Source organism: Shewanella sp. P1-14-1 (assembly GCF_001401775.1).
Lineage (GTDB): Bacteria > Pseudomonadota > Gammaproteobacteria > Enterobacterales > Shewanellaceae > Shewanella > Shewanella japonica.
In genome coordinates, this window is the sequence record NZ_LKTL01000005.1 from 1 (window position 1) to 115,343 (window position 115,343).

Annotated in this window: 99 protein-coding genes, 4 tRNA genes and 2 pseudogenes (1 of these 105 running past the window's edge); 44 read left to right on the forward strand and 61 right to left on the reverse strand. The window is 41.7% G+C overall.

Annotated features, from left to right (window positions below; all coding sequences use genetic code 11):
- Positions 1-328: 328 nt before the first annotated feature.
- The 5 genes from AN944_RS04555 to orn form a co-directional block, all read right to left on the reverse strand.
- Positions 329-404: transfer RNA gene (locus tag AN944_RS04555), tRNA-Gly, on the reverse strand.
- 23 nt (positions 405-427) lie between these two features.
- A tRNA-Gly gene (locus AN944_RS04560) sits at positions 428-503 on the reverse strand.
- A 92-nt stretch (positions 504-595) separates the two neighbouring features.
- Positions 596-671 (reverse strand) — tRNA-Gly (locus AN944_RS04565).
- A gap of 91 nt (positions 672-762) precedes the next feature.
- Positions 763-838: transfer RNA gene (locus AN944_RS04570), tRNA-Gly, on the reverse strand.
- 128 nt (positions 839-966) lie between these two features.
- Positions 967-1,512, reverse strand: coding sequence for an oligoribonuclease (gene orn, locus AN944_RS04575; protein WP_055023421.1), 546 nt, complete (start codon positions 1,510-1,512; stop codon positions 967-969).
- A 113-nt stretch (positions 1,513-1,625) separates the two neighbouring features.
- On the opposite strand from orn, the gene rsgA reads away from it, so the two are divergent.
- From rsgA to AN944_RS04600, 5 genes are all read left to right on the forward strand, one after another.
- Positions 1,626-2,681 carry a small ribosomal subunit biogenesis GTPase RsgA gene (rsgA, locus tag AN944_RS04580; RefSeq protein WP_055023422.1) on the forward strand — a complete coding sequence of 352 codons (1,056 nt, stop codon included), beginning with the start codon at positions 1,626-1,628 and terminating at the stop codon, positions 2,679-2,681.
- A 62-nt stretch (positions 2,682-2,743) separates the two neighbouring features.
- Positions 2,744-3,604: an archaetidylserine decarboxylase gene (asd, locus tag AN944_RS04585; protein ID WP_055023423.1), complete on the forward strand. Its 861-nt coding sequence runs from the start codon at positions 2,744-2,746 to the stop codon at positions 3,602-3,604.
- A gap of 36 nt (positions 3,605-3,640) precedes the next feature.
- Positions 3,641-4,528, forward strand: a complete 888-nt coding sequence (locus tag AN944_RS04590; protein ID WP_231919111.1) for a DMT family transporter — start codon at positions 3,641-3,643, stop codon at positions 4,526-4,528.
- A 52-nt stretch (positions 4,529-4,580) separates the two neighbouring features.
- On the forward strand, positions 4,581-7,784 hold the full coding sequence (locus tag AN944_RS04595; protein WP_055023424.1) for a mechanosensitive ion channel domain-containing protein: 3,204 nt from the start codon (positions 4,581-4,583) through the stop codon (positions 7,782-7,784).
- Positions 7,785-7,788: 4 nt separating this feature from the next.
- Positions 7,789-8,514, forward strand: coding sequence for a glycerophosphodiester phosphodiesterase (locus AN944_RS04600; RefSeq protein WP_055023425.1), 726 nt, complete (start codon positions 7,789-7,791; stop codon positions 8,512-8,514).
- Between the two features lie 68 nt (positions 8,515-8,582).
- Here AN944_RS04600 and AN944_RS04605 read toward each other — a convergent pair whose 3' ends face one another.
- Positions 8,583-8,915: a DUF3392 domain-containing protein gene (locus AN944_RS04605; protein ID WP_055023426.1), complete on the reverse strand. Its 333-nt coding sequence runs from the start codon at positions 8,913-8,915 to the stop codon at positions 8,583-8,585.
- A 45-nt stretch (positions 8,916-8,960) separates the two neighbouring features.
- Here AN944_RS04605 and AN944_RS04610 point away from each other — a divergent pair, with 45 nt between their 5' ends.
- Positions 8,961-9,887: a D-2-hydroxyacid dehydrogenase gene (locus AN944_RS04610; RefSeq protein WP_055023427.1), complete on the forward strand. Its 927-nt coding sequence runs from the start codon at positions 8,961-8,963 to the stop codon at positions 9,885-9,887.
- A gap of 352 nt (positions 9,888-10,239) precedes the next feature.
- Entirely contained in the window at positions 10,240-10,434 is a 195-nt protein-coding gene (locus AN944_RS04615; RefSeq protein WP_055023428.1) for a bacterioferritin-associated ferredoxin, read from the forward strand.
- 126 nt (positions 10,435-10,560) lie between these two features.
- Here AN944_RS04615 and parC read toward each other — a convergent pair whose 3' ends face one another.
- The 7 genes from parC to nudF all read right to left on the reverse strand — a co-directional run bounded on the left by parC (position 10,561) and on the right by nudF (position 18,667).
- Positions 10,561-12,852 carry a DNA topoisomerase IV subunit A gene (gene parC, locus AN944_RS04620; RefSeq protein ID WP_055023429.1) on the reverse strand — a complete coding sequence of 764 codons (2,292 nt, stop codon included), beginning with the start codon at positions 12,850-12,852 and terminating at the stop codon, positions 10,561-10,563.
- Positions 12,852-13,952, reverse strand: coding sequence for a sorbosone dehydrogenase family protein (locus tag AN944_RS04625; protein ID WP_055023611.1), 1,101 nt, complete (start codon positions 13,950-13,952; stop codon positions 12,852-12,854). The genes parC and AN944_RS04625 overlap by 1 nt, the downstream gene beginning before the upstream one ends.
- A gap of 116 nt (positions 13,953-14,068) precedes the next feature.
- On the reverse strand, positions 14,069-15,955 hold the full coding sequence (gene parE / locus AN944_RS04630; RefSeq protein ID WP_055023430.1) for a DNA topoisomerase IV subunit B: 1,887 nt from the start codon (positions 15,953-15,955) through the stop codon (positions 14,069-14,071).
- Positions 15,956-16,011: 56 nt separating this feature from the next.
- A complete protein-coding gene (locus tag AN944_RS04635) occupies positions 16,012-16,587 on the reverse strand; it encodes a YqiA/YcfP family alpha/beta fold hydrolase (RefSeq protein WP_055023431.1) in 576 nt (191 codons plus the stop codon).
- A gap of 78 nt (positions 16,588-16,665) precedes the next feature.
- Positions 16,666-17,505, reverse strand: coding sequence for a 3',5'-cyclic-AMP phosphodiesterase (gene cpdA, locus AN944_RS04640; RefSeq protein WP_055023432.1), 840 nt, complete (start codon positions 17,503-17,505; stop codon positions 16,666-16,668).
- A gap of 32 nt (positions 17,506-17,537) precedes the next feature.
- A complete protein-coding gene (locus AN944_RS04645) occupies positions 17,538-17,978 on the reverse strand; it encodes a DUF1249 domain-containing protein (RefSeq protein ID WP_055023433.1) in 441 nt (146 codons plus the stop codon).
- Positions 17,979-18,052: 74 nt separating this feature from the next.
- Positions 18,053-18,667: an ADP-ribose diphosphatase gene (gene nudF, locus AN944_RS04650; protein ID WP_055023434.1), complete on the reverse strand. Its 615-nt coding sequence runs from the start codon at positions 18,665-18,667 to the stop codon at positions 18,053-18,055.
- Between the two features lie 396 nt (positions 18,668-19,063).
- Here nudF and tolC point away from each other — a divergent pair, with 396 nt between their 5' ends.
- On the forward strand, positions 19,064-20,371 hold the full coding sequence (gene tolC, locus AN944_RS04655) for an outer membrane channel protein TolC (protein ID WP_055023435.1): 1,308 nt from the start codon (positions 19,064-19,066) through the stop codon (positions 20,369-20,371).
- Between the two features lie 88 nt (positions 20,372-20,459).
- Here the strand turns inward: tolC and AN944_RS04660 are convergent, their stop codons facing one another.
- From AN944_RS04660 to AN944_RS04670, 3 genes are read right to left on the reverse strand one after another with little or no spacing between them, the layout of a single operon-like run.
- On the reverse strand, positions 20,460-21,197 hold the full coding sequence (locus tag AN944_RS04660) for a TIGR04219 family outer membrane beta-barrel protein (RefSeq protein WP_055023436.1): 738 nt from the start codon (positions 21,195-21,197) through the stop codon (positions 20,460-20,462).
- Between the two features lie 2 nt (positions 21,198-21,199).
- Positions 21,200-22,171: a DUF2333 family protein gene (locus tag AN944_RS04665; RefSeq protein WP_055023437.1), complete on the reverse strand. Its 972-nt coding sequence runs from the start codon at positions 22,169-22,171 to the stop codon at positions 21,200-21,202.
- 12 nt (positions 22,172-22,183) lie between these two features.
- Positions 22,184-22,669 (reverse strand): copper chaperone PCu(A)C, encoded by a 486-nt coding sequence (locus AN944_RS04670; protein ID WP_055023438.1) that lies wholly within the window; start codon positions 22,667-22,669, stop codon positions 22,184-22,186.
- A 35-nt stretch (positions 22,670-22,704) separates the two neighbouring features.
- Between AN944_RS04670 and AN944_RS04675 the strand changes: the two genes are divergently transcribed.
- Positions 22,705-23,442, forward strand: coding sequence for an enoyl-CoA hydratase (locus AN944_RS04675; RefSeq protein WP_055023439.1), 738 nt, complete (start codon positions 22,705-22,707; stop codon positions 23,440-23,442).
- Between the two features lie 105 nt (positions 23,443-23,547).
- On the opposite strand, the gene AN944_RS04680 is transcribed toward AN944_RS04675, so the two are convergent.
- The 4 genes from AN944_RS04680 to dusA all read right to left on the reverse strand — a co-directional run bounded on the left by AN944_RS04680 (position 23,548) and on the right by dusA (position 25,625).
- Positions 23,548-23,754 carry a PspC domain-containing protein gene (locus tag AN944_RS04680; protein ID WP_055023440.1) on the reverse strand — a complete coding sequence of 69 codons (207 nt, stop codon included), beginning with the start codon at positions 23,752-23,754 and terminating at the stop codon, positions 23,548-23,550.
- The gene (locus tag AN944_RS04685) at positions 23,751-23,930 is read right to left on the reverse strand and encodes a hypothetical protein (RefSeq protein WP_055023441.1); all 180 of its coding nucleotides are present in this window, start codon (positions 23,928-23,930) and stop codon (positions 23,751-23,753) included. The genes AN944_RS04680 and AN944_RS04685 overlap by 4 nt, the downstream gene beginning before the upstream one ends.
- A gap of 3 nt (positions 23,931-23,933) precedes the next feature.
- Positions 23,934-24,281 (reverse strand): hypothetical protein, encoded by a 348-nt coding sequence (locus AN944_RS04690; protein WP_144430142.1) that lies wholly within the window; start codon positions 24,279-24,281, stop codon positions 23,934-23,936.
- Positions 24,282-24,605: 324 nt separating this feature from the next.
- On the reverse strand, positions 24,606-25,625 hold the full coding sequence (gene dusA, locus AN944_RS04695) for a tRNA dihydrouridine(20/20a) synthase DusA (RefSeq protein ID WP_055023443.1): 1,020 nt from the start codon (positions 25,623-25,625) through the stop codon (positions 24,606-24,608).
- Between the two features lie 689 nt (positions 25,626-26,314).
- Between dusA and AN944_RS04700 the strand changes: the two genes are divergently transcribed.
- The 5 genes from AN944_RS04700 to AN944_RS04720 all read left to right on the forward strand — a co-directional run bounded on the left by AN944_RS04700 (position 26,315) and on the right by AN944_RS04720 (position 36,099).
- Positions 26,315-29,131 carry a cadherin-like domain-containing protein gene (locus tag AN944_RS04700; protein ID WP_055023444.1) on the forward strand — a complete coding sequence of 939 codons (2,817 nt, stop codon included), beginning with the start codon at positions 26,315-26,317 and terminating at the stop codon, positions 29,129-29,131.
- Between the two features lie 11 nt (positions 29,132-29,142).
- Complete coding sequence (locus tag AN944_RS04705; RefSeq protein ID WP_055023445.1) at positions 29,143-31,905, forward strand: TonB-dependent siderophore receptor; 2,763 nt, start codon at positions 29,143-29,145, stop codon at positions 31,903-31,905.
- 245 nt (positions 31,906-32,150) lie between these two features.
- On the forward strand, positions 32,151-34,979 hold the full coding sequence (locus AN944_RS04710; RefSeq protein WP_055023446.1) for a M16 family metallopeptidase: 2,829 nt from the start codon (positions 32,151-32,153) through the stop codon (positions 34,977-34,979).
- 81 nt (positions 34,980-35,060) lie between these two features.
- Positions 35,061-35,528, forward strand: a complete 468-nt coding sequence (locus AN944_RS04715; RefSeq protein ID WP_055023447.1) for a DUF4920 domain-containing protein — start codon at positions 35,061-35,063, stop codon at positions 35,526-35,528.
- Positions 35,521-36,099: a PepSY-associated TM helix domain-containing protein gene (locus AN944_RS04720; protein ID WP_225442106.1), complete on the forward strand. Its 579-nt coding sequence runs from the start codon at positions 35,521-35,523 to the stop codon at positions 36,097-36,099. Before AN944_RS04715 ends, AN944_RS04720 begins: the two co-directional genes overlap by 8 nt.
- Positions 36,100-36,287: 188 nt before the next feature.
- Here AN944_RS04720 and AN944_RS04725 read toward each other — a convergent pair whose 3' ends face one another.
- The 3 genes from AN944_RS04725 to dnaB all read right to left on the reverse strand — a co-directional run bounded on the left by AN944_RS04725 (position 36,288) and on the right by dnaB (position 40,357).
- Positions 36,288-37,649: a hypothetical protein gene (locus tag AN944_RS04725; RefSeq protein ID WP_055023448.1), complete on the reverse strand. Its 1,362-nt coding sequence runs from the start codon at positions 37,647-37,649 to the stop codon at positions 36,288-36,290.
- Between the two features lie 83 nt (positions 37,650-37,732).
- A complete protein-coding gene (alr, locus tag AN944_RS04730) occupies positions 37,733-38,812 on the reverse strand; it encodes an alanine racemase (RefSeq protein ID WP_055023449.1) in 1,080 nt (359 codons plus the stop codon).
- A 135-nt stretch (positions 38,813-38,947) separates the two neighbouring features.
- The gene (gene dnaB / locus AN944_RS04735; RefSeq protein ID WP_055023450.1) at positions 38,948-40,357 is read right to left on the reverse strand and encodes a replicative DNA helicase; all 1,410 of its coding nucleotides are present in this window, start codon (positions 40,355-40,357) and stop codon (positions 38,948-38,950) included.
- A gap of 131 nt (positions 40,358-40,488) precedes the next feature.
- On the opposite strand from dnaB, the gene AN944_RS04740 reads away from it, so the two are divergent.
- Both AN944_RS04740 and AN944_RS04745 read left to right on the forward strand, forming a co-directional pair.
- Positions 40,489-42,687: a S46 family peptidase gene (locus AN944_RS04740; RefSeq protein WP_055023451.1), complete on the forward strand. Its 2,199-nt coding sequence runs from the start codon at positions 40,489-40,491 to the stop codon at positions 42,685-42,687.
- 255 nt (positions 42,688-42,942) lie between these two features.
- A complete protein-coding gene (locus tag AN944_RS04745; RefSeq protein ID WP_160319078.1) occupies positions 42,943-45,906 on the forward strand; it encodes a TonB-dependent receptor in 2,964 nt (987 codons plus the stop codon).
- Between the two features lie 120 nt (positions 45,907-46,026).
- On the opposite strand, the gene rplI is transcribed toward AN944_RS04745, so the two are convergent.
- From rplI to rpsF, 4 genes are read right to left on the reverse strand one after another with little or no spacing between them, the layout of a single operon-like run.
- Positions 46,027-46,479, reverse strand: coding sequence for a 50S ribosomal protein L9 (gene rplI / locus AN944_RS04750; RefSeq protein WP_055023453.1), 453 nt, complete (start codon positions 46,477-46,479; stop codon positions 46,027-46,029).
- Positions 46,480-46,508: 29 nt separating this feature from the next.
- The gene (rpsR, locus tag AN944_RS04755; RefSeq protein WP_055023454.1) at positions 46,509-46,736 is read right to left on the reverse strand and encodes a 30S ribosomal protein S18; all 228 of its coding nucleotides are present in this window, start codon (positions 46,734-46,736) and stop codon (positions 46,509-46,511) included.
- A 12-nt stretch (positions 46,737-46,748) separates the two neighbouring features.
- On the reverse strand, positions 46,749-47,051 hold the full coding sequence (gene priB, locus AN944_RS04760; protein ID WP_055023455.1) for a primosomal replication protein N: 303 nt from the start codon (positions 47,049-47,051) through the stop codon (positions 46,749-46,751).
- 7 nt (positions 47,052-47,058) lie between these two features.
- Positions 47,059-47,463: a 30S ribosomal protein S6 gene (gene rpsF, locus AN944_RS04765; RefSeq protein WP_055023456.1), complete on the reverse strand. Its 405-nt coding sequence runs from the start codon at positions 47,461-47,463 to the stop codon at positions 47,059-47,061.
- 394 nt (positions 47,464-47,857) lie between these two features.
- Between rpsF and AN944_RS04770 the strand changes: the two genes are divergently transcribed.
- Complete coding sequence (locus AN944_RS04770) at positions 47,858-48,601, forward strand: YdiY family protein (RefSeq protein WP_055023457.1); 744 nt, start codon at positions 47,858-47,860, stop codon at positions 48,599-48,601.
- 75 nt (positions 48,602-48,676) lie between these two features.
- Here the strand turns inward: AN944_RS04770 and rlmB are convergent, their stop codons facing one another.
- The 8 genes from rlmB to zapE form a co-directional block, all read right to left on the reverse strand.
- Complete coding sequence (gene rlmB, locus AN944_RS04775) at positions 48,677-49,417, reverse strand: 23S rRNA (guanosine(2251)-2'-O)-methyltransferase RlmB (RefSeq protein WP_055023458.1); 741 nt, start codon at positions 49,415-49,417, stop codon at positions 48,677-48,679.
- A 4-nt stretch (positions 49,418-49,421) separates the two neighbouring features.
- The gene (gene rnr / locus AN944_RS04780) at positions 49,422-51,866 is read right to left on the reverse strand and encodes a ribonuclease R (protein ID WP_055023459.1); all 2,445 of its coding nucleotides are present in this window, start codon (positions 51,864-51,866) and stop codon (positions 49,422-49,424) included.
- 42 nt (positions 51,867-51,908) lie between these two features.
- On the reverse strand, positions 51,909-52,556 hold the full coding sequence (locus AN944_RS04785) for a tetratricopeptide repeat protein (protein WP_197495541.1): 648 nt from the start codon (positions 52,554-52,556) through the stop codon (positions 51,909-51,911).
- A 204-nt stretch (positions 52,557-52,760) separates the two neighbouring features.
- Positions 52,761-54,056 carry an adenylosuccinate synthase gene (locus AN944_RS04790; RefSeq protein ID WP_055023461.1) on the reverse strand — a complete coding sequence of 432 codons (1,296 nt, stop codon included), beginning with the start codon at positions 54,054-54,056 and terminating at the stop codon, positions 52,761-52,763.
- Between the two features lie 67 nt (positions 54,057-54,123).
- On the reverse strand, positions 54,124-54,312 hold the full coding sequence (locus AN944_RS04795) for a DUF2065 domain-containing protein (protein ID WP_055023462.1): 189 nt from the start codon (positions 54,310-54,312) through the stop codon (positions 54,124-54,126).
- A 157-nt stretch (positions 54,313-54,469) separates the two neighbouring features.
- Positions 54,470-54,862: a 30S ribosomal protein S9 gene (rpsI, locus tag AN944_RS04800; RefSeq protein WP_055023463.1), complete on the reverse strand. Its 393-nt coding sequence runs from the start codon at positions 54,860-54,862 to the stop codon at positions 54,470-54,472.
- Between the two features lie 15 nt (positions 54,863-54,877).
- Positions 54,878-55,309, reverse strand: coding sequence for a 50S ribosomal protein L13 (gene rplM, locus AN944_RS04805; RefSeq protein WP_055023464.1), 432 nt, complete (start codon positions 55,307-55,309; stop codon positions 54,878-54,880).
- A 300-nt stretch (positions 55,310-55,609) separates the two neighbouring features.
- Complete coding sequence (gene zapE / locus AN944_RS04810) at positions 55,610-56,722, reverse strand: cell division protein ZapE (protein ID WP_055023465.1); 1,113 nt, start codon at positions 56,720-56,722, stop codon at positions 55,610-55,612.
- Positions 56,723-56,958: 236 nt separating this feature from the next.
- Between zapE and AN944_RS04815 the strand changes: the two genes are divergently transcribed.
- On the forward strand, positions 56,959-58,311 hold the full coding sequence (locus AN944_RS04815; protein ID WP_055023466.1) for a DegQ family serine endoprotease: 1,353 nt from the start codon (positions 56,959-56,961) through the stop codon (positions 58,309-58,311).
- Positions 58,312-58,547: 236 nt separating this feature from the next.
- Positions 58,548-59,624: an outer membrane-stress sensor serine endopeptidase DegS gene (gene degS, locus AN944_RS04820; RefSeq protein ID WP_055023467.1), complete on the forward strand. Its 1,077-nt coding sequence runs from the start codon at positions 58,548-58,550 to the stop codon at positions 59,622-59,624.
- A 96-nt stretch (positions 59,625-59,720) separates the two neighbouring features.
- Here degS and murA read toward each other — a convergent pair whose 3' ends face one another.
- Genes murA through AN944_RS04855 form a run of 7 tightly spaced genes read right to left on the reverse strand, consistent with a single transcriptional unit; the run spans position 59,721 to position 64,318 of the window.
- Positions 59,721-60,983: a UDP-N-acetylglucosamine 1-carboxyvinyltransferase gene (gene murA / locus AN944_RS04825; RefSeq protein WP_055023468.1), complete on the reverse strand. Its 1,263-nt coding sequence runs from the start codon at positions 60,981-60,983 to the stop codon at positions 59,721-59,723.
- A 13-nt stretch (positions 60,984-60,996) separates the two neighbouring features.
- On the reverse strand, positions 60,997-61,248 hold the full coding sequence (locus AN944_RS04830) for a BolA family protein (protein WP_055023469.1): 252 nt from the start codon (positions 61,246-61,248) through the stop codon (positions 60,997-60,999).
- 25 nt (positions 61,249-61,273) lie between these two features.
- Entirely contained in the window at positions 61,274-61,570 is a 297-nt protein-coding gene (locus tag AN944_RS04835; RefSeq protein ID WP_055023470.1) for a lipid asymmetry maintenance protein MlaB, read from the reverse strand.
- Positions 61,567-62,226 carry a phospholipid-binding protein MlaC gene (locus tag AN944_RS04840; protein WP_080916857.1) on the reverse strand — a complete coding sequence of 220 codons (660 nt, stop codon included), beginning with the start codon at positions 62,224-62,226 and terminating at the stop codon, positions 61,567-61,569. The genes AN944_RS04835 and AN944_RS04840 overlap by 4 nt, the downstream gene beginning before the upstream one ends.
- A 12-nt stretch (positions 62,227-62,238) precedes the next feature.
- Positions 62,239-62,709 carry an outer membrane lipid asymmetry maintenance protein MlaD gene (gene mlaD, locus AN944_RS04845; RefSeq protein WP_055023471.1) on the reverse strand — a complete coding sequence of 157 codons (471 nt, stop codon included), beginning with the start codon at positions 62,707-62,709 and terminating at the stop codon, positions 62,239-62,241.
- A gap of 39 nt (positions 62,710-62,748) precedes the next feature.
- On the reverse strand, positions 62,749-63,534 hold the full coding sequence (gene mlaE, locus AN944_RS04850) for a lipid asymmetry maintenance ABC transporter permease subunit MlaE (protein WP_055023472.1): 786 nt from the start codon (positions 63,532-63,534) through the stop codon (positions 62,749-62,751).
- Positions 63,521-64,318: an ATP-binding cassette domain-containing protein gene (locus AN944_RS04855; RefSeq protein ID WP_055023473.1), complete on the reverse strand. Its 798-nt coding sequence runs from the start codon at positions 64,316-64,318 to the stop codon at positions 63,521-63,523. The genes mlaE and AN944_RS04855 overlap by 14 nt, the downstream gene beginning before the upstream one ends.
- Before the next feature lie 207 nt (positions 64,319-64,525).
- On the opposite strand from AN944_RS04855, the gene AN944_RS04860 reads away from it, so the two are divergent.
- The 13 genes and pseudogenes from AN944_RS04860 to AN944_RS04920 all read left to right on the forward strand — a co-directional run bounded on the left by AN944_RS04860 (position 64,526) and on the right by AN944_RS04920 (position 75,295).
- Complete coding sequence (locus AN944_RS04860; protein WP_055023474.1) at positions 64,526-65,488, forward strand: calcium/sodium antiporter; 963 nt, start codon at positions 64,526-64,528, stop codon at positions 65,486-65,488.
- Positions 65,489-65,556: 68 nt separating this feature from the next.
- On the forward strand, positions 65,557-66,534 hold the full coding sequence (locus tag AN944_RS04865) for a KpsF/GutQ family sugar-phosphate isomerase (protein WP_055023475.1): 978 nt from the start codon (positions 65,557-65,559) through the stop codon (positions 66,532-66,534).
- Position 66,535: 1 nt separating this feature from the next.
- Positions 66,536-67,099: a 3-deoxy-manno-octulosonate-8-phosphatase KdsC gene (gene kdsC / locus AN944_RS04870; RefSeq protein WP_055023476.1), complete on the forward strand. Its 564-nt coding sequence runs from the start codon at positions 66,536-66,538 to the stop codon at positions 67,097-67,099.
- Positions 67,096-67,656 carry an LPS export ABC transporter periplasmic protein LptC gene (gene lptC / locus AN944_RS04875; protein WP_055023477.1) on the forward strand — a complete coding sequence of 187 codons (561 nt, stop codon included), beginning with the start codon at positions 67,096-67,098 and terminating at the stop codon, positions 67,654-67,656. Before kdsC ends, lptC begins: the two co-directional genes overlap by 4 nt.
- Before the next feature lie 64 nt (positions 67,657-67,720).
- Positions 67,721-68,266, forward strand: a pseudogene (lptA, locus tag AN944_RS21840) (lipopolysaccharide transport periplasmic protein LptA); the annotation flags it as partial.
- A 194-nt stretch (positions 68,267-68,460) separates the two neighbouring features.
- The gene (gene lptB, locus AN944_RS04885; protein WP_055023478.1) at positions 68,461-69,192 is read left to right on the forward strand and encodes an LPS export ABC transporter ATP-binding protein; all 732 of its coding nucleotides are present in this window, start codon (positions 68,461-68,463) and stop codon (positions 69,190-69,192) included.
- A gap of 204 nt (positions 69,193-69,396) precedes the next feature.
- Positions 69,397-70,881, forward strand: a complete 1,485-nt coding sequence (locus AN944_RS04890; protein WP_055023479.1) for an RNA polymerase factor sigma-54 — start codon at positions 69,397-69,399, stop codon at positions 70,879-70,881.
- Positions 70,882-70,905: 24 nt separating this feature from the next.
- Positions 70,906-71,193, forward strand: a complete 288-nt coding sequence (hpf, locus tag AN944_RS04895; protein ID WP_055023480.1) for a ribosome hibernation promoting factor — start codon at positions 70,906-70,908, stop codon at positions 71,191-71,193.
- 2 nt (positions 71,194-71,195) lie between these two features.
- The gene (gene ptsN, locus AN944_RS04900) at positions 71,196-71,639 is read left to right on the forward strand and encodes a PTS IIA-like nitrogen regulatory protein PtsN (RefSeq protein WP_055023481.1); all 444 of its coding nucleotides are present in this window, start codon (positions 71,196-71,198) and stop codon (positions 71,637-71,639) included.
- Complete coding sequence (gene rapZ, locus AN944_RS04905) at positions 71,636-72,481, forward strand: RNase adapter RapZ (RefSeq protein WP_055023482.1); 846 nt, start codon at positions 71,636-71,638, stop codon at positions 72,479-72,481. The genes ptsN and rapZ overlap by 4 nt, the downstream gene beginning before the upstream one ends.
- A 2-nt stretch (positions 72,482-72,483) precedes the next feature.
- A complete protein-coding gene (locus AN944_RS04910) occupies positions 72,484-72,756 on the forward strand; it encodes an HPr family phosphocarrier protein (protein ID WP_055023483.1) in 273 nt (90 codons plus the stop codon).
- Between the two features lie 344 nt (positions 72,757-73,100).
- Positions 73,101-74,462, forward strand: coding sequence for a magnesium transporter (mgtE, locus tag AN944_RS04915; protein WP_055023484.1), 1,362 nt, complete (start codon positions 73,101-73,103; stop codon positions 74,460-74,462).
- A gap of 563 nt (positions 74,463-75,025) precedes the next feature.
- Entirely contained in the window at positions 75,026-75,295 is a 270-nt protein-coding gene (locus AN944_RS04920; RefSeq protein WP_055023485.1) for a transposase, read from the forward strand.
- 504 nt (positions 75,296-75,799) lie between these two features.
- On the opposite strand, the gene AN944_RS04925 is transcribed toward AN944_RS04920, so the two are convergent.
- Positions 75,800-76,402: a hypothetical protein gene (locus AN944_RS04925; RefSeq protein WP_055023486.1), complete on the reverse strand. Its 603-nt coding sequence runs from the start codon at positions 76,400-76,402 to the stop codon at positions 75,800-75,802.
- Between the two features lie 148 nt (positions 76,403-76,550).
- On the opposite strand from AN944_RS04925, the gene ubiD reads away from it, so the two are divergent.
- Together ubiD and fre are read left to right on the forward strand one after the other, a co-directional pair.
- Entirely contained in the window at positions 76,551-78,032 is a 1,482-nt protein-coding gene (ubiD, locus tag AN944_RS04930; protein WP_055023487.1) for a 4-hydroxy-3-polyprenylbenzoate decarboxylase, read from the forward strand.
- Between the two features lie 87 nt (positions 78,033-78,119).
- Entirely contained in the window at positions 78,120-78,818 is a 699-nt protein-coding gene (fre, locus tag AN944_RS04935) for an NAD(P)H-flavin reductase (protein ID WP_055023488.1), read from the forward strand.
- Positions 78,819-78,943: 125 nt separating this feature from the next.
- Here the strand turns inward: fre and AN944_RS04940 are convergent, their stop codons facing one another.
- The 11 genes from AN944_RS04940 to AN944_RS04990 form a co-directional block, all read right to left on the reverse strand.
- Entirely contained in the window at positions 78,944-80,221 is a 1,278-nt protein-coding gene (locus AN944_RS04940; RefSeq protein WP_055023489.1) for a winged helix-turn-helix domain-containing protein, read from the reverse strand.
- A gap of 208 nt (positions 80,222-80,429) precedes the next feature.
- Positions 80,430-81,251 carry an ABC transporter permease gene (locus AN944_RS04945; protein WP_055023490.1) on the reverse strand — a complete coding sequence of 274 codons (822 nt, stop codon included), beginning with the start codon at positions 81,249-81,251 and terminating at the stop codon, positions 80,430-80,432.
- Between the two features lie 9 nt (positions 81,252-81,260).
- On the reverse strand, positions 81,261-82,163 hold the full coding sequence (locus tag AN944_RS04950; RefSeq protein ID WP_055023491.1) for an ABC transporter ATP-binding protein: 903 nt from the start codon (positions 82,161-82,163) through the stop codon (positions 81,261-81,263).
- Positions 82,164-82,170: 7 nt separating this feature from the next.
- A complete protein-coding gene (nosD, locus tag AN944_RS04955) occupies positions 82,171-83,508 on the reverse strand; it encodes a nitrous oxide reductase family maturation protein NosD (RefSeq protein WP_055023492.1) in 1,338 nt (445 codons plus the stop codon).
- Between the two features lie 108 nt (positions 83,509-83,616).
- Positions 83,617-84,120 carry a nitrous oxide reductase accessory protein NosL gene (locus AN944_RS04960; RefSeq protein WP_055023493.1) on the reverse strand — a complete coding sequence of 168 codons (504 nt, stop codon included), beginning with the start codon at positions 84,118-84,120 and terminating at the stop codon, positions 83,617-83,619.
- A 100-nt stretch (positions 84,121-84,220) separates the two neighbouring features.
- The gene (gene nrfD / locus AN944_RS04965; protein WP_055023494.1) at positions 84,221-85,168 is read right to left on the reverse strand and encodes an NrfD/PsrC family molybdoenzyme membrane anchor subunit; all 948 of its coding nucleotides are present in this window, start codon (positions 85,166-85,168) and stop codon (positions 84,221-84,223) included.
- 1 nt (position 85,169) lies between these two features.
- Positions 85,170-85,877, reverse strand: coding sequence for a 4Fe-4S dicluster domain-containing protein (locus AN944_RS04970; RefSeq protein WP_055023495.1), 708 nt, complete (start codon positions 85,875-85,877; stop codon positions 85,170-85,172).
- 68 nt (positions 85,878-85,945) lie between these two features.
- On the reverse strand, positions 85,946-86,683 hold the full coding sequence (locus tag AN944_RS04975) for a hypothetical protein (protein WP_055023496.1): 738 nt from the start codon (positions 86,681-86,683) through the stop codon (positions 85,946-85,948).
- A 43-nt stretch (positions 86,684-86,726) separates the two neighbouring features.
- The gene (locus tag AN944_RS04980; RefSeq protein WP_055023497.1) at positions 86,727-87,509 is read right to left on the reverse strand and encodes an FKBP-type peptidyl-prolyl cis-trans isomerase; all 783 of its coding nucleotides are present in this window, start codon (positions 87,507-87,509) and stop codon (positions 86,727-86,729) included.
- Positions 87,510-87,579: 70 nt separating this feature from the next.
- Positions 87,580-88,011, reverse strand: a complete 432-nt coding sequence (locus AN944_RS04985; protein ID WP_055023498.1) for a rhodanese-like domain-containing protein — start codon at positions 88,009-88,011, stop codon at positions 87,580-87,582.
- An 85-nt stretch (positions 88,012-88,096) separates the two neighbouring features.
- Positions 88,097-90,121 (reverse strand): cytochrome c, encoded by a 2,025-nt coding sequence (locus tag AN944_RS04990; RefSeq protein WP_055023499.1) that lies wholly within the window; start codon positions 90,119-90,121, stop codon positions 88,097-88,099.
- Positions 90,122-90,612: 491 nt separating this feature from the next.
- Between AN944_RS04990 and AN944_RS04995 the strand changes: the two genes are divergently transcribed.
- From AN944_RS04995 to AN944_RS05010, 4 genes are all read left to right on the forward strand, one after another.
- The gene (locus AN944_RS04995; RefSeq protein WP_055023500.1) at positions 90,613-92,604 is read left to right on the forward strand and encodes a heme lyase CcmF/NrfE family subunit; all 1,992 of its coding nucleotides are present in this window, start codon (positions 90,613-90,615) and stop codon (positions 92,602-92,604) included.
- Positions 92,601-93,092: a cytochrome c-type biogenesis protein CcmH gene (locus AN944_RS05000; RefSeq protein WP_055023501.1), complete on the forward strand. Its 492-nt coding sequence runs from the start codon at positions 92,601-92,603 to the stop codon at positions 93,090-93,092. Before AN944_RS04995 ends, AN944_RS05000 begins: the two co-directional genes overlap by 4 nt.
- Positions 93,085-93,669, forward strand: a complete 585-nt coding sequence (locus tag AN944_RS05005) for a TlpA disulfide reductase family protein (RefSeq protein ID WP_055023502.1) — start codon at positions 93,085-93,087, stop codon at positions 93,667-93,669. The genes AN944_RS05000 and AN944_RS05005 overlap by 8 nt, the downstream gene beginning before the upstream one ends.
- A 176-nt stretch (positions 93,670-93,845) precedes the next feature.
- On the forward strand, positions 93,846-94,424 hold the full coding sequence (locus AN944_RS05010; protein ID WP_055023503.1) for a nucleoside triphosphate pyrophosphohydrolase family protein: 579 nt from the start codon (positions 93,846-93,848) through the stop codon (positions 94,422-94,424).
- A gap of 131 nt (positions 94,425-94,555) precedes the next feature.
- Here the strand turns inward: AN944_RS05010 and AN944_RS05015 are convergent, their stop codons facing one another.
- The 4 genes from AN944_RS05015 to uvrD all read right to left on the reverse strand — a co-directional run bounded on the left by AN944_RS05015 (position 94,556) and on the right by uvrD (position 99,974).
- Positions 94,556-95,572 (reverse strand): hypothetical protein, encoded by a 1,017-nt coding sequence (locus AN944_RS05015; RefSeq protein WP_055023504.1) that lies wholly within the window; start codon positions 95,570-95,572, stop codon positions 94,556-94,558.
- Positions 95,573-95,665: 93 nt separating this feature from the next.
- Entirely contained in the window at positions 95,666-96,532 is an 867-nt protein-coding gene (locus tag AN944_RS05020; RefSeq protein WP_055023505.1) for an alpha/beta hydrolase, read from the reverse strand.
- Positions 96,533-96,648: 116 nt separating this feature from the next.
- Positions 96,649-97,530: a 4-hydroxybenzoate octaprenyltransferase gene (ubiA, locus tag AN944_RS05025; RefSeq protein ID WP_055023506.1), complete on the reverse strand. Its 882-nt coding sequence runs from the start codon at positions 97,528-97,530 to the stop codon at positions 96,649-96,651.
- Positions 97,531-97,805: 275 nt separating this feature from the next.
- Entirely contained in the window at positions 97,806-99,974 is a 2,169-nt protein-coding gene (uvrD, locus tag AN944_RS05030; RefSeq protein ID WP_055023507.1) for a DNA helicase II, read from the reverse strand.
- Between the two features lie 1,844 nt (positions 99,975-101,818).
- Here uvrD and AN944_RS05035 point away from each other — a divergent pair.
- Positions 101,819-102,457, forward strand: coding sequence for a hypothetical protein (locus AN944_RS05035; RefSeq protein ID WP_055023508.1), 639 nt, complete (start codon positions 101,819-101,821; stop codon positions 102,455-102,457).
- Between the two features lie 103 nt (positions 102,458-102,560).
- On the opposite strand, the pseudogene ltrA reads toward AN944_RS05035, so the two are convergent.
- Positions 102,561-103,901, reverse strand: a pseudogene (gene ltrA, locus AN944_RS05040) (group II intron reverse transcriptase/maturase).
- 1,294 nt (positions 103,902-105,195) lie between these two features.
- Positions 105,196-105,552, reverse strand: a complete 357-nt coding sequence (locus tag AN944_RS05050; RefSeq protein WP_055023510.1) for a RidA family protein — start codon at positions 105,550-105,552, stop codon at positions 105,196-105,198.
- 212 nt (positions 105,553-105,764) lie between these two features.
- Between AN944_RS05050 and AN944_RS05055 the strand changes: the two genes are divergently transcribed.
- A complete protein-coding gene (locus AN944_RS05055; RefSeq protein WP_055023511.1) occupies positions 105,765-106,709 on the forward strand; it encodes a LysR family transcriptional regulator in 945 nt (314 codons plus the stop codon).
- Positions 106,710-106,751: 42 nt separating this feature from the next.
- On the opposite strand, the gene AN944_RS05060 is transcribed toward AN944_RS05055, so the two are convergent.
- A complete protein-coding gene (locus AN944_RS05060; protein ID WP_235530852.1) occupies positions 106,752-107,447 on the reverse strand; it encodes a porin family protein in 696 nt (231 codons plus the stop codon).
- A gap of 241 nt (positions 107,448-107,688) precedes the next feature.
- On the opposite strand from AN944_RS05060, the gene AN944_RS05065 reads away from it, so the two are divergent.
- From AN944_RS05065 to AN944_RS05080, 4 genes are all read left to right on the forward strand, one after another.
- Entirely contained in the window at positions 107,689-108,798 is a 1,110-nt protein-coding gene (locus AN944_RS05065; protein ID WP_055023513.1) for an efflux RND transporter periplasmic adaptor subunit, read from the forward strand.
- Positions 108,795-111,851 carry an efflux RND transporter permease subunit gene (locus tag AN944_RS05070; protein ID WP_055023514.1) on the forward strand — a complete coding sequence of 1,019 codons (3,057 nt, stop codon included), beginning with the start codon at positions 108,795-108,797 and terminating at the stop codon, positions 111,849-111,851. Before AN944_RS05065 ends, AN944_RS05070 begins: the two co-directional genes overlap by 4 nt.
- Positions 111,838-113,310: an efflux transporter outer membrane subunit gene (locus AN944_RS05075; protein WP_235530853.1), complete on the forward strand. Its 1,473-nt coding sequence runs from the start codon at positions 111,838-111,840 to the stop codon at positions 113,308-113,310. Before AN944_RS05070 ends, AN944_RS05075 begins: the two co-directional genes overlap by 14 nt.
- Positions 113,311-113,419: 109 nt before the next feature.
- Positions 113,420-115,343: the 5' portion of a patatin-like phospholipase family protein gene (locus AN944_RS05080; RefSeq protein WP_055023515.1), read on the forward strand. Its footprint extends 395 nt past the window's final position; the window shows 1,924 of its 2,319 coding nt (coding positions 1-1,924); its start codon is at positions 113,420-113,422; its stop codon lies off the right edge, out of view.

A 115,343-nucleotide genomic window follows, 5' to 3' on the forward strand; every position in this document is an offset into this window, starting at 1 on the left:
GAGTGGTTCGAACTGATGACCTATACCTTGGCAACAAAAAAGGTATCACCACGCTAAAAGCGCAACTGAGCTATTTTTATTTGGACATTGTGCTTGGAAACTTTACTTAGAATAAATTGCTTGAAATACACAGATGGGGGAAGTTTGGAGCGACCTAATGTTTTCAAAAAGAGTGGTTCGAACTGATGACCTATACCTTGGCAACAAGAAGGTATCACTACGCTAAAAGCGCAACTGAGCTATTTTTGTTTGGACATTGTGCTTGGAAATTTTACCTAGAATATATTGCTTGGAATAGATTGCTTTGAGTATACAGATGGGGAAAGTTTGGAGCGACATATCAGGTTCGAACTGATGACCTATACCTTGGCAAGGTATCGCTCTACCAACTGAGCTAATGTCGCCTTACAAAACTTGCTATTGAAATTGGAGCGACATATCAGGTTCGAACTGATGACCTATACCTTGGCAAGGTATCGCTCTACCAACTGAGCTAATGTCGCATCTTGTTACGTTATCAACACATTTGGCAAGGTATCGTTTGAACCAGAGCCAACTGAGCTAATGTCGTATCTATATTTCAATTTTTAAAATTTGGAGCGACATATCAGGTTCGAACTGATGACCTATACCTTGGCAAGGTATCGCTCTACCAACTGAGCTAATGTCGCATCTTGTTGCGTTATCAACACATTTGGCAAGGTATCGTTTAAACCAAAGCCAACTGAGCTTATGTCGCATTTCAAATTTTATATTGAAAATTGGAGCGACATATCAGGTTCGAACTGATGACCTATACCTTGGCAAGGTATCGCTCTACCAACTGAGCTAATGTCGCATCTTGGTGCTGCAATTTTCAATCTTCAACTTCATTCAGCAATGAATCTTGCTGTAAAAAGTTGAGGCCGCATTATATGTAATATTCACTACACTGCAACCCCTAATTTAAAAAAAAAGTTCGTTTGCTTAAATTTTAAATACTTCTTGGCGATAAAACTGCAATTCAGCAATGGATTCCTTGATATCTTCCAATGCTTGATGAGTATTCTTCTTACTAAAGCCTTTCATTACTTCAGGCTTCCAACGATTAGTCAGCTCTTTAATTGTGCTCACATCGATATTGCGATAATGGAAGAAATCCTCTAATTCAGGCATGTATTTATTCAAGAAACGGCGATCTTGACCAATGCTGTTACCACACATAGGCGACGCGCCTTTCGGAACATATTGCTCTAAAAACTCAATCGTGGCTTTAATTACATCTTCTTCAGAATATTGACTGTTTTTAACACGTTCAATCAATCCGGATTCACCATGGTGCTTTTGATTCCAATCATCCATGCCATTAAGCACGTCATCAGACTGATGAACTGCCATCACTGGGCCTTGGGCAATTATATTCAATTCTTGATCTGTCACTATCGTCGCAATTTCAATAATTCGATCGACACTGGGCTCTAAACCCGTCATTTCTAAATCAACCCAAATCAGATTACTCGAGTTTACAGCCATAATATCTGCCTTATTCTGTCAAAAGCCCTAAATTCAGGCTTTTTTATTAAAGAGGGTGTATCATACTGTTTTTTTATACGACAAAAAAACACCTAATTAATGAAGATTCGCCTGTGAGTAAAAAGAAACCGCTAAGCCAAAGTCAAAAGCGCCGAATGCGCGACAATCAAAGTAAACGCCTTAAGCGTAAAGACAAACCTGATACGGCTAATGATTTACAGGATAGTCTACTTGGGCCAGAACAGCAGGGAATCGTAATTTCCCGTTTTGGTCAACATGCAGATATTGAAACTGAAGATGGCATCGTCGCCCGTTGTAACCTTCGCCGAAACATCACCAGTTTAGTGACAGGTGACAAGGTACTGGTGCGTCTTGCGACGGAAACCGATCGTGGAGTTGGTGGCATTGTAGAAGCGGTTCATCCGCGCACATCTTCATTAACTCGCCCAGATTTATATGACGGCGTAAAAATCATCGCGGCCAACATTGATCAAATACTGATTGTTTCTTCAATATTGCCGAGTTTTACGACTCAAATTATCGACCGCTATTTAGTTGCCGCAGAAGACACTGAAATTCCACCTGTCATCATTCTTAATAAAATGGATTTATTAAATGATGATAACCGAGAAGAAGTCGAACTGGCTCTTGATCGATATCGGCAAATTGGTTATCCAGTCTACATGGTGAGCAGTCATACAGGTGAAGGGGTCGAGCAAATTAAATCCCTTCTGTCTGATAAAATCAGTGTGTTTGCAGGTCAATCAGGCGTAGGGAAATCATCCCTTATTAATGCCTTGATGCCAGATGCTGATCTACAAGTAGGTGATGTTTCAGACAATTCCGGCCTTGGTCAACACACTACTACTACCGCAAAATTATTACATTTCGAGAGTGGTGGAGACTTAATCGACTCACCCGGTGTACGTGAATTTGCCTTGTGGCACTTGCCTGCTCCACGTGTTGGCTGGTGCTTTGTTGAATTCAGAGATTTTATCGGTACTTGCAAGTTTCGCGATTGTAAACACGGTAATGATCCCGGCTGCGCCTTGCAAGCCGCCTTAGCAGATGGGAAAATAACCGAAGATAGATTTAATAACTATCATCGAATCATTGCTAGCCTTGACGAGCAACGTCACGCCAGACACTTTAGAGCTGACGATCTTTAATTCAGTATTGCTGAAAATGACTATTTACACTCAAGATAAAACTAACTAATAAGGGTATTCAATTGGATTCTGTTAAAATTGCTTTGCAATATATCTTACCTAAACATTTACTATCACGTTTAGTGGGTAAACTTGCAGCCGCTGAAGCGGGAGCAATTACCACCGCTGGTATCAAATGGTTTATCAAACAATATAAGATTGATATGTCAGAAGCTGCAGAAAGTGAGCCTGAAGCATACAAAACTTTCAATGCCTTTTTCACTCGCGCATTAAAACCTGGTTTACGCCCAATCGTTGCAGATGACAAAATCATCGCGCATCCTGTAGACGGTGCCGTAAGTCAATGCGGTCCAATTGAAGCTGGAAAAATTGTCCAAGCTAAAAACCATGATTACACCACACTTGCTCTATTAGGTGGTCAGCAAAAAGATGCTGAACGTTTTACTGGTGGTGACTTTGCGACGATTTACCTTGCACCAAAGGATTACCACCGAATCCATATGCCAATGACTGGCACTTTATCTAAAATGACTTACATACCTGGTGAGTTGTTTTCAGTAAACCCATTAACAGCGCAAAATGTACCTGGGCTGTTTGCTCGCAACGAACGTGTCGTCGCTATTTTTGAAACTGAAGTGGGTCCATTAGCAATGGTGCTAGTTGGCGCAACAATTGTGGCCAGTATTGAAACCATTTGGGCAGGTACTGTTACCCCACCATGCGGCAAGCAAGTATTTACATGGGATTACCCAACTGAAGGACCTGAATCATTAACACTTGAAAAAGGTGCTGAAATGGGTCGCTTCAAATTAGGTTCAACTGTGGTCATGTTGTTTGGTCAAGATGCCATTGATACCTTTGCTGAAGGTGTTGAGCCAACCGAAACAACCCGTATGGGACAAGCTTTCGCACACCTCAAGTAAGCGAATCAGCACTTAGTGACTGTAAAAGGCCCCGAAATGAGTGGAACATCAATGACCGCTCATTCAACTCAAAGCGGACTCATGCAGTTGCATATAGCCGTGTTACTTTTTGGTGGCACGGCGTTATTTTCTAAAATCATTCCTTTAAGTGCCCTCGATATTACCGTGCTTCGCTGCGCCATCGCTTTTTTTGTATTGGCTGCGATTGTAAAAGTTAACCAACAACGTTTGTTGCTTTCACATGTTCAGGATTATTTTATTGCCTTAGGGCTTGGCGTATTAGTTAGCCTACACTGGGTCACTTATTTTGCCTCAATGCAGCTAGCTTCCGTCTCAATCGGGATGATTGCTTTTTTCACCTATCCGGTGATGACAGTCCTTGTCGAGCCAATTTTTAGTCAAAGTAGATTACGTAAGGTTGATGTTCTCTCTGGCATCGCTGTTTTAACTGGCGTAATCATGCTGATACCAGAGCCCAATTTAGAAAACGATGTTACCTTCGGTATTGCTTTAGGGATTATCTCTGCAGCCTTGTTTACAGCTCGTAATATTTGCCATAAACAATATTTCTCTCGCTATAGCGGCCCCCAAGCCATGTTTTATCAAACCTTGATTGCCGTCATTGTACTTGCACCATGGTTAGAAACCGATATCACATCAATTAGTGCAGATATTTGGTTATCTATTGTCGTCCTAGGGGTGTTTTTTACTGCTGCACCACACGCATTATTTGCATCATCACTGCGGAGTCTAAGTGCTAAAACTGCTGGACTAGTCTCATGCCTACAGCCCTTTTATGGTACCTTGTTAGCCATCATATTGCTCAATGAACAAGTGAATATGAATACAGTAATTGGCGGAATGATTATCTTGCTCACAGCAATCTTCGAAACTCTGCAAAATAACAAAAAAAATAAAGCGTAAACTCAGGTTTTTGTTACCATTGTATTAGTCTCTCACAAGCAATCTCTTTTCTATGTTTCGTATTGCGGTTTTTCTACTTTGCTTTTGTACTTTCTTTGCTTCTGCAAATTCTCCGTTGCAGCTTGATAAACGCTTGGGCTTTTCCCAAGGTAATAATTCTAATCAAGTCATCGACATTCCAACTCAAATCGATAATGTTAAAGCCAGCATCGAAAAACTGAATGATGAAGAACAAAGCTATCTTGAACTTGAACAAAATAGTGAGACAACCCTTGAGCAATTAACTGCTCAAATCAATCAACCAGCGCCCGAAGTATTCGTTGATAGTAAAATTGACATTAGCCAGCAAGCATCGATGGCTTATTATCATTTGTCTGAGCAAAAACAATCCGAAAATGAACTCAGCAAACAATTACTCAGCTTAAGTAAAAGACAGCAACAATTACCTAGCTTAATTCGTCAGGCTAAAGATGCGCTTAATCAGTTCAAGCGCACTCAATTAGCACCAGTTGATACCCCGTTAGGTCAATTACATGTGTTGCAAGGTCAATTATTAGAACAACACATAGCAACTTTATCAGCCGAGCATGCAAGCAGCCCTAAACAAAAGCAAATCGCGCAATTGCAGCTGCAGTTACTGCGCATTGAGCATGCTCAGCAAGAAAAACTGATTGAAGCGCTCAATAAACAAAATAGTCGTCATCGCCAACAACAAGCAGCAAATACCATTGCGAATAACATCATCGATGAACAGCAGCTTGCCGATGTTGTTTCGCAAGAAATCAGTAATAAAAACCAGCAATATGCTCAGGAGCTTATCCGTATCACAGATAGCATAAGCGCCGTTATTAGCTTGCAAGAAAAAACCGAAAGACAATACCAAACCCATGCATTACAGCTCGCCAATGTCGAAGAGCAAATTACGTGGGTTGAAACGAATTCCGCCTTTGGTGACCGCTTTTTGCAGATGTTGCAATCACTCCCAAAACCTCCGAGTCAAGATGCCTTGCTGGCCGAAGTCGCCGACTCTAGACTAAAGCGCTATCAAGCTGAGCAGCAAAAAGCCTTAAACAAACAGCAGCTCAGTAATCAAGATTTTTTAAATAACACCCAAATTAAGCTATTGGAATCACAGCAAAGTTTAATAGAAGAACTGGTACAAAATTATGATGTTTACCTAAATGAACAAGCTAAACTGCGAAATAGTTATGAGCAGCTCAACCAAATATATTTAGAGCTTAAAAACACCCTAAATGAACATTTATTTTGGGTACCGAATGCGGCAGGTATTAGTGGTTTATGGCTGATTGATTTAAAAAATGCCACGGTGTGGATGACACAAGCACAACAAAGAGAAAAGTTAAAACAGGCTTGGCAATCTCAAAATATTTACTGGGCATGGTGGGTCATCATCTTGATCTTATGTCTAATGGCTCAAGATTTACTAACCCCAAAGTTTAACCAAACCATGGAACGCTATGGACAATATGTTGGTAATGTAACTCAAGATAAGTTTATCTATACCGCTAAAACATTAGTTTTATCTTTAGTTTATTCATTATTAAAGCCGCTGCCTTTATTGCTTGCAGGCCTTATTTTATTCTCTTCAGAGTTAAACTTTGTCCACGCCATTGGTGTTGGTGTACTGTCTATCGGTTGTAGTTACTGGGTCTATCGTTTCTTCGCCCTATTGTCATTAGATAACGGGATTATGATCAGTCACTTTAGACGACCACAACCCCTTGTCAGGCGTATGCAAGAAAAAGTCTTACGCTTTATTCTTATCAGCTGGCCACTTATTGGCATTATGGGCTTTACTGAGGCCATTGATACTTCGTTAATCCGCAATAGCATTGGTCGCGGCGCCTTTTTACTCTTTACCATTACGTTATTGGTGCTCTACCGAGACTTGTACGCATTTATCACTGACTATCGTGAAAGCGCAAATGACGGTAAAAACATGAAGCTGCTAAATAAGCTCATGTGGGCATTTTTAATTATCGTGCCTTGCGGATGTGTGGTGCTAGCTACCGTTGGTTATTACTTCAGTGCGTTCCAAGTGTTACTGCAAGTGCAGTTGTCATTGCTGTTAGGGCTTGGATTTTTACTGCTTTATCAATTAATCAAACGCTGGATGTTAATTGAGCGTCGATTAATTGCTTTTGACCGTGCTAAAGCTCGCCGTGCTGAGCGTCTAGCCCAACGAGAACGTGGTGAACTCAATCATGCAGCAGACGCTAATGAAAATTACGAAGAGCCAATTGTTGACTTAGAAACCATTGCAAGCCAATCCTTAGGCTTGGTTCGTTCATTATTAATTTTGGCATTTTTTGGCAGCCTATTAGGCTTAATTTCACAAACTCATACTGCATTATTTTCATTCTTAGATGGGATAACACTGTGGAATACTCATTCCGTAGTCAATGGCATTGAACAACAAGTCCCCATTACACTGAAGTCAATATTCTTCTCGTTCATTATTGTTGGTTTTTCGGCCATGATAGCCAAAAATCTACCCGGCTTGTTAGAGCTAACGATTCTGCAGCGTTTAGAGTTAACTCCAGGTACTGGCTTTGCGATCACCACTGTCAGCAGCTACCTTGTGGTATTTATTGGCCTTCTGGTTGGTTTTTCTACCATCGGTGTTGAATGGTCAAAACTACAATGGCTTGTCGCGGCATTATCGGTTGGTTTAGGTTTCGGACTACAAGAGATTTTTGCCAACTTTATTTCTGGCTTAATTATTTTATTTGAAAAACCAATCCGAATTGGCGATACCGTTACGATTCGTGACTTAACCGGTACCGTCAGTAAAATTGAAATACGTGCTACCACAATTGTTGACTGGGATAGAAAAGAAATTATTGTGCCCAATAAGGCATTTATCACAGAGCAATTAGTCAATTGGTCACTTTCAGATCCTATAACCCGTGTAATCGTCAGTGTGTCAGTACAGCGAGACGCCGATCCATCAAAAGTTGAAGCGTTATTACATCAAGCGGTACGTGAGTCTGAATTGTCCCTTAGCTTCCCTGAGCCTGAAGTCTGGTTTGCGGGATTCGGCCAACACACCCAAGATTATGAAGTCAGATCTTATGCTAAGGACATGAATGATCGCTGGCCTCTTCGACACAGTCTGCATAAACGCATTTGTAAGAAGCTAAAAGAAAACCAAGTAGAGTTGGCGTATCCACAGATGGAAATCCATATCAATAATGGCCAACCTCGTGATATTAATCAGATAATTAAAGGTTAACTCAATGCTAATTTTTGCCCACCGCGGCGCTAGCGGTTATGAAGTAGAAAACACCTTAGCAGCAATGGAAAAAGCATTACAACTAAATGTGCAAGCCATTGAATTAGACGTATATAACGTTGAAGGTGAGCTTTATGTTTTTCATGATAGACGCCTTGAAAACAAAACTTCCGGCAAAGGTTTAGTTCATCTAAGCCGCAAAGATGCCATCAATAAAGCCAAGATAAAACAACATTCAATTCCGACATTTTGGCAAGTGATGAGCCTGATAAATGGTCGATGTATCGTCAATATCGAGCTTAAAGGCTATCACACTGCTATGCCAGTAATTGAAATGTACCCTGCACTTATTAGCCAGTTAAACTTTACTCAAGCGCAATTACTCATTTCATCGTTCAATCAACCGTACTTAGCGCAAGTTAAACAACATCTTCCAGAGGCAAGAGTCGCCCCAATTCTCTCTGGTGTCCCGCTCAATTATGCGGAATCCGTTACACAGTTAGGCGCCTACTCTATTCATGTGGATATTCATTTTGTTACTCATGAAATGGTGAAAGATGCACATCAACGAGGGGCTAAAATATATGTATACACGGTTGATGTCCCTGAGGACATCCAGGCGTTAAAAGCCTTAGGCGTTGATGGCATTTTCAGCAACTTTCCCGATAAAGCCGCAGATGCACTTTTGAGTCAAAATGCTAATGAAGATCATCAACATTGGTTTGGATAAGTTAGCGCATGGGTTATGAGTGCTTATTTAATATTTAGGGTTTAGGGATTAGTATTTAGAGTTAAGGCTCACACTTGCCTATTTCGCTGCGCCCAAGCACCAATGGCGAAAAAGATACCTATGACCAGTAACAGCATCCATTGCGAAGGCATGCTACGGAGTTGGCCCGCTAGCCAAGGACTAATACTAACAATAGCCAAACCGTAGCCAAAAGCATTGATCATAACAAATGCACTTGTGCGAACAAAAAAGCCACTGCCAGCTAACGATTTGCGTAATATACGGTTGATGTCGGTCGCAAAGATAACAATCGCGCACGCCACAAGTGCAGTGGCAATTTCACTCATCCAAGGGTGTAGCATTGCACCAATTTTAGCTAGAAATGCTATGATTTGATTCATTAAACAACCTCAATTTATGTCAATAAAAACGTACTGGGAAACCATATGGCACACAAACTTCTACTGTTAACTCAAGACAATGATAAATACCGTCAACTGCTGTCGCATTGCCAATTACCTGAGTTAACCATTCTAGGAGATGATCCAAGCAGTATTTGTGAAGCCGATATCTGGTTTGCTGAGCCTCAACTGGCAGCCCCACTGCTCAATTTAGGTTCTGAACTTAAGTGGATGCAATCGACTTTTGCTGGCGTTGATAAGCTTACTGGCTCAAGGCAACGCCACGATTATGCTCTCACGAACATTAAAGGTATTTTCGGACCGCTAATGAGCGAGTATTTATTTGGCTACCTATTAGCTCATCAGCGTGAACATGCAAAATATAAACAACAACAGCAACAACAACAATGGGCTCCAGGTAATTTCCGAACCTTACAGGGTCAACATTTACTGTTATTAGGCACTGGCTCCATTGCGCAGCATATTGCACAAACAGCCAAACATTTTGGAATGACAGTAACAGGCCTAAGTAAAAGTGCCGTCAGTAAACCCTATTTTGATCATATTGATACTATCGAGCAGCTTGCAACTTATTTACCCAAGGCACAAGCTATAGCGAGCATCTTACCTAGCACGCTCGATACAGAGAATTTATTAAATGCCGACATGCTAGCCCTGCTACCTTCAGAATCTGTGCTCTTTAACTTAGGAAGGGGTAATGTACTTGACCTTGATGCTCTTGCAAAACAGCTCAAACAACAACCCAAACAACATGCGGTACTTGATGTCTTTAATCAAGAACCATTAAGCAGTGAGCACCCCATTTGGCAATGTCCTAATGCCATAATCACCCCGCATATCGCTGCACCAAGTTTCCCTGAGCAAGTGGTCGAGGTCTTCGCTGATAACTATCGTTTGTGGCGACAACAGTACCCGCTAAAACATCAAGTCGACTTTATAAAAGGTTATTAGTTAAAGCTGAGACTTTCAGCTTAAAAGCCTTGCTTGTGACCACATAATGAGACCGAATATTCACCTAAAGTGCTAAATCTACTTTTTGTAAGTTGCCACTTTGAGTTGTTTAACGGTTTACTACAGTTTGCAGGCGGCCCCCTAAATTATTTCACAACTCGCGTTTTCACTGAGTTTGTGAGCTATTTAACAGTTTGTAATAACCATTACTTTTACTCCTCAAACTCATTTAGTTAAAAAAGTTATTAGCAATGAGAACTGTTTTCATTTACAATTGCGTTATAGTTAATTAAGCACAAAATCTTTTGCAATAAAGCAAAAGATACGCAATCAGAATAAATGAAGAGGCTTTATGTACGTTTGTCTTTGTCACGGCATTACTGATACCCAAATTAGAGAAGCAGTCAGCAAGCATGGCGACAGCTCTTTAGCTGACGTTAAAAAGCGCTTAGGTGTGGCTGATCAATGTGGTAAATGTTCACGTATGGCAACTAACATCATTAAAGCTCAAGTGGATGTTGAACCAAACTTCTACGAAGTTGCATAAGGTCTAACCCTACCTTATTCCAGCAGATTTCATATCAATCAAATTCATAAAAAATGCAGCCTAAGGGCTGCATTTTTTTATCTCGAGAAAGTCGCTCAATGATTCACTATCATTGAGCCTATAGTCTTACTCAGTCGTTTCAACTTCTGTTTCAGTTGCTTGGTTACCTAACTCAATTTGCACACTATCAACGCGTTGAAGACCTCTAGGCAATTTAGCGCCTCGACGGCCTCTTTCACCGCGGTAATGCTCAAGATCAGATGGTTTCAAGGTTAACTTACGTTTACCAGCCCACAAGGTCACTGAGGCATCTTCAGGGATAATATCTAAATGGATGAGTAACTCTTCACGGCTCTTCGAACGATCCGTCGGAATACCTATAATTTTATTACCTTTACCTTTCGATAATTGCGGTAAAGCATCCACATCAAATATCAGCATTCTGCCTTCATTGGTAATCGCAATAATAGACTGTGTTACGCCTTTATTAACAAGTTTAGGCATTAACGATTGCGCATTTGCTGGGAGACTTAACAAAGCTTTACCGGCTTTATTTCGGCTCACCATGTCTGCATACGAACCAATAAAGCCATAACCGGCATCACTAGCTAATAAATAACATTGCGAGTCTGTACCAAGTAGTACATGACGCATAACTGCACCTGGCGATAAATTAAATCGAGTGGTAATTGGCTCACCCTGACTTCTCGCAGAAGGTAAAGTATGAGTATCTGTAGCAAAAGCCCGCCCAGTCGAATCAATGAATACGCTCGGTTGGTTACTCTTACCGCTCGCACTGCATAAGAATGCATCACCTGATTTGTAATTGAGTGCTTCACCGTCGACATCGTGACCTTTAGCGCAACGCACCCAGCCTTTTTCAGATAACACAACAGTCACAGACTCAGCAGGCGTCAATTCTTGCTCTGTTAATGCTTTAGATTCTATACGCTCAATGATAGGCGAACGTCTATCATCACCAAACGTTTCACCGTCTTGAATCAGTTCTTTTTTAACTAATGTTTTTAAACGTCGCTCAGATCCTAAAATTAACTCTAGTTTGTCACGCTCAGCAGCCAACTCTTCTTGTTCAGCTTTAATTTTAAATTCTTCAAGTTTAGCTAGATGGCGAAGTTTTAAATCTAAAATGGCCTCAGCTTGCTTTTCTGATAACGCAAAGCGAGACATTAACTCCGCTTTGGGTTCATCATGAAAACGAATAATCTCGATGACTTCATCGATATTCAAAAACGCAATCATTAATGCATCAAGAATATGTAGTCGAGCGAGTACTTTATCGAGCCTGAATTGCAAGCGACGAGTGACTGTCGAAATACGATAGGTTAACCACTCAGTTAATAGCTCTTTTAAGCCTTTCACTTTTGGACGGCCATCAAGACCCAGTACATTCAAGTTAACTCGGAAGCTTTTCTCAAGATCGGTAGTAGCAAATAAATGCGCCATCAACTGATCACAATCAACGCGATTTGAGCGAGGAACAATCACTAATCTTACCGGGTTTTCATGATCTGATTCATCTCGTAAATCCGCAACCATAGGCAGCTTTTTAGCCTGCATTTGATTCGCGATTTGTTCTAGAATCTTACCACTGCCAGCTTGATGAGGTAGTGCACTGATAACGATTTCACCATTATCATTATCGTATACTGCGCGCATTTTGATAGAGCCACGACCGGTTTCATAGATTTTGGCAATATCTTTACTTGGTGTGATGATTTCTGCATAGGTTGGGTAATCAGGCCCCGGAACAAACTCCATTAAGCGCGCTAAATCAGCCTTAGGATTTTCCAGTAACTCCACACAAGCAGAAACTAACTCTCTGGCATTATGTGGCGGAATATCGGTTGCCATACCTACTGCAATACCCGTGATACCGTTTAATAAGATATGAGGTAAACGAGCGGGTAATGACTTAGGCTCTTTCATTGTGCCATCAAAGTTAACACCCCAATCAACCGTACCTTGACCTAACTCTGATAATAGTACTTCCGAAAACTTTGACAGTTTTGCTTCGGTATAACGCATTGCAGCAAATGATTTAGGATCGTCCGGTGCCCCCCAGTTTCCTTGACCGTCAACTAACGGGTAGCGATAGGAGAATGGTTGTGCCATTAACACCATTGCTTCATAACATGCACTATCACCATGTGGGTGATATTTACCTAACACATCGCCGACTGTACGGGCTGATTTCTTATGTTTAGATTGAGCGGATAATCCTAACTCGCTCATGGCATAGATAATACGACGTTGAACCGGTTTTAAACCATCGCCAATATGCGGCAAAGCGCGATCCATGATCACGTACATTGAATAGTTTAAATAAGCCTCTTCAGTAAAGCGGCGCAGAGGCATTTGCTCTACACCATCGAGGCTTAATTCAATCGCATCACTCATTATTTCGTATCCTGTGATTGTTCTGTCGCTTTATAAAATAAGCGATAAATATTGCCCTTTAAGTCATCAGAGATGAACATTGCACCATCAGGCGCATTAATCAGGTCATAAGGTCTAGCAACGGGAAATTCTCCGTCTAAAAAGCTTACCACTCTTTCACGCTTAATAACTTGGTCGTCATCAAGAGTTAGCATCACAACCTGATAGCCAATCTTACTCGAGCGATTCCAAGAGCCATTTTCGGCAACAAAAAGTTGGTTATGGTAACGCTCAGGAAATAACTTGCCTGAATAAAAAAGTAAGCTGGTTGGCTTAACATGTGCGGGGAGTTCAAACTCGGGCGTTGTTACGTTTAAGTTATCAGGCTTTTTAAAGGCAGGTTCAGCGACATCGGTTCCATGTACATAAGGAAAGCCAAAGTGGCTACCTTTAACATCGATGCGGTTAATCTCATCGGCTGGCATATTGTCGCCCATCCAATTTCGGCCTTGATCAGCAAACCATAATTGTTTGGTACTCGGTGCCCAATCAAAACCGATAACTCGACGTAAGCCAGAAGCAACTTGTTCTGTATCGCCAGAATCAAGGTCGATGGCAAGCATACTGCCAAAAGGAGCTGGCGCTTCACAGACGTTACACGGAGAGCCGATTGAAATGTAAAGGCGACCGTCAGGACCAAATTTCATGCCACGAGCATGTTTACGCTCTACACTCGGTAGACCCGAGTACACTTCCTTAGGGCGTCCAGGTCGGCGCAGTCGATTCTCAATATCTGGGTATCGAAGGATGCGATCTTCATCGGCAACATACAAATCGCCCTGGTGAAAAGCAATGGCTTCAGGATACTCTAACCCTTTACCGATTAAATATCGCTTATTCACCTGACCGTCATTATCTGAATCGACCAAGGCATAGATAGTGCCACTCTTTTTAGAGCCAACAAATAACGTGCCTTGGCTGCCAATTGCCATCTGTTTAGCGTCGCCTAAATCAGAAGCATATAAAGTGAGTCCAAATCCCTTGGTAACAGTAATCATCATAGGATCGGCAGCAAAAGCTTTTGCTGCAGCAAATTGAGCCAATGCGAACACTGATATCATTTTCAGCGCATTTGACACCAACTTTGTATCCATTTTAATTATTATTTTCGACATTATATTTATTCTTTTGCCCTATTTTAGCGCCGCATCAATTAGCTAACATAATCCTTGTTGGCTTATAGCTCTGCTAAGTCACCCTTCGACTCTAACCAAACTTTACGGTCTGGCGAACGTTTCTTAGCAAGTAACATATCCATTAATGCCATGGTGTCTTCATTATCATCAATTGTGAGTTGCACAAGACGGCGAGTATTCGGATCCATTGTTGTTTCTCTTAATTGCAACGGATTCATTTCACCCAGACCTTTAAAGCGAGTCACTTGGACTTTGCCTTTTTTCTTTTCTGCAACAATTCTGTCTAATATACCGTTTTTTTCGTCTTCATCTAAGGCATAAAAGACTTCTTTGCCTAAATCGATACGGAATAATGGCGGCATCGCAATATAAACATGACCTTTCTCAACAAGAACTCGGTAATGCTTCATAAATAACGCACACAACAAAGTCGCAATGTGAAGTCCATCAGAATCCGCATCCGCAAGAATACAAATCTTACCGTAACGTAACTCAGAAATATCCTCACTGTCAGGATCACAGCCAATTGCAACTGATATATCATGTACTTCTTGTGACGCTAATACTTGCGAAGCATCTACTTCCCAGGTATTTAAGATCTTACCTCGTAGCGGCATGATAGCTTGAAACTCTCTGTCTCGAGCCTGTTTTGCACTACCGCCTGCCGAATCACCCTCCACTAGGAATAACTCACCACGCATTGGGTCTTGGCCACTACAGTCGGTCAACTTACCCGGCAACGCTGGGCCTGAAGTGACTTTTTTACGAGCGACTTTTTTTGCTGCTTTCAAGCGACGCTGGGCATTGCTAATACACAACTCAGCGAGTAACTCAGCTTGCTCAGTATTCGAGTTCAACCATAATGCAAACGCATCACGAACAATCCCAGAAACAAATGCCGAGCTTTGGCGGCTCGATAGTTTCTCTTTTGTTTGCCCTGAAAATTGTGGGTCTTGCATCTTTATCGATAAAATAAAAGACGCTTTATCCCAAATGTCTTCAGGAGATAATTTAAGCCCGCGTGGGACAAGGTTCCTGAATTCACAGAATTCACGCATTGATTCTAATAAACCTTGTCTAAAGCCATTTACATGGGTACCACCTAAAGGTGTAGGAATAAGGTTAACATAGCTTTCATAAATGCTATCCCCGCCTTCTGGTAACCAAGTAATGGCCCATTCAGCAGCTTCAATTTTGCCTGTGAAGCTGCCAATAAATGGCTCTTGTGGTAAAAGAACCGAATCTTTAACCGCTTCTTTCAAATAATCGGTTAATCCACTCTCATAAAACCATTCATTCACTTCACCATTTTGCTTGTTAGTGAATTTAATTCTTAAGCCTGGGCAAAGTACTGCCTTTGCACGTAATTGATATAAGAGTTTGGTAATAGAGAAATTGCCAGAGTCAAAATAGCTAGCATCTGGCCAGAAATGAACACGGGTACCCGTATTACGGCGACCACAAGTGCCTGTGACAGTGAGGTCTTCAACTTTTTCTCCGTTCTCAAATGCCATTTCATAAACTTGAGCATCACGTCTAACACTGATTTCAACTCGGGTTGATAAGGCGTTGACAACAGAAATACCAACACCATGCAAACCACCCGAAAATTGATAGTTTTTATTAGAAAACTTACCACCAGCATGGAGCTTCGTTAGAATCAACTCGACACCAGGGATCCCTTCTTCAGGGTGAATGTCGACAGGCATACCACGACCATCATCGGTCACCTCTAATGAGTTGTCAGTATGTAAAATCACATCAATTTTAGAAGCATGACCCGCTAAAGCCTCGTCGACACTGTTATCAATGACCTCTTGGCCTAAATGGTTTGGTCGGGTGGTATCAGTGTACATACCTGGACGGCGTTTTACTGGGTCGAGTCCATTAAGAACCTCGATTGCATCAGAAGTGTATTGATTGGTCATAGTCCACACATTTGGTCAATTATCAGCCCAACATATGGGGCTAATATAAAAACTGTTTAAGAAATTTTTAAAAAGTCACAAATCTTATCTAGCTGATTTTTATAGCCAATAAAACTGTGGTCACCGCCTGGCTCTAAATGAAGCTCGCAACAGTGATATTTCGTTAATGCTTGACGATAATCTAACACTTCATCGCCAGTTTGCAAAAATACTAGAAAACGGTCGGGATGTTTAATGACTTCGGTATTGAATTCAGCCACATCATTTTTATGCTCAGGCAGCACTTGATAGTGCTCATCAGTATAAGGGTTATATTGCGGTCCAAGAAACTCATCGAATAACTCAAATGGAGTGACAGCAGGATTAATCAGCACTGCTTTACCACCATATTTTTCAGCTAAATAACTCGCAAAATAGCCGCCCAATGAGGACCCAATAAAACACAAAGACTCTCCTTCGTTTATTGCTTGTTCAACAATACCACATAACAAGGCCATCGCGGCTTTTGGCGATGAAGGAAGTTGAGGTTGAATAAATGATAAATCTGGAAAACAGCGCTGTATATAGTGTGCCGTCTCGATTGCTTTGTCAGACTGAGGAGAACTATTAAATCCATGTATATAGAGAAGCATATTTCCTCTCGCTGTGATTAACCTGAAAATGCAATAGCATTCGCTTATACATCAGGTTACAACATGAATCGTTAACGTTTAATAACCGCTAGCATCATTGTCTGGTGAGAATTTTTCGCCCGCTACCCGATGTACTTGAGTCTGAATGCTACCATTGCTAGCAAGCTCCAGCAAACGATAGCCAGGTTGAAGGCCATCTAAAGCGAAGTAAGAGGATTTCGGTTTAAATTGTATACAGGTTGAGGGGGTGGCCATTAATTGCATTGGACCAAATTCGCCTTGATACTCTGTATCAATAGACTGGTGTACGTGTCCCCATAGGAGCCCTTTAACTTGGGGGTACTTGGCCATTCTTTCCAAAAACTGCTCACCATTCGCCATACAGTGTTGATCAAGCCAGCTGCACTTAACCAAAATGGGATTATGATGCATCACAAGTAATACATGCTTATTAGGTTCTGCTTTTATAGCAGCATCAATAAGTTCAAATTCTTGTTCAGCAAGATAACCACCAGGCTTACCACGCACAGTAGAGTCCAACATTAATATTTGCCAGTTTCCAGCCAGCACTCGTTGCTGGCCAAATAAATGTGGCCCTTGCATATGCAAGCTCATCAAGCGTGGATCATCATGATTGCCGGGTAAATAATGGCAAGGGATATTGAGCGCAGCGATGTCTCTAGAAAAGTGTTGGTAAGACTGTGGAGAGTAATCTTGGCTAATATCGCCAGTGGCTAACACTAAATCAGCAGAATATTGAGAGGCCAAATATGTGTCTAGTACTGCTTGGAAACTGGCAGCCGTACTCACCCCTAACAACTTTGCTTCAGGATCTGCAAATAAGTGCGGGTCAGTAACTTGAATAAGTCGCACGACATCCGTTTCTGCAATTGAATAAGACACTGGCTGTTTAAGCACTAATTAATCCCAACATAAATTAATTCAATGTATTAGAGTACTGATAGACTGATATCTTTAGGACGACACCCAATCTTCAATAACTCCTCCAGAAATGCATTAACTTGATACTTCTCATCCGTTTGATGCATATGTACATTTGGATAATCATACACTGCTTTCAGTCGATAAATCTGTTGACTAGTTAACACTTCTGCTAATTGAGCATCATGATAGACTCGCACACAAGCTTTAGGTGTGGTAAGGAAATCACTGTTGGGCAAATGGCGTGAAATTTCAATTAATTGAGTATACTTAGTGTTTTCAAGTAATGTGACGTGGAGTTGTCCAAACTGCCCAGCAATAATCCAAGGAGTATTTAAAGCGGCATCTTCAGGAAGCCACTTTAGAATTAAGGCATAGTTGCGCCCGCACAGTGCCAAAAACGCACTGACATTAGGCTGATACTTCTCTTTTTCACTCACTTGGCTCACTGGGTTCTCTCTTTCAATATCAATAGCTATTTAGCAATAGTTAAGGTAAATCTGTTTTGCAGGACCTTAGGCAGTTAAATTTTATCTATATTGAGTGCTAACCACTGCAAACCAATCACAGTAGACGCATTATCAATTCGACCTGAGTTAACCATTTCCATAGCGAGATCAACATCAACAACATGTACTTTGATGTCTTCATGTTCATAGTCTAAACCATGAATGCCTTTAGCTTTAGAAGCATCAACTTTAGCCCAATAAAAATGAAAACGCTCAGATGAACCACCCGGAGTCGCTAAGTAACTGTTTACAAGATTGACTTCGGAAGCTGTTAAACCGGTTTCTTCTAATAACTCACGCTCAGCCACTTCACTTGGTACTTCACCGGCAGCAATCATACCTGCCACGAGTTCAAGAAGCCAAACAGAATTAGTTGTTGCTAATGCAGGAAGGCGTATTTGTTCAATTAATACGACTTGTCGTCTAACAGGATCATACGGTAACACGACAACGGCATGCCCACGCTCAAAAACCTCTCGGGTGACCTCTTCACTCCAACCACCAGCAAATAACTTATGCTTAAATCGATACTCATCCAGTTGAAAGAAACCTTTATATAAGGTCTTTGTTGAAATTATTTCAACATCAGTAGATGCGTTAAACTGTTCTATTATCTCAGTATCTTTCATATTTTTTCTTACAGTTTGTAAGCCCTTTGAAATATTTTATCGAGTATATTAGCCAATGTTGATTTTTGATATTTGCTAAAGTCATTATTGGTATTGCGATGGTAGTTTCCTATACTATAAGCAGCAGGAAATAGATAAAATTCACCATAAAAAATACCAATAGCTGAGTATTGTATTTAACCATGTAAGGTGAAAAAAGTCTGTTACAACTTGAAAGTTGATATTTAGCTTAAAGATGATAGTCTTTTTATCATATACACTAGATACATAGCGGGATTGCACAAAGTTTTAAGTGGATCACAAACACACAAAGCGATCTTGCTCACATAGTCAATCTGTGCACAACAAAGTTAATATTTCCTCCAGGTTAGGAGGCCATGTCTAAAAGGGCAGCAAATGAAATTTAAAATACGTTCTTTATACGCAGCGCTAACATTAGCGGTTGCTGCACCTGCAGCTAATGCCGATGATTTGCTCCAAATTTATCAGCAAGCGCTAACAAGCGATACAATTGTATTGCAAGCACAATCTCAACGTGATGCATTATACGAAACGATTGAAGAAAACCGTGCTCCTTTATTACCTACCATCAGTGCTAACGTAGGTTACTCTAAAGCATGGAATGATTCAGAAGGTTCGCCTACCGAAAAGCCTGAAGGTTTTACTGGTGGTTTAAGCCTTAACCAAGTCATTTACGATCACAGTGCATGGGTTGGCTTAGACCTTGCTGAAATGGCTGCATCACAAGCTGATTCAGCTTACGCATCGGCATTACAATCATTAATTATTCGTGTAACGACTGCTTATTTTGATGTATTAACCGCAAAAGATAACTATGAATTCCAAGGCGCAGAAAAACGCGCAATTGAGCGTCAGCTTGAGCAAACTAAACAACGCTTTGCTGTAGGCCTTACCGCAATTACTGATGTGCATGAAGCGCAAGCTCAATACGATTTAGCTTCAGCAACTGAAATTCTTGCAGAAAACACATTAGCAAACAGCTATGAAGCATTACGTGAAATCACGGGAATAGATCATAAATCGATTAATACCCTTGATACCAACCGATTCTCTGCTGGTGCACCAAGCCCAACCACCTCTTCAGAGTGGTTAACCATGGCTGAAACCAATAGTATTGATTTGATGACTCAACGCATTGGCCGTGATATCGCGAGTAAAACTATCGAGCTATATAAAGCAGGCCATATGCCATCGCTTAATTTAGGTGCGGGTTACACTAAAGGTTTTGAGCAAAGCCCTGGTGCCGATTACGATAATGCCAACATTGCAGTGACATTAAGTGTACCGATTTTTGAAGGTTTTAAAGTATCTTCACAAGTTAAACAAGCGCAGTACCAATACGTTGAAGCTAGTGAGAAGCTAGAGCAAGTTCATCGTGGTGTTGTAAAAGATGTACGCAATAACTTTAACAACGTTGGTGCATCAATCAGTTCAATCCGTGCTTACGAGCAATCAGTGATTTCTTCTGAAAGTGCATTAAAAGCAACTCAAGCTGGTTTTGAAGTAGGTACACGTACCATTGTTGACGTACTCAACCGTACACGTGATTTATATGATTCAAAACGTCAGTTATCTGATGCGCGATACGGTTACATCAATTCAATCTTAGCACTTAAACAAGCTGCTGGTACCTTGAGTGAAGATGACATCATTGCTATCAATAATGGCTTAATCGCACAATAATCTATGTTGTGATGATTAAATGCTAAGCATAAAAAAACCGCCAATCGGCGGTTTTTTTTTGCTTGTTTCAACCTACATTGAAGGCTGATTAGAATGCCAATTCAACACCGGCAAAAGCACCTTTAAATGACATGTTTTGAGTTGTGCTAGAGAAGTCATCAACGTCAAAGTTAAATTCGCGGTAACCCACACGAACAGCTGTATCAAGTGCAACACCATCAAACTTCCAACCAAGGCCTGCGTTGTAGTCGTATACACTCGTTTCATCAACACCTAACATCACGTCAGCAAATGCATATAAACCGAGTCCTGGTACACCGACTTCAGCGCTAGCATAAACCATAACGATGCCGCTATCGACATCAACTTCTTCTGGATGACCAGGATCTTGAACACGTAAAGAGCCGTGCATTTGTTTGTAAGCAGCACCTAAGTCTAAAGCAACTAAATCGTTATCTAAGATTTCGTAATAAAGCACAAAATCAGTGTTACTTAAGTCATTGAAAACTGTCGTATCAGAATCAAACTGGTGACCATTAAACATGAAGTTTGAACCGATTTGACTTCCTTTACCTTCTAGGCGGTTTTCACGAATTTTGACATTCGGCACTAAAGGAATTGGATGCTCAAAGGCAACCCATAAACTACCTTGAGACTTAGACTCGTAGTTATACGTTTGTGCTACACCATCATCGCTGTTGAATGAACCACTGGTATCAGCATCCCAGTAATCACCACCAACTTTAAAACCAACAACAGTAGCTGCATGAGCAGAAGAAACGCTCAACATACCTAATAAGGCAGTGGCAAGAAGTGTCTTTTTCATCATTATCCCTGAGAGAGTAAGTTAGTTAAATCAATCACCGCGGCATTTGCACGCGATATATAGTTGGCCATCACTAACGAGTGGTTAGCCACCAATCCAAATCCATCACCGTTTAAAACCATTGGACTCCATACGGTTTGCTGAGTTGCTTCGAGTTCACGGATTATCTGACGTAAGCTCACCTCAGCATTTTTCTTTTCCAGCACATCGGCAAAATCAACTTCGATGGCTTTCATAAAGTTTAATAAAGCCCAAGCAGAACCACGGCTTTCATACAACACATCATCAATTTTCCACCAGCTTGTTTTTATTTCTAAGCTCGCCATTGATGACGTTGATTGTCTTGCTGCGGTATCACCAGCTAAATCGGTATTCAATCTATCTTGACCAACACTGGCAGATAAACGTTGTGACATACTGCCTAAACGCTTTTGCACTTCTTTAAGCCACTCGTTTAAATTATCTGCACGGGCATAAAACTGGGCATTACTGTTTTCAGTATCACTGATTTTAGCGCGATAAAGTTTCAATAGTTTTATGGCTTCACGATATTCACTTTCAGCACTCGGCACTAACCAGCTAGTATGCTCAATATTCAGTTTTGAATGAGCGGCAAGTAAGTCTGCATCTGCCGTTGATTGTGATTGCGAACGACTGAACTCCTTACGCATAATTAAGGCCAAATCACGAGATTGCTCTAATGCGCCAAACTCGAATGCTGGCATATTATCCATCATCACAGAAGGTGGCATAATATCATTGGATAACCAGCCACCTGGTTTGTCCAATAAGGTTTCCATGGTTGAAATTAATGACGATGTGGTCGCATAGCCAACAACATCTTCACCGCGCTCATTTTGCAGTACTTCTGGCTCAAGAATATCAGGCTCGATACTCCACCAAACCGAGATAACGTATCCGATTAAAAAGATAAACCCGACTACGCCAATGACTTTATTCCTTGTTACTTGCATCAATACAACTCCTTAATGATGATGGTGATGATGGCTTTCTTGGGATTCATTACTCGCCTTTTTCTCAACCGTCAGTTCAACCTGTAGTAGTTCGCCATTTTTAAAAACCAATTCTAACGGGACTGTATCCCCTACTTTCAAAGGCTCTGTAAGTGATAACAGCATGATATGATCACCAGAGGCCTGTAATGACAAGGTGCCATGAGACGGGATCTCGAACCCTTCTACCTGACGCATTTTTACCATGCCATTTTCTTCAATTAACGTATGAAGCTGAGCTTCTTTTGCCACTGGTGTATTCACAGCGACTAATGTGATTGCTTTGTCAGTATGGTTCATTAATGTCATGTATGCTGCGGTATTTGGCACACTTGCAGGCATGGCTCTTACATGACCATCACTTAACATTATTCCAGCAAAAGCCGAAAAAGAAAACGTGGTTAAAACTAAAAAACTAAACAGTTGTTTGAATATTGCTTTCAATGTCTTAAACTCCATTTACACCCTACTCGCGTCCATAAGGAAAACAACGAATGAGCCAGATTCAGGTTAAGGATGATCAAGGCGTACGTATTATCAGTTTTAATCGTCCAGAAAAACGTAATGCCTTTAATCTTAAAATGTACCAACAGCTTACAGAATACCTGATCCAAGGTGAGAGCGACAATGACATTCGTGCCTTTATGTTGCGTGGTGAAGACAAATGTTTCACATCAGGTAATGATATTGCCGATTTCCTTGCCAGCGGCGAGCTAAACGACAGTCATCCTACGGTACAATTCTTACATTGCTTACTCACGCTCAAAAAACCAATTGTTGCTGCTGTATCTGGAGCAGCTGTCGGGATTGGCACAACCATGCTGTTACATTGTGATCTCGTTTACGCTGATAACAGTGCTAAATTTCAGTTACCGTTTGTGAATTTAGCGTTAGTCCCAGAAGCGGCCTCGAGTTTACTTTTACCTTTGATTGTTGGCCAGCAAAAAGCGGCAGAATTGCTCTTATTAGGCGAAAGTTTTACCGCAGAGACAGCATATGAGCTCAATATCATCAATCGTGTGGTTGAACAGTCGGATTTAGATAACTTTGTGTTAAGCCAAGCTAAAAAGTTAGCGGCTAAGCCACCATTGGCCATGCAAGCATCTAAAAAGTTACTACGATACAATCAAGCAGAAGTGAAACAGCAAATGCTTACTGAGCTTGAGTTATTTAGTGAAAGGTTAAAAAGTGATGAAGCGAAAGCCTGCTTCCAAGCATTTTTATCTCGCTAATCAATTTGGGCCATTAAGTCGGCTCATCTAAAACCTGCTTGGTAATCAACTGACGATGCAAATAATCTCAGCTAGGGGCGGTGATGACCATCACTGTCCCTTACATTAATAGCGAGACTGTTGCTGACTTACGATAATGGCAGCGATAAAGTAACCTATTAGGCCAACAGTTGGACTTAAAAAAATAGCGATAAACGTTAATACACGCGTCCACATGACAGACCAACCGAATTGTTTTGCTACCGAAAGGCATGCGCCGCACACTAATCGTTTTTTAGCTTTCAAATAGTTCTCTACATCTGACATGTTCATTCTTTTTCTCCTACTAAACCAGCTTGGTTAAATTCTGCTGAGATAGCATCTACATGGCTAAATTGGTACCGCTGCAACCCGCAAATCAAAAGTGAACACACAATAAAACTGATTACGGGAAGCAGAAGAAGTGAAATCAACGGATCTGCTAAATGAAATATCATCATTAAATCCATGAATTAGTCCTCGTTACTGGCTAATACTGATTCCGCATTTTCTTCCTGTGCTGACTCAGCTAATTCTAGTGAGCTATTTAAAGCAAACACTTGCTCAGCGATTTGACTATGCAGTGACAATACAATTTCTTGTTTCGCTGTTTGCAGCATTTCTGTTGCAGTTTCACTGATTCGAGTTTCTAACACATGAATCACATCGGCACTGTTCAAATCGTTTGCTTGTGCTCCCATACTTGCTGTTGCAAGCAGTGCAACCAAAGCTGCTTTTTTCATGACACTTTTTGCTGATGAAGTTGCATTAGTGTTTGTCGATAATAATGAACCAGTTGTATTTGTAGTTGAGTTAAACATGATGTCTTCCTTTTCATTTGTTGGGTACACCATGGTTATTACAAGCTGCGTGCCAAGTTTTAAAATATTTTTTAAACCTTGATTTATAAGGGTTTTTATCAAAAATTTTTCTTATCAACTAAAAAGCGCATTGAGCATTTTTTAAACTATTAGTATTTTTAACCACTAAAATAGTGAAATTAGCTAAAACTTAATTAGCCAAATAACAGTCACAAAAAAAGCGCCCTATAAAGACGCTTTTAAAAGTTAATTTAGCTCGACAGCCGCATCATGTAAGCGATACTAATAGCCTAGATGCCAATGCAAGATAATCATTCACAACTATCAAAGGTTGTTGTTAGGATAAAAGGTCACATCAGCAGGTGGGCGGCTTTGCTCCATTCTTGCCACTGCGTCCCAAATAACCGAGACACCAGCACCAGCTTTATGAGCATTCTCACTTAAATGTCTGCGCCATCCTCTTGAGCCAGGTAAACCTTGAAATAAACCAATCATATGACGAGTGATATGATTTAACCGTCCGCCCTGCGCTAAATGTTGCTCAATATAAGGCATCATTTGTTCAATAACCTGCTCACGGGTAATGACGGGTTTATCATCACCATAGATAATCTGGTCAACCTTAGCGAGTAAATAAGGGTTCTGATATGCCTCACGGCCTATCATCACACCATCTAATTGCTCTAGGTGCGTTAACGAATCTTCTAAGGTTTTTACACCGCCGTTAATACTGATATTCAAATCGGCATAATCACGCTTTAACTGGTACACACGCTCATAATTAAGTTCAGGTATTTCCCGGTTCTCTTTTGGGCTTAATCCTTGTAACCACGCTTTTCGAGCATGCACAATAAAGGTATCGCAGCCAACCGCTTTTACCGTATCAACAAAATCAGTGAGAAATTGATAACTGTCTTGCTCATCGATACCGATTCGAGTTTTAACCGTTACAGGGATATCAGCAACTTGCTTCATCGCATCAACACACTCAGCCACAAGTTGTGGCTCGCCCATTAAGCAGGCACCAAAACGGCCATTCTGGACTCGATCAGAAGGACAACCCACATTGAGGTTAATCTCATCATAGCCGCGCTCAAACGCTAACTTGGCGCACGTAGCTAAGTCTTTTGGATTTGAACCGCCCAATTGAAGCGCGACAGGATGCTCTTCTTCGTTATACGCCAAGTAATCGCCTTGACCATGAATAATTGCACCTGTGGTGACCATCTCGGTATACAGCACGGTATTCGCTGACATCAACCGAGCAAAATAGCGATAATGTCTATCAGTCCAATCAAGCATGGGCGCAATAGAGAGTGCTCTGTTTAACTTCTTGTTTGTCACAACTAACTCAACCTTTTACAAATCAATTGGTTAAACCAAAATCTATCGATTACAACCAGCTTAAATAAAATGCCTTTCAGGCCTATTCTTACTTTTCAGTCCGTTTGGGGAACCTGATCCACCTCTTCTAAAGTGGTTTATTATAAACAACGGAGCATACAAAAAGACGAATTATACCATTAATAAGCGTACAAGAAAGAATGCAACCGCTTATTACACGACAGTCAGAATGACAGGTAAACTTAATCCAGCTATAACCTCTACTTTTGTCCCCAACTTTCCTCATTCTGAGGTGCCAATTTGAACTCTTTTACTAACCCAGTTGGAGTTATTGAAATGTAAATGTTGGTAAATTTGCCCCCTTAACCAAAATGAACAGCCCGCCTAAGAATTAACAACACGCTTACAACCGATGATTTCCACAAATACAAAATAAAAACTTAAAGCGATTACCAAAATATTAAATAATAGATATAAATCAATGGTATAGCATTTATCCTAAATAGGAAAAAATCTATTTTTAACGCTTTCAATTAATTTACATTGTCAAACTAAAATTTACAAATAGTTGCGATCATGATCGTAAAACTAAAAACATGTATCAAGTCGTGATGAGAATGATTTGCATTTGTAACAATGCAGTATCAAAATGCCCGCGAATATAAATTGATAATAAATAGGACTTTCTGATGGCGAAGCATACATTCCCGATCGCACCTTTAGCTATTGCTGTAGTTTCCGCATTACTAACAGCATGTGATGGAGGCTCTTCAGACTCAAACTCTGCACCAGTATTTGACACAGCTTCACTGGCTGTAACTGTGCAAGAAGACACTAGTTTTGATGGTAATTTAATCGCCACTGATGAAAATAGCGATCAAATCACCTTTTCTATTACTCAGACGCCTGAAAATGGGTCACTTTCATTGAGTGCTGATGGAAGCTACAGTTATACGCCAGCAGTTGATTTTTTTGGTACAGACACCGCAACAGTACAAGCAAATGATGGAACGGTTGCCACCTCAGCAAATCTGGTATTCACTGTCACCAATGTGAATGACATCCCCGTAATTGTAAGTAGCAGCATCGCTGTGAATGCAAATGGTGTGACAGAAGGACAAATTGTGGCGACGGATGCTGACGATGACGATCTAAGCTACAGCATTGAAGCTGCCCCAGAATCAGGAACATTAACACTTGATGCAATAACGGGCTCATTCACTTACACCGCAGACCCATTATCATTTGCCAAATCTTTTACAGTAGGTGTCACCGATGGGCATTCTGACATGCTCACAGCCGTTATTGAGCTTAAGCCTAGCTACGAAACTAATCAGCAAAAGCAAGATTATTACTACGCTTCCGAATTATCACATCTTAAGCAGTCTCAGGCATTAATTGATAGCCTTGAACAAGACAATCTAGCTGACCCAGCCTACCTTGCGTTAGCCCGCGGTTATGCCAATGCAGGCTTTACTGACGAAAGTAGCCGTATTGTCAATGAAGATATTATTAATCAAGACAACAAAGCCAGAGCATTAAAAGATATTGCATCTGACTATAATGACAATGGTTTATTTGACCAAGGTGACACACTTCGTGATGAGGCATTAAAAGTCTACAATATCTACGTCGCAGACAAAGGCTTTAGTAGCTTCAATACCTCAGATGGTGGATTTTACCTTTCTCTATTAGGCGATTATCAAGACAGCGGCAATGAACTAGGCGCCGAAAATGTATTAGCAACGCTTGAGCTGATTAAAGAAGCACTAAAATCTGATGAATATACGACAAGTTATGGCTATTTACTGACTAGCAACCGTAATTATGTCGAGGCATTGCAAGCACAATACTTGGCGGATAAAACAGAGGCGAATCGACTTAAATTTGTTGCTTCCGTTGATCATTTTGTCGAGTACATTGAAGATATCGGTTATGAGTATTTACCCTCTTCAAAAACCAATGCCGGAAGCCCTGATTATTATAGACGAGCATTTTATTACGGTTGGGCGCTTGAATACTATGTTCGTGCAGGCGAAGAGCTTAAAAGTAAGGAGCTCATCGCGCGGATAATTTCCCTACACGGTGAGGTAACTTACGATGAAGAATATAATCGTCCAGCGAATGAGTATGCGGAATATACCAAAGAGAACGGCGTCGCTTATGCATTACAACTCGCGGCCGGTCCGCTAGAACTGTTTTACCCTAACATAACACCGAACCCAGCTTTAGCGATTGTAGCAGGTTCCGAATTCTTAGATCGGTATGAATCAACGGTTCAGGAAGAGATTGACGATTATCATGGGTTATCAATCATACTTGAGGGTGGCAGTGTTGAAACCGCAACAGACTATTTAATTGCTCTATCACCAGATGCTTACCGAACACAGTTCAGAGCCGTTGCAGAGCAAACAATTACCAGCCCAGGATTAACCACACACCTTATTAATTATGGTATGTATGATGAAGCCAAACAGGCTATTGAAGTTGCCAAAGGCATTCTTACCAGTGAAGAAATGATTAATGAAAGGCTGACGTCTCCAGCCTACATTGTTGGCGACTGGGGCTGTGGTAAATTGATCGAATTACTCCAACGGATGGATGCTCAAGATGATGCCAAAGCATTATTCCCAACCTGCCATCAACTATTAACTGATAACTACCCGATCAACGCAGAAGGCCTTACAACCTCTAACCTGTTAGATGCACGACAGAAGTTGATGAGCATTGCTGGTAAAGTCGATGAGTCAGAAGTCGCAGCAGCCACGACCATTGAAGCACTATCGTTGATCGACATAGTCAGTGATTTTGAAGACCGCATTGAATGGCGTTACGAATTTTCCCAAAGCGCTGCACTTAACGGCTTGTTAATGAGTGCTGCTGAGCAAACAACAACATTAGTAAACGAATATATAGCCGGATATGAGGCATTTGTTGCTGCAGAAGATGGCGATGAAGAAGCAGGATTAGACTTAGGTATTGATATACTTGAGCAACTTGCTAGCCCTGATGATTTTAATACCTCTACCGATGCGTACTCTGTGGTAACACAAATGCGTTATCACGCAGCATCGGATGAATATGCGACAAGTTTAGCCAGCGTACAAGCTGATATTGCAAAGCTAATTAGTTTCATTGATACCAAGGTGCAAACACAAACCGCAACCATTCAAGCTAATATTTACGAGGATTCGGTCGCCCTACTTGCTGGAGCGCGTAACTACGATTTAGCAAAAGAGATCATTGCTCGAGATGCCAATGCAGAAGCTGCTCAATTAGAGCTTACCTCTGTATTAGCTGAAGAAATCGCCCTACAAGAAGATTTCCCTGCAACTGTTGCTGCTAACGTCGATACAGATCAAGACGGCAAGCCTAATTTCTTCATCAGTATAGCAACTGAAGAACAAATCACCGCTTCTGGCTTGACCGCTGATGATGATACTGACGGTGACGGTATTCTTGACAGCGAAGATGTTAATCCACTATTGCCTGATAACGCGCAGTAACGGTTAACACTATGAAGTTAACACTTAACCCTGTATACGTCAGCATGATGCTGGCGTTAAACCTAACGGTAACCTTTTCCGCTTTTGCGGAAGAGGTTGACTCTTTTGAACAGCAACAACAAACAATCCTTGCAAGCACTAAAAAGACTGCTGAATTATGGCAGAGCTGTGCTCAGCAGTTACGTTTTCCCGAAGCGAAGTTACTGAGCGACGAGCAAGCTAAATTAATGAAAGGCTGCCTTAACAATGACGGAACACCTGTTGAGGTGATAGAAGTCACAGGCCGTTACTTTGGCCCAGAAGTACTTGAAGCCCAAGGTAGAATATTCCTATCTCAGGATTTCATTGAAAATGCCCCTATTGGCAATGGTGACATTACTGAGCTATTAAAAGGTCTTCCGGGTATTCAAACCAGTGAAGCTGACAATAGCTTATCGAGTCTAACGGACATTCGTTCGCGTGAGGTATCTATTTCTGGTGGTAAAGCCTACCAAAATGGATTTTTTATAGACGGAATGAACGTCAATAGCCGTATCGACCCTGGTAGCTCTTCATTAGCCACAAGTAGCCAAAACTCAGTAGCGGGTCATACAAACGAGTTCTTCTTAAACAAAGACTTAGTAGAAAGCATTACCGTCTATGACTCTAATATTCCCGTCGAATATGGCGAGTTTGTGGGTGGTGTTGTGGAATCTCAAAGTAAAGATGCCTGGGATTTACCCGCGGTAAGACTGGGGTACCGAGGCACTAGTTCTGATTGGGTGGAGTTCCATGATATCTATGGCGACAATGCCGATCCTTCTGAATCTACTTTTGACAAGCCGGTATATGACAAACACCAATACAAACTTCAACTCGCTAAGAAGCTGGAAGATGGCCGAGGTATTGGTCTAAATGTTAATCACACCACATCGACACAGAGTATCGAGTCCCTTGGCGTATTAGAAGATACCGAAAGTACAAACTCGAACGTGATGTTGAAGTACGACTCTGAACTAGATTGGTTTGATCACCTCAGTGTATCAGCGCTTTATGCCCCTTTTGAAAATCACGATATTCTCACTGACACCTTAAATAGTGAGTACACAACCAAAGGGGGTGGCTATGCACTAAACGCGGTGGGTTATCGAAACCTTGGTTGGGCCGACTGGAAAATTACTGCTAACAGTCGTTACAGTGAAAATAGCCGCACAGCACCTCAAGATTACTTCTCTTGGGCGAATGTTCCAGGAAAAGATTGGGCTGATCCTTGGGCTACCGTATCTAAAGAAGGTGCTTATGGTGATCTCGATACCCAACAAATCACCTATTCGTTAAATAACAAGTTTGATTTTGACGCCAACTTTTGGGACTTAGACCATCAATTTAGTATGGGTCTACAATTAGAAAGTCAGCAAATATTGCGTGATCGAGAGCAGCAAGCTGTGACCTATTCTAACGCCAGAATAAACAGCCAAGTTGACTGTAATGGCAACAATTACGATTGTATTGAACAGTCAAATAACACCTCTATTGAAGAGCTGGAAGCCATATTAGGTGAGCCATTTGATCCAACCAACCCTGAACACCTCGCGCTTTATGAAAAGTCAGTCGGTACAACGGGACAGTTTTTTCAACGGCGAGTTATTTATCAAGAGGAACATATTGATGTCACTGTGCGTAAAGCATCAATGTACATTCAAGATGTGATCGAGTGGGACAACCTAAAACTAAATTTAGGTTTGCGTTATGACACTGAAGATTTCTTTGGTAATCATAATATCGCGCCACGTATTTCCGGTGGTTATGACCTTTTTGGCGACAACCAAACCTTAATCACTTTTGGTGCTAGCCGCTATTACGATGCGAATTTAACAACCTATGCAATTCGCGAGCAGCAGTTACCTTATATCACCCAATACCGTGACTCATACAATAATGTTGTCGGTGATTGGATTGATGACAGCGAGCAAGACTTAACGCGGTATCGATACGACGGCGTAAAAACCCCCTATTCTGATGAATTAACCTTGGGCTGGAAACAAGAATTGCTCGGTGGTTTCTTGTCCTTGCGTGGCGTTTGGCGCCAAAACAAGGATGAAATTGGTCAGGGTGACTCTGTTAGAGAAGGAGGCTATACCTATCTTTATCAAGTTAACAAAGGTGAGAGCGAGCAAAAGCGTATTTCCCTGTCTTGGAATGGCCAATGGCGCAATCATAGTTTCTGGGCGAATACTTCTTGGTCTGAAACTTATACAAGTCAGGAAAGCTATGATGACAATATCGACGATACACCAGCTGAAGATATTGTTGCTTATGAAACCACTATCATTAATGAAGATGGCACAGAAGAAACAATTTATACCGCTGTTTCTCTAGACGACCTTGACCGACTTGCATCAAATTATGCTCGCCCTTGGATAGTTAATATGGGCTGGACTGCCAAGTGGACTGATGATTTACAAACGACGTTAACCGCAACATACACCCAAGGCTACACGTCTGTATCAGCAACTTCAGAAGTACATGAATTTGAAGATATTATTGAGACAACCCCTTCAGGTGAATTGTTACCCCTCGAAGCGACTATTTATAGGGAGTTTGAATACGATGATGCCATTTTATTTAATGCATCATTACGCTACCGATTACCTGATTTCAATAAGCACGGCCTAGCCTTGAGCTTTGATATAAGTAACTTATTAGACAGCAGAACATATTCGGTATTACCAGGTGAGTCTGGGGTTGAGGTTGGCCGAAGTTTCTGGCTTGGCATAAATTATACCTATGACTAAAGACACAGCATAAGTTGCAACAAAGCTAGACCTGCGTGTTGGTAAGCTATTTAGTTTACCAATACGCTGAACACCCTAAACCTAACTTACGGTTATTAAATTAAATAGCCTAATTAATATTTTGTATTCCAGATTTAATTGATAACAATCACGCATAAACACGATGTAAATATTATCAACGATATGTCTGGATCTTTTTTAACTAGTTCGTGATGCGAACATAACTTTCTCCTAATGTGCACTCAATGAATGAATACAGAAAAATGCTGACGAGCTGTGCTCGTCTTATCGCTTGTATTGTTGTCTTCATAAGCGTTACTTGTTCAGCCCAATACCAATGGGATCCCGCTTTGACTACGGGCAAGTTAGACAATGGACTCCAGTACGTTATCTACAACAGTGATAAAAAAACTGATCCTTTTAATATACGCTTGATTGTTAACGCAGGCTCCGTAGACGAAAAACAACGCGCAGGTGTTGCGCATATGCTTGAGCATATGGTGTTTCATAAAACTCAGAACCACCCAGAAGGGATTCACAACTATCTCGAAAAACTGGGGTGGAAAACAGGTTTGCAAGTTAACGCAATGACTCGTCAAACTGAAACTCAATACATGATCCGAACTCGGCCAAATGATGCATTAGATATGCAAGGATCACTTGCATTAATGTCACAACTTGCAGGCTACGCCACCTTAGATGCAGCTGATTGGCAGCGAGAACGAGGGGTAATTGTTGAAGAGTGGCGTCAGGGAAATGGGCTAGCTGATGAAGTTAACCAGCTAAAAAAAGCGGTTGTAAGAAATAACTCCCGTTATGTTGATCGCCCTACTATTGGTACTTATGAATCAATTAAACAAGCCGATATCAGTGAGCTAAGAGATTTCTACAACACATTTTATGTCGCGAGTAATATGAAATTAGTCATCTCTGGTTATCTCGATGTCGCAAAAACTGAGCACGCTATTCAGCATTCGTTTGGCCTTTTACCATCAAAACCACAGCCTAAACGCGACTATGTGGCTTTGCCTTTATCGCCTAAGCTATATATAGATAAAGTGCAGCATCCTAAAGGTAGCACTTCCATGGTGGTTTATGGATTGCGTATGCCAATGCCTGACCGTACAACAGAGCAAGGTCAGTACACGTATTTACAAAATTACTTCTTACGTAAAATGATGAGAAATCAAATACGACGAAATAAATCATTAGTTGATTCTGATGATATTGAAAGCCTTAGCCTTACTGTCAAAGAGCCAACAAATAACCGTCTGATTGTTGCTATTGCCTCTCGCACTCATAATCATGAATTAGGCCTCAAAGTTGTAGCAACTGAATTGGCTCGGCTATACCGAGATGGTTTAGATAAGCAAGAATTTATCCAAATACGAGACAAAGCAAAAGAGATTAATAGCCGCAATATTAAAGCCGCAAAGCATCGTGATTTTGCCGCTTGGGAAGATAAAATTACTGAAGCGTTTGTACAAGGCAGCTTGTTAGAGTCGCCAGTTGCACGTAGCGAGCGCACTCATCAATGGTTGAATAAGATGACCTTTGAAGAGCTTAACGCACGCATGCGTGAAATACTTGATACTGAAGACAACTTTTTATACTTCCAAGCTGGTGGCGATCAACAAATCACACTACCAACAACTGCAGAAGTTCGTCAATTGCAGGCTGATATCCAAGCAAATATCAATACTCTTGAAAAAAGTGTGTTGCTAGCCGATGTCAAACCCAAAGCAGCCCAAGCCATCAATACAGCCTCGGTCTCAGAAGTAACGACACCTAATCTGCCAAAAGTGACCTCAAAACCTGGTAGTTGGTCTCCACTTGAATCTGAGCAGTGGCAATATCAACAGCAAACATTAACCTTAAGAAAATACCAGCTAAGCAATGGTGACCAACTGTTGTGGCTTAACAAACCTACCTCTGATAATAAACTGTATATCAAAGCGTTAACTCAAGTAGGTTTTCAAAACAACGCGATACCAGCGTGGCTTGCTCAAACCAGTATACAGTTGTGGCAACAGAGTGGTTTAGCGCAATGGAGTGAAACTGAGTGGCAACAATGGCAAGTGGATAATCCACATTGGCAATGGGAATTTAAAGCCAATGAGCTGGATTTAGCTGCTGTTATAGCACCCGATCAATTAGCAACCTTAATGCAGTTATATCATTTACGAATGAGTACAGGTATTGATAAAGGTGCCTGGGAGTCAGTTAAAAATGACGTTGTTGAACAGGCAAACCGAATTCAACCAAAATCGCAATTTGTCAATCAACAACGTTTTGGTGAATCAACGTTTGATGACATTAACCAAGTTGACGTTGATGCCTTAAACCAAGCAAAAATTGAAGAGCAAGCCAAAACTATCTTATCGCAACCAGCCACCTTCTATATCATTGGGGAATTATCGCAAACTGATTTAGAACAGCAAATGAGTCACTCATTGGCGAATATTAGCCGTAAAGCGAGTTTGGATAACAACAGCAGCATGCAACTTCCAGCTAACCGTGTTGAGTATATTCAAAGCCATGACCAGCAAAAAGCCGAGATTAGTCAGTACGGGTATTTACCGATGCAGTGGACCCCCGAAAATGCATTCTTAGTATCAACGCTGACACCTATTGCGAAAAAAATGCTTAAGAAAAAACTCAGACAAGAACTCGGCGGCATTTATTCTATCAAATTTGAAATGCGCTTAGATCCTCAGCAGAACAGAGTAGAAACCGAAGTGCATTACACTTGCGCACCAGAGCGTGCTGATGAATTACTTACTGCGACGAATGAAGTGCTTAACAACCTGTCTTCCGCTATTGCCGAACAAGATTTACAACGTATTGTGGAAGATATCTATTTTGCAGAAAAAAGCCGTAATAACAATGCTAACACTTGGCTGAGAAGACTTATTTTATCTGACAAACGTTATAAAAATGCTAGCTATATCAAGCGGTCTGGACAATTACACGAACAGGTAACCCTTGAAGGCTTAGAAGTACTAGCGAAACAAATCTTCCCATTACCACATCGATTAACCTTCATCGATATGCCCGGAGGAAAAAAATTATAGATGATACGTCGGCCACTCAATATAACAGTGGCCGAGTTATTGATTTTAATAAACGACCAAGACATAACAGTAGGACAAAACATGAAAGCAAAAAAAATGATTGCCGCAGCAATTTTCTTCAGCACCTTAGTCGGTACTGCGCAGGCTGCAACAGACTTTGGTGAAGGTGTGAATAGAGACTACCTAGTACCAGTATCGACCTTGATGGACTCGCCAGAGGATTACCTTGAAAACACGGTTACTATTGAAGGAACCATTGTCGGAGTATGTGAGCACCGTGGTTGTTGGATGACCATTGCCTCTGACAAGCGATTTCAAACATTGCGAATAAAAGTAAAAGACGGCGAAATGGTATTTCCATTAACTGCTCGTGGTAAAAAAGCGTTAGCGACTGGAAAACTACAGGCGCTTCGATACGATCTTGAGCAAACTCGTGAGATTAAAGCGCATTATGCTAAAGAAGCTGGCGAAGCATTCGATCCTGCATCAGTGACCGAGCCAATGACTATGTATCAACTGGTACCGACAGGAGTCAGTATCCTTGATTAAATGGTTTAAAGGTATTAATTGGTATCGTCTTAATCGAAACTTACATCGTGATATAGGGTATTTTTGCATCGGTTTTTCTATCATCTTTGCGGTATCAGGTATTGCGGTTAATCATATTGCCGATTGGAACCCTAATTATGCTGTAGAGAAGCAGACTAAGCAGGTTGATGACAGTGACTGGTTAGCACTTGACGATCAACAAATTATTCAACGAATGCAGAACAGTTTTGGATTAACACAAACGGTAAAGTCCAGCTTTTGGCAGAATAAAAATCAGTTTGAAGTTTTTCTCGATGATGGCGATACACTGTTTTGGGATAGGCGACATCATCAGGTGAGCTATCAAGATATTGAGCCTAGAGTGATCCTTCAGGCATTGAACAAGTTGCACTTGAATGAAACACGCAATGCATGGGTGTATTTCTCTGACTTGTTTGCTGGCATGTTGATATTTTTGGCACTGTCAGCCTTGTTTATGGTCAAAGGGAAGCACGGTCCAGCCAAGCCAAAATCCATTTTATTGATGAGTTTAGGCGTGTTCATTCCCGCCTTTTTCTTATTTTTATCCTGACACAGGTATTATAAACAATGCTTATTGAGTCCTTAAATAAAGAACTCAATAAGCATTTAAATTAGAAACTAATTGAGTGTAAATCGTATACCTTTCCCGCAATATCTGTAACTTAAATCATAACTAATCAAAGCGTTAATGACAGAAGCTAAAGCAAGATCGTTTCAGTAATAAAATTAGTAGTTGAATTAAAAGGGCTGATTAACCATGACCCAAAACTGGCTTTCATCGCCACCAGTGACAAAGTCGGTACGAATAACGATACTTTCAACTTCAAATCGAATACTCGCACCATAAGCCGTTTTCATCTCTTCATGGAGAGAATCGAAGCTGAACTCGTCACTGACATTACCCGCTTCTAACAATAACGCCCATTGCCACCAAGGTACGTTATACAAATTAAACACAGGTAGATTCTGCAGGGGCTGCCAGCGAGGAGTGATGCGATATTCTAAAGCATAATTAACTGCACTACGGCCAGTAAATTGCTTTGAGTCGTAGCCTCTAAGTCGATCAAAACCACCCAAGGAGACGCCAGCAAAACTCGGCGGACGCTTAAATTCTTGTGTACTATTGTCAATATCATTCCAAGTTGGCGTATCGGCAATATAAACATTGGTAGCTAATACGTGATCTTCAAACCAAGCATTGCTCCCAAGTGACAAAAATGCACTTTGCTCAAATTCCCACATCAACCAATTTGGGTCATCATTTATATCGCTACCACGGGTAATGGTTAAATTACTCTCACCACCTTGGCTACTATTATTAGCTGAATCACGGTTATCCCAGTTAAGCGACAACTCAAAGCCTCTGGCTTCATCAGGTAAGTAATCCAAGGCCTCTAACTCACGATATTTGTTAAAGGGAGTTAAACTAATGCTTGTGACACCAGATTCTAATGGATTCCAGCTCACTGCATTTTTCTTTCTCGCTAACGAGGCTGCTGCGCCATTTTTGCCACCAGCAATAGGCAGGACATATTTAATATGTAGTTTTGAAAAACCTTCATCACCAACACTGATTATTCGCTCACTATCATTAGCCTGTGGTGCTTGTGGTAAGTAGTAAATTCCTTGTTCATAGTGACCACGAAATACCTCAGCACTAAACAGCCATTGATCAAGTTTAGGTAATTGATAATTATAAAATCCAGCATAAGTTAACCAGCTGTCATTTGCAGAGTATAGGCCAATGCCTAAAGCGACTGCTTGCGCTTGGCCAGCATGCTTTACTAATCCTGCAGCGCCAAATGTAGTGCTAAGGGTTTCTGTTGAAAAAACAATAGGAACAGCGACAAACTCAGGATCATATTGATGATTTGATTGTGGTTCAGACTGTTTTTGAGCCGTTTGATTCGCGTCTTCAGTATCTCTAGCCGCTTCATCATGAGGCAACTCTACAGATACAGTGGCCCCTTCTGACGCCAATGTTTGTATATTGGGTGTTTCAATATCGCTACTCTGTGAGATCACAGAGCTTGCTTGAGCCACACTATTTACGCTTAATAAAAGGCAATAAATCAATACTACAGATTTATACAACTGCACCTAATTTTCCTTCTAATACAGGCTAACTATTGACTTAATTAACCTGCAACATCTAGTTTCACAACGAAAATTACTGACAAATGTTATTGCTGTAAATCTACTACAACCCTGGGAGTCAGTTTAGTCACAAGCTCATAAGCAATGGTGCCTATGTGCTCCGCAACTTCTTCAACGGCAAGCGCCTTGCCCCATAACTGAACAAGATCGCCAACCTTATCTGTAGCATCTTTACCTAAATCCACTGTCAGCATATCCATAGATACACGACCAACGATCGGTACTCTACGACCATTTAACCAAACTGGGGTGCCTTCTGGAGCATTGCGTGGATATCCATCACCATAACCAATGGCAACAACGCCAAGCCGAGTATCATTATCAGCGGTCCAATGGGCGCCATAACCAACACTTTCTCCGGCTTTATGTTCCCTGACAGCAATCAGGTTAGACACTAATTCCATGGCAGGTGTAAGTCCATGATGGGTGCCTTTGTCACCGAAAACAGGTGAAACACCATATAATGCAATGCCAGGTCTAATCCAGTCGCACTGGCTGTGCGGCCAGAACAATGTAGCAGCAGAATTCGCCAAAGTTACATCACCAGGTAAGCCTTTAATCAGCTGCTCAAACGCATCAATTTGACGTTGTGTTAATGCATTATCGGGTTCATCAGCGCAGGCAAAATGTGTCATTAAGTGAATTGGCTTAGCCACATTAGGACAAGTAAGCAGACGTTGATATATCTCGTTAAATTGCTCTAAATCAAAGCCTAAACGGTGCATACCTGTGTCCACTTTCATCCACACAGTAATCGGCTTAGATAAGGACGACTGTTCTAACATTTCTAACTGAGACTCGTGATGCACAACCGTATCAATTTGATGCTCTACCAGCAAAGGAAGATCTGATTGGCGAAAACACCCCTCTAACAGTAATAATTTCGCACTCACGCCGCCAGCGCGAAGTTGTAGCGCCTCTTCCAGCCTTGCTAAGCCAAACCCATCAGCATTATCAACACATTGGGCGACATTTAATAAACCATGTCCATAACCATTGGCTTTAACAACAGCCATGACCTTACTATTCGGCGCAATTTCTCGCAGCCGAGTGAGGTTATTCTGTAGCGCTTGACGACTGATTTCTGCGCGTGGAAAAGGTTTCAAATACTTAGCCTTATTTTGCTGTAGTTATATGTTACTCATTACCTAACAGCATTCAAAAAATTAGCCTCTGTTAATTATAACAGAGGCTTGAATATTACAGGTTATTTGGCGGTCATTAAGCTGACTTAGGCAGCTTTAATCTTCATCAAATATCTGAGTGCCAGAATAATTATCAAAGCGTGAAAACTGGCCTTGGAAGGTCAAAGGCACACGACCAATTGGGCCGTTACGCTGTTTACCGATAATAATTTCTGCGACACCTTTTTGTTCAGAATCATCGTTATACACTTCATCACGATAAATAAACATGATCAAATCCGCATCTTGCTCAATCGATCCTGATTCACGTAAATCTGAGTTAACAGGTCGCTTATCGGCACGTTGCTCCAACGAGCGGTTAAGCTGCGATAATGCAATCACAGGGATCTCTAATTCTTTGGCTAACGATTTCAGCGACCGGGAAATTTCGGCAATCTCTAAGGTACGGTTATCTTTTAATGACGGCACCTGCATTAACTGCAAGTAATCGATCATGATCATAGATAAACCACCATACTCGCGAGCTATTCGGCGTGCACGACTGCGAACCTCTGTAGGAGTGAGACCAGAGCCATCATCAATATACATTTTACCTTGCTCAAGCATTATGCCCATGGTCGATGATACACGTGCCCAATCTTCATCATCCAATTGTCCGGTACGGATTTTCGTTTGGTCGACTCGACCTAATGACGCCAACATACGCATCATGATTTGTTCTGACGGCATTTCTAAGCTGAAAATCAGTACAGGTTTATCTTCGTTCATCGCCGCTTGTTCACACAAGTTCATCGCAAAGGTCGTTTTACCCATCGATGGACGCGCAGCGACAATCACCAAATCGCCAGATTGGAAACCCGCTGTCATTTTATCTAGGTCACTAAAGCCACTCGAAACTCCTGTCACACCGTTTTGAGGGTTGTTATATAACTGCTCAATTTTATCAACGGTTTTCTCAAGGATTGATTTAATTCCTTCAGGGCCTTCATTAGCATTAGCGCGAGACTCAGCAATTTTAAATACTTTGGTTTCTGCTAAATCCAATAAGTCACTTGAATTGCGGCCTTCGGGGTTATAGCCTGCATCAGCAATTTCGTGTGCAACGCCAATCATGTCCCTGACAACAGCACGTTCACGAACGATATCAGCGTAAGATAAAATATTACCTGCACTTGGCGTGTTTTTGGCAATTTCACCTAAGTAAGCAAAACCACCAGCATCTTCAAGTTGATCTTCAACTTCTAATCGCTCAGATACAGTAATTAAATCGATCGGTTGGCCGGTTTCAACCAAACGGCTCATTGCCGCATAAATCATGCGGTGAGAGCGGGAGTAAAAATCTTCAGCCACAATCGCTTCAGCAACACGATCCCAAGCATCGGCATCCAGCATTAAGCCACCTAAAACTGATTGCTCAGCTTCAATGGAATGCGGCGGCAATTTAAGCGCATCGACTTGAGCGTCTTTTAACCTTTCTTTTGCCTTAAAAACACCTTTTTGTGACATTAAAACTCCCAATTCCCAACCTGTTTGTAAAATATGGTATAACACCGAGGTCATGCAAACATGTCGCATATATCAATACATGAGACATCAACCGCTAATGCGGATAAACAATAATAATATAAGGAAAGAACATGCGTATTGCACTCGTTGCAGCCCTTGTGCTGTCTTCTGGGTTAGCTCAAGCCGATGAAGGCCAATGGCAACCCTATCAAATGCCTTCTATTGCAGATAAATTAGCACAACGCGGCATCGAAATTCCTGCAAAACAGCTTGCAGACTTAACACAATATCCAATGAATGCTGTCGTCGGTCTAGGCTATTGTACCGCCAGTTTCGTCTCTCCCCAAGGGCTAGTTGTTACCAATCATCATTGTGCTTATAGAGCAATACAATATAACAGTAAAACTGAGCACAACTACCTTGAAGAAGGTTTTCTTGCTAACACTAAAGCAGAAGAACCTTCAGCTGGCCCCAACGAGCGATTATACATTACCGAAGCCGTTACGGATGTAACTAAAAGCGTAAATGCCAATTTAAGTGCAGATCCATTAACTCGCTATCAAGATATTCAGTCAAACCGTAAAGCATTAATTAAAGAGTGTGAAACCGATGAAAACTATCGCTGTTCGGTAAGTAGTTTCCACAATGGTTTAGAATACTATTTGATTAAACAACTTATCATCCGCGATGTGCGCCTTGTGTATGCACCACCAGAAAGTGTTGGGGCATTTGGTGGCGATATTGATAACTACGAATACCCACGCCATTCTGGCGATTTTACCTTTTTGCGTGCTTACGTCGGTAAAGATGGAAAACCAGCCGTATATTCAGAAGACAATGTTCCTTTTGAGCCAAAAAGCTACCTTAAGATTAATGCTGACGGCGTAAAAGCAGGTGATGGTGTGTTTGCAGCAGGTTACCCTGGTGCAACAAGTCGTTATCGCCTAACAAGTGAGCTTGAATTTGCTAGTGATTGGATGTACCCAACCTATGCAAAACGTTATCAGTTACAGATTGATACCATTAACAGCATGGCTGCGACAGATAACGCTATCGCCATCAAATATGCGGGCAATTTAGCATCAATGGCAAACCGAATGAAAAAGCTTAACGGTTTACTTGATGGCTTTAAAGCAACCGATATTGTTGGTATTAAACAAACTCGTGAAGATGACTTTTTAGCTTGGCTAAAAAAGGATACTCAAGCTAATCAAAATCTCATCACTGAATTAGAATCTTTATTAGCCGAGCAGCAAACGCAAGTTCAAACTGATTATTATTTTAATAATGCACAATCTAGTGCGTTATTGTCTGCCGCTAAGAAGTTATACCGACTCGCTAAAGAAAAGCAGCTTCCTGATGCCGAACGTGAACAAGGTTTCCAAGAACGTGACATGAAAATGTTTGCTGCGAACTTAAAGCGTCTTGAGCGCAGCTTTGATGTGTCGGTTGATAAAACACTTTGGCTCCAAGATTTAAATGCATATATGGGGCAAAACCAACGCGTCGAAATTTTGGATAATGCATTAAACCAAATCTCTGATGCACAGGAGTTATCAGATAAACTTGATGGTTATTACGCTTTAACTGGTCTCACCGATAAAGAAAAGCGCTTAGCGTGGATGGAAAAGGATGCCGAAGCATTTGAAACCAGTGCCGACCCATTTATCCGCTTAGCCGTCGCCCTTCATGACACCAATATGGCGCAGGAAAAAGCCGAAAAGACATTAAAAGGAAAACTGTCTACCGCTCGTCCTGAGTATATGAAAGCTGTGATTGCTTATTACAAGGCAAATGACTGGCCAGTATACCCAGATGCGAACAGAACATTGCGTATCACCTACGGTATGGTCGATGGTTATCAATCTCGTGATGCACTTTACAAACAACCATTCACACGCCTTGAAGGGATTGTAGGTAAGCATACGGGTGAAGAGCCATTTAATGCACCGAAAAAATTATTGGATGCCATTGCAACAAATGATTACGGTAAACACACTGTGGCTTCAGTTTATCAAGACCCTCGCTCTTGGATATGCAGCTTGTTCTCTTGTTTAGATAAGCCGGAAGAATTTAACTCAGTGCCTGTTAACTTCTTATCAAGTGTTGATACTACTGGCGGTAATTCAGGCTCACCAGTATTTAACGGTAAAGGCGAACTGGTTGGTCTTAACTTTGATTCAACCTACGAAGCAATCACCAAAGATTGGTTCTTCAATCCAACCATTACCCGTGCTGTGCATGTTGATTTCCGCTACATCCTCTGGATGATGGATAAAGTGGATAATGCGCAAAACTTAATAAATGAACTAGAACTCGTAAGAAATTAATAAAATCAACAAATTAAAAAATGGTGCATTTACTGCGCCATTTTTTATGCCTCAAACCCAAGCTGGCGCTACAAAAAAACGTTTTTGAAGATAAACCATTAATTTATTTATACAAGCCAACTCCAGAACATCCTTATAACAATTTGTTTACTTCTTGTAACATTTAATATAAAAAATAAAAGACCACCTATTCGGTGGCTTTTTAACCAAGGATTAAAAGTAATTTAATCATTATAAGGAAAAGTCAGGATGACAATGAAAAACAAGACATTTAAGCGCTCGCTTATCGCAATGTCTATTTCCACCTTATTTACAATCAGTACGCCAGTTCTAGCAGCAAGTAATACCGATGGTTCTATTCAAGGTTCTGTTACATCAGAAACCAGTCAAGCGGTATCTGGCGCTAGTATCATAATTAAAAACCAAGATACAGGCTTAACAAGAACCATCCAGTCTGATTCAAATGGTAAATATCGGATCCCACGTCTCCCAATTGGTGCATACACGATCACAATTTCTGCTGATGGGTATGCAGATGAAGTGATTGAGAATGTCAATGTAGCAATCGGTAGTAACTCCAATGTTGAAGCTTCCCTTGATCCTGAAGGAATGGAGCGCCTAAAAGTAACAGGCTCAAGCCGTATCGCATCAATAGATACAACGTCGTCCGAAGCGACTATGGTTATCGGACAAGTTGAAATTGAACGCCTACCATTACCTAAAGACATTACCAGTGTCGCGCTTCTTGCACCAGGTACAACGCGGGGTGACGGCCGATTTGGTAACTTTGCCTCTTTCGGTGGCGCATCTGTAGCTGAAAACGCATTTTTTATTAATGGTTTAAATGTCACAAACTTCCGTAATGGACTCGGCTTCTCAAATGTACCGTTTGATTTTTACGAGCAATTTGAAGTCAAGACAGGTGGTTATGGAGCAGAGTTCGGTCGCTCAACCGGTGGTGTTGTTAACGCAGTAACAAAGCGCGGTTCAAATAACTGGGAGTTTGGCGGCAATATTCGATACCGCCCTGACGCACTTAGATCTGACTCTCCGAACAGTTACGACATGAACGGTGACATCTACAACTATAATGCTGAAGACTACTATGACAATGTTGAAGGTAATGTATATGCATCGGGTCCAATTATTCAAGATAAGCTGTTTTTCTATGCGATGTACCAACCTCGTTCAGAGAAAGAAGAATATGTAGCTGACAGAGGAACAACCTTTTCTTCAGTTAAATCAGATAACCCATTCTGGGGGCTAAAACTTGATTGGAATATTGCCGAAAACCACACGCTTGAATTTACAGGTTTCTCGGATGAGTCTGACGATGAATCAAGTAACCATTTATATGACTACGAAAACAAAAAAGTCGGCGATCAGACGTCTGTTAGCATCGACAAATCTGGTGGTGATAACTATGTATTTGCTTATACAGGGCAATTAACCGACTCGTTTAGTGCGAGATTACTTTATGGTGTCAATGAATATAACCTAACATCTTCAAGCAACATCGCCGAAGACTGTAACCTTATTTATGACCGCAGGGCATCTGCCCCTAAAGTATCACGTGGCTGTGCTTCTGCCGCCGACTATTTCCAAGAAGAAGGCAGTGACAAGCGTGAAGAGTTCCGTGCAGATTTTGAATGGTTTGTTTCGGACAATCACGTCATTAACTTCGGTTACGATCAAGAAATCAATACCTCAAGCAGTAATCAATACTACTCAGGACCAGATGGAGTGTATTGGTTCTATTACGACACGGCACCAGGAACAGAACTTCCAAACGGCGGCATAGTACCTGATGGCGTAACCGAATATGCTCGTTCAAGGGAGCGAACTGTCGGTGGTGACTTCGAAGTAAATTCATCAGCACTATATATTGAAGATACTTGGACAGTTACCGATGATATTACCCTCTCACTCGGTCTTCGCTGGGATTCATTCAACAATAAAAACTCTGAAGGTGAGAGTTTTGTGAAAATTGATGACATGTTTGCGCCACGCTTAGGCGCTTCTTGGGATATCAACGGTGATGGTGAATCAAAATTATTTGCTAACGTCGGTCGCTACTTCTTACCTGTAGCTAGTAATACTAACGTTCGTTTAGCGGGTAACGAATATGATGTTCGTAAATATTACGTGCTAGAAGGCACCACTGACCAAGAAATAAATGGTATTCAAGTCCCTACTCCGAATTTAGGAGCACAAATCGGTGATGACGAATACTTAGCTGACGGCACCGTTCCTGATACAGCGGGTATTGTTGATCAAGATCTAGACCCTATGTATCAAGATGAAATTATTATTGGCTATCAAGCCATGCTAAACGAAGACTGGTCATGGGGCATAAAAGGGACGCAACGTAAGCTAAATGGTGCTATCGATGATATGACTATCAGTCATTGGACAGAAGCTAAATACGGTTGTTCACACCCAGGTGGGGGCGGATATGTATTAGGCAACCCTGGCGAAGATATGACTGTTGCAGTTGATTCTGATTGTGATGCTGAGCACACCCTAGACAAAACGGTCACAATACCTGGTTCCGAGCTAGGCTATCCTGAGGCAGAAAGAACTTACAACGCTGTCGACTTGACCTTAAATCGTGCGTGGACTGACGATTGGAGTATGAGTGCGACTTATACTTGGTCACAAAGTTATGGCAATACTGAAGGCTTAGTTAAATCAGATAATGCGCAGGATGATGCGGGTTTAACACAAGACTTCGACTTTCCTGAGCTAATGGATGGGGCTGATGGTTACTTGCCTAATGACCGTCGTCATATGTTTAAAATATATGGTGCATATGCCATTACCGACGACTTTACCGTGGGCGCAAACTTTACTGTTGAGTCTGGGCGTCCATTGAATAAGTTTGGTGTTGGGCATCCAAACGGACAACCAACATATGGTGATACTTACTACACGTTAAACTCTGATGGTACTTCGTATGATTTTAATCCTAGAGGAAGCGATGGTCGTACCGACTGGGTTTACCGTTTAGACTTATCGGCGTCATATATGATTCAAGTGTCTGAGTTAGACGTTTTGCTAAAAGCGAATATTTATAACGTATTCGACTCGTCGGCAACAACTCGTCAAGTGGAAACCTATGAGCTAAATAGTCCAGGTACAATAGATACTGATTTTGGCACAATTACTGGTTATCAAACACCACGTTATGTTGAGTTCAGTGCAAGTGTGAAGTTCTAACCTTTAAAAATACACTTTCTTATTAAACTGCACGAGGAACTCCCCCTCGTGCTTTTTATGCCTTTTTTGACATAAAAAAACACCGCCAATTGGCGGTGTTTTCTTTAAAGCAAATTGTTATTAGTCTTCTGAAACAACAGAAACTTTAACAACAGCTTTAACTTCAGTGTGAAGTTGAACTTCAACTTCGAAGTCACCTAAAGTGCGTAAAGCACCTAAAGGTAGACGTACTTCAGCTTTAGCAAGCTCAACACCAGCAGCAGTTACTGCATCAGCGATGTCACGAGTACCAACTGAACCGAATAGTTTACCTTCGTCACCAGCTTTAGAAGCGATAACAACAGCTTCTAATGCAGCAAGCTTTTCAGCGCGCGCAGCACAAACACCTAATTCAGCAGCTAATTTAGCTTCTAATTCAGCGCGACGTGCTTCGAAAACTTTAACGTTTTCGTCGTTTGCGATCACAGCTTTGCCTTGTGGCAAAAGGAAGTTACGTGCGTAACCAGCTTTAACTGAAACTTGGTCACCTAGGTTTCCAAGGTTAGCGATTTTATCAAGCAGAATAACGTTCATTATCTAATTCCTCTGATTTAATACTGCGATTACTGATGTAAATCAGTGTATGGCAGTAGAGAAAGATAACGAGCACGCTTAATCGCGCGAGCTAGTTGGCGTTGATATTTAGCACTAGTACCAGTGATACGGCTAGGAACAATCTTACCGCTTTCTGTTACGTAGTTTTTTAAAGTAACGATATCTTTGTAATCAATTTCTGCAACACCTTCAGAGGTGAAACGACAGAACTTGCGACGACGGAAATAACGTGCCATGTTGACAGTCTCCTAAGTTTTCAATTCGACATTTTCGGCATGCATAACCAATTTATTTTGGCCATTTCGTCCTTGCTGCATAGAGATAAACCCTTCAACTTGGACCTGCACGCCTGCTTTTAATTCTTCTGTAACGCTATTAAAGCGTTGGCCACTTAATATGACTTGGATGAGACAATAAACGTTACGTAACATTTGGTCTTCATACCGCTGTGTTTTGTGCTCTAACGTGATGACCTTATGAGGTATCCCGCTTGGACTTTCAAAACGCTTAGAACGAGTTATCGTTCCGGCCAATACTAAGTGATTAATCACAGACTAATTATTCAGCAGATTCTTCAGCGCTTGCTTCTACTTCTTTTTCAGCAGCTGGTGCAGCAGTAGGAGCACGACGTGAATCACGCTCATCTTTTGCTTTAGCCATTGGAGAAGCTTCAGTAACAGCAGTTTTAGTGCGCATTACCATGTTACGCAGAACAGCGTCATTGAAACGGAAAGCTGTTTCTAACTCTTCGATAGACTCTGCAGTTGCTTCTACGTTCATAAGAACATAGTGAGCTTTATGTAGGTCTTGAATTGGGTAAGCCAATTGACGACGACCCCAATCTTCTAGACGGCTGATAGTACCGTTAGCATCAGTGATTACACTGCTGTAACGCTCGATCATACCTGGGACTTGTTCACTTTGATCTGGGTGAACCATAAATACGATTTCATAATGACGCATTTATTGCTCCTTACGGTTAATTAGCCTCACGTGTGGCTCAGTCAGACCAAGTTGGAGGCAAGGAACGAAATTAAATGACTGATTTGAGCGCGACATAGTACAGAAACACAACAGCAAACTCAAGTAATATTTCTAGTGGTTCAAGCTAGATTTGTGTTTCACTTCGTTTAGGGGAAACCCTGCTGTTATCAATGCTCAATAGTTATCTTCCCTTCCTTGTAAACACCTCGTTTTTTTACTTTGCAATCAGATTGATAACTAAGCTCTGCCCCATATTATAAAACCTTAAGGGAAATTGGCATGTCTGAGCGCTTTGCAGCTAACTCGATTACAGGTATTATGTCGCTTCATCCGTATTTCAGGCGTTCACAATCATAATTCATAGAAAAGCGTAATGAAAAAAGTCGTCATGTTAACTTCCACCCTGCTCGCCTCAACGCCAGTCTGGGCATTAGTACCGCCAGATTACAAAGAGCCACCAAGCGACTTTAATGCTGAAATTGAAGCTGGAATGCAATTAAATACCGGTAACAATAAATCGCAGAATTTTAATGGCCGTACTTACTTAAATTACGACACAGAAAAAGCTAGGCAAGAGTTTACTTTCAAAGTTTATTACGCAGCTGATGATGAGTCGACGACAGCTGAAAAGTACGACGTTTATGCCCAATCAAGTTATAAATTAGACAGTGGTTATATTTTTGGACGAGGTGAATTCACCTGGGACGATTTTGGTAGTTATACCAAACTAATGACCATTTCATCTGGTTACGGTTTTGATATTATCTCCAACTATCAAACAAAGCTCAGTTTAGAGGTGGGTCCAGGTTTTCGTTATGATTTACCTAAAGCCACAGATTCAGACTTAAACCCTGATGCTAACCAAGATATTATTTTACGTACCGCAGCCAAGTATTCAGTGAAGCTGCAAGAGTACACCAGCTTAAATGCAGACTTAACCTCTGAAGTCGGTGAAGATAACAATACCCTGACGCTAGACTTGAGCTACAAAAATACTTTCTTGCAGGATTGGGCATTCAAAATTGGTGTGAACGTCAGATACACTGCAGTGGTTCCAGAAGACAGTGTCAAAACCGATACGATTACCACGTTCAATCTTCTCTATACTTTCCAGTAAATCCATTTACGATTTTTATCGCATAAAAAAACGGGCATTAAGCCCGTTTTCGTCGTGTCGCATTTTCAGTTCATTTTATGCTTTGCGTTGACGCACTGCTTCAAATAAACAAATACCGGTTGCTACTGATACATTCAAGCTTGAAACACTTCCAGCCATTGGAATCGAGACTATCGAATCACAACTTTCACGAGTTAAACGACGTAGTCCTTTATCTTCTGCGCCCATTGCAATAGCTAATGACCCTTTTAAGTCTGCTTGATACAGTTCGCAATCCGCTTCACCTGCCGCACCAATAATCCAAACTCCTTTTTGCTGAATATGACGCATGGTACGAGCAAGGTTAGTCACTTGAAATAACGGGATGGTTTCAGCAGCACCACAAGCAACCTTACTCACGGTTGCAGTTAACCCAACTGAATTATCTTTCGGCACAATAATGCCCTGTACGCCTGCGGCATCCGCGTTACGAAGACAAGCACCTAAATTATGTGGATCCGTTACGCCATCTAATATTAATAAGAAGGCTTGATCAGTTTTTTCAAGTAATACGTCTAAATCATTTTCAGTTAAGATTTTTGCAGGCTTAACCCGTGCAACAATTCCTTGATGTTGACTACTGGCAGATTTGTCATCAAGTACTTTGCGACTTGAACGTTGCACCGACACACCAAACTGTGTCGCCGAATTAATTAACGGCAATACACGTTCATCTTCACGGCCTTGTAAAGCCCATAGCTCAATAATGCGCTCAGGTGCGTTACGTAGCAAAGCTTCAACTGCATGGATGCCAAAAATGATATCTTGTTTTTTCATTTACTTATTTTCTCTTACGCTTTGCTTTTGATGGTTTCTTTGCAGCGGTGGCGGAAGTGCCTTTAGCTGGTTTACTCGTACTTTTTCGTTTTGCCGCAGTATTAGAACGTGTTTTTTTGCTACTAGAACCACGCTTCTTTTTGCCTTTTTCGGTCGTAGCTTCGCTGTCACGACTCGATTTACCCGCTCCGACTTTAGCCCCTTCAAGGTTTGCACGCTCACGAGCAGTTAATGGCTTGCGGTTAGCTTTTTTACGACTCTTTCCATGATCGCCAAGCATAATCAAATCAATTTGTCGGTCATCTAGATTAACCGCAGCAACTTTAACACTCACTTCATCACCGACTTGATATACATTCTTGGTGTTTTCACCAATCAAACGCTGACGCATAGGATCAAACTGATAGTAATCACTCACTAAACTTGAAATATGAACTAAGCCATCAATATAAAGATCCTTTAATCGGACAAATAAGCCAAAACTCGTGACAGAGGCAATAACAGCCTCAAAGTCATCACCAACATGATCTTGCATGTATTCGCACTTAAGCCAATCGCTGACATCACGTGTCGCTTCATCAGCACGGCGTTCAGTGATTGAACACTCTTCACCTAACTTATCTAGCTCATCAAGATCGTAATGATAGCCACCTTCAGGGGTCCATTTGTCCTTAACATTGCCCTCTTGGGCAGCTAATAAATAGCGTATCACGCGGTGCAAGACTAAATCAGGATATCTACGAATAGGCGATGTAAAATGCGAATATGCGGTTAATGCTAGACCAAAGTGACCATCGTCATCAGGGCTATATACTGCTTGTCTCATAGAGCGCAGCAACATAATTTGAATTAACTCTGCATCTGGCCTATCAGCAATTTTCAGCATCACATCTTGATAATCTGATGGTGTAGGCTCATCACCACCATTCATCGACAGGCCACGTTCGGCTAAAAACTCTTTGAAATTGGCTAATTTAGTCTCTGATGGCGCTTCATGAACTCGATATAACACTTCACCTTTATGCTTTTTAACAAATTTAGCTGAGGCTACGTTAGCAAGGATCATGCATTCTTCAATAATCTTGTGCGCTTGGTTTCGACTTCTCGGCACAATAGCTTCGATTTTACGTTGCTCATTAAATATAAACTGTGTCTCAACAGTTTCGAATGCTATCGCACCACGCTCAGCTCGACGTTCATTCAATGTTAAATACAGCGATTGTAAACATTGAAGATGTGGGAACAAGCTTTCGTGCTCAGGCGCAATCTCACCACCGTCAAGCACGGCTGCAACTTGGGTATAAGTGAATCGAGCATGAGAATGCATGACCGCAGGATAAAACTTGTAACCCGATAGTTTACCAGCAGCAGAAATCGTCATTTCCGCAACCATACATAAGCGGTCGACATGCGGGTTTAGCGAACATAAGCCGTTCGAAATTTTCTCAGGCAACATTGGAATAACTTGCGATGGGAAATACACAGAGTTACCACGCGATCTCGCTTCTTCATCTAATGCTGAATCAGTGCGCACATAGTGGCTCACATCGGCAATCGCTACCCATAAACGCCAGCCACCACTTGGTTTTGTTTCTGCATACACTGCATCATCAAAATCTCGAGCATCTTCACCATCAATAGTCACTAACGGTAAATGGCGTAAATCAACACGGCCTTTTTTATCAGACTCTGGGACTTCATCAGGAATACGTTTGAGTTTTTTCTCAATAACTGACGACCATTTATGCGGTAAATCGTAATTGCGCAGTGCAATTTCAATTTCCATACCCGGCGCCATGGTCTTACCCAAAACTTCCGTCACTTTCGCAGCAGCTTTTACAAAGCGGCCAGGTCGACGAGTGAGCTCAACCACAACAACGTCACCCGCACGAGCGCCGTTGGCATCTTCTTTCGCAATTAAGATTTCTTGGGTGATACGTCTATCATCTGCAATAACGAAAGCCATTCCAGCATCAACGTGATAGCGACCAACTAAGGGCGCAGTCCGTTCTTGTACTAATCTGACGATGCGTGCTTCACGACGACCACGTCTGTCTGAACCTGCTTTTTGTGCCAGTACTTTGTCACCGTGGAAATACATTTGCATGTCACGATTATTGATAAATAAATCGTCACCACCTTCATCAGATTTAAAAAATCCAAAGCCATCACGGTGACCAATAATGGTGCCCGAAATTAAATCCATTCTTTCTGGTAATCCGTAGCTATGCCCACGGGTATAAACCAGTTGTCCGTCTCGCTCCATTGCACGTAAACGTCTTCTTAACGCTTCAAGATGATCTTCATCGACCATGTTAAGTGCTTTAGCAATGTGTTCACGGGTCACTGGGGATTTCTGTGCGCGTAAATACTCTAAGATGTATTCACGGCTAGGGATTGGGTTTTCGTACTTGTCTTGCTCTCTCTCAAAATGAGGATCGTTGATCATTCAATTTCCAAATAATTTACTCCACCTTTGGAGTATTCGCGTTTAATGCAGCTGTGGCTGCTGAGCTCGCTCTACTATACTGGCGGGCATCTTAGCGGCTAAATTCTGCAATAATGAAGTCGCTTGTTTTTGCGTTGCTTCATCATTAAATACGCTGTTATATAACCAATGGTAACCTAACTTATAGTCTACAGGGCTACCATAACCTTCGCTAAATAAGCGAACTAACATAAGTCGTGCTGGAACATCACCATTGGCAGCTGCAGGCATCACATACTGCACAGCACGATTCTTATCTTTAACTACCATTTTGCCGTGATAGTAATATTCGGCCAGTTTTAGCATCGCCTCTGCGCTACCTTGCTCTGCAGCAATTTGTAATTGTTTCATACCACGAGAGGCATGCTTAGGTACGCACACACCATGGTTAAGCATTTCGCCCCATAAAAACTGATACATGGGCTGCTTTAAAATTTCAGCTCTTGCTTCAATATCTTGCACTAACTGACAATCATCGGTTTGCACTTGCTCTAAATATCGATCAGTACGAATTAATGTCAATAACTGTTCATCACTATAGATATCCACTGAAGCAAGTTCAGCAACAGCAAGATAAGGAATAAAACAGAAGATGACCAAACTTAATCGCAGCATAACAATTCTCAATGACACTATAGTTACTCTATGCATCGGCATTATAGCTCAATTCTTGAGTATTAACTGCACAAACTAAGGTTATTAGCGGATAAAAATGATAAAGAAAATCAATATTAGATTGGAAAAGTAACGAAGATAACTGGAGGATGACAGCGATATTTCGATTATAAATTTCAGTTAGGCTAATCAGGTTAACAACACAATAAAAAGGCCGCTAAGTTAGCGGCCTTCAATGTGTTAGTTAAATGGATTAACTAATACGATTGTTTCATTTCTATCAGGACCCGTTGAAATAACATCAACAGGTGCTTCTAGCAACTCTTCAATGCGCTTGATGTAATTAAGTGCTGCTTGTGGCAGTTGCTCAATTGACGTCGCACCGAAAGTTGTTTCACTCCAGCCAGGCATAGTTTCAAAAACAGGTGTCACCTGCTCGTAACCTTCGGCTGCTAGTGGAGTAACAGTTTCTACAGTACCATCAGGGTACTTGTAACCAACACAAATCTTAACTTCTTCTAGGCCATCTAGAACATCAAGCTTTGTTAGGCAGAAGCCGCTTACACTGTTGATTTGAACTGCACGGCGCATTGCCACTGCATCCAACCAACCTGGACGACGTTTACGACCAGTGGTAGCACCAAACTCTTGGCCTTTATGGCCTAAGTAGTCACCAATCTCATTCTCAAGTTCAGTTGGGAATGGACCAGCACCTACGCGAGTGGTGTAAGCTTTCATGATACCTAAAACATAATCTAAGTGACGAGGACCAAAACCAGAACCAGTAGCTACGCCACCTGCTGTAGTATTTGATGAAGTCACATATGGGTATGTACCATGGTCGATATCAAGTAATGTCCCTTGAGCACCTTCAAACAAGATTGGCTCACCCGCTTTACGGGCAGTATCAAGTAATTCAGTAACGTCAGTACACATGCTCTTAAGATAATCAGCAATCGCTAATGCATCTTCAAGCGTTTTTTGATAATCAACTGCTTCACAATCATAGTATTCTGTCAGCATAAAGTTGTGATATTTCATCACTTCTTTTAGCTTCTCAGCGAAAAGTTCAGCATTGAACAAATCACCGACGCGAAGACCACGACGAGAAATTTTATCTTCATAAGCTGGACCAATACCACGACCCGTTGTACCGATAGCTTGATTGCCGCGCGCTTTTTCACGAGCTACATCAAGAGCACAATGGAAAGGTAGAATTAGTGGACATGCTTCTGAAATAAGAAGACGCTCTTCGACAGGAACACCACGCTCTTTAAGCATGTTGATCTCTTTCATCAAAGCATCGGGAGCGAGCACTACACCATTACCGATAATGCATTTCACATTGTCGCGTAAGATCCCTGATGGAATCAAATGAAGTACTGTTTTATCGCCGTCGATAACAAGAGTATGACCAGCATTGTGGCCGCCTTGGTAACGAACTACATATTTTGCCTGTTCTGTTAGAAGGTCGACAATCTTACCTTTTCCTTCGTCACCCCATTGAGTGCCGAGTACTACTACGTTTTTGCCCATCGTCTGCTGCAAGGTTGCGGTATAAAGGCGAATTTTAACAGATTTTTGGGGGTATATTGCAAGTATTTTATGCGAAAATTATTAATAGTACGACGCCAGCAGAGACTAAAGATCCACCTAACCTCCTGAGAACATTCTTATTTTGCAGTGAAATCTCGGCTAAATATTTTTTCCACTGCTCAGGAAATAATAGTGGCCCTACGCCCTCTATAACTAAAACCGTGCCAATTACTAACATTAGCATTTGATAATCCATTATTCACTCCATCATTTTTGTTGCGCCAATAACATCAAGACCACTAAAACACAAAATCAGTAACACACTTATCATTTCGCATCGTCAGGCTAAATAGTAAAAAATAGGCAATAAAAAACCCAGCATATAGCTGGGCTTTTTGAATTCCAAAAACGAATTAACGTTTTGAGAATTGTGGCTTACGACGTGCTTTACGTAGACCAACTTTCTTACGCTCAACTTTACGAGCATCACGGGTAACGAAACCAGCGCCGCGTAAAGAAGGACGTAAAGCTTCGTCTAACTGAAGCAATGCACGAGTAATACCGTGACGAATTGCACCTGCTTGGCCAGTGATACCACCGCCCTTAACAGTTACATAGATGTCAAGTTTGTCAGTCATTTCAACAAGCTCTAGAGGTTGACGAACAACCATACGAGCAGTTTCACGACCAAAATATACATCTAGTGGACGTTGGTTAACAACGATTTGACCACTACCTGCTTTAGCGAATACGCGAGCAGTTGATGTTTTACGACGGCCAGTGCCGTAGTACTGAGTTGCAGACATTAGCTTACTCCCGTATTAGATATCAAGAACTTGAGGTTGTTGTGCAGCATGGTTATGTTCAGTGCCAGCGTAAACTTTAAGCTTACGGAACATAGCACGGCCCAATGGACCTTTTGGTAACATACCCTTAACTGCTTTCTCGATAATCATTTCAGGCTTATGATCTTGCAGCTTTTCAAAAGTAATCTGCTTAATACCACCGATGAAACCTGAATGTGAGTAGTAAACTTTGCCTTTAGCTTTGTTACCAGTCACAGCAACTTTTTCAGCGTTAATAACGATGATGTAGTCGCCAGTATCAACATGAGGAGTATACTCTGGCTTATGCTTACCGCGTAAACGAGTAGCAATTTCAGTAGCGATACGACCTAAAGTTTTACCTTCAGCATCAACGACGAACCAGTCACGAGTGACTGTTTCTGGTGTAGCAGTAAATGTAGTCTTCATTTTACAAAAACCCAATGTTTAAAATTCTGTCTCAATATTGACTGCTCATGCAATCAACACAATGACCATTTCAAAGCCCCTTCGAGCTGAAATTGGTTTAAATCGTCCACCCAAATTCGGTGGAGTAACGAGGGCAGGTGGCGGATTATAGACAAACCTGAGTTAAAAATCACCTAATTTTTTAACTTTTATAAAAAAATCACCGCGATGGGTGATTTCTTGATTGATGTACATTATATATGCGATTTTTTAAGCGAAATTACATATCAATAGACGGCTTAATATATAAACGAGCCACTATTAAGGTAGATGCTCTAAAGTCAGGTAATCATGAGATTGCATTTCAATTAAACGCGAACGACAACGCCTGAACTCAAAAGCCAATAAACCGTCTGTATAAATAGCTTCCAGCGCCACTTCTGCTGAGATAATCAGCTTAACATTACGCTCATAAAACTCATCCACCATCGCCAGAAAACGTCTGGCAATATCATCACCTGTTGTGGACGAGCCCATCTGCTCTAAACCACTTAATAAAACCGTGTGATAGAGTCTGGCCACTTCCATATAATCACGTTGCGATCTTGGTCCATCACACAAGTCTCTAAAATTAGCTAATAGCACGCCTTGAGATTGCTGACGAATATCAATTAAACGCCCTTCTATCTCGATAGCGTCTGTCAGCACCTCAGATTCTGGGGCAAGCTGACCAAAATAAGTCAGTAAGTTTGTATCAGCTTGTTCATCTAATGGGAAATGGTATATCTCAGCTTGCTCGAGTGTACGTAAACGGTAATCGATACCTGAATCCACGTTTAAAATTTCACAATGCTGATTAATTAATGCAATAGCAGGTAAAAAGCGCGCACGTTGAAGGCCGTTTTTGTATAAATCATCAGGAATAATGTTAGATGTTGCCACTAAAGCAACGCCTTCTTTAAACAAGTATTGAAACAAGGTTCCCAATAACATCGCATCAGTAATGTCAGAAACAAAAAACTCATCAAAACAAATAATCTTATATTGTTGAGCCATTTTCTTCGCAATGCTGATTAACGGGTCTTGCACCCCTTCCAGTTCACCTAAATCATGATGTAACTGATGCATAAACCGATGAAAATGAGCACGCAGTTTTTTATCTGTCGGTAAAGCATCAAAGAAGGTATCCATAAGATAGGTTTTACCACGGCCAACACCGCCCCAAAGGTATAACCCCTGCACTGAAGGTGCAGATTTTTTAATACCAATAGCGCTCAATAATTTAGTCATGCCAGAGGTTTGAGTATCAGCAGCTATAAGCTCTTCATACACTCTTTGTAATGACTTAACAGCTTGCTCTTGTGCTAAGTCATGAGAAAAACCTTCACGGGTTAAATCTTGTTGATAATGCTGCCATGGGCTTAACTGAGACACGAATACGACTCTCTATACTGCTGAAAATTCTCAGCAATCATAGCATGCAGCGTCAATTGAGGTAACGCTTAGAACAACAAAAAATTAACCTTTGTTAATAAAGCCTGAACTTATTGGATTTTGCACCACTCCGAGGTTATATATTCAATACGTGTTAACGGGAATCATTTATTACGCATAAGCGAAAAGCCATTTTCGTGTATGACACAGATTTCATTTTCAAGGAGTTACAATCAATGAAGCCAAAATTAACTTTACTTTCTGCAGCGTTATTAACTGCCTCTTTATCGTTAATGCCAGCTATATCACAGGCAGCGATGCCTCATGCAGTTGATGGTCAAACATTGCCAAGCCTAGCGCCAATGTTAGAACAAGCAACCCCTGCTGTGGTTTCAGTTGCGGTTAGTGGTACTCAAACTTCAAAACAGCAAATTCCTGATGTGTTTAAATATTTCTTTGGCCCCAACGCACCTCAAGAACAAGTACGTGAACGACCATTTAGAGGTCTAGGTTCTGGTGTCATTATTGATGCAAAAGAAGGTTACATTGTGACTAATAACCATGTAATTAATGGCGCCGATGAAATTAAAATCGGTTTACATGATGGCCGCGAAATTGATGCTAAATTAATAGGCTCAGATCCCGAGTCCGATATCGCCTTATTACAAATTAAAGCCAAAAACCTGACAGCGATTAAACAAACCAATTCAGATGACATTCGTGTTGGCGACTTTGCTATTGCAATTGGTAATCCGTTTGGCTTAGGTCAAACTGTCACATCCGGTATTGTCAGTGCATTGGGTCGCAGCGGGCTTGGCATCGAAATGCTTGAAAACTTTATCCAAACCGATGCTGCCATTAATAGTGGTAACTCTGGTGGTGCACTCGTCAACCTGAACGGTGAACTGATTGGTATTAACACGGCCATTGTCGCTCCAGGTGGCGGTAACGTCGGTATTGGTTTCGCTATTCCTGCCAATATGGTTAATAACCTCATTAATCAAATTATCGAGCATGGTGAAGTCAAGCGTGGGGTGCTAGGTGTAACAGGCCGAGATTTAGATAATGAACTCGCTAAAGCATTTGGCCTTGAAACCCAACATGGTGGCTTTATTAGTGAAGTGATGCCAGATAGTGCAGCCGATGATGCAGGCATTGAAGCTGGCGATATTATTGTCAGCGTAAACGGGAAGAAAATCAAAAACTTCCAAGAACTTCGAGCAAAAGTGGCCACTATGGGCGCTGGTGCTAAAGTTAACATCGGCATCATTCGAGACGGGGATAAAGAAACCGTTAACGTAATATTAGGAGAATCAACAAGCAGTACCGGCTCAGCTGCTGATGCTTTACATCCTATGCTTGAAGGGGCTGAACTTACTAATAGCAGTAAAGGTATTGAAATAACCGATATTGCACAGGGGTCGCCGGCCGCTCGTAACGGCCTAGAAAAAGGCGATCTGATAGTGGGCTTAAACCGCAGCAAGGTGAAAAACTTAAACTCACTTAAAGAAGAGCTGAAAAACCAACAAGGCGCAGTGGCACTAAAAATATTACGTGATAATAAGCTAATGTACCTTGTATTAAGATAGCCTGAATGACAGCGAGTTTTATAAAGGTATATCAAACTTTAATAACAAGGCATTAAGGTAATAACCGCTATGATATTAACCTAGCAATGGTGTCGTTTGACATGTGTATACCTTCATTAACGCTGCACTAAAAACTGAGATTTATAGTGCTAATTAAGCATCGTGGCCTAGTCACGATGCTTAATTTTTTTAAGCGTGGTAATATCCTTGATTAATTTAACTAATTTAGTTGGCCAATGAATCTTAAAGACAACATCTTATACTTAACAAAAGCCGTGGTTTTTGGCCTCGTCATGGCTGCTGTGTTTTTAGTAGTGACTCGTTTTACTGATAACAACAGCTTTAACAATGGCTTGTCTGTTACTCATCAAAATAACGAATTGTCTTTTGCGAGCGCGGTTCGCCGAGCAGCCCCTGCCGTTGTCAATATTTATAGCCTCAGTTTAGATCAAAATAGCCCACTGAATTCCAGTTCACTTCAAGGTCTCGGCTCAGGCGTTATCATGAGCAAAGAAGGTTATATTTTAACCAACTACCATGTTATTAAAAAAGCTGATGAGATCGTCATTGCCTTACAAGATGGGCGAAAATTTACTTCAGAAGTCGTGGGCTCAGATCAAATCACTGATATCGCCGTGCTTAAAATCGAAGGGGATAACCTACCAATCGTTCCGATTAATCTTAATAACCCAGCCCAAGTGGGTGATGTTGTGCTTGCCATTGGTAATCCTTACAACCTAGGGCAAACCATTACTCAAGGTATTATTAGTGCCACAGGTCGAAATGGACTCAGTTCAGGTTATTTAGACTTTTTACAAACAGATGCTGCGATTAATGCCGGTAACTCAGGTGGGGCATTAATTGACACAGGTGGGGAATTAATTGGTATTAATACTGCCGCATTTCAGATTGGCGCTGAAGGCGGTGGACACGGAATTAACTTTGCTATTCCTATCAAGCTTGCCCATAGCATTATGGGTAAACTGATTAAAAATGGCCGTGTGATCCGCGGTGCTTTAGGGATCTCTGGCGAGCCCCTCAGCCAAGTGATGGCGCAAATTTTAAACCTACCCGATCTTAAAGGTGTACTAGTAACAGGGGTTGATCCTAATGGCCCTGCAGCTAAAGCGACTTTAAAACCACGCGACGTCATTATTCAATACGCAGAAGAAAGCGTTCCTGGTGTTGAAATGCTCATGGATAGAATTGCGGAAACACCACCAGGCAATAAGGTTAACATTACCATTATCCGTGAAGGCAAGCCGATTGAACTGCCTGTGATTATTGGCGAAAAGTTACCAGAAAATAGCTAATAAAAAGACACTTAATTCAATTAAATAAAAAACCGCTCAATGAGCGGTTTTTTATTGGTATAGTCTTTAGCTTATTAAAAGCCTAATCACGTCAGTCTATTCAGACACACGTACGACTTCGCCGCCTAGCCCTTTGAACTTTTCTTCAATATGTTCATAACCACGATCAAGGTGGTAAATACGATCAACTGTAGTAATCCCATCAGCCATTAAACCCGCAATCACTAAGCTGGCAGATGCACGTAAATCAGTCGCCATCACTTGAGCTCCATTCATGCGCTCAATACCTTTAATGATACAAGTATTACCTTCAAGTTCCATTTCTGCGCCCATACGGCTCAGTTCAGGTACATGCATAAAACGGTTTTCAAAAATCGTTTCAGTCACATGACTCGTTCCTTCAGCTAAAGCATTTAACACACAAAACTGAGCTTGCATATCGGTTGGGAATGCAGGATAAGGAGCCGTTTTTATATTCACAGCCTTTGGACGTTTGCCTTTCATATCCAGCTCAATCCAATCTTCACCTGTAGTGATTTCTGCCCCCGCATCTTCTAACTTAGCAAGTACAGCTTCAAGCGAAGAGGGATCGGCACTGACACAACGCACGCTACCACGAGTCACTGCAGCAGCAACAAGGAATGAACCTGTCTCAATTCGATCAGGCATGACACGGTGCTCGCACCCTGAAAGACGCTCAACACCTTCAATTTTTAATGTCGCAGTACCGACACCCGAAATTTTAGCTCCCATCGCTATCAAACAATGCGCTAAATCATTAATTTCAGGCTCTCGTGCAGCATTTTCAATAATGGTTTCACCATCAGCTAATGCTGCAGCCATCAATAAATTTTCAGTTGCTCCAACGCTCACCATATCCATAAAGATATGCGCACCTTTTAAGCGACCATCGACACGAGCTTTAATGTAGCCTTCTTTTACTTCAATCTTAGCGCCCATTTGCTCTAAGCCTTGTAAATGAAGGTTCACTGGACGAGCACCAATAGCACAGCCGCCAGGCAGTGACACATCTGCAGTACCAAAACGTGCCAGCAACGGCCCTAAAATTAGGATCGAAGCGCGCATGGTTTTGACTAAATCGTAAGGTGCACAAAACTCATTAAGCTTTGCAGCTGAGATGCAGTATTTACTGTTACCTAAATCTGTGACTTCTGCGCCCAAGCATCGTAGTAATTTAAACGTGGTATTTACATCGCGTAAACTTGGTACGTTAGAGACGATAAAGTCAGTTTCAGCAAGCACGCCAGCAAATAGAATCGGCAATGCCGCATTTTTAGCACCAGAAATAGTGACATCTCCAGAAAGTGGCTTACTGGCTTTAATTGTTAATTTATCCACACTGACTCTCTAATTACATATTAAATAATTTTTCACGCTTCCACTGTGTCGGCGTAAATGTTTTGATGGTCAGCGCATGTAATTCACCACTAGCAATATGGTCATTTAATGGTGCATAAATCGTTTGCTGCTGCTTTACTTTGCTCATGCCATCAAAACATTCGCCAACGGCAACAACTTTATAATGACTTCCATCTGAAGTGACATGCACTTCATCAATCGTTAGTGCTTCTGTTAAAATCTGCTCGATTACTTTGCAATCCATGAAATTGGTTACCTTAAATTCAATGCTAGTTTTCTAGAAAAAAGGATTCTAAATCATATAACTCAATGAGTCTTTTTAGATGTTTACTCGGATGTGCCAATCTCCTTGGCTGAGTGGTGTTTTTACTGCTTTTACCTAAACTAACCAGCTCAAGTAAAAAAGCGACGCCTGCGCTGTCGGCATACTCTAAAGCTGACAAGTCTAACACCTGAGTCGAATCAGTAAACAACTCTTGTCGTTTTGGCCATAAATCGATGACCTCTATTTGCCTTAGTTGCCCTTTAATTTCACAAATGTCACCTTGCTGTAAAAACTCAATCACGCAGCATTTTCCTTATCCTGTTTGTAATTGATTTCTTGCTGGGTCTTCTCTTTAAGCATCTCAATCACTGAATCAACCCCTTTTTGGCGAATAAGGTTGGTGATTTCTGACTGTTTAGATGCCAGCAAACTGACCCCTTCAGCGACTAAATCGAATGCTTTCCAACTGTCATCTTTTAGGCGTCTAGCCTTAAACATCACCTTAATTGGCGGACGACCGTCTTCAATAATTTGCACATTTACATCAACAAACTTTTCATTTTCGAATTCACTAGCTGGAGAAAATTGCACTTTTTGTCCAGTATATTCGGTGAACGCTTGCGCATAAGTCGCAACCAAATACCCTTCAAATGCATCAACAAAACGCTCTCGTTGCTCTGGTGTGGTGTCGCGTAAATACTGCCCCATGACTTTATAAGCTGCATACTTATAATCCACATAAGGCATTAACTCTTCGCGCACAATGACTTTCAAATGACTCAAATCAGCATCAATGAGTGCCTTATCAGCATCAAAACGTTCAAAGGTTTTACTGGATACTTGCTGGACTAATTTAAAAGGGTCATGGGTGTCGATCACTTCGCTAGCCTGTACTGGCAAAATGATGACCGCGAATAAGACACAAACACGCCATAAACGTATGAAACATTGGCTCATGATACTCTCCTATTAATCCTTCGAAGAAACGCTATACAAAAGTTGCCCAATTAAATCTTCTAATATTAATGCTGAACGAGTGTCATGGACTCTATCGCCATCCGCTAGCATCTCTATATCATCATCCATAAAACCTGGGGTTAAGCCTAAAAATTGTTCCCCAAGTAAACCCGAGGTTAAAATCGATAAGCTACTGGTTTCAGGGAATTGATCATATTGCTTGTCCATCGTTAACGTTACCACGGGCACAAGTTTTTTAGTGTCTAAGGATATATTTGTCACGCGGCCAACGACAACTCCGCCTACTTTAACTGGCGAGCGTACTTTTAACCCGCCAATATTGTTGAACTCTGCCTTTAGAGTATAGGTAGCTTGATTGGGTTTTAGTTCTACGTTGGCAACATTGAATACCAAAATACAAAATGCCAGCAGCCCAGCGAGCAAAAATACGCCTACGAATAATTCTACTTTCCTTGTCAACATACGCTTCAACCACTTAATTTATGAACGTTAAAAATATGACTACTGACCAAACATGATTGCAGTCAGCAAGAAATCTAATGCGAGTACGACCAAACTTGCTTGCACCACGGTCGAGGTAGTGGCTTTGCTTATCCCTTCAGGGTTTGGCGTGACTTCATACCCGCGATATAAAGAAATCCATGTCACAACCACACCGAAGAAGGTACTTTTAATCAAGCAATTAACAATATCCTGACGCCACTCAACCGACGCTTGAAGAATTGACCAAAAAGACCCGCTATCAATGCCTTTCCATTCTACCCCCACCAAATGACCACCCAATATTCCAACAAGGCAAAACATCATGGTTAATAATGGCACTGAAATCACTCCAGCCCAAAAACGAGGTGCGATAACTTGCTTCAACGGATCAACGGCCATCATTTCAAGACTAGACAATTGCTCAGTAGATTTCATTAATCCGATTTCAGCTGTCAATGCTGAACCCGCTCGACCAGCAAATAAAAGAGCTGTGACCACTGGGCCAAGTTCACGCAATAAACTCAAGGCAACCATAGGCCCTAGGCTTTCAACAGTACCAAAATCAGCAAGTACGGTATAACCTTGAAGCGCTAACACCATACCAATGAATAGACCTGATACGACGATAATCACCATTGAGCGCACACCAAGCACATAAATTTGCTTGAGCAGTAAAGGAAGCCCTTTTTGCAATCTAGGTAAATGGGCAATTGCCCCCCACAGCATAAGCCCAGCTCGCCCTAAACCAGCGATAAAATCTAATGCGTAGCGACCGATGTTTTCAATGCGGTTAATCACTCCCATTGAGCATCTCCTGTTGGTAATCTTCGGCAGGAAAATGAAATGGCACAGGGCCGTCAGGATTACCTTTGATAAATTGCTCAATTTGACGATTATCAGAAGCACGTAATTCTTCAGGAGTTCCTGAAGCAATAACTTTTTTCTCCGCGATGACGTAAACATAATCGGCAATACTCAGCACGGCGTCCACATCATGAGAGACCACCACTGAAGTTAAATTTAAGGTATCCGATAATTCGCTTATCAATTTCACCAGCATGCCCATGGAAATAGGATCTTGGCCTGCAAATGGTTCATCATACAAAATCATTTCAGGTTCTAGTGCAATTGCCCGCGCCAATGCTGCCCTTCTCTGCATTCCACCAGACAGTTCATTAGGGTGCATCTGTGCTGCGCCTCGAAGCCCAACCGCTTGTAGCTTCATTAACACAATTTTACGAATAAGCTCTTCAGGTAAGCCTGAATGCTCTCGCAGGGCAAATGCGACGTTATCGAATACATTCATATCGGTAAATAACGCACCACTTTGAAAAAGCATGCTCATTCGTTTACGTAATTCGAATAATTGCGGACGTGTTAATTGATGAACATTTTCACCACTAAAAAGTACCTCACCACTGTTAGGCGTTAATTGGCCGCCAATCAATTTGAGTAAGGTTGTTTTTCCGATGCCACTCGGGCCCATAATCGCTGTCACCTTCCCTTTGGGAATGCTCAAGCAAATATCATCAAAAATAACACGTGATCCACGATTGAACCCCATGTGGCGAACTTCGACCAATGGCATTGCTGAATCTAATAATTTGGAATCGGATATTGAAGAAATAATAGCCTTCCTGGCGCATGTGGTGTAGAGCTGAATTGTACGAAATTGTGTAAGAACCTACAACAAATCAATCACCATGAGTTACAATCCACAACAATTATCGCATCAGCTCATATTTTTGTTAAAATCCTGCACAAATATCGCTATTAACACACGTTTTGGAACCACATGCTTTTTAATATTTTAATGCTAATCGCTGGATTAGGCGTATTAGTTTGGAGCGCAGATCGCTTCGTATATGGCGCAGCCGCTTTCGCTAGAAACCTTGGCCTACCTCCAATGCTGATTGGATTAACCATTGTGGCCATGGGAAGTTCTGCTCCTGAAATGTTTGTGGCTGCAACAGCGTCGATGGAAGGGATGAGCAATACTGCCGTTGGAAATGTCCTAGGTTCAAATGTTGCTAACATCACCTTAATTCTTGGTATTACAGCACTATTAGGTGCTATATCAGTTAGCTCACAAACCCTTAAACGTGAAATTCCGTTAATGTTAGCGGCAACTGTGTTAGCCGGATACCTCATTCATGACGGTATGCTAACCCGATTTGAAGGCACAGTGCTTTTGGTCGCTTTCTTCTCGTTAATGGGTTATTTCATCTGGCAAGCACTGAGAAATAAGCAAATAGATCCACTATCTGACGAATCTGATGCAGAGATCCCTAAAAATGTACCTACATTACATGCTATTATCTGGATTATTGTTGGCATGGTTTTGCTACCGCTTTCTGCTGACTGGATGGTAACCGGCGCTGTAGGCATTGCAAAGACATTTGGGTTATCAGATTTAGTCATTGGTTTAACCATTATTGCAGTGGGAACAAGCTTGCCTGAATTAGCAGCATGCGTAGCTGGCGTATTAAAAAAAGAAGATGATCTCGCAATTGGTAACATTGTGGGTTCGAATCTGTTTAATATCCTAGCGGTACTTGCTATACCAGGATTGATTGCCCCTGGGGAAATAGATGCCAATGCTGCTGGCCGTGATTTTTACATGACACTTGGTACCAGTGCAGCCCTTGCTGTGCTCGTATTATCAAGTGGAGCGAAGAAACAATTAACTCGCTGGCATGGCGCCATATTATTAGTCGTCTTTATTGCGTACCAGATTGTCTTATTTCAATCTCAATAACGGGGCATAAAGATGGGTCACTCACCATTGTTAAAGACTCATTAGCATTGGAAAAAAACGAGAAACATATGATAAATCAAACACAGTTGCGTCAATGGGGTCGTCAAGTCATTGATATTGAAAAAACAGCGTTAGATAACCTATATCAGTACGTTGATTCAGATGCCTTTGGCCAAGCTTGTGAACTAATTTTGCAGTGCAAAGGTAAAGTGATTGTCATGGGCATGGGTAAATCAGGCCACATTGGCAATAAGATTTCAGCCACCTTGGCCAGCACAGGAACGCCTGCATTTTTTGTTCACCCAGGTGAAGCAAGCCATGGTGACCTAGGTGCACTGGCTAAAAATGATATTATCTTAGCAATTTCTAACTCTGGTGAGTCGAGTGAAATTTTAACCTTGCTACCCGTTATTCAGCGCATGGGTGTTCCAGTGATTGCGATCACGGGTAAGCCTGAATCTAACATGGCGCGATTATCTAAACTGCATCTTTGCATTGAAGTACCAGAAGAAGCTTGTCCATTAGGATTAGCGCCTACTTCAAGCACTACCGCAACCTTGGTAATGGGAGATGCCCTAGCCGTCGCATTATTGCAAGCCAGAGGCTTTACTCGTGATGATTTTGCATTATCACACCCAGGTGGATCATTAGGACGTAAACTCTTACTTAAAGTATCAGACGTCATGCATCAAGGAAGCGATGTTCCGCAAGTTAATAGCCAGGTTTGCATCACAGAGTCACTATACGAAATATCCAATAAAGGACTAGGCATGACTGCCGTTATTGATGATAACCAACAGTTAGTCGGTATCTTCACCGATGGTGATTTACGCCGAGTGATTGATGCCGAAGTCAATTTACGCACCACGCCAATCTCACAAGTGATGACCCCTAATTGCATTACCATCAGAGCTGATATTTTAGCAGCACAAGCCTTACAAGTGATGGATGAAAAAAGTATCAACGGCTTAATTGTTGTTGATGAAAATCAACGCCCAATTGGCGCACTTAATATGCTTGATATGGTAAAAGCAGGAGTCATTTAATATGTCGAATAGTCAAGTTCATCAAGGATTATATGGCCCTGTATCAGACGATATTTGGCAACGCGCTAAAAAAATCAAACTCCTGATCTGTGATGTTGATGGGGTCTTTTCTGACGGGCGTATATATTTAAGTAACGCAGGGGAAGAGTTGAAAGCTTTCCATACCCGTGATGGTTACGGTATTCGATCGATTTTAACTAGCGGTATCAGTGTTGCCGTTATCACAGGCCGAAAGTCTGCCATTGTCGAAAATCGAATGACGGCGCTAGGTGTTAGCCATATCTATCAAGGGGTAGACGATAAGCTCACACCATTTAAAGAGTTACTCAGTATTTATAATGTAACGCCAGATGAAGTTGCCTATATCGGTGATGACATGGTTGATTTACCCGTTATGAAAGAAGTGGGCTTAGCTGTTTGCGTAGCAGATGGTCACCCATACGTAAAACAACATTGCCAAATGATCACTCGCATTAATGGCGGTAACGGCGCTTTACGTGAGTTAACTGATTTACTGCTTGTTAGCCAAGACAAGTTCGAAACAGCCCACGGAATGAGTATATGAGCCGTACCACCCTCGCTATTCTCGGCTTCTTTGGTGCAGCATTAGTTTTATACTGGCAAGTGCAAGTGAAGCGTAGTCAAATGGAAGCCAATAAGCTTCCCGATCCCGCGCGTCCAGAATTCATCGCTAATGACTTACGAAGCACAGAATTTAACGAGCAAGGATTAGTACAAAGCCGGGTGTCAGCAAAACACATGGAACACTTTCAGCAAACCAATGAAACCCTATTCACTGAGCCTGTATACCTTATCTATCCAGAAAACGGCGAAGCTGAGTGGCAATTAACCGCTGAATTAGGCAAGCTTAATAAAGAAACTGGTAAAGTGGTGCTAGAAAAAAATGTTATTATTGATGCAATAAACATCAATGAACCAGTACAATCGCTAACCACAAGTATGCTTGCGTTAGATTTAAATACCATGATCATGACGTCTGATCGACAGATTAATGTCTCAGGACAAGATTTTAAAATACAAGGCTTAGGCCTTTATGCTGATTTAAATGCCGAAGAGTTAGAGCTTTTAAGTCAGGTAGAAGGAACATATGAAGCAAAGTAAAACACTGACATTTTCACTCAATAAGCTTATGAAAACAGACTTTATTAGAAAAAGTATTCTTGGTATGAGCCTAATGGGATTGAGCTTAGTGACAGTCACCGGCGTTCATGCTAAAGAAGGTGATTTACAACAAGAGCTTAAAGTTGCTGCCGTCAGCCAAAAAGCAGATATTAAAAATAACCAAGTGATTTTCTTCGGCCCAGTGAATGTGACGCAAGGCACCATTAATATTAATGCCGATCAATTACGTGCATTCAGTGAAGAGTCGGGTGGCAAAAAAACCATGATTGCGACAGGTAATCCAGCCACCTTCTCACAAGAACTCGATGATGGCCGTATCGGTACCGCAAGTGCAAACGAAATAAAATATGAGCTTTCGACCAGTATTTTAACCTTAAAAGGCAATGCAAAACTTGACCAGGCAGGCAGTCAGGTTACAGGTAATCTCATTAGCTATAATATTGATAAACAGCAACTGATCGCTGAAAGCACAGGTGAAGGAAAAGACAGAGTTATCACAATTTTTCAGCCAGAAAATTACCCTGACTTGAATAAAGAAAACGAAGAACTTGATAACTCAGACGAAGCGCCGTTAGAAAATAATGATTCGCTTGATAACCCAGATGCTGATACGACTGACAATGTACCTAGCAATGTAACTGAGAATCAAACAGTGACTCCTGAGGCAAATGCTGTTGAAACTAACACTGATGCCCTCCTTGAATCAGTCACCCCTCAAGAATCTGATATTCAAAACTCAACCAATGCAGACATAACGACCCCTGCGGCAGAGCAAAAGCAATAATGACACAAATTACCTTAACAGCTGAGAACTTAGCAAAAAGCTATAAAAGCCGCCAAGTTGTCAAAAACGTTAGCCTAACCGTTAAAACGGGTCAGATTGTTGGTCTTTTAGGACCAAATGGTGCAGGTAAAACCACAACCTTTTATATGGTTGTAGGCTTAGTCAAAAGCGATAAAGGTCGTATTTTGATTGATTCTGACGACTTGACTGCAGACCCAATGCATTTACGTGCTCGTAAAGGTATTGGTTACTTACCTCAAGAAGCCAGCATTTTTAGAAAACTCACTGTGCACGATAACATCATGGCAGTGCTGCAAACCCGCAAAACCTTATCGAGTGAGCAACGAATCGAAGAATTAGAGCACTTATTAGAAGAGTTCAATATTACCCATATTCGTGACAGCCAAGGTATGGCTCTATCAGGTGGTGAACGTCGACGTGTAGAAATAGCACGCGCTTTAGCCGCCAATCCTAAGTTTATTTTATTAGATGAACCATTTGCGGGTGTTGATCCTATCTCTGTGATAGATATTAAGAAAATTATTCAACAACTAAAAAATCGTGGTCTTGGAGTATTGATTACCGACCATAATGTCCGTGAAACACTTGATGTATGTGAACGTGCGTATATTGTCAGCCACGGAGATTTAATTGCTGAAGGTACGCCTGCTGAGATCTTAGACAATCAGCAAGTCAGGTCAGTATACTTAGGTGAGCAATTCAAGCTATAGTTAGCATTCTTTAGTGTACAAGCATGGCATTTTCGCGGCCAACCAGTCCCACTTTTTAGCGTTATACACTAGACTCAAAACTTAACGCTAATTTTTGGCAAAGTAGAACCCAAGTTCGGTTAAAGTCTAGCTAACACTTACAAAGGTGCTAGACCCATAACATTGTAGTCGCGATGATGAAATTCAATTAGGGATAAGCGGTAAATGAAAGCCTCACTCCAACTTAAAATGGGTCAACACCTGACAATGACCCCGCAGTTGCAACAAGCCATTCGCTTATTGCAACTTTCCTCTTTGGAGCTACAGCAAGAAATTCAGCAAGCACTTGACTCAAATCCTCTTCTTGAGCTTGAGGATGAGTTTGCCAAAACAAAAGAACCAGTCAAAGACAATGCTCAGCAAACTGACACCGATTTTAGCGATAACAGCCAAGTCAGCGTAGAAAAAGACACCTCATCAGTCGATACAACAGAGTCACTTACGAAAGAGTCCATGCCTGAAGACTTACCAATGGATACCACTTGGGATGAAGTCTACACCGCCTCTCCTAACTCAGGTTCTGGCGCTGTAAGCCGTGATGACGATATGCCATTTCAAGGTGAAACGACTGAAGGTTTATACGAACATTTAGAATGGCAAAAAAACTTAACCCCATTTTCTGAAAATGACCTCGCCATTGCGACAGCCATCATCGACGCAATTGATGATAGAGGTTACTTAACCCAATCAACAGAAGATATTCTCGATGCACTCGGTCTTGAGGATATTGAACTTGATGAGGTTGAAGCCGTATTAAAGCGTGTACAACATTTTGATCCAGTGGGCGTCGCTGCAAGAAATTTAAGCGAATGTTTGATGATTCAATTGGGACAATACCCAAGCGAAATCCCTTGCATAGAAAATGTAAAATTACTGATATCTGAACACCTAGATTTAATAGCAGGTCGTGATTTCAGATTACTAATGCGTAAAACCAAGCTTAAAGAAGATGATTTACGCGAAGCGATTCAATTTATCCAAACACTGAACCCTCGCCCAGGGTTACAAATTACTCCAATCAAAGATGAGTACGTCATCCCAGATGTCACAGTGTTTAAAAAGAATGGCCGTTGGGTCGTAGAATTAAACCCAGATAATATGCCTAAAATAGGCGTAAATCAGCAATATGCCGCCATGGCAAAAGGCTCAGCCAATCAAGCTGACAGCCAATTCATTCGCGGTCACTTACAAGAAGCCAAATGGTTTATTAAAAGTATTGAAAGCCGCAATGAAACCCTGTTAAAAGTGGCAAATTGTATTGTTCAATTCCAGCAAGGTTTCTTTGAGTTCGGCGAAGAAGCCATGAAGCCTATGGTATTAAATGATATTGCCGAAGCGGTAGAGATGCATGAATCGACCATCTCACGGGTTACAACTCAAAAATATATGCACACCCCTCGCGGCCTTTTTGAACTAAAATACTTCTTCTCTAGCCACGTAAGTACCGATGATGGCGGAGAGTGTTCATCTACAGCAATCAGAGCCTTTATCAAAAAGCTGGTCGCTGCAGAAAACCAGAAAAAGCCACTTAGCGATAGTAAAATGGCGACGCTACTGGCTGAACAAGGGATCAATGTTGCTCGGCGTACGATCGCCAAATATCGTGAAGCAATGCTCATCCCTCCCTCAAACCAACGCAAAAGCTTATAAGCCTTTGTTATTGGAGGATGATCTATGCAAATTAACCTGACTGGACACCATATCGAAATTACTCAATCTTTACGTGAGTATGTGCAAACTAAGTTTTCAAAGCTTGAACGTCACTTCGAACAGATCAATAATGTTCACGTTGTGCTCAATGTACAAAAGTTACAACAGATTGCCGAAGCTAAATTGCACCTCAAAGGAGGTGAAGTTTTTGCCGTATCTCAAAACGCAGATATGTATGTCGCAATTGACGCCCTGATAGACAAATTAGACCGTCAGGTAATTAAACACAAAGAGAAGTTAATTAAACACTAACGATGGAACTTCGCACCATCCTGCAGCCGGCGTGCACTACCTGTGCCACTCCGGGCAGTAAGAAAAAGGTACTGGAACTTATCAGCAATTTAATGGCTGACCAGTACCCTACTCTATCTTCACAAGCTATTTTCGAAAGTTTAATAGCACGTGAAAAAATGGGTAGCACAGGTATCGGCAATGGCATTGCGATTCCACATGGGCGTTTAGACGACATTGAATCGCCGATCGCTATTTTGATCAAATGTGAAGAAGCTATCGACTTTGATGCTATTGATAAGAAGCCAGTAGACATTTTATTTGCCTTATTGGTTCCTTCTGAGCAATGTCAGCAACACTTAAGCACGTTATCAAGTATGGCTGAGAAATTAAGCGATAAACTCATCCTTAAAAGACTTCGAAAGAGTCATGACGCTACAGAACTGTATCAGGTTATTACTGCATGAAACTTGTCATCGTATCAGGACGATCGGGCTCAGGTAAATCAGTTGCTTTAAGAGTGTTAGAGGATTTAGGTTATTACTGTGTTGATAACCTGCCTCTCCCACTGATTGGCAGCCTACTAGAGCAGCTAAAAGGAAATAACGAACTTGTCGCCATCAGTGTTGATGTGCGTAATATCGAAGAGCAAGGCAAAGTATTAGAGCAGCAAATCGCTTTGTTGTCCGACGATACCACGATCATTAGTTTATTTTTAAATGCCAATGATCAAGTACTGCTAAAACGATACAGTGAAACACGTCGATTACACCCGCTGTCAAAAAATCAAATCTCATTACAAGAAGCGATTCAACTTGAAGGTCGATTGCTCGAACCAATTGCCAAAATGGTTGATCACTACATCGACACATCTCAGCTGAATATTTACGATTTGAGCGATCAAGTCCGACAAATTCTTATGGGCAGTGTTGATAAAGAATTAGTCATTCACTTTGAATCATTTGGATTCAAGCACGGTATGCCTACTGAAGCCGACTTTATGTTTGATGTCCGCTTTTTGCCAAACCCACATTGGGAGCCTGAGTTAAGACCATTAACGGGTCTTGATCAACCAGTACAAGAATTCTTAGGCAGACAACCCCTAGTCAATAAGTTCATCTGGCAGATTGAGAATTTATTTGATACTTGGATGCCGCACCTTGAGCGCAATAATCGCAGTTACCTTACCATCGCGATTGGCTGCACAGGTGGACAGCATCGCTCAGTTTATATTGCAGATCAACTCACACAGCGCTTCAGTAACAGTAAACACCAAGTTAGCGCTCGCCACCGAGAGCTCAACCTGTGACGATGAATATCTCCAGAGAAATCACCATCAGTAATAAACTTGGGCTTCATGCTCGAGCGGCAACAAAATTAGCTATATTGGCTACGGAATTTAAAGCCAGCATTACCTTGATTCAAGGTGACAAACAAGCCAGTGCAGCGAGTGTGTTAGGTTTATTAATGCTAGAAAGTGGTATAGGAAAAGTGATTACTGTTCAGGCTGAAGGCCCTGATGCACAGCAAGCACTAGATGCGGTTTGCCAACTGATTAACGACAAATTTGACGAAGAAAGCTAACCCTTTTATATGATTTAACGCTTTCAGGCCTACTCGTTGCTAGTTATCACTTACTAGCAAAACATTGAAATTTACGACTCCAGACCGCTAACAACCATGCTTTATTAACCTCATATCCTACTCGGGAATACGCTTAAACTAAGCTTTTGCGCTGCTCAAAGCGCATTAAACCAATCAACAGCAAATTATCAACAACAAACAGTGATAGTTAACTATAATAATGTCATGACCCACACCATAACCTGCTTATTTTTTATACGGCAATCAACGCCATATTAGAAACTGCTTCTCCCTTTACACACTGTTAAGTTAATATTAGCAATCGAATTTTTGAGGAGTGGCGAATGAGTATCGAAGTGATAGATAGCGAACTTACAGAACAGCGCCTAAATCAGCTCACCCAAGCACTTGGTAGTGGTATGTTTGTGCATGTGCGCAATATGCTGCATGATATGGCCGCTTCTGATGTCGCCCTCATTCTTGAGTCATCTCCCCCTAAAACACGCCAAGTGTTGTGGCAACTTATCGACCAAGAACAAGCCGGTGAAATTCTTGAAGAACTCGGTGAAGAGTTAAAAGATTCGCTTATCAGTGGCATGACACCTGAAAAAGTTGCGCAAGCCACTTCAGGAATGGACACCGATGACCTGGCTTATATTTTACGTAGCTTGCCAGATGCAGTGTATAAGAAAGTGCTGCAATCGATGAGTAGCCAAGACCGTCACCGAGTTGAACAAGCGTTATCCTACCCTGAAGATACTGCCGGCAGTATCATGAATACCGATACCGTGACTTTACGTCCCGACGTGAATATTGATGTGGTACTGCGTTACTTACGCCAACGAGGCAATTTACCCGATACGACAGATACACTCTATGTGGTCGACAAAAACGACCATGTACTTGGCGGGGTCCGTTTAGCCGATCTATTAACCTGTAACCCTAGCGAAACGATCCGCAGCATCATGGATCCGGAGCTTGAAAGTATCCCTGTTGATATGCCAGATAATGAAGTGGCACAGTTATTCGAACGTCATGACTGGATTTCAGCCCCTGTCGTTGATGAACAGCAGAAGTTATTAGGCCGTATTACCATTGATGACGTCGTCGATGTTATCCGTGAAGATGCCGAGCACTCCATGATGGGGATGGCGGGGATGGATGATGACGAGGACACATTCGGTCCCGTCATGAAAAGTACCTTCCGACGTTCTTTGTGGTTAACAATCAATTTATTTGCCGCTTTACTTGCTGCCTCTGTCAGTAACATGTTTGAAGGCACCCTTGAGCAGTTTGCCACTATTGCCATTTTAATGACCATTGTTCCGAGCATGGGCGGCGTTGCAGGTAACCAGACATTGGCTTTGGTCATTCGTGGTATTGCTCTTGGGCATATTGGTCAAAGTAACTCTCGCTGGTTAATAGGCAAAGAGTTAGCCATTGGTTTCCTTAACGGCATCATGTGGTCAGTGTTGGTATTTTTTGCCGTTTGGCTGTGGAAAGACGATATGGCCTTAGGTGGTTTGATTGGTGGCGCCATGCTAATCAATATGACTGTTGCAGGTCTTGCAGGCGCCAGTATTCCACTCTTACTGAAAAAGTTGAACATCGATCCTGCTTTAGCAGGAGGTATGGTGCTTACCACAGTAACCGACGTCATCGGCCTATTTGCCTTTTTAGGTTTAGCGACGATCTTCTTAATGTAGTCAATATCCGACCTTCGTATCTCACTAAATCCATGCCAAACGGCATGGATTTTTTTAATCCTTCTAAATCATAAACGACTCACTGTAATACTCCTCATTCATACTGATTAAGTGATCATGGTTTACCGTTAATGTCACTAGAAATGACGCCCAAAAAGTCTGGTAAATTAAATTTACCAATAAATCACCACCTTGCACCAAAATGGATAATTTGCACCAATGTAACACAACGAATTTTTTTAGAGTTAACACACTAAAAAACTAACCAACTGTTAATTAACGATAAAATATTTATTTCAAAATTGGCACGACTATTCCATATAGATATATACCACCTTAGAGGTAGATGCATTTTTGACCAATTTATGACTCGATTAGAGATGTAATATAGGGAGTTAAGTATGAATTATCTAAGAATGTTCATTGAAAACTGTCAATATCAGTGGCACTTCTTCCATCACCTTGGATTGAGCAGCTGGGATATTGATAACAATCATTAATCTAAAAACCTCTTAATTTTTATGAAGGTTCGTGGTTAACAAAATTGAGTAGTAGGAACAATGATGACGACACTAAATCGAATATATCCAGATGAATTACAGCAACAAGTAATCAAGGAAGTAAAAGACAATAATCGATTAATTTCAGATGTTGCCAAGCAATATAATGTGTCAGCAAAAACCATTTACCAATGGGTGAAGAAAAGAAAACAACCTCTAAAATCAGTGAGTAAACAACAAGATTTAGCCACTGAAATTGCAACTGAAATAGCAAATTTGCAGAAAAGGCTATTTCAACTGAATCAGGAATTAGTGTCAGTAAAAGGACATTAAATTCAACGTTTCGGAAAGAAAAATGACTTTAGCATTCGTCCCCATCGGAAGCTAAACAATCGCAGTGATTTTTCTTTCCAATTTTATTTTCAAACATTGAGCGCTAACAACTCATCGTTTGAAGGCAGTTCCGACAAGAAAGGATGCGTTATTTTCGTCCCCCAGCGAAAATCTCTCTCCCCCACCTCTCTTGTCAATTTTATACCGTGGCATAGCCTAACGCTTAGCGTTACAAGAGTATGGTTGAGAATAGGCAGCCACAGCCTGCAAGTCAGGTAAAAGTTTCAAGATAATGATTGCTGTTTAACTCCCCGTAGACAGCAATGGCTATTTTGAAGTACGTTACAGGGTCTAATAACAATAATATGTAACGATAAAATGTCGAAAGACAATGCAAACAAAAGCCCTAATGAAATGGATTCATTAGGGCTTTTACCTTTCTAGGCATAGTATACAGCGCTACTGCCAACGAATGAGCGACAGGCTCTAAAAAACAATGGTTAATTATTGCTTACCTTTTTCAAGTTCAAAATAACGCTCAGTCGACCAGTCAAAATAATACTCATGACCATCCCATTCATAGTAGGTATGACCATCACGTTGTATCACTCGTGCATTGTCTGGCAACTTGCTAATCCCTTTTGCATACTCAATGCTAGTGGTTGTTCGTTTTGGCGCTTCAACTGCTGTGACTGGTTCAACATAGTTATTACGGGATTGGTTGTTCATATAACGATCACGGTAATAACGGTCGTAATAATCGTATCGATAAGGATAACGCCAACCATTGCCCCATCTTCCTCCCCAACCATTATAGCCCCAACGGTTATACCAGCGGTTATTCCAACCACTGCTCCATCCTACGCCAATACTGGGTCCCCAATAATTGTTGTAACCTACTCCCCAGCGTACTGACGAACCTGAATAACGATCATAACGATGACTGCCAGCCGAATGGCGATGTTTAGCACCATTTTCTGTAGCAACAGCGCTCATTGAAGAAGTACGAAAAGATTCAGCCATAACATGTGAAGGCAGAATAGCCAGAGTCAGGCTTATTGATACGAATAACATCGACAATCGGTGAGGTTGACTGAATATTGCCATTTGATCGCTCCTAGGCTGAAAGATCACAAAGCCAATTAATATCAGTTTACCCTAAAAAGCCACTGAACCAATAATCTTGGCTTAACCCAATATTATATAAATGCTATAGTGCGCCCCAAAGAGCGATTATAAAAAGAGTGAATTAGCCATGAGTTTTAAGGATTTACGTAGCTTCATCGATCACCTCGAAGCCAATGGTGAATTAAAGCGTATTAGTTATCCTGTTGATCCTAATCTAGAAATGACGGAAATTGCCGATCGTGTACTTCGTTCTGGCGGTCCTGCATTGCTTTTTGAAAATCCAACAGACAAATCTATGCCTGTTTTAGTGAACTTATTTGGCACTCCAAAACGGGTTGCCATGGCACTCGGTAAAGAGGATCCTCTCGCCCTACGTGAAGTCGGTGAGTTATTAGCATTCTTAAAAGAGCCAGAGCCACCTAGTGGTTTTAAAGATGCGATCGCGAAAATCCCAAAATTCAAGCAAGCACTCAATATGCCGCCTAAAACGGTCCGTAATCCACCATGCCAAGAAATCGTCATCACTGGCGATGATGTGGATCTAACAAACTTACCAGTTCAACATTGTTGGCCTGGTGATGTGGCACCTTTGGTGACTTGGGGTTTAACCATCACTAAAGGCCCGCGCCAAAAACGCCAAAACTTAGGTATTTACCGTCAGCAGTTACTGGGTAAAAACAAATTAATTATGCGCTGGCTCGATCATCGTGGCGGCGCATTAGACTTTAAAGATTTCAAAGAAAAGCACCCTGGTGAGCGCTACCCTGTGGTCGTTGCTTTAGGCTCAGATCCTGTCACCATCCTAGGTGCGGTGACACCTGTACCTGACTCAATGAGTGAATATGCCTTTGCAGGCTTACTGCGTGGTGAACGCACTGAGGTCTGTAAAGCGATTAGTTGTGACTTAGAAGTTCCAGCCACCAGCGAGATCATTTTAGAAGGTTATATCGACCCTGAAGAAATGGCAGAAGAAGGTCCCTATGGTGACCATACTGGTTACTATAACGAGACAGACAAGTTCCCAGTTTTCACCGTCACTCACATGACACAGCGGAAAGACGCCATATATCACAGCACTTACACTGGCCGTCCACCTGATGAGCCGGCAATGTTAGGCGTGGCATTAAACGAAGTCTTTGTGCCTATTTTACGCAAGCAATATCCTGAAATTATTGACTTCTACCTGCCGCCAGAGGGCTGCTCGTACCGTATGGCAGTCATTTCAATTCGTAAGCAATATGCAGGTCATGCCAAACGCGTCATGATGGGAGCTTGGTCTTTCTTACGTCAGTTCATGTATACCAAGTTCATTATTATTGTTGATGAAGACGTGAATTGTCGTGATTGGCAGGATGTCATCTGGGCTATTACCACCCGCATGGACCCAACTCGCGATACCGTCATGGTCGACAATACGCCGATTGATTATTTAGATTTCGCTTCTCCTGTAGCGGGTTTAGGCTCAAAAATGGGACTGGATGCCACCAATAAATGGCCAGGCGAAACCGACAGAGAATGGGGCACTCCGATAGTGATGGATCCCAAAGTGAAAGAAAAGATTGATGATATTTGGGAAGAATTAGGTATTGATGATGCACCAACGCTATAATGGTGATCTATATCACACTAGCGCAACCTAGACCCTACATATATAAAAGAAAATAACCCTTCATAGAAAGGGCTAAAAGGATGTTAGATGAACACCATTCGCTGTAAAGTTGTTAGCGTCACCCCATTTAACGACGCCGTGTTTCAGGTCACCTTACAACCTGAAGCGGCGTTTGATTTTAAAGCAGGTCAATACTTATCTATTGTCATGGGCGAAAAAGACAAACGTCCATTCTCAATTGCTTCAGCGCCAGGTGCTGAACTAATTGAGCTACATATTGGTGCTGCTGTCTCAGAAAGCTACCCAATGCAAGTCGTTGAGCGCCTTAAAACCAATGACTACATAGATATTGAAGCTCCAGCAGGAAATGCATTTTTACGTCAAGAAAGTAACCGTCCACGTATTATGGTTGCTGGCGGTACAGGGTTTTCGTACATCAAAAGCATCATCGAGCAACAAATTGCGACAGGCCAAACCGTCGCGACTCAGTTTTATTGGGGTTGCCGCACAGAAGAAGCCATGTACTACCAAGCTATCGCGCGTCAATGGCATGAAGAGCATAACTGGTTAGAGTTTATCCCAGTGGTTGAAGAAGCCCCTGCTAACTGGAATGGTAAGCAAGCCAATTTATTAGCACAAATTAAGCAAGACTATGTCAGCTTAGTTGGCTATGACATCTACATTGCTGGCCGCTTTGATATGGTCGGTGCAGCCCGTGAAGTATTTCGTGAAATGGGTGTCGATGAAGCCCATCTCTACGGAGATGCATTCGCCTTTATTAAGTAATAAAGGCGAATTCATAGCAAGCTATTCAACCTTCTCAGAATTGAATCCTTGTTGTCCAACAAAAAGCCGACTATCTCAGTCGGCTTTTTTGTTATTTGCGCTCGTTTACAGCATCAGCTTAAGGGCTAGAATTGCACCTTATCGTACTTAGACCAAGCGACTAAACCATCCATAAACGGTAAAATCCACACCGCAGTATCTTTGGTCTTGTGTACCCTGAAAAGCGTCATATTCGTGACTTGGATATCATCACGTCTAATTTCTCGATAAAAACGCATTGCAGATGGGGTAACGAAATCAGGTTTGATAAACTCTTTATGTTCGATATTGGTATAAAAAACATCAACATCATAGTCGCCAATCTTTTGTTGATATTGATTAAACGTCCCTCGTGTTTTCCACTTAATTGGCGTAGTTACACAGTCTTCATCAGTAATACAGGTCGTGGTATAAATTTGGCCACTGGTGTCATCTTCATAAACCAAAGACAGACTAAAATCACCCCGAATTAACTTTTCACCAGCCACAGGAAAGTACACATCAGCATGATAATGGTGCTCAACAATGTTACCGACACTGTCTTGTGGAATAAGTACACGGTTGTATCGAATTCTATCTTCCATTTTCTGACTGAGTGGCACAAATTCACTCATATTCAAACCAGCAGGCTCTGGAGTTAACGTATTGATATTAATGATGCCTTCACCATTACAATCATCAAGTGTATAACCAGGACACGATGCAAAAGAGTAATGAGCTCCATTTGTTAACGCAAAAGCACTAAAGCCTTTTAAGCCTTCAACAATATTACTTTCTGGCGCGAGATGTTTTTGCCATTTGGACTTATGCACTTGGTCGGTATTATCTTTATAGAGCAAAGTTGCACTTTCCGTCACACCACCGATATTCAGTTCAACTTGTTTGTCACTGCTCCACTCAGAGGTTTTTTTCAAAACTTTATGATATTCACATTGATACCAAGCTAATGTAATTAGCCCAATCACAACCATAGCGCCGGCTATTTTTACCATAACACCAACATCTAAAAACGCTGCACGCAGGGTATCGCGATCCGTTAATGACACCATTTTGACATGGCTACGTTCATTAATATGAAGTTGATAGCCACGGCGAGCGACTGCTTTTAAATGAATTTCTGAGTAAGGCTCTAACTTACGACGCAGGGTACTAATGCATTGGGTTAATGAAGTAGGCGCAACCACACGATCGGGCCAGCCTTCAGCTAATAGCTGCTCTTTAGTCCAGATCTCTTCACTATGATCGAGCAATTTTATCAGCACAGCATTTTCAGAAAACGTAAGACTGGTTTTTTCATCATTAAGATGATTAACCAGCTGCTTTGCTGAAGTATCAAGTGTTAAATATGATGTAATTTTTAGCACTGGAAGCACCTGTACTTGAGCTAATTATCTAATTTATTCCAATGATATAATATCCTAGACACTGTAAATTTTATGTGACCACATACTCAATCCAGTAAAATATTTAACTAAATAATACAGTAACTTAAACCTAATACATCTAAAGATACAAAATATGAAATAGTTTGTAAGCAGTCTGACTGATAAACCTCTTTAGCAATAATTAGCCCTAAAAACGTTTACGATAAAACAAGCCTAATGACAGCATCATCATCATTGCATTCCAACCCACTAAGGTAAGGTACAAGCTTAATACTGGCCATTGCACTAATGAAGATAGACCCTCTACGTGGCTTGAGTGAGGTGCAACCACCAACATCAATGCTCGGAACACATCGCTGGGGTTTAATAGAATAAGTAGCTGTAATACACCATTAGAAATACTCGTTGATTCAGCCACCATCATGGTCAGTAAAATGAGGTCATAAACTAATACAACAGCAACCCAAATAAACAATAAAATCGCAATTGCCTTAGCCTTTTCAATTACCTGCAAACTCACTGCGTAACCGACTAAAATAAAACACATACTTAATAAAATACTGCTGACCATTAAGTGTAAAAAAGTCGATATTAGCGAAAATAACGCCACATCAGTTAATATTCCGACCAGCAATGCTGTTGCACCAAAACCAATAAAAATAGTGAAAGAAATTACCGCTAAGTGTCCAATAAACTTACCCACCAATATTTGGCTACGGCTTAACGGATAAGATAAAAGCAGTAATAAGGTGCCCGACTCTTCTTCACCAATAAAGCTGTCGTAGCTAAGCAAGATCGCTGTAAGTGGCAAGATAAATACTGCAACTGAGCTTAAACTAGCCATCAAAAGCGGCAGTTCTGGGATAACAAGCTCACCTGTCACCACTGAGCCTGAAAAAGTAATCAATAAGGCCAAACTGGTTAAAATAATGCCAATAAAAGCCACCCAACGGTTTCGGCAGTTATCTTTAATTTCTTTTGTGGCGATAGTTAAAATTGGCGTCAACATTTATTGTCCTCAAGCAGCGTACTGCTGACGGTTATTCATGCAGTGATGATAGATATCACTTAAATCAGGTTCTTCAATTAAAAAGTTATACACCCCGCAATGCGTAGTCAGATACTTCATAATCTTGGGTTTATCTTGCTGTGAGATAATTAACTTATCTTGAATGGATAAGGCATTTAAAAAGGGATCTTCTGCGATAATACGGCTCACTTCAGTTCCGCTTATATTCACTTTCAAATCAGTCGACTGCCTTAATTGGCTCAAACTACCGCTAGCGAGGTGTTGTCCATCAGCCATAATGAATGCACGATCAATATTGTCCTCAACCACAGCCAATTCATGAGTGCATACGATAATTGCGCAGCCTTGCTGTTTCAGCTCTGCGATTTTTTGATACATAAATAATGAAGCTTGAGGATCAAGTCCAACGGTCGGTTCATCAAGCAGTAAAATGTCAGGCGATGACAAAATGGCTTGTGCAAAACCAAGTCGTTGCTTCATGCCTTTTGAATAACTCTTAACCGGATTATCTTGCGCATACTCAAGCCCAAACTCCGTCAGTACTGTCGATACCTTGGCTTTATCAATCCGTTTTAGTGCGGCAAAATAGTTAAGTACTTCTTTACCCGTCAGCTTTTCATACAAACTGATATTTTCAGGCAAGTAGCCTAAATTAACCTGGCGACGATCTTTTTCATGGGTCACCATATTCCCCATCATGGAGATTTGACCTGAAGTCGGCTTTACAATGCCTAACAGCATTTTTATCAAACTCGACTTACCAGCGCCATTATGGCCAAGCAGCGCTAAGGTTTCGCCTGCTGAAACGGTTAAGCTGATATCGCTAACAGCGGTAAAATCATCGTATTTTTTAACGAGATTCTGAACATGAATACTGGCTGTATTTTCCATGATAACCCTATTTACTTAACAACTGCTGCGCAGACTGTGGGCGATTATTTTCAATTAAGGAAGGCCGTGATGCGCTTGTCATTGGAAAGCTATCGATCACTCCAGCCTCAGGTAAAAGACTAAACTGCTGTTGAGTCCAACGTAATAAAGATGCAACAGGGCTTTTTAATAGAAAGTGCGCTTCTGGATAAAGCCAATACAAGCGATCTAAATGATCACTAGGCTGATACGCTTGTTCACTCACCCCATCACCCGAGTTATCCCAACCGATAAATCCACTCCAGTAGTTTCCCTGCTGCTGGTGACTCCACTCTACTAAGGTGTCGCCTACGTACTTTACCTGTGCTTGGTTGTTGATAAATTGATTACGATAAATTTTGTTCCCCTCGCCTCCCATGGCCATATAAATACCAATTTCACTGTGGCCAAAGTGGTTTTCATAAATACGGTTATCGCGGGCACCATAGATGAACATACTTTTACCCTCATCACCCGTCGGCATTTTGGGCTGAGGATTAACGATATTATCTACCTGATTTGCATGGATGTCTGAGTCATTGGTCATGTTTAGCAACACCCCAAAAGTCGCCGCATTGTCTACGCGATTATGATGGAGATTAATCCGCTTTGAGTTCATTAATGCATAACCGCCATCAACATCCACAGCGACATTATTTTTGGCTTCATCACCTTCGGTATACATGTAGTGAATACCGTACTGCTGAGATGAGAAATGATTGTCATCGATGAAGCTATTCTTACCTGACTCAAGGTATATCCCATCCCTCACATCTTTGATGGTATTCCCCTCAATCACCGCGTCATCAACCCTTTTTAGATAAATGCCATCGCCTCTGTCGAGTACAAAAAATTGCTTATTCCCTATGATGTAATTGTTATAAATCTCAATATGCGAGGTATTATCAGCCCGAATACCAAAGCCATCACCGGTTAAATTATTCCCAGAAATCACAATATTACTCATACCATCATTCACTAAGATGCCAGCATTAAGCTCGTACTGATCTGAGCCCCAATTTAGTATTGTTAACTGCTCAACACGAACATCACTGCTTGCAATCGTAATGGCGCTGCCCTTGCCCTGGGCATCAATAATTGAACAAGGGTGTCCTATGAGTGTCAGAGGTTTGTTAATAACGGCATTGCCAATGTAAGGTTGGTCCTGCAGCAACACAGTGTCATGGGCGTTAGCTTCATCAATGACCTGCTGCAGCAAAATGACATTAAGCGAATTTTGCACGTCGGTGTCTGTCGAGTTTGCGAAAGCACAAGGGGCGTTAATAACACCGATTAACCACAACCCATTAAGCAAAAATTTAACCATGGTTTTCCTCACTTTCGCCTCGATTTACCTTGGCAATGAATCATCACTCACCATACTGTAAATAGACGCTATAACAGCGCAATAAAATCGGCCAATATCCTAAGTCAATTAATGATGGCTCATGCCTTCGCCGAGTAATTCGATAGTAATATCATCAAAGCCTAATACCGCGCCGCCATATTCATTGGCAAACTGCTCGGCGGCGTTAACTGTGCTAAATGAGGCAACAGCAGGTCCCATCACAGCTTGACGACTTGTACCATAAACATAGGTAGCAGTTTTACCGTCAATGAAGTGTTCATCTTTAGGATCATCCCAAGATGTTGCCGCCATATCGTGTACCCAAATTTGTGTCACCTGACGGGCATTTTCTGGCTGAAGTAAGAAACTAAACATGTCACGGGTTGAGCAAAAAGAAGGATTTTTTTCCACATTTTTCAGTTTTAGCTGGCCTTTGGGGCCTGGATATTTGGTGATCATCATGCCGCACATATGGCAACGATCGTGTTCATGTATTGCATGTGCATGACTATCAGCCTCTGTTGTAACATTGTCAGGTTGGCAGGCAAATAAGAAAGGAACGAGTAACAGTAGCGATAGTATTTTTTTCATTTCAGTTTTCCAATTCAATACAGGCTATTACCTGGTAAAAAGAATCACCCTTAAAAATGACTAAGGGAAGACATAAGACTTAAGGGTGACTCTGGCAACACTAAATTGCGTATGTTTGACCTGCATATAGGATAAACAGACGTAAACACATCATGCCGCTAATGGCACATACGCCTGATAGATAGAACGCTTTAGCTGAATGACTAAAGGTTTTACCGGTGGCAAAGTTAAGTAGAATAGGGCCTAAGAACCCAACACCTACGACACCAATCCAGAACAAGTTTGCCCACACACCAGAGGTAAATGCAGCAAAAGCTGACTGCGCCCCTGCATTTCCTGTCGCAAGTGACATCGCAATCATGCAAATAAACAAAATTTCCGCAATCATGATTGGCCATTCAGCTCCATGAAGGATTTTAAGTTCACTGCTATGCATGTCTTCTTTAAACAAGAATACTGACAACATTTTTGACGCTGCAGCACCCGCTGAAACACCCGACGCAATGAATAACGCAGGTAATACTGCAGTATTAATGAGCGGGAAACGGATTAACGCTGAAATCAAGAAACCGGTATAAGCACACACTGCTGCTGCTAAAATTAACGCCGTCACTTCGCAAGGCTTACGAACGGGTTTAAGCATAGTAATAATAGGCAACAAGAAGTTGAGCGCTGGTATGGTTTTGATTTCATCTTCAAAGGCATATAAACACAACACTGCAGTTAGCGGGATGTATACACACAGTGCAATTACCCCGATAGACATCACTGAAGTGAAGTTATAGAACACCAAAATACGCCAGAAGAATAATGGGTTAGTTAAGTCTAAAACCAGACATAACATCCCAAGTGCAATCGTCACGAATGAGATTAAACTGGCAGCTTTGTATAATGGTGTCGTAGCTGTTTGCCCCTTAAAGAAGCGAATAGCCAATGCCACTACTAACGAACCACCCGAAATACCGGCTAAGAAAAGGTAAACCGCAATTGGCCAAGGCCATGCCACCCCTTCAGATAAGCCCATGGTAAATTCCATTGAACCGTCCATCTTATACCCCCAACTTTACGACTGGAATGTAACGAAGGCTTGGTTCGGTACCAAACTGCGGTTTCATACGTACAGAGTCTTTTACCGCTAATAACTTATTAACGTATGAGGTTGGATCGTTAGCATCGCCAAAGATCAACGCATCATATTTACACTGTTGCACACATGCAGGTAACTCACCTTTTGCCAGCTTACTGTTTAAACAAAAATCACAGTTATCGGCGACATCAGTTTCTTCATTGATAAAACGTGCATTGTAAGGACAAGCGCCAATACAGTATTTACAGCCAGCACATTTACTGGCGTCCATGGTGACGATCCCAGTTTTAGGATCTTTATGTGCAGCACCAGTAGGACAAACGGCAACACAAGGCGCGTTCTTACATTGTTGGCAAGACACACGAACAAATTTACGCTCACAGTTACATGCTTCTTTGCCACAATGTGGACAGGCTTGCCCTTCCACACCACCCGATTGATGTTCCATCAACAATTTTGATTTGCCATCAGGTAAGTTATTAGCGACATTACATGCCTCTTTACACTCACCACAACCGACACATTTATTTTGATCAAACACCATGACGTAATGAGGTTTATTGGCATCTTCGTTGTCATCTTTAACAGAACTACACCCCATAGGGCCTAGAATTAAAGAGGCAGCTCCCATGCCTTTTAGAAACCTCCGTCTTTCTATATTTTCACTCACAACATCCTCCCTAGTTCAGCCTTAGCTGACTGGTTTTTATTGGTTCGCTGCAAATTCAAATGACGAAATTAGCGACTCACTTCATCCAATTTAAATTCGGCTTTCATTATTGCGTTATTAATAGACTGTCTATTAAAAGATTGGGTTTGGTTGGTTTGTAGGATGCGCCAATGTTCAATGGCGACTGCATACTGACCATTAAGGTAAGCATCAGTTGCCAATATCATTCGGGTATTAAGCTCGTCACGTTGTAAATTCAACGCAGTATCAATAACCTTGCGTGCCTCAGGTAAAAACTGACGACCATCGCGGTAATACATTGATGTGGCTTGCATGCCTAATAACCCGGCATCTTCGCCGACTAGCTCAATAAGCTGACTTAACGTATCGACAGAGTCGGCATACATGCCACCTTCTGCATAAGATTGCGCTAACGCCATTAATGCCATTTCATTAGTCGGTTGCTGCTGTACTTGTTCTCGCCCTTTTGTGATTTTGGCTGCGATCAAATAATCTACCGAGTCATCCACTCGCCCTTTATCCCAACCTTGGAAATGTCCTCCACTGGCATATATAGATAACGAAAAGATCAATACAATTGCCGACATCCACAAAGGGTATTGGTAAGCACCGACATCTGCGAAGTCATCAGGTTCAACAGATATGGTGCTGCCCATTTCGGCATTTGTATTGGTTGCTTTCACCACTGTGCTGCTCAAATTACGGTTATATGCACAGTGATGAATCCAGAAGAGTCCGATAAATATACTCAGACATACTGCGATACCTAAGGCCAGAATATTCATAAGTGTCTCTTCTTTCTTTAAAAAAACGATTAAGTGTTGTCGCTTAGTGAGAGCCGTGTGAGCCCATTGCGCCGTTCATACCCATACCACTTAGGCCCATGCCTTTAGCGTTTTCACTTGGCTTTTCAGACTTCACTAACTCGACTTCAAAAATTAATGCGGTATCACCTGGAATATCGCCAGCGCCATCCTTGCCATAAGCCAACTCTGATGGAATAACAAAGCGGAATGTTGACCCTTCTGGCATAAGACGTAAGCCTTCTTCCCAGCCTGGAATAGCGGTTAATAATGCAAAACGAACAGGGTCTGTGGTTTCATCAAATACTGTGCCGTCAACCATCGTGCCTTTGTACTTCACAGTGACAACATCTTCCGCTTTAGGTTTTACGCCTTCACCCATTTTGATCACTTCGTATTGCAGACCAGATTCGGTAATGGTGACGCCATCTTTGTTTTTGTTTTCAGCTAAGTAAGCTTCACTGGCTTGCTTGCTTTCAAGGGCAATTTGTTTCATTTTTTGCGAGCTTAATAAGTTCAGTAATTCACTGCGCTCATTTAAGTAAGTGAGTACTTCTTCATCCGACATTTTTTGCTCATTTTTTAGCGCATCAATCACACCATCAATGACTTTTTGCACATCAACTTGAGCACCCAACTCTGTTTGGTTATAAATTTGACTGGATAGGTAATTACCAATCGAAGCACCCATACTGTAGGAATGTTTTTCAATATCATTTTCAACGTTTTCAGTAGCAAAACTTCCTGCTGAAAAAACCAAAGACATACAAGTTGCAACTGCTAAAGTGCTTTTAGTTAATAGCTTCATTCGATGTTCTCTCTTTAAAAAGTTAACCTGCGGACAACAAGCCTCAGGCTGTTAATCGGTAATAAAATCGTTATGGTTTTTCTATGACTCTGCCAGACAAGCGCCAGCCGTAAATTCCTTCGGCCATATGTCTAACTCCTGTGTACCCGAGCTTTACTGTTTCGCGAGCAGCCATCGCACTCGAAGTGCATAAGGTATTTGCACAGTAGAAAACCATCACGGCATCCTTATTTTTTGGAAGTAACTCTTTCCAGTTCTTCACATTGAAATACACAGCGCCTGGAATAAATCCTTCAGCCCATAATTCCAATGTGTTTACATCAAAAAAATAAACATCTTCATTGCCCACTAATGACTCAGCTTCACGCATTGAAATCGGATTAAGCTGAATATTGCTCATTTTTACAGGGATTAAATCTCCCCCAGCTCCTGCAAAGACTTGTGCTTGCACGGCAATAAACAACGAGATAGAAATCAGGAGGTTGCTAAGTAATTTTTTCATGGTCTTTCTCTCTAAATATCTCGGCATCGGCTGATGCCGAGCTATTAAAAATGGCAACGAGCGATTGCTCGTTGCCATCTGGGTTTTACATTTTTTTACCATTAATAATGGCTTGAGCTTGGGTCACGTAAGTTAATGCTGCGTCGATACGTTTTTGGGTATAACGCGCACCATGAACACCCCAAGAACCGTCTTTTTCAAGTAAGGTCACTGCATCTTGAGCTTTATCAGCCAACAGAAGTACTTGTGATTTATCTTCAACAGATAACTTAGTCACTTCTAGTAATTGGTCGATAGCTTCAAGTGCACCAACAACTTGAGCGTAAGTTTCTTTAATTGGTGTTTGGAACTTCATGACTTCGCCGTAGATCTCTTGTTGATCTTCGTAGTGTAGGCTTGGGTCAAGTTCAGATTGGAACTGACTATGACAACCTTTGCCATTTACAACGTTATCATCAGAGGTCGCAGTACGAGCACAAGACCACATTAAGTCTAAGTAGTTATTACCATCTGCGTTCTTCGCAACAGTCCAACCTTTAGTCGTCGCTTCACGAGACTTGCCTTCTGGTGGATTTAGCGTTTTCTGAGTTGGGTCAATTTCGATTTTCCACATGTGAGACTTACGTACGGCATCGAAACCAGCTTGATCAGGGAACTGCATTGCGGTGAAGTTTTCACAGCTGCCCATGTTAGGCATGTGACAACTTGTACAGCTTTGCTCGCTATGAGTTTTCGTATTGTCAGCAATTTCTGCTTGCGCAGCGTGACAGTCTGAACACTCTTTCTTCATTTTCGGTTTGGTATAACCAGACTTCCAATCGTTGCTTGTCACTTCATGCGGATCATGACACGTGGCACAACGCATGCCTTTTTCATAATGCATAGAAGCAAACATTTGCGATCCTTCAGTACCACATGATGGACATGCAGACTTCATTTTCACACCGAAGGCATACTCAAGTTTCTCTTGACCTTGTTCAGTATCAGCTAACTCATCAACATAGTTGAAACGTTGGTGACAACGTTCACAGTTAGATGGCATACCACCGCCATTACCGCCGTCTAAGTGACCACCAGCGCCGTGACACTCTTCACAAGCAATACCTTTAGAAATCGTATGCTCACGAAGTTTTTCAGGGTCGCCTAATGCCGCTAAGTACTCATCTTTGCTTTGGAAGTCGAACTTGAAGCTATGACAAACTTCACAGTAAGAACTCGCTGGTTGGAACAACATTTCTTTTTCGTATTTCGCACCGTACGAGCTCATGCCCACTTGGTGAGAACCACTTAATCCAAATGCTTTACCTTCGTTTGTTGCAGGGAACTCTGGAATGGCAGCATTAATTTTTGCCGCCATTTCAGGGGTAAGCCACTCCGCCCAACCACGTGAGAATTGGTTACCACCAGCAATCATTTTACCGGTGCCATCTTTTAGTAAACCATCACGGATATGGTAAGTACCACGCACCATCCACGCATCAATGAAACCGTATTTTGTACGAGGCGTACCAACGGTTGCATAAATGGCATCAGGGGTAATACCGTCAGGTAAGATAGAAGTATCTTTAGTGTTGTACATGGTTTTGTTCAAATCGTTATCGACTTCTGGATGCTCTCCAGGGAAACGAATTGTTTTAGAGTGACGAGAACGACTCCATGCTTCATATTGCACAGCATGACACTCACCACATTTTTCAGGTCCAACAAACTTGTTCGGATAATCTAAAATAGATTTTGCCCCCAGGCGATATTGCACCGCACTTGGACGACCAACACGTTTGCTGTATTTCGGGCTATTACCAGTATCTAAATATTCTTCACCACGGTCACTAATGTGGTAATCACCCACTAAGTTACCTTCTTCATGGTATTTAAATAATGGATGGTTTTGAAATAAGTAATCAAAAAGTTCTTTTTCTTGAACAATATAATCTTGCAGCGTTTTAACGCCTTTTGCTTCTTCATCACCATTTGGGGCTGCAAGTACTTTTTGAGCTGTTTTACCCATGGCTGGCACACTATCATATTTACCAGCTGCAGTTGCATTGCCAACAATGCCAAGACAAACTAGCACGCTTAGTGCTGTCATCTTGTATTTAGCCTGTTTCATTGTCCCACTCCTAATCATCATTATTTTATATTTTGTCGTCGAACCTGGCAGTTCAGCGAACGATATAATTAATTTGAGCAAGAGTTATTTTAAAGCTAATAAGCCATCAAAAATTGAGCTAGATCACACCAAAAAACGCCTTACAGATAACAAAAAATAAAAGCAAAAATAAACAACAAAATCAAATAGATATAGTTTATTTTATTTTATTTTTTATATAAAAAGGCGATTTTTTTATCTGTGAAAAATAATAAATATTACTTTTATAAAATAAAAACTATTCACTGGGAAAATAGTAAGATCCATCTCACAGAAAGTTAATACTAAGATAGTTAACCTCTACTCAAGGTTATTTAGGCACAACATAATAATTATAAAACTAGACTAACAAATAACATTAATACGGATTAACTTTTAATATCATTGAATATATAAATTCCATTTCATTTATTTAGAAGTTATTAAAACACACATATATAATAGGTAATAATATGATTCCTGAAATTGGACATTTACTATTAATAATAGCGACTGTGCTATCATTATTATTAGCTATTATACCTATGCTTGGTTTATCGAATAATAATGATTATTTAATTAGCTATTATCGTCTACTCAGTAATATGATGATTAGTGCATTTATTGGTGCCATTATTTGTTTAGGCATCAGCTTTATTACTAATGATTTCTCTGTTGCTTATGTCGCCGATCATTCCAATACGCAACTTGCCACATTTTATAAAATAGCTGCGATTTGGGGGAGTCATGAAGGATCAATGTTGTTTTGGGTATCGGCCATCGCCCTGTGGACTGCGATTATTGCCAATACTCATGCTAATAATCATCATGCGTTTTTTATTCGTACCGTATCGGTACTAGCATTAGTGATTTTTGGTTTTAGCTTATTTATCATTTTCACTTCTAATCCTTTTGTTAGATTACTGCCGAATTTTCCTATTGAAGGGCGAGATTTAAACCCTATCTTGCAAAATATCGGGCTGATTATTCATCCTCCGTTATTATTTCTTGGCTATGTCGGTTTAACAGTATGCTTTGCAGCATCAGTCGCCGCGCTAATTGGCAAGGAATTTACTCAGCAACATGCACGTTATCTAAGACCTTGGGCATTAATGGCTTGGGTATTTTTAACTGGCGGGAATGCATTTGGCTCATGGTGGGCTTATAACGAGCTTGGTTGGGGTGGTTGGTGGTTTTGGGATCCGGTTGAAAATGCCTCATTTATCCCATGGCTTGTGGCTACGGCTCTGGTTCACTCAGTGACCATGAGTGAACGACTCGGACAATGTAAAAAGTTTACCTTATTCTTAGCTATTTTAGCGTTTTCGCTCAGTTTATTAGGTACCTTTATTGTCCGTTCTGGCGTAGTGCAATCAGTTCATGCCTTTGCCGCCGATCCGACTAGAGGAATGTCGATTTTATTCCTGCTAATTGTATTTGCTGGTAGTGCTTTAGGTTTATTTGCCACCCGAGCGCAATACATTCAGACCCGTGATAAATTTGCTCTGATATCCCGTAATAGCCTTCTGCTAATGGGTAACCTATTACTTGTTGTCGCCGCATTGTCTGTCTTATTAGGGAGCTACTACCCTATAATTTATCGCGTGCTCACTGGCGTAACGATTTCAGTAGGTGCTCCTTACTTCAACAGTATTTTTGTGCCTATTGTGGTGATACTAAGCCTATTAATGGGGCTTGCTCCCTTGCTACGTTGGCAAGTCGATAAACGCTCAAACCTCACTGTACCTGCAATATTATTGCTCATCTCAACAATGACTGCAGCGATATTCAATGTCGCACTCGAGCAGGCCAATGTATGGTTTTTCCTCGGATTAGCCTCTGTTACTTGGTTAGTGCTGACAATCATGGTTGCCATTACTCAGCACCAACAAGGTGCAGATAAACATCATAGCCGCCGATTTTATGCCATGTGCCTTGCACACCTTGGCGTTGCGATGGCCATACTTGCAGGTACCGTCGTTTCAAATCTTGAGCAAGAAGAAGTGCTCAGTATGGGACCTAACCAAGGTAGAGAACTCGCCGGTTATACATTTGTCTTTGAGCAAACTCAGCATGTGACAACGCAAAGCTATGATGCACTGCAAGCCAATATCCTCGTAATGGATAGCAATGAAAACCCTATTGCGTATGTCTATCCGCAACGTCGCACCTTTAAAACCAACGGTATGCAAATGTCAGCAGCAGGTGTGCATTCGAGCCCGTTAAAAGACTTATATGTTTCAATGGGTACACCGCTAAATGACACCGAATACCTGATCCGTATCAGCTATAAACCACTGATAAATGGCTTATGGCTTGGTGCATTAATGATGATGATTGCAGGGCTAGTGGTGGTCTTTGGTTGTAAAAGTCCCTTATACCGCCATCAATCACAAACAGCTCGACCTCTAAAACAGCTTCAAGCCTTGTCTCAATCACAGGCATTACAGGAGCCGACATCATGATATTTCCAACAGTTAATTCGTCTCGATTAGGCTCATTGAGTCATTTATCTCACATCTTGATTAGTCTGATTATCAGCGTATTGATTGCCATCAGTGTAAAACCAGCAAGTGCTGAAGATATCACTATGCCAAACGAGTATAGCGCCAGTGAAAAGCGTGCATTGGGGTTTGAAATTGCACAAGAATTACGTTGTCCAATTTCCGACAATCGCAGTTTGTTTGATTCACAAACTCAAATTGCTAATGAACTTAAAGGGCATATTTTTCAAAAACTCGATGAAGGCCAATCTAAACAACAAATCATTGATTTTATGGTCGCTCGCTTTGGCGAACGGATCCGCTACACCCCAAGTTTCCACTCAGGCACGTTGGCATTATGGGTCATTCCACTTGGATTAATCTTACTTGCCGCTTTTGGTGGCATTGCTTGGATCAAAAAACAACAAGCCGACTCAGCGCCACAATCTTATGAGAATTATTATGAATAAATTACTTCCATTTACCATGCTATTACTGACTGGCAGTCTGCACCTTAATGCTGTCGCTAGTCCTAATGAAGCCAAAGTCTATGAAACCGGTGAACCTATCGCTAAACCTATGGTGATGTCCCGATTTGTCGAACTGCACAATGCCAGAAAAATTAAAGATATTGATTTCAAAGACCAACAATTAAAAACGGTCAATTTGAAACAGCATCAAGGTAAATTGGTCATGGTAAACCTATGGGCAACATGGTGTGCGCCTTGTATCAAGGAAATCCCAGCCATGCAGGCGATTAAAGCGCGCAATAAAGATAATGACTTTGCTTTAGTCCCTATTTCGATTGACGAAGACCCAGCCAATATCCAACCGTTTTTTGAAAAACACGGTTTTGGAGAATATGCCACTTGGATCGATCCCGACAAAGACATTGATTACATCATGCCTGCAGATTTACTCCCTGCAAGTTTCTTTCTTGACGGCAAAGGGAATCTTGTTGGGTTTGTTCGAGGCTATATCGATTGGACTGACGAAGGTATTCAACCTTACTTAGATGGCTTAATTGCCAAATATGCCAATAGATAACAAATCAGTTTTAGTTTCATCATCACAAAAGGTTCTATTAACCTCCGCCCGATCCCTGTTTTATGGGCGGTTATTTTTATTATCTTAACGGTGACCCTGTGTCGCCGTTTTTCTTGTAGTACGAAGTGCAATTCATTACCATAATCGCCTATTTTATTAACTAGGCTTACTGACTCATGAAGTTATCTGTTTTAGACCAATCCATTTTTGACCATTTATACCGTGATATCAGAGAATTTCGCAGCACCTTTGATTTACCCATCGAAGATGCGACTAGCCTAGATGATAAAGCGGATACCCTACATACCTCACTCATCATTGAAGAGTTAACAGAGCTTGCTGAAGCTGACTGCCGTGTTGAACAAGCTGACGCCATCGTTGACTCGGTTTATGTGCTTATGGGGCGTTTAGTGCATTTAGGCGCTAGCAAAATCACTGACCGCATAGAAATTAGTTACTTAATTGATTTACTGTTATGTGTGGCTAACAATCGCGAAATTAACTTTATTGAATGTTGGGATGAAGTCCACTCAAGCAACATGAGTAAAGTGTGCCGTAATGAGCAAGAATTAGCTGAAACAGTAGCCCATTATGCCAAGCAAGGCGTTGAAATTGTTGGCAGCACCAAAGGCGAGTTTATCATTGCTAAATGTGCAAAAGATGTAGAAATGGCGGGTAAAGTCGTTCGCCAAGGCAAGGTATTAAAATCGGTTTATTATCGACCTGCTGACTTAGCCAAATTAGTGAGTAACTAATCCAAGTAGGCCAAATTAAGTGCATTATCAATGCCGACTAATCAGCTCAAATGAATAACAATAATGCGCCTACGTTGGCGCATTTTTTTATGCACAATCTTCACCTATGCGCTTGGTAACAATTCGAAAGATTACGCCGCTTGATTATGTTCAACATTCACCAATGTCTCGAACACCTTTTCTGGCTCAGCAACTTGAATGTGCAATACGGTGAGCTTTTCAACTAATTGCCCTAACCCGCCAAAATACCATTGTGGCGTGTTAAAACGTATGGTGAGATTAGTCTGCTCGCCTCGCCCAATGGCCAGCTCATCATCAACAACCTTCTTGGCTATTTGATTCACCTCTACCGCTTCAATCTCATTAACATCAATCGCCATAAAGCCCCAAATGGCATTATTAATCACTAGTCTATCGCGGATTAAATACATTGAGTAATGGCGCGCGATACGATAATTCGCCACCAACATCACCAAGGTTAAACTGATGATTGAAGACACGATAATCGCGGCTAATTCACTCCAGTGAACCAACATCATATAGCTGGCAATACAACTAGTTAAACAACCAGTAAGCATGAATAACAAATGCCAAGGCTTAGCACTCATTAACTTAATGTGGCTGAGAGCTGTGGGATGATGACGAGAAAACCATGGAATAGCGTAATACCAGTTTGTGGGTTCACCCGCCACGATAAAGGCAATAGACAGCGCTTTCTCATCCTTATCTGCATACATTTCTACCGCACTGACTCTCGGGTCGCCTTTTACCTTTCTAACCTTTAATAAGCCACGAATAATCGTAAACACGAGGTAAGCTTCAATGATCAATAACCCCCCAACAATGGGATATCTTAACCAAGCAACAAACTCAAAATAGTCGGCAATATCTGCCGGAAAGCTGAGCCTTGCGACCAAGCTGCTAGTGCTTAAAATAATAATCAGCTTCCACCACTTTTGGCCGCCTTTTTTAATAATGCAGTACCAATATGTCAACGGAATAATGACAAAGTAACCAATAGCAATCAGAGTTAATGTTAGCTCGTCACTACTGTTTGTCAGTGTTTCGGGCGTAAGCTGTACACCAAGAGTAAATAGCACTACCGCAATAGCTAAAAAAATCAGTCGGTATTTTACGACAGGTCTCATAGCAATATCCTTATTGGCTAAGTTTGTTATCCATCACGATATGACTCTCAATTCACTCGTCACATCACTTCGTAAACTAATCCACTGAGCTGATTATTTTTCAGCAGATAAAAACCAGCTTAGCCCTTGAATTGCCGCTGTTGGAAACGCCATATTATGGGTTGCCGCTTCTATCACCTGTAATCGAACATTGAGCGTTTGTGCAGCTGATAATCTGTTCTTTTGGGACAAAATCGCCTGAAACGCTTTCGCATCTGCCACCATGTCATGACCATACTCAGTTAGCGCTGCCGTTTCATATTCACCAATTGCGATATAAACCTTGGCATTAACGTCTTTTAGCATAAAGTCAGCTGAACGAAATTGCTTCATCAGCTGCTTGTCATCAAACCATAATGACGGACTACTCAATAGATAATGGTTAAATAACTTTGGCTGCTTTAGCAAAGCATAGGCGCCAAATAAGCCACCTAAGGAATGACCAATTAAGGTATTTTGACTAGGGTTGGTGCGATAGTGTTTATTGATATGAGGCATGAGCTTGTTAGCAATAAAATTCAGGTGTCTCTGGGCTTCACCGGTTTTACGCTTCCAGCTTTTATCTGAACTTGGTGTGTAGTCCCTTATCCGACTCGCTGCTGGGCTCATGCCTTCTTGCCAGTCAATGCCGACTAATATGGCTTGATCCATTTCCCGCATGTTCATCGGTAATCGTGTTACCCCAGATACCACCTGAAAGCTATACATGGCATCAGTCATATAGACTACAGGGTAATACTGAATCGGATCTTGTTCTTGATAACTGTTAGGTAATTTAATCCATATTTTATAGCTTCTATCGGAATCTTCTAAAATAATGGATGAGGTATTAGGAATGGTAAAGGCCTGCTCAGCCCTGACTGGCGCAGATAGGGTTAATAATCCCATTACCGCTACGGCCAGCAAATAAACAATATGCATCAGCTATCCTTGTTGATGTTGTTTTTAGTGATGTGTAATTAATAATGTTGTTTCACTGCAATAAGCTAAAACATAACAGAGTTAATCAGTTGTTTTAGCTTAATTTTGCAGCAATATTAGTATGGTAAAATATAATCAGCGGCAAGTGCAATGAATAACGCAAAACCAGCCCAATTGTTATTTAAAAATGCCTTAAAACACAGCGCCCGTTCGCGGCTATAAATCAGCCATTGCTGATAAGCACTGAATACAATAAAGCTGCTAATACCAACGCCGTAAAACAGTCCTCGCTCAGCTGACCAACCAGCACATATAAAACACGTCAGTGCGGCAAGTTGAAACAACGCTATCCATTGGCGATCGTAACTGCCAAATAAAATGGCAGTAGACTTAATGCCAACTTTTAAATCATCATCCCTATCAACCATGGCATACATAGTGTCGTAAGCCACAGTCCAGCACCAATTAGCCGCAAATAACCACCATGCCTCAACAGGCACATAACCAAGCTGGGCGGCATAGGCCATCGGGATTGACCAGCTCCACACTATCCCCAAAAACATTTGCGGCATATTCGTCACCCGTTTCATAAACGGGTACATAATGGTGAGAATAATCCCCACCACTGAAAGCTTAACCACGAGTGGATTTAAAAATAACACCAAGCTAAACGCAATCAGCGCCATGACGATAAATAACATCAACGCTTCTTTGCTACTGACTTCACCTGAAGCAAGTGGCCTATTTTTCGTTCGCTCGACATGGGCGTCTAATTTTCTGTCGGCAAAGTCATTAATGACACACCCACAGGCACGCATGATAAATACACCAAATACAAAGATAACCAGTACCTTTACATCAGGCATGCCACCAGCAGCTAACACCAGCGCCATCAAACATGGCCACATGAGTAATAATGTCCCAATTGGCCTGTCTAAACGTGTTAACCGTTTATAAACTGAAATCTTTTCTTTAAGCGTCCATGAGGATACTGCCATGGCTAACTCACTCCCACTTTTTGAAGTATATTCACTTCTTATTCGCCATTCTGGGTTGGCGTTATTTATGTGTGTTTGCCAAATGAATAATCTAACATGCTAAGGGCGTGTTAAAACACTTGTTTATCGTGGATATAGCGACAATGGTCACCATTTGTTCAAAATCTCGTTCCAATACCAATTATCCTATCTATCCCATATCAGATCATTGGGTTCAGAAAAACTAAACAGCCCTTCAACAACTGAAAAAGCGGTTTTGGAACGACATATACCGCCTAGCAAGACTCTAGCTTTGCTAGTGATACTAACAACCACTTACTGCCAAAGTCGGTAAAGTTCACTTGAACTCGGGCTTTATCAGCTGTGCCTTCAAAGTCAGTGACAATGCCTTGACCAAACTTAAAATGCTTCACTTTTTGGCCGACTTTAAAGCCACTGTCATTGGCAATGGATTGACGTGGTACGTTAAACCGACTGCTCATTGCTGGCGCAGAGACTGAGGCTTTCATGCGTATTTCTTCAACGTATTCAGATGGAATTTCACCAATAAAGCGTGAAGGACTGGCATAATCTTCACGACCATAAATACGACGAGACTCAGCGTAGCTGATATACAGTTTTTGCATCGCTCGGGTCATGCCCACATAACATAAGCGGCGCTCTTCATCTAAACGGTCACCTTCATCCAGTGCCATTTTGCTTGGGAAAATACCTTCTTCAACCCCTGCCATAAACACCACAGGAAACTCTAGCCCTTTAGCTGAGTGCAATGTCATTAACTGCACAGCATCAGTAAACTTGTCAGCTTGGCCTTCGCCTGCCTCCAATGCAGCATGAGATAAAAAGGCATTTAGCTCGCCCATATCTTCCAGTTCTTCAGGCATTTCAAAGCTGCGAGCTGCGGTAACTAGCTCGTTTAAGTTTTCTACCCGTGATTGGGCTTTTTCGCCTTTTTCGGCTTCGTACATTGCACGCAGTCCAGATCGCTGAATCACGGTATCCGTCATGCTATACAGACTCATATCTAAGGTGTCTGTGCGCATACCAATCACTAAATCCATAAAGCCATTAACTGCGTTCGCCGCTCGCCCTGTTAATACTTTTTCTTCTATCAAGCGAACACTGGCTTGCCACATGGTCATTTCTTGCTGACGCGCTGTAGAGCGAATAATCTCTAAGGTACGGTTACCAATACCACGAGTTGGCGTGTTCACAACCCTTTCAAAAGCGGCATCGTCATCTTTATTATTGATAAGACGCATATAACCCATGGCATCTTTAATTTCTTGGCGTTCGAAGAAACGTAAGCCTCCGTATATACGGTACGCTAAGCCTTTATGCAGTAACGCTTCTTCAAGCACACGAGACTGCGCATTAGAGCGATATAAAATCGCACAATCCGCTAAGTTGCCACCTTTGGCATGCCACTCAGCCATTTTGCCAACAATAAAACGGGCTTCATCCATTTCGTTAAAGGCGCAATAGACTGAAATAGGCTCACCCGCCTTATCTTCGGTCCACAGTTTTTTACCTAAACGCTCAGGGTTATTAGCAATTAATTCATTCGAAGCATTCAAAATGTTAGCTGTTGAGCGATAATTTTGCTCAAGCCTAACGGTATTTGAACCAGGGAAGTCATTTAAAAAGCGATGCAAGTTTTCAACTTGAGCGCCACGCCAGCCATAAATGGACTGATCGTCATCACCGACAATCATTACATTGGCAGAGTTACCCGCTAACACTCTGATCCACGCATATTGAATGGCGTTGGTGTCTTGAAATTCGTCTACCAAAATATGTTTAAAGCGTTCTTGATAGTGCGCCAAAACATGGGGTTTATTGAGCCACAATTCATGAGCACGTAATAGGATTTCAGCAAAGTCGACTAACCCAGCGCGATCGCATGACTCTTGATAAATTTTGTAGATATTAAGTAGATTTTGCTCAATAGGAAAACCGCCGGCATCAATATGCTTTGGGCGTAATCCTTGGTCTTTTTTACCATTGATATAACCTTGGCATTGACGTGGCGGATATTGCTTTTCATCTAAATTGAGGCTTTTAAGAATACGTTTAAGTAAACGTAATTGGTCATCAGAATCGATGATCTGGAAGCTTTGCGGCAAATTAGCATCTTGATAATGGGTTCGCAGTAAACGATGCGCTAATCCATGGAAGGTACCAATCCACATGCGTCCCATATTCGTGCCGACGACCTTTTCAACACGCTCACGCATTTCTGCCGCCGCTTTATTGGTAAAGGTTACCGCTAAAATGGAGTATGGACTTTGTTGTTCAACCTGCATCAACCAAGCAATACGGTGGGTTAATACCCGTGTTTTACCACTGCCTGCTCCAGCCAAAACAAGCATGCTAGAAAGCGGTGCGCCCACTGCTTCACGCTGCATTTCATTTAAGCCGTCTAATAAAGATGATACGTCCATTGGTCCTCCCAAAAATCAGGCGGGCAGTATATCAGTTCAATGGCATCTGATCCTAGGGTGCAAAGAGGCTTAATCGTATAAGCACGGATAACAAACGATGAATACCTCACTTGAGGTTCATTGATCGTCAAATTAAGAAGAAGATAAATAGGTAATTGTGCGTTTATTTTAAAGTTTGGATTAACGTCGTGATGTGCTCTCTATTTCCAGACTCCGTTTGGATTAACGTCGTGGCGCTTCGCACACACCAGAGCAAGGAGGGTGAAACTGCTCACCCTTCTTGATTCTTTATAAACCATAGTCCCAGCAGCCCCGGCGAAATTTAAACAGCAAAATTTCCAACGGAGAATCATTCAGTTTTAAACTTCGTTTGTGGTTCTAACGTGTTTCTGCCCCCAAAGTTTGTTTTATTATTTTTGAAAAAATCAACGTCGTGGCGCTTCGCCCACACCAGAGCCAAGGGGGAAAGCGCTTGTCCCCCTTAACAAACCCACAGCGCCCCTAACGAAAAATGCTGGAAAGCGCATAATTTTCGATGGGGATTGATCCAACTTTAAACTTCATTTGTTGCTAACTTCAGACTTATTCGAAAATGCTAACGCTTCCGATGGTGCATCCATGCACCGCGAAATCTATGCTCACATCCGTGTGAGCATCACGCTATTTTCTTCAACGTCCTCAATTCAAATTAAGTCTTTAGCTCTTTAAATTGTCACAAATGCAGTCAAATCGAAGAGACAATAATCCCAGTGTAGATGCGTTCAAGACCTTCGAAAACATGGATGTTTTCGCAGAGCCCACATGGATGTGTTTACGGCGAGTCTTGGATGTATCTGCACATAAGGTCGCTCTTTCACATCCATGTGATCGCGACATTTCGTTTGTCCTGTACATCCCAGCGGCAGGCAATGGATTAGATTGAAGTAGTGATCTTCTTTAACCAACCCAGTATAAATGAAGTGAAAAGTTAGTGGTTATAACACGTTTATGCCCCAAAGTTAGTTATAACCAAAGCTCTATTTAACAATGCTTATCTTCGTTTTCCATAAACATTTAAATGAAATTGCTTTTTTACAGTTGCCATCCTTACAGCCTAGATTGCACAATCTAATGAACTGTTTTTATATACAGGTATAATGAGATTTGGCTTAATTTAAATCAAAGAACTCATTAAGTAAGTCTAAAGTCGTAATATTTACTTAATTAGAAAACTATAATTAATTGATAATATTAAAAATAAACTTAAGAGATCGTTTTTTTAACGATATTATCGCGCAAGCCCGTTTTGTTTTATGATGTTGAGAGCATTTTATTGCTTTACATCAAAGAGATAGAAAATGTACGATGATATAAATCAATAACTTAAACGGCCGACTTTATCAGGCGAGCCGTATAATAAGCTGTTATGTTTTAAAAGTTTCGGAGTCACCAGCTCCGTATGTCGCTTGGTAGGCGGCTAAAGGGCGACACCTTATCTAGAGCAGGAGCTCGAAATTTGGGCTGGTTGTGCCAGCAGAAATCGTCCGATTTGAGGTCGCTTATACTAGTAATAGCGCCTCAGGCCGCTCGCAAGGCGGGATATAAAAACGAGTCTTTCATGACTCAACCGGTTGAGTCGGTATAGTGGAATTAAACCATGAAAACCAAACTCAGCATTGAAGTAAAGTTTGATGTAGCAAAGATTATTACAGCGCTTAGCGGCCTTGTATTGGTAATTGCTCACATCGCTCAATACTTCTAAAAAAGTCCAAGGGGTGTTGCAAACACCCCTTGGCATTTCAGTATAATTATAAGCACCACCTATGTTTTCTCGTATATTTTGGTGCCATGGTCTATGAGGCAATATGAAAGAATATAGGTACGATCCTTTTGTAACAGGGGTCTTCGTAGGGATTGGATTATTGTTGATTTGGTATTTTTCATCCTTGGCGATAGAGAAGAAAATTTTACCATTTTATTTTGATCATATTTTTAGGTTTATAACTATTCTAGGCGGTGCATTTGTAGCATTTAGGTTTAACTCTATGCTCGAAGGAAAGAGACAGGAAAGAGAGCGAGAAAGAAACAAAAACTCTTTACTGTTAGATAAAATTGAACATGCTATTTTCAAAATTCATGCTTATTCGAGATCAGGAAAAAAATACCTGTGGAGTATAAAAAGGGACAATCAGGATATTATTCGTGATAAAGAAGCTTCAACCGAAGCTAGAGAGTTGATCTATGAAATTGAAGTATATAAAAATATCTATTTTGAAGAAATGCCATTGGATCCTAGCGCTTTATACGCTGAGTTAGAAAGATTAGCTGGAGAGTGCGATAAACATTGGATGAGAGTTCCTAAAGGCGAGAATACAGATATACAACCTAAGCTTGATGCGTGTAAATCTGTAGCAAATGAAGTACAAAAATTGGATGCGTTGTTAGCTCCTGTTTTGGAATGGTGCCTTAAAGCAGCGGACTCATACAAGGAAGTAAAAACATAATCGGGTAGCCGGAGGTATCTAGCCTCCAGCCCCCACACCACCCTGCATGCGGCTCCGCACAGGGCGGTTCATTTAGAACGCCTAACCAAGCTTTCTGGTTAGCCTATTTATTACAATAGTGAACTGCGATCCATCCATCTCTTAGTGAACATAAACCCGCTTTCTTCAGATACTCATTACTTAGCGCTTGCTGTATCCCTGGTGTTTTTGAACTTCTCCATGGGCCTTTGCTTGTGATTCCACAGGCAACAGCGGCTTGGATCCTGACGCCACGCTTTAGTAAATTTTGCACCTTCGTCCGTGGTTTTCGCCACTGACGCCAGTAGCACATACGTACCCGACGGCGGATCCAATGGTCTAAGTCGACACATCCTTGATAAGCATTAGCGATGCCAAAGTAGTTAATCCAGCCTTGCATATATTGCCGCATCTTAAACAATTGATAACCCATGCTTACGCCCCAATTTCGGTTTGTTAGCCGTCTCAACTTTTGTTTGAAAATGTGTAATGTTTTAGCATGCCACTGGATCTTTCCTCGGTTAAATGTAAACCCGAGGAACTTACTTTTTCCTACCTTAACCACTTGGCTTTTCTGTTCATTAACGACCAATTTTAGTTTCATGGCAAGGTAGCGAGTAATGCTCTTTAGTACCCGTTCACCCGCGCGAAGTGACTTTACCAAAATGATAAAGTCGTCCGCGTAGCGGGCGAATTTATGCTCTCGGCTTTCCAGCTCTTTATCCAAACTATCCAACATAATGTTTGATAGTAATGGCGAGAGTGGCCCGCCTTGAGGTACACCTTCAAAGCTTGCTTCAAATTGGTCATTGACCATCACACCTGCACGTAGATATTTACCAATAAGCGCCAACAGACGCTTATCCTGCACCTTGCTCCTAAGTTGAGTCATCAAGAGATCATGATTAACTCGGTCAAAGAACTTGGACAGATCAACATCAACGGCAAATTTACGTTTCTGTTTGATAATATCCCTAACTTGCAGTACCGCTTGTTTGGCGTTTCTATTCGGCCTAAAACCAAAGCTATTCGTCGAGAAAAAGGGGGCAAACAACGGCGTGAGTATTTGAGCGATTGCTTGCTGGATCACACGGTCAATGACGTTAGGGATCCCCAATTAGCGTTTACCGCCATCGGGTTTGTCGATCTCTACGCGCCTGACCGCTGAGGGTTGGTATTCACCTCGCTCTAATTGATATTTACACTGTTGCCAGCCGCCTTGTTGCATCCAGAGCGGGAAGGCTTCGATGGTCATGCCATCGATGCCCGCCGCACCTTTATTGGCTTTAGCTTGACGCCAAGCTCGGTGTAGATTTTCAGGTTCGAGCAGTTGTTGAAATAGATCGCGGTTGAAGGCCGGTTGCATATCAATACGCTGCCGATAGTAATCGTCTGGCGACGTAGTGGGTATCGACAAGTTTGACAAGACTCCTCCTTCTTCTAAATGTTCAGGCCTTCACCATGTACCCACAACGCTAGCGCGGGGTATGCTATCCCATCCATTACGATGGGCGTTGGGCTACTATGCCGTCTGCTGACTTCTGCTTAATCACACGCTGAGTTACCCCGTCATGCGCTATCGGTTTCCATCTGATTCGCTCTTTTCAGTCGATGACGCTGAAAAGCCAAGGCACTTATAAAGCAGAGCCTGACTGGTTAATGACCGATCGCTTGTTAAGCAGATCTCCCCAGATAAGAACATGAACTTTCTTTGCACTGCTGCATCATTTACGGTGGCCATTAGATCACGTGGTTTCGTCGTCTTGTGCCAACTCACCTCTAGCCTACGCCTCATATGATGTTCTTGTTCATCAGCTCGCAAATTTGCTAGCGGCTTCCTTCAGACCAACCCTCACGGATAAGCCCTTGCCATTCGCTAGTAGTTAACGTTTAATAACAATATGTTATTTGAACGGTGATCTTCCTACAGAGGACTTTCACCTCATTAGTTCATGCCCATGCTGGGCGTACACAAGTCGTTTAAAAGGACAAAAAACAGTTGGCTTTTGCTCCTTCGTCGCTAATTTTAGCCAACAATTTTTTGCCTCTTAACGAGGCGTTAGCATGTATATGAAACTTGTCGAAAATTCAAAGTTTGTTTTATTAATGACCGTAGGGAGTTTTGCTCTCGTGGCTTTAATGTTATTTCTTGGGTACGTGGACGATCCACGGTTCGCAGATAATGAACTCACTAATGATGAGATGTATTGGTGGGAAAGAATACTACTCATTCAAGGTGTAGTATGTGCAATTACATTGTGGGCTTGTTCTTCGTTTCATTGCTTTAAATTTAACAGCAAATTGCTAGCAATAATTATTTTTGTAGTTTGGCCTTTAGCTTATTTATATAGTTGGGTAATTGCCATAATGTCTAGCATGCAGACGCAAGCTAACAAGAGTTCAAGCTGTCAACTTTAACTAGATACTTCTAACTCATTTTTGTCCAAAAGTGAGTTAGAAAGTGTTCAAACTTTACCATCAAAAAGTCACATTCATGTGACTATAAATTATCAAGCGGTTGCCTTAATACCGCTCATGACAACGCGAGTTTTTTCAATCTTTATTATGGTCGCACAGTAATAGCCAAAGGAATAAACCTGCCAATAGTTATTCGAGCAAGACTCAAGTAGCCTGAGGCTACTTGAGGGAATTGAATGCTGATGGGTAACAATGGATCTGAGATCTAAATCGATTCATTGCCCTATTGACATAAAACTTTATTAAGCTTGAATTTCAGCAGCCACGACAGAAATTTCAACCAATAGTGCCTCACGTGCCATTTTAGCCGCAACACAGGCGCGAGCAGGAGCATAGCCTTCAATCACCCATGCATCCCAAACGGCATTCATTTCAGAGAAGTAAGACATATCTTTAACGTAGATGGTGGCAGATAATATGTGTTTTTTATCACTGCCTGCTTGCAATAATAACGCCTCGACTTTATCCAGCATGGTTTGGGTTTGCTCTGTGATATCTTTAGTGGCATCTTGGCAAACTTGACCACATAAGTAGATAGTACCGTTATGTTTTACAATGCGGCTCATACGTTTGCTGGTTTCTATGCGTTCTATTGTCATGCTGTTTTCTCGTTTATCACTGAAGTAAGTGCCCTATTATCAGCCATAAAAAACCATAAACACAACTGAGAATCCCTCATTGTCTCTTCGAACACTATTTAGCTTAACCCAGTTCAGGTGTGAGCTAACCAGCGAAAAATAGCCTCTGCATTGACAAGTAAATCACCCACTTATTACACTGATTGTGCGTGTCACTCATATAAGACCACAGTATGCACATCAATGATTTAGAGTTATTTATTGCCGTAGCCAAATTAGGCAGTTTTTCCAAAGCAGCTGAATCACTTGATACCCGACGGGCATTAGTCAGTCGTCGTATTGCCGACTTAGAAAAACACCTCGGCGCGCCACTTTTTATCCGCACCACTCGTGCAATGTCGTTAACCCCCAACGGTGAGCAATTTCTTGAACAAGTAGAGCCTCTGGTTAATCAGCTTCGAAATGCAGCTCATGTGATGCGAAACGATCAAGCTGAAGTCCAAGGACGAGTGAGAATTGGCCTTATTCCATTCACTGACAGATTGCTAGATAAATACATCGCAGAGTTCGTCACTAAATACCCTAATGTTCAGTTAGATATTTTTATGGTGAATGGGGGTTATAAAGAGTTGGCGCGACTCGGGCTAGATTTTGTATTGGATACAGGGACGCTTGATGACAGTGGGTTTATTGCTAAAAAACTGGGCACTTTGAACCTTAAATTATTTGCATCGCCGCTCTACATAGATAAAGCCGCTGACATTCATGATGTCACCGATTTAGAGCATCATTCATTTATTGGCAGTCGTTCAATCAATGGTATGGTCGACACCAAACTTAAAATGGGCGATCAAACCATTGAGGTCAAATACAATATCATCACCAACGAGCTGAATTCTTTATACAGCTTTTGTTTGGCGGGTGCGGGGATCTCAATGCTACCTTATAGTATTGCAGCTGAAGCCATTGCATCAGGTAAACTCGTCAGTGTGTTACCTGAAATTGAATCGACTCCCATCGACACATTCTTAGTCTATCCAAGTCGTAAACATATGACTGCAGCAGCTAAGTTATTTGCCGACACCATTGTTGATATGGCCACGTCTCTGATTGAAACCGAAACGGGCTATTACAAGGATGCTAAAAACGATGCCAAAACAGAATTAAAAAAGGCATAAGCGACGACCCTATGCCTTTTGGAGCGATTTACCAGCGTTGACTTAGAACTTGTAATCTAAGGTTAAGTACACTTGTTGGCTGTTATCAATATCAACGCCATTTTTACTGTAGTCTTGTTCTAAATAACGGTAACCCAAGTCAGATGAGAAATGTTCGTTCCATTGGTAGGTGACGCCCGCTTGACCACCCCAAGTGAAATCTGCTGACGCCTTACCAGCGACTTTATTATCATTACCACCTGCTGTAACACCCATGAATAACTGCGTATTTTTGGCGACTGGGATCAGATAGTCATAGGACACTAACCAAGAATATTGCTCGTGCTTATAATCTTGCTCACCAATAGAAAACTTGTCTTCCATGTAGCTGAAAGTACCTGTAACACGATGTTGTTCGTTAATAACGACACCTGCACGCAGAATAATAGGTAATCCATCAGTATCTTTAATAACATCACCATTAATGGTGTCTGTTTGATAGCCTGTACCTGCACCAATAAAGTAATCCACATCTGCTGCTTGCGCATTGGCAACCATCAAAGAAGAGCAAAGTGTCGCCGCTAATATTGTGTTAATTTTCATCATAGTCACCTCGTCAAATACAATCATTAAATGGGCTCTAGATATCTTGTGTAATCCAGATGCACTCACTGTACTTAGGCTGGCTTGCATTGAGAAGATGACAAAACACAGACTCTTAGTCCCCCAAAAAGAGACAATTAATATGATGTTATCCATGTTACCGCTTTGATAAATTGATATTACCCTCAAGTGAATAACAACAAACTATAGAATAAAAACCTGAAATTATAAGCAAATAAACCATACCAGCCGTTATTAAATTCAATAACTCATCAATTTATTTAATCCTTAACATATTTTGATTGTCTCATTTTACGAGTAAGTGAAACTACTCATATACCGCTACTTAATAAGTGAATATCTGAATAAACTGCCCTCATTAATTATGAGGTGTTCCATGAAAATGAAAAAAATCACTAATCTGACTCAACTTGCACTTATTACTGCGATGGTCAGTGGCTGCAGTCAAGACGCTACTGTTGCAAATAAACCAACTCAACCAGTTTCTGTCATTGTTATCGGTGAAAATAACCAAAACCATGACTTGCGCTTTTCAGGTGTATTAGAAGCCCAAGAAAAGGCACGTCTTGCATTTAGAGTGGCTGGAACCCTAATTGAAATAAACGCTGCACAAGGTGATTACGTCGAAAAAGGACAAGTGATTGCCCGTCTTGATCCCCATGACTACCAAGTCAGAGTTGCAGAGCTGGAAGGCCGTTTAGCTGAAGCGAACGCAAGTTACTATCAAGCTAAAAATGAGTTAGACCGCACCCAGATGGCGACCACAGACAATGCCATGTCTGATGTCAGCTTAGATCGTGCTAAAACAGGGGTAGCAAGAGCCAAGGCTGCCGTCACTGTTGTCGAGCAAAATCTAAAACAAGCTAAAGATGCCCTTAACTACACCGAACTTGTCGCGCCATTTAGCGGCATTGTAGGTCAACGCTCATACGATAATTTTGAACAAGTTTCACCAGGGCTTGCCTTTGTAACCTTGCATCAACCAGAAAAATTACAAGCCATTATCGATATTCCAGAAACGATGTTACCTGCGTTTTCTCAAGGCCAAGCTGCCAGTGTATTCACTAATGAAACCAATGGTGCTGCAAGTAATGGCAGCAAGGCGCTTAACGGCACAGTGATCGAAATAGCCAGTATCCCAGATAGTATTAAACGCACCTTCTCGGCGACCATTGCACTTAACGAAAAGCAAGATCATCTCTATCCAGGCAAAGTGGTCAATGTACGTATTGCAGATCAAACCCTCGACAACAACAGCATTTGTTTACCAGCAAGTGCGTTAGTCAGTCGTCAAAACATCACTCAAGTGACCAAGATTGTTGATAGTAAAGCGGAGCGTGTTGATGTGAACGTCATTAAACAAGGTCGCAACCATATCTGTGTTCTGGGTGATATCAAGATTAATGACACAGTCATTGTGGCAGGAAGCGCCTTTATTCATGACGGGAAAGTCGTTGAGAATATCATTTCTGTGAGAGGTTCATGATGAATTTAGCTGAATTTGCCATCAAGCAGCGAGTGTTCGTGTGCTTCTTTACCGTGCTATGCATCATTGCAGGTATCTACTCTTATTTTGACTTAGGTAAACTTGAAGACCCATCATTTACCGTTAAAACGGCTGTTGTGGTGACGCTCTATCCAGGTGCTTCTGCATCGGAAGTTGAAAACTTAGTAACAGACAAAATAGAAACCAAGCTACAAGAAATGAGTTCATTAGACACGCTGCGCTCATTATCTCGTCCTGGTATGTCGATGATTTTTGTCGATTTACATTCGACCGTATCATCAGAAAAACTGCCACAAGAGTGGGATTTACTGCGCCGTAAAGTCAATGACGTAAAACTCAGTTTGCCGCTCGAAGCCCAAATCAATATCATCCAAGACGAGTTTTCTGAAGTGTACGGAATGCTCTTTGCCATTCACAGTAACGATGCCAGTTTGCAGCAACTTAAAGATTACTCAAAAGAGTTGCAACGCCGCCTAAAAGAAGTCGATGGCATTAAAAAAATTGAACTGCACGGCGTTAGAGATCGTGTCGTTAATGTTGATATCAGTGATGAACGTATTGCTGAGTCAGGATTGTCGGCCGCCCAAGTGTACAATCAACTGGTTAGCCAAAACCTGCCTATCGATGCTGGTAATTTCGATATGGGTATTGAACAAGTACGTGTTGAGCAAACGGGCAGCTTTACCAGCATTGAAGATATCAAAAACCTCACCATTAAGTCGGGTGTTGGCCCTATTTCAAGTGGGTTAATTCGTTTAGGTGATATCGCCGATATTTACTATGACTACCAAACACCTTCACTAACAGAAAGCCGTTTTAATGGTGAACAAGCCATCACATTAGCGGTCAGCCCAGTTAACGGGATTAATGTCGTGTCGCTAGGCGACACCCTCAAAGACGTGATCAGTCAGTACCAATCTGAACTGCCATTAGGTGTGGATATTAGCACTATTGCTTTTCAGCCTGATGAAGTACATAAGTCGATCACAGGTTTTATTAACAACTTACTTGAAAGTATCGCCATTGTGGTGGTGATCCTAATGATATTCATGGGTTGGCGCAGTGCATCCATTGTCGGTGCAAGCTTATTAATGACCATCCTGTTCACTCTGATTTATATGAACCTGACTTCAGTTGACTTACAGCGAGTATCAGTGGGGTCATTTATTCTTGCACTGGGTATGTTGGTTGATAATGCCATTGTGATTACTGATATGTTCGTCAGTAAGCTCAAAGCAGGTAAAGCACGTTTTGAAGCCGCTAAAGCATGTATTGGCGAAACTGCATTACCACTGCTTGCTGCGACCGTCATTGCCATTATGGGGGCAACACCTGTCATTTTCTCAACGACTGATGCCGCTGAATTTGCCGTATCTGTGGTGCAAATCCTTGCCAGCTCATTATTGCTGTCTTGGGTTGTGGCAATGACAATTACCCCGCTGATGTGCTGGGCATTCATTAAAGCGCCAGAACATGACAGCGAAAAAGCACCGAGCGCCGCTGCCACTAAATTTAAAGCAGCCATTACATGGACTGTCGCCAACCCTAAATACACTATCGCCATTATTATTCCGTCGCTTATCGTGACATTACTGGCGACACCAATGGTGAAAGTCAACTTTATTCCGACCTCAGACAGAGCCATGGTGTTTGTGGATTACTGGTTACCTAACGGCAGCCGTATTCAAGATGTCTCACAAGACATGACGCAAATTGAGCAATGGCTATTAGCTCGCCCTGAAGTAGAAAGTATCTCTACTTCTATCGGCGCCAGTGCACCACGCTTTTCGGTTACGGTAGAGCCAGAACCATTAGATGGCAGTTATGGCCAAATCTTAATTAATACCCATAGCTTTGAGGACATTGAAACATTAGTGGCTGATGGCGATGTATGGTTATCAAAAACCTTCCCGCAAGCACAACCACGTTTTCGGGATTTAAAACTGGCCACATCAGATAAATTTAGTATCGAAGCACGTTTTTCAGGTAAAGACCCTCTCGTGCTAAAACAGCTGTCAGATCAAGCGCAAGTGATTTTAGAGCAGCACCCTCATACTCGTTATGTACGTGATGATTGGCGTCAAGAAAGCAAAGTGATTCACCCGATTATTAATCAAGAGCAAGCCCGTCTTGCTGGTATTAATCGTGCCGATATCGCCTTAGCGATAAAACGCGCCAGCGACGGGATTACTTTAGGCCAAATACGTGAGCACGACACCTTAGTGCCAATTGTATTGCAGTCATCAAATGCCAGCTTAGACGATCTTGGCGATATCCCTGTTCGATCCATTGTCGGCTTGCATAGTGTGCCTCTTTCCCATGTGGTTGATGGTTTTGAAATGCGCGGTGAGCAAAGCATGATTTGGCGCCGTGATCGTGTGCCAACCATTACCGTACAAGCCGGTGTATTAGGCGACACAATTGGTAATGTGCGTAATGAAATCGCCCCTGAGATTGAAGCGATCGAATTACCACCGGGTTACAAAATGGAATGGGGCGGAGAATACTCTGAAGAGCGTGAAGCCATTGACGACATAATGACTCAAACACCTAAGTCATTCTTAATCATGGTCATTATCTTGGTGCTGTTATTTAACGCCTTTAAACAGCCATCCATCATTTTGATCACCTTACCTCTGGCCTTTATTGGCGTGTGTTGGAGCTTAATTTTATTCGACAAACCATTTGGATTTATGGCGCTAGTCGGGGCAATCGCTTTATCTGGAATGATCATTAAAAACGGCATTGTGCTAATGGATCAAATTGAGCTTGAACGTAAAAATGGCGCTGAATTAGACGATGCCATTATTCACTCAACCCTCAATAGAACCATGGCGATTTCGATGGGCGCCCTGACGACAGCATTAGGTATGGTACCGCTATTGTCTGACTTATTATTCGATCAAATGGCTGCAACCATTATTGGTGGCCTTGCGGTCGCAACCGTACTGTCATTATTCATTATGCCAGCATTGTATAAATTGTTTTTTAAACGCCAAGCACAACAGGAGTTAACTCATGAAAATGCGTAATATCTCATTAGTCATCGCCCTTTTACTTGGCGGTTGTAGCATGACACCAGACTACCAAGCCCCTGAAACCGTCGGGCTAGATCACGTCTACTTACATGCAGGCAATACTCAGCAAATTGAAACCGATTTGTGGTGGAAGAATTTCAGCGATCCACAACTCGAGCGTTTAGTTGAAGAAGTGCAGCAGCAAAACATCAGTATTCAAATTGCTGCAGAGCGAATAACCGCAGCGCAGTCTTATGAATCAATGGTGTCATCGCTAAAAATTCCGACCGTTAATTTAGGGGCGGGAGCTGTGGATTACCGCTTATCAGAAAACGACTCATTATCGGGCCCTGCTATAGGCGCCCAGATGATTGACAAAGATCATCAAGCCCTGATGGTTGGCGCAAATGTCAGTTGGGAAATTGACTTATTTGGTCGTTTAGATGCATTAAGCGATGCCGCCAATATTCGTGTTCAACAAGCAGAAATTTTGTCTCAAGGCGTTAATACACTGATTACCGCCGATGTGGTACACAACTACCTGCAATATCGTGGGGCGCAAGCTCGTCTAGCCATTGCTCAACGTAATATTCATGAGCAACAACAGACCTTAGAAATGGTACAAACCTTAGTCAATAGCGGCTTTGGTTCAGAACTAGACTTAGCCAGTGCTCGTGCAGCACTCGCTACAGTCTCAGCTAGCCAAACCCTATTTGAAACGGCTGAGAAAGTGCATTTATATCGCCTTGCAACGCTATTAGGCCAACACCCGAGTGACATCATCAATCGTTTTGACGCTGCACCACTGCCAACGGTCACAGGCCAAATCCCGACAGGAATGCCATCAGATATCCTTAAACGACGCACTGATATTGCATTAGCAGAGCGAGAAATGGCGGCCATTAATGCTGAACTCGGTGCCAGTATCGCCAATCAATATCCGCAGTTTTATCTGACTGCAAGCCCTGCTGTGATTGCTGATAGCGCAGATGATTTATTCAGCTCAAACTCTGTTGGATGGGCTGCTGGATTAGGGGCAAAGTGGACAGTGTTTGATGGCGGGCGCAGCAGCGCAATGGTCGATATGCAACAAACTCGTTTTAAGCAAGCCAGTTTGCGTTACGAACAGGCAGTCAATGCGGCATTTAATGAAGTTGAAACCACATTAATGAGCTACGGCAATAGTTTACGTTTTTATCAACAATTAGAGACTGCAGCCCAGCAAACCCAAACAGCTGTGGCAAAAGCCAATAGTTTATACAAAGCGGGCTTAATTGATTACATCCAAGTGTTGGATGCACAAAGACAAGATAACACCATGCAAGATGCACTTGTCACAGCGCAGCTGAACATTGCGTCAAATGTCATTTTGGTCAACAAAGCCTTAGGCGGAGACTGGAAAGTGAAGCCATCAACTGATGACAACACCCAAAAAGACACCGCAACAGGCAAGCAATCAATCCTGACCGATTGATCACAACCCCTAAGCCTCACAGACCACTGTTTCCCCCCATTTTTCGGTGGTTTGTGAGCACCCAAATCTTTTCAACCCTAATTCAATCATTCCAATTTAAAGGTTTCTGATGCGTCAATTCCTATTGCCCTTGTTTAACGTCAACCTAGCGAAAACCTGCCTAGCTTGGCTAGCGGCAAGCTGTATTTGCATCAGTCAGGCGGTGGGCGCTAACTCATTAAACCCAGTAAACACTCACCCAGATGCTCAACCTGAGTCATCACCTAGACCCACCGTCGGTTTAGTACTCAGTGGCGGCGGAGCAAAAGGGTCAGCCCATGTGGGCGTAATACGGTATTTAGAGCAACAACAAATTGAAGTCGACTATATTGTCGGCACCAGTATTGGCGCTTATGTTGGCGGCTTATACGCATTAGGCTTTAGTGCAAACGACATCGAAACCATCATGCTCGGCTTAGCGTGGGAAAGTGGTTTTAACGATAATGTGCCAAGACAATCATTACGCTACCGTGATAAACAAGATGTCGACCGCTACAACATGCCATTTGAATTAGGCCTACTTGATGGCCAATTACTGCTCCCCAAAGGCCTACTTAGGGGCCAAACCATGGGCAACCTTTACCTGGATTCATTTGGCGCTATCGAAAACCAAGCCAGCTTTAATGATCTCGCAACGCCTTTTAGCGCGATAGCAACCGATATCTCCACAGGTGAAGCTGTGGTGCTAAACCAAGGTAATTTACTTAAAGCAATGCAAGCTTCCGCCACGGTACCCGGCATATTACAGCCCACCGTGATTGATGGAAAATCCTTAGTTGATGGTGGCATTGTAAGTAATTTACCCGTTGAAACCGCTAAAAATATGGGGGCAGATATTGTTATTGCCATCGATATTGGTGCGGATTTGTCAGCCCAAGAACAGCTCAACAGCGCTATTGCTATCGTCGGCCAATTAAGCACCTTGATGACACGCGCCAATGCCGTAGCGCAAATTGCGACACTGAATAAGGCTGATATTTTGATCCGCCCAGATATCAGTAACTTTGACACCACCGACTTTAGCGCTTTAGCCAGTGGGTTTGAACTTGGACAACAAGCAGCCTTAATGCATAAACAGCAACTGCAACCATTAGTCTCTGATGCTGACAGTTTTAGCCAATATCTCTATAAGCGAGCGAATTTTAAGCAAGACATTCTTGCGTTTCAACAAGCGCCTATTGAGCAAATTCGTTTTAATAATCAGTCATCAACTTCAACTGCACTGATTAAACAAAAACTCAATATAGATAACGGCGATCAAGTGAGTTCAGATGCACTAATCGAAGCCGTTGATCGGGTTTATGCCATCAATGACTTTGAAAAAGTCACACTCGAATTTGAGCAAGAAAATGATCAAAAAGTGCTGGTAGTTAACACAGAAGAAAAGAGCTGGGGTCCTAACTTTTTCGATATTAGCTTTAGCTGGCAAGAAGACTTTGAGAATAGCTCAAATGTCGCGTTGGATTTGGCTTATCAAATTAATCATATTGCAGATACTGATGCCCAAGTTCGCTTTGAGCTGACCACAGGCAAAGATAAATTATTGGCAACCGAGCTGTATTTACCCTTGGACGATCTTGAACAGTTTTATGTAAAAGGCCGTTATCAATATCAACAGCAACAACAAACCTATTATGAGCAAGGGCTCTTGTTACTGAAAACCACCCATAATGCCCATCATATATCCGCAGCTTTAGGTTACTCACCAATAGATAATATGGTGATTGAGCTTGGATTATATGGCGAATCGGGCGATATGGAGGGCCCGCAATATCCGCAACTAAATTTTGATTATGATGCTCATGGAGGCGGCATTCATGTGGGTTACGACAGCTTAGATAGTTATAGCTTTCCATCTAAAGGCATGCTGATTGAGGCCAATGTCATTTGGCATAAAGACAAGTTAAGCATGGACGAAAACAGCATGCTAACGTCAAGTTCTAGCACTGACTCAGCCACTGAGTATCAATTCAGTTTTAAAAAGGCCAGCAGTT

Excerpts from the sequence above, each read along its gene's own strand:
- AN944_RS04715 (WP_055023447.1), top strand. The coding sequence starts at position 35,061 with ATGAAAGCAAAAAAAATGATTGCCGCAGCAATTTTCTTCAGCACCTTA.
- nrfD (WP_055023494.1), bottom strand. The coding sequence starts at position 85,168 with ATGGACGGTTCAATGGAATTTACCATGGGCTTATCTGAAGGGGTGGCA.
- hpf (WP_055023480.1), top strand. The coding sequence starts at position 70,906 with ATGCAAATTAACCTGACTGGACACCATATCGAAATTACTCAATCTTTA.
- AN944_RS04665 (WP_055023437.1), bottom strand. The coding sequence starts at position 22,171 with ATGCAAGTAACAAGGAATAAAGTCATTGGCGTAGTCGGGTTTATCTTT.
- dnaB (WP_055023450.1), bottom strand. The coding sequence starts at position 40,357 with ATGTCACAAAAAGGTGTTTTTAAGGCAAAAGAAAGGTTAAAAGACGCT.
- tolC (WP_055023435.1), top strand. The coding sequence starts at position 19,064 with ATGAAATTTAAAATACGTTCTTTATACGCAGCGCTAACATTAGCGGTT.
- AN944_RS04990 (WP_055023499.1), bottom strand. The coding sequence starts at position 90,121 with ATGAAACAGGCTAAATACAAGATGACAGCACTAAGCGTGCTAGTTTGT.
- AN944_RS04995 (WP_055023500.1), top strand. The coding sequence starts at position 90,613 with ATGATTCCTGAAATTGGACATTTACTATTAATAATAGCGACTGTGCTA.
- AN944_RS04910 (WP_055023483.1), top strand. The coding sequence starts at position 72,484 with ATGAATATCTCCAGAGAAATCACCATCAGTAATAAACTTGGGCTTCAT.
- AN944_RS04595 (WP_055023424.1), top strand. The coding sequence starts at position 4,581 with ATGTTTCGTATTGCGGTTTTTCTACTTTGCTTTTGTACTTTCTTTGCT.
- degS (WP_055023467.1), top strand. The coding sequence starts at position 58,548 with ATGAATCTTAAAGACAACATCTTATACTTAACAAAAGCCGTGGTTTTT.
- AN944_RS05035 (WP_055023508.1), top strand. The coding sequence starts at position 101,819 with ATGAAAGAATATAGGTACGATCCTTTTGTAACAGGGGTCTTCGTAGGG.
- mgtE (WP_055023484.1), top strand. The coding sequence starts at position 73,101 with ATGAGTATCGAAGTGATAGATAGCGAACTTACAGAACAGCGCCTAAAT.
- lptB (WP_055023478.1), top strand. The coding sequence starts at position 68,461 with ATGACACAAATTACCTTAACAGCTGAGAACTTAGCAAAAAGCTATAAA.
- AN944_RS04615 (WP_055023428.1), top strand. The coding sequence starts at position 10,240 with ATGTACGTTTGTCTTTGTCACGGCATTACTGATACCCAAATTAGAGAA.
- AN944_RS04705 (WP_055023445.1), top strand. The coding sequence starts at position 29,143 with ATGAAGTTAACACTTAACCCTGTATACGTCAGCATGATGCTGGCGTTA.
- AN944_RS04740 (WP_055023451.1), top strand. The coding sequence starts at position 40,489 with ATGCGTATTGCACTCGTTGCAGCCCTTGTGCTGTCTTCTGGGTTAGCT.
- rlmB (WP_055023458.1), bottom strand. The coding sequence starts at position 49,417 with ATGAAAAAACAAGATATCATTTTTGGCATCCATGCAGTTGAAGCTTTG.
- AN944_RS04685 (WP_055023441.1), bottom strand. The coding sequence starts at position 23,930 with ATGGATTTAATGATGATATTTCATTTAGCAGATCCGTTGATTTCACTT.
- AN944_RS04890 (WP_055023479.1), top strand. The coding sequence starts at position 69,397 with ATGAAAGCCTCACTCCAACTTAAAATGGGTCAACACCTGACAATGACC.
- AN944_RS04855 (WP_055023473.1), bottom strand. The coding sequence starts at position 64,318 with ATGCCATTGGTCGAAGTTCGCCACATGGGGTTCAATCGTGGATCACGT.
- mlaD (WP_055023471.1), bottom strand. The coding sequence starts at position 62,709 with ATGTTGACAAGGAAAGTAGAATTATTCGTAGGCGTATTTTTGCTCGCT.
- parC (WP_055023429.1), bottom strand. The coding sequence starts at position 12,852 with ATGAGTGATGCGATTGAATTAAGCCTCGATGGTGTAGAGCAAATGCCT.
- fre (WP_055023488.1), top strand. The coding sequence starts at position 78,120 with ATGAACACCATTCGCTGTAAAGTTGTTAGCGTCACCCCATTTAACGAC.
- AN944_RS04680 (WP_055023440.1), bottom strand. The coding sequence starts at position 23,754 with ATGAACATGTCAGATGTAGAGAACTATTTGAAAGCTAAAAAACGATTA.
- AN944_RS05060 (WP_235530852.1), bottom strand. The coding sequence starts at position 107,447 with ATGGATAACATCATATTAATTGTCTCTTTTTGGGGGACTAAGAGTCTG.
- AN944_RS05005 (WP_055023502.1), top strand. The coding sequence starts at position 93,085 with ATGAATAAATTACTTCCATTTACCATGCTATTACTGACTGGCAGTCTG.
- AN944_RS04865 (WP_055023475.1), top strand. The coding sequence starts at position 65,557 with ATGATAAATCAAACACAGTTGCGTCAATGGGGTCGTCAAGTCATTGAT.
- AN944_RS04985 (WP_055023498.1), bottom strand. The coding sequence starts at position 88,011 with ATGAAAAAATTACTTAGCAACCTCCTGATTTCTATCTCGTTGTTTATT.
- lptC (WP_055023477.1), top strand. The coding sequence starts at position 67,096 with ATGAGCCGTACCACCCTCGCTATTCTCGGCTTCTTTGGTGCAGCATTA.
- AN944_RS04840 (WP_080916857.1), bottom strand. The coding sequence starts at position 62,226 with ATGAGCCAATGTTTCATACGTTTATGGCGTGTTTGTGTCTTATTCGCG.
- rnr (WP_055023459.1), bottom strand. The coding sequence starts at position 51,866 with ATGATCAACGATCCTCATTTTGAGAGAGAGCAAGACAAGTACGAAAAC.
- AN944_RS05075 (WP_235530853.1), top strand. The coding sequence starts at position 111,838 with ATGAAAATGCGTAATATCTCATTAGTCATCGCCCTTTTACTTGGCGGT.
- AN944_RS04795 (WP_055023462.1), bottom strand. The coding sequence starts at position 54,312 with ATGGATTATCAAATGCTAATGTTAGTAATTGGCACGGTTTTAGTTATA.
- AN944_RS04975 (WP_055023496.1), bottom strand. The coding sequence starts at position 86,683 with ATGAATATTCTGGCCTTAGGTATCGCAGTATGTCTGAGTATATTTATC.
- AN944_RS05070 (WP_055023514.1), top strand. The coding sequence starts at position 108,795 with ATGATGAATTTAGCTGAATTTGCCATCAAGCAGCGAGTGTTCGTGTGC.
- rplM (WP_055023464.1), bottom strand. The coding sequence starts at position 55,309 with ATGAAGACTACATTTACTGCTACACCAGAAACAGTCACTCGTGACTGG.
- AN944_RS04635 (WP_055023431.1), bottom strand. The coding sequence starts at position 16,587 with ATGCTTCTCTATATACATGGATTTAATAGTTCTCCTCAGTCTGACAAA.
- AN944_RS04745 (WP_160319078.1), top strand. The coding sequence starts at position 42,943 with ATGAAAAACAAGACATTTAAGCGCTCGCTTATCGCAATGTCTATTTCC.
- AN944_RS04660 (WP_055023436.1), bottom strand. The coding sequence starts at position 21,197 with ATGAAAAAGACACTTCTTGCCACTGCCTTATTAGGTATGTTGAGCGTT.
- AN944_RS05055 (WP_055023511.1), top strand. The coding sequence starts at position 105,765 with ATGCACATCAATGATTTAGAGTTATTTATTGCCGTAGCCAAATTAGGC.
- ubiA (WP_055023506.1), bottom strand. The coding sequence starts at position 97,530 with ATGGCAGTATCCTCATGGACGCTTAAAGAAAAGATTTCAGTTTATAAA.
- rpsF (WP_055023456.1), bottom strand. The coding sequence starts at position 47,463 with ATGCGTCATTATGAAATCGTATTTATGGTTCACCCAGATCAAAGTGAA.
- parE (WP_055023430.1), bottom strand. The coding sequence starts at position 15,955 with ATGACCAATCAATACACTTCTGATGCAATCGAGGTTCTTAATGGACTC.
- AN944_RS05000 (WP_055023501.1), top strand. The coding sequence starts at position 92,601 with ATGATATTTCCAACAGTTAATTCGTCTCGATTAGGCTCATTGAGTCAT.
- AN944_RS04700 (WP_055023444.1), top strand. The coding sequence starts at position 26,315 with ATGGCGAAGCATACATTCCCGATCGCACCTTTAGCTATTGCTGTAGTT.
- rpsI (WP_055023463.1), bottom strand. The coding sequence starts at position 54,862 with ATGTCTGCAACTCAGTACTACGGCACTGGCCGTCGTAAAACATCAACT.
- AN944_RS04945 (WP_055023490.1), bottom strand. The coding sequence starts at position 81,251 with ATGTTGACGCCAATTTTAACTATCGCCACAAAAGAAATTAAAGATAAC.
- AN944_RS04980 (WP_055023497.1), bottom strand. The coding sequence starts at position 87,509 with ATGAAGCTATTAACTAAAAGCACTTTAGCAGTTGCAACTTGTATGTCT.
- AN944_RS04690 (WP_144430142.1), bottom strand. The coding sequence starts at position 24,281 with ATGTTTAACTCAACTACAAATACAACTGGTTCATTATTATCGACAAAC.
- rplI (WP_055023453.1), bottom strand. The coding sequence starts at position 46,479 with ATGAACGTTATTCTGCTTGATAAAATCGCTAACCTTGGAAACCTAGGT.
- AN944_RS04925 (WP_055023486.1), bottom strand. The coding sequence starts at position 76,402 with ATGGCAATATTCAGTCAACCTCACCGATTGTCGATGTTATTCGTATCA.
- AN944_RS05020 (WP_055023505.1), bottom strand. The coding sequence starts at position 96,532 with ATGCATATTGTTTATTTGCTGGCCGTAGCGGTAATGGGATTATTAACC.
- mlaE (WP_055023472.1), bottom strand. The coding sequence starts at position 63,534 with ATGGGAGTGATTAACCGCATTGAAAACATCGGTCGCTACGCATTAGAT.
- AN944_RS04610 (WP_055023427.1), top strand. The coding sequence starts at position 8,961 with ATGGCACACAAACTTCTACTGTTAACTCAAGACAATGATAAATACCGT.
- AN944_RS04815 (WP_055023466.1), top strand. The coding sequence starts at position 56,959 with ATGAAGCCAAAATTAACTTTACTTTCTGCAGCGTTATTAACTGCCTCT.
- AN944_RS04860 (WP_055023474.1), top strand. The coding sequence starts at position 64,526 with ATGCTTTTTAATATTTTAATGCTAATCGCTGGATTAGGCGTATTAGTT.
- AN944_RS04960 (WP_055023493.1), bottom strand. The coding sequence starts at position 84,120 with ATGAAAAAAATACTATCGCTACTGTTACTCGTTCCTTTCTTATTTGCC.
- nosD (WP_055023492.1), bottom strand. The coding sequence starts at position 83,508 with ATGGTTAAATTTTTGCTTAATGGGTTGTGGTTAATCGGTGTTATTAAC.
- AN944_RS04625 (WP_055023611.1), bottom strand. The coding sequence starts at position 13,952 with ATGATATCAGTGTTCGCATTGGCTCAATTTGCTGCAGCAAAAGCTTTT.
- AN944_RS05010 (WP_055023503.1), top strand. The coding sequence starts at position 93,846 with ATGAAGTTATCTGTTTTAGACCAATCCATTTTTGACCATTTATACCGT.
- kdsC (WP_055023476.1), top strand. The coding sequence starts at position 66,536 with ATGTCGAATAGTCAAGTTCATCAAGGATTATATGGCCCTGTATCAGAC.
- nudF (WP_055023434.1), bottom strand. The coding sequence starts at position 18,667 with ATGAAAGATACTGAGATAATAGAACAGTTTAACGCATCTACTGATGTT.
- ubiD (WP_055023487.1), top strand. The coding sequence starts at position 76,551 with ATGAGTTTTAAGGATTTACGTAGCTTCATCGATCACCTCGAAGCCAAT.
- uvrD (WP_055023507.1), bottom strand. The coding sequence starts at position 99,974 with ATGGACGTATCATCTTTATTAGACGGCTTAAATGAAATGCAGCGTGAA.
- AN944_RS04830 (WP_055023469.1), bottom strand. The coding sequence starts at position 61,248 with ATGGATTGCAAAGTAATCGAGCAGATTTTAACAGAAGCACTAACGATT.
- AN944_RS04920 (WP_055023485.1), top strand. The coding sequence starts at position 75,026 with ATGACGACACTAAATCGAATATATCCAGATGAATTACAGCAACAAGTA.
- rapZ (WP_055023482.1), top strand. The coding sequence starts at position 71,636 with ATGAAACTTGTCATCGTATCAGGACGATCGGGCTCAGGTAAATCAGTT.
- AN944_RS05050 (WP_055023510.1), bottom strand. The coding sequence starts at position 105,552 with ATGACAATAGAACGCATAGAAACCAGCAAACGTATGAGCCGCATTGTA.
- orn (WP_055023421.1), bottom strand. The coding sequence starts at position 1,512 with ATGGCTGTAAACTCGAGTAATCTGATTTGGGTTGATTTAGAAATGACG.
- rpsR (WP_055023454.1), bottom strand. The coding sequence starts at position 46,736 with ATGGCACGTTATTTCCGTCGTCGCAAGTTCTGTCGTTTCACCTCTGAA.
- AN944_RS04950 (WP_055023491.1), bottom strand. The coding sequence starts at position 82,163 with ATGGAAAATACAGCCAGTATTCATGTTCAGAATCTCGTTAAAAAATAC.
- AN944_RS04790 (WP_055023461.1), bottom strand. The coding sequence starts at position 54,056 with ATGGGCAAAAACGTAGTAGTACTCGGCACTCAATGGGGTGACGAAGGA.
- ptsN (WP_055023481.1), top strand. The coding sequence starts at position 71,196 with ATGGAACTTCGCACCATCCTGCAGCCGGCGTGCACTACCTGTGCCACT.
- AN944_RS04600 (WP_055023425.1), top strand. The coding sequence starts at position 7,789 with ATGCTAATTTTTGCCCACCGCGGCGCTAGCGGTTATGAAGTAGAAAAC.
- AN944_RS05015 (WP_055023504.1), bottom strand. The coding sequence starts at position 95,572 with ATGAGACCTGTCGTAAAATACCGACTGATTTTTTTAGCTATTGCGGTA.
- AN944_RS04670 (WP_055023438.1), bottom strand. The coding sequence starts at position 22,669 with ATGGAGTTTAAGACATTGAAAGCAATATTCAAACAACTGTTTAGTTTT.
- AN944_RS04710 (WP_055023446.1), top strand. The coding sequence starts at position 32,151 with ATGAATGAATACAGAAAAATGCTGACGAGCTGTGCTCGTCTTATCGCT.
- AN944_RS04675 (WP_055023439.1), top strand. The coding sequence starts at position 22,705 with ATGAGCCAGATTCAGGTTAAGGATGATCAAGGCGTACGTATTATCAGT.
- AN944_RS04605 (WP_055023426.1), bottom strand. The coding sequence starts at position 8,915 with ATGAATCAAATCATAGCATTTCTAGCTAAAATTGGTGCAATGCTACAC.
- AN944_RS04770 (WP_055023457.1), top strand. The coding sequence starts at position 47,858 with ATGAAAAAAGTCGTCATGTTAACTTCCACCCTGCTCGCCTCAACGCCA.
- AN944_RS04590 (WP_231919111.1), top strand. The coding sequence starts at position 3,641 with ATGAGTGGAACATCAATGACCGCTCATTCAACTCAAAGCGGACTCATG.
- AN944_RS04785 (WP_197495541.1), bottom strand. The coding sequence starts at position 52,556 with ATGCATAGAGTAACTATAGTGTCATTGAGAATTGTTATGCTGCGATTA.
- AN944_RS05065 (WP_055023513.1), top strand. The coding sequence starts at position 107,689 with ATGAAAATGAAAAAAATCACTAATCTGACTCAACTTGCACTTATTACT.